Here is a 114351-nt window from a genome sequence, read left to right on the forward strand (position 1 = left end):
TCGCCTCCCGGCGGTTGCCCGGCCTGATCGTGGTGACGGCCGACGGTACGCCGTGCTGTGTGCTGCCGGCCTCGCAAGTGGTGCGCTTCCTGGTGCCGAGCTATGTCCAGGACGACCCCTCGCTGGCTCGCGTGATCGACGAATCGCTGGCGGACCGGGTGGCCGACAAGCTGACCGGGGTGACGGTGCGCAAGCTGCTGCCCGCCGAGCCGACCGAGTTGCCGGCGGTGAAACACGACGACACCGTGCTCGAGATCGCTGCGGTGATGGCCCGGCTGCGCTCCCCGCTGGTCGCGGTCCTGCGCGGCAAGGAGATCATCGGCGCCATCACCGCATCTCGGTTGCTGGAGTTGGTCGTCCAGCCGCACTGAGCCTGGCGGATGGCGCCGCGTGACGGTCATCGCGATCGTCGTCTTCGTGGTCGCCTATGTCCTGATCGCCACCGAGTGGACGCACAAGCTGCTCGCCGCGCTGGGCGGAGCCGGAGTACTGCTGGCGCTCGGCGTCGTCCACACCGAGGACGCGTTCTACTCCCATGACACCGGCGTCGACTGGGACGTCATCTTCCTGCTCTTCGGGATGATGGTGATCGTCGGCGTGCTGCGGCGTACCGGCGTGTTCGAGTTCGTCGCGATCTGGGCGGCCAAGCGGGCCAAGGGGTCGCCGCTGCGGGTGATGATCCTGCTCACCCTGATCACCGCGTTCGCATCGGCGTTCCTGGACAACGTCACCACCGTGCTGCTGATCGCGCCGGTCACCCTGCTGGTCTGCGACCGGCTCGGGATCAACCCGGTACCGTTCCTGATCGCCGAGGTGATGGCCTCCAACCTCGGCGGTACCGCCACCCTGATCGGCGATCCGCCCAACATCATCATCGCCAGCCGGTCCGGCCTCACCTTCAATGACTTCCTGCTGCACCTGGCGCCACTGGTGGTGATCGAGCTGATCGTCTTCACGCTGGTGCTGCCGTGGCTGTTCAAAGGCTCGTTCGCGGTCGATCCCGAGCGGGTCGAGGACGTGATGCGGCTGAACGAGCGGGAGGCGATCGAGGACCGGACGCTGCTGATCAAGAGCGGGCTGGTACTGGCCGCGGTACTGATCGGTTTCGTCGGGCACTCGTTCCTGCACGTCGAACCAGCCGTCGTCGCGCTGCTGGGCGCAGGGGTGCTGGTGCTGATCTCCGGCGTCGCCACCAGGGACTACATGAACAGCGTCGAGTGGCAGACGCTCTTGTTCTTCGCGGGCCTCTTCGTGATGGTCGGCGCCCTGGTCAAGACGGGCGTGATCGGCGACCTGGCCGAAGAGGTCGGCAAGGCGACCGAGGGCGACGCGTTGCTGGCGACGATGCTGATCCTGGTGGTCTCGGCAGTACTGTCCGGTGTCGTCGACAACATCCCGTACGTCGCGACGATGAGCCCCGTCGTCCAGCAGCTGGCCGCGGGCGTCCCCGATCCGTCGCAGGCGGACGCGCTGTGGTGGGCGCTGGCGATCGGGGCGGACTTCGGCGGCAACGCGACCGCCGTCGGGGCCAGCGCGAACGTGGTGGTGATCGGGCTGGCGCTGCGGGCAGGGTCGCCGATCAGCTTCTGGGAGTTCACCCGGAAGGGGATCGTGATGACCGCGATCACCATCGTTGTTGCCGCGCCGTACCTGTGGCTGCGGTACTTCGCCTTCGCCTGATCACACTCTGTGGGCCGAGGTTGTCGCCAAAGTAATGCATCGCCTGCCAATATGATTACTGGCGACCTGGGGTGCTTGGACAGTAATGTCGGGCGTAGTTAGTGGTCTAGTAGAAAACTTTCAGGAGCACGACAGCTCGCGACCCCCGGCAACCGGTTTGCCGGCCAGATTCCCAGGGATACTGACGTCATGGCGCGCCCAAGGAACAACCCCGGTGACCTCGCCGAACTCCCCACGGAGCTCCGCACCGACCGGCCGAAGGGTGACCAGATCCGCGAGATTCTGCAGACCCTCACCCGCAGTCTCACCGCCGGCACGGTGCTGCCCTCGGAGCGCGTCCTGGCCGAGCGCTTCGGCGTCGCCCGGATGACAGTGCGCCAGGAGGTGGACCGGGTCGTTGCCGAAGGCCTCGCGGCCCGCCGGCCCGGCGGTGGCACCTTCGTCACCGAGCCGCGCCCGGCCCGGATGCTCACGTCGTCCTTCAGCCAGGACATGCGCGCCCGCGGCATCACGCCCGGCGCAAAGGTCCTCGAGCACCGAGTCGGTACTGCGGACGAGGCGCTGGCCGCCGAGCTCGAAGAGCCGATCGGTACGCCGGTACTGCACCTGGTCCGCCTGCGTACCGCCGACGGCGACCCGATGGCGATCGAGCGCACCGCCCTGTCCCTGCGCCGCTACCCAGGTCTCGACGAGCTAGACCTGGCAGAGGTCTCCCTCTACGACTCCCTCGCCACCCGCTGGGGCGTCACCCTCGGCATGGTCTCCGCCTCGATCGTTGCCGCCCCACCCGACCCGGCCGACTCCGAACTCCTCGGCATCGAGTCCACCGTCCCCTGCCTGATCATCACTTCGGCCCCCCGCACCGCCTCCGGCGAAGTGATCGAATTCGGCCGCTCCGTCTACCGCTCCGACCGCTACGACATCACCGTCGCCTACCGCGCCACCTGAGCCGGGCAGTAGACCAATTCTCAGAGCTGAGCCGCGGCGACCCCGAGCGCGAAGGCGGTACCGGCGAGGCCGAGCATGAGAGTGGCGAGCGTGATCAGTTGGCGTTGGAGGGCTGGGCGCTCGGCGGCTGTGGCGAAGATTCGGCGTGGCCAGTGGTGCCAGGAGACGTAGTAGAAGATGCCCGTTGCGATGAGCAGCAGGACAGCCTTGAGCGCGTGGATCCACCAGTGCTGGTGATCCAGCAGCAGAAGGATTACGCCGGTCAAGGCGATCACGCCGATCAGCGCCAGCACCTTGTAACGGTTGCCTGAGGCAATGACCGCGGTGAGGTGCTCACGCTCTTCCTCGCGGGACCCGAAGTACTTCTTCAACTTCGGCTGCACCACGAACAGCGAGTAAGCCATCCCACCGACCCAGGCAGCGGCCAGGCCGGCATGAATGATGGCGATCAGAGCGGTCACGCGCCGATCTTGCCACGGCCGTCGGACCACACAGGGTCGTCAGCGGCGGTTGCGGGGGTGGTTCTTGCCCATGCGTTCGTTGCCGCGTTTGTAGTTGCCGGTCCAGCGGGCCATCACTTCCTGCGGGTCGTCGTCGACCTCCGCCAGGAATTCGGCGGCTCGGGCAGCCCGCAGTACGGTGGCGGGCTTGCCGTGGTGGGTGATGCGGACAGTCCCGTCGGAACGCTGCTCGTAGTCGAATCCGTTGGGTGCCGGCACAGCGCCATTCCAGCAGCGCCGGGGGCGAGGCGGCAACCGGATAAAACAACAGCCTGTACGCCGGACCTCGGCGTACAGGCTGTTGTCGGAGAGAAGGTCAGTCGTCGTCGGACTTGCCGGACTCCAGGTTGGTTTTGATCAGGTCCATCACGGTGCTGTCGGCGAGGGTGGTGACGTCGCCGACCTCGCGGTTCTCGGCGACGTCGCGCAGCAGGCGGCGCATGATCTTGCCGGAGCGGGTCTTGGGGAGTTCGGCGACGACCATGATCTGCCGGGGCTTGGCGATCGGGCCGATCTCCTTGGCGACGTGGTTGCGGAGCTCCTGGACCACGTCCGGTCCGCCGTCGCCGGCTTCTGTACGGAGGATCACGAAGGCTGCGATCGCCTGGCCGGTCGTCGGGTCGGAGGCACCCACGACGGCCGCCTCGGCGACCTTCGGGTGGGAGACCAGGGCCGACTCGATCTCGGTGGTGGACAGCCGGTGGCCGGACACGTTCATCACGTCGTCGACCCGGCCGAGCAGCCAGATGTCGCCGTCCTCGTCCTTCTTGGCGCCGTCACCCGCGAAGTACACGCCCGGCCAGCGCGACCAGTACGTGTCCTTGAAGCGCTGGTCGTCACCCCACAGCGTCCGCAGCATGGCCGGCCAGGGCTTGTCGATGATCAGGTAGCCACCGGTACCGTTCGGCACCGAATCGCCCGCGTCGTCGACGACATCGACGCTCACGCCCGGGATCGCCTTCATCGCGGCACCCGGCTTGCCCGCCGTCACGCCCGGCAGCGGGGAGATCATGTGCATACCGGTCTCGGTCTGCCACCAGGTGTCGACGACCGGGGTCTTGTTGCCGCCGATGTTCTCCCGGTACCAGATGTACGCCTCCGGGTTGATCGGCTCGCCCACCGATCCGAGCACGCGCAGGGTGGAGAGGTCGAACTTCTCCGGGACCTGCTTGCCCCACTTCATGAACGTACGGATCGCCGTCGGCGCGCAGTACAGGATGGAGACCTTGTACTTCTGAACGATCTCCCACCAACGGCCCTGGTGCGGGGTGTCCGGGGTGCCCTCGTAGAGCACCGAGGTGGTCGCGTTGGCCAGTGCGCCGTACACGATGTAGCTGTGCCCGGTGACCCAGCCGATGTCGGCAGCGGTCCAGTAGACGTCGGTGTCGGGCTTGAGGTCGAAGACCGCCCACTGGGTGTACGACGTGCCCACCAGGTAGCCGCCGGTCGTGTGCAGGATGCCCTTCGGTTTGCCCGTACTACCGGACGTGTACATCACGTACAGCGGGTGCTCGGCGTCGAAGGCCTCCGGCGTGTGCTCGGTCGACTGCTTACCGACGAAGTCCTCCCACCACAGGTCGCGGTTCGCGACCATCGCGGTCTCCTGGCCGGTCCGGTTGACGACCAGGACGTTGCGGACGTCCGGGCAGTCGACCAGCGCGGCGTCGACGGCCGGCTTCAGTGCCGCCGGGGCGCCGCGACGGTAGCCACCGTCGGAGGTGATCACGACGCGGGCGTCGCAGTCCAGGATCCGGTCCTTGAGCGCCTCGGAGGAGAAGCCGCCGAAGATGACCGTGTGCGGGGCGCCGATCCGGGCGCAAGCGAGCATCGCGACCACGGTCTCGGGGATCATCGGCATGTAGATGGCGACGATGTCGCCGGCCTTGACCTCCAGCTCGAGCAGCGCGTTGGCCGCCTTGCTGACCTCGTCCTTGAGCTGGCCGTAGGTGATCTCCCGGGTGTCGCCGGGCTCACCCTCGAAGTAGTACGCCACCTTGTCGCCGAGACCGTTCTCGACGTGCCGGTCGACGCAGTTGTACGCCGCGTTGAGCTTGCCGTCGGCGTACCACTTGGCGAACGGCGCGTTGCTCCAGTCGAGCGTCTCGGTGGGCTCGACGGCCCAGCTGATCCGCTTGGCCTGCTCCGCCCAGAAGCCCTCGAAGTCGGCATCGGCCGCCGCGTAGGCGTCCGCCTTGACGTTCGCGTTCGCGGCGAGCTCGGCGGGCGGTTCGAACCGGCGCTCCTCGTGCATCAGGTTCGACAACGCATCGGACGGGTTGGACTCGGAACTGGTCACGTCGCGGACTCCTCATTGAGAGCTGCAAGTCTTCAGCGCGAAACTGCGCGCTACTGCACCTTTCTACCAACGCCGGACCACTCGCGGTACTGGTGCCTCGCCCAGCCGCCCCCGATCTGCGCCGAACGGGCCGCAAACACGGCGACCGGTCGGGAACCGGATCGGGGCCGGGCGCATCTGACGTGATGTGCCGATCGATGGAGGAGTCGCGATGTCGCAGCAGGGTGAACTGACGGCTGAGGCCCCGAAGCGCCGCTTGTCCCGGGCGGCGCGTCGTCGGGTGCACGCCCGGGAGCGCCGCGTACGGCGTACCCAGGCCTCTGCTCGTGCCCTGCTACCGGTCCGCTAGCCCCTGGTGGTGAGTGAGGACCTTGGCCAGCAGGGCAGCGAGCTGGCCCCGCTCTGAGGGGGAGAGCGGGGCGAACAGCTCGTCCTGAGCGGCCCGGACCAGCGTTTCGAGCCGTTCACGCTGCTCTTCGCCGGTGGGGGTCAAGGTGATGATGTTGCGCCGGCCGTCGGCGGGGTCGGGGGACCGTACGACGAATCCGAGGTCGGCCAGCTCGTTGATCGCGGCCACCACGTCACTGCGGTCGATCCCGGTACGCCGTCCGAGCGACGCCTGACTGGCCGGCCCGTACTCGGACAGCGTCGCGAGCAGCCGGTAGTGGTACCCGCGCGCGTTCCCCGCGGCGAAGGTCTCGCCGATGATCCGCTGCGCATGCATCGCACTCTGCGTGAGCAACCAGCTGGGCATGCCCGCGAGCTCACTCGGTCCTGCTTCCGCACCGGTCGCCACAGCCGGAGTCTATTCCGTTGGGTTCACCAACGAGCAGGATCTTTTGCAGGTTGATGCAATTGGCCGCCGAGAGCCACCGTCTGAGCCGGAAGCCGTGTCACGATCGGGAGATGGGGGAGGTGGTCGCGATGGAGGAAGACACGCTGCGGTTGCTCGTCGGCATGCACCGGGTCGTGCGGCATCTGCGCCGGACGGGTGAGAGCCGGATGCTGCATCCGACGCAATTCATCGCGCTGCGGCTGATCGGGGACGAACAGCCGATCCGGATCGGCGAGATCGCGGCCCGGGTGCCGTGTTCGCAACCGACCGCGACGACGACCGTCGCCGGGCTCGAGGCGGCTGGGCTGGCTCGCCGGCAGCCCGACGTACTGGACGGTCGCGCGACTGCCGTCGTACTGACCCCGCGCGGCGACGACATTGTGAAGGCGGCCGGCCAGCACGCGGTCGACGATCTCACCAAGCTGCTCGACCGCCTGTCGGACGACGATCGAGCGCTGGTGCTCTCGGCCGGCGCCGTGCTCTCCCAGATGGCCGACGACCTCTGACTAGTTGAGTCCGGGCACGACGGACACCGTGTACGGCGGGATGCCGGGCGCAGCGTCGAGCTGGCTGTTCACCCAGAGCAGGCGATGACCGTCCCGGGCGATCGTGGTCGGCGTCGCATTGGTTGCTCCGGGCATCGAATCCGCGAGCACCTGGGCCTTGGTCCAGTCGCGGTTGAGAAGGGCGAGCCTGGTGACGTACTTGCCGCCGCCCGCGTTGTAGACGGCGTACAGGCGATGGCCTTCGAGCAGGTAGCCGTCGCCGGAGAGGATGCCGTTCGCGCCTGTGATCTCCAGGGTGGTAACGGCTTTGGTGCGCAGGTTGATGCTGTACGTGACGTCCTGGCCCTGCTCGCCGACCAGCAGGGTGTGGCCGTCGGTGACGATGCCGTTGAGGAAGTACGGGGTCGGCTGGATCTTGTCGCGGGTCAGCCAGGGCTTGAGGCGGCCGAGACCGTCTTTGGTGAGGGTGGCGCGCCAGATCTGGTTGTGCGCCGAGTCGGTGACGTAGACGGCGTCTTGAGTGAAGGTGAAGTCGTTGAGGAACGAGCCCTCCGCGGCGGGGCGGATCGCGAGTAGGCGGCCGCGGTTGTCGTACATGTAGAGCTTCGAGGTGCTGGCGCCGGCGACGAGGACGCGCCCCCAGTGGTCTACGTGGACGCCGGTGGCCGTCGTACGGCCGTCGCTGCCGGCGGGGAGGAACGGCTTGAGGTTCGGGTTGCGGACGGTACCGCGGTAGACGGCACCGCTGCCGACGCTGGTGACGTAGATGGTCCCGTCGCGGGTCACCTCGATGCCTTCCGGGGTATCGCCCGGCGTGGTCGAGACGACGTACGTCTCCGGGCGCTGGTGGTGCACCTGGTGCTGAGCCGGGTGCTCTTGGTGAGCCGGGTGGGCCTGGGCGAGGGGCTGGACGCCGGCGGCGAACAACGGAGCGGTCAGCAGGACGGTGGTGGCGGTGCGTCTGCGAATCATGCCGCCAGCGTGATCTCCGGGGCGCGCCTGGCTCGACCGGTTTCGGGCAGGACCGAAGGCCGTATCGCGGTTGGCCCTTTCATAGGCACAATCGGAGAATGATGCGGCTCCATTTCAGTCCGGCGGACTTGGCTCGGGTGACGTTCCCAGCCGAGCCTGAGCCGCTCTGGGAGGCTGCTTTGGCCGCGCGCGCACTCGGCGAGCGACCCATGCCACCGGCCGGACGACGCTGGCGACGGGAGGCGGCGCCGCTGCTCCGCCCGTCGATGCGCCCACTCTTCAAACTGGTCAGCCCGACTGGGCGCGTCCCCGACTTCCTCACTCCCGAAGTACCGGCGCCCGGCCTGGAGCCTGCCCTGGAAATCCTGATGGACACGCCCGCCGATGTCGTCCAGGACCAGCTCGGCCCGTATCTCCCGCCCGAGGTCGACGTCTTCATGAAGGGCTTGCTGGCTGGCACCGCCGAGTCGCGACGGGCTCTCGGCAAGGCGGTCCGCGAGTTTCACGACGACGTACTGGTCCCATCCGGCGTAGAGCTGGAACGCCGCTACGGCGCGGACCTAGCTCTCCGCTCCCGAGCCCTGCTACAGGGTGGAGTCGAAGGCTTGCTCACCACCCTCCACCCCGACATCGAGTGGACCGCCCCCATCCTCACCGCCCACGGCATGGGGCCCGGCCCCACCTTCGACATCTACCTCGAAGGCCGCGGCCTGGAGCTCTACCCGTCCTCTCTGACCTCAGAGGCGTTGGCCCTGGACGTCCCCGGCCGCCGCCCAGTCCTGATCTACCCCACCGTCGACCTCCCCCTGGCCGACGACCTAGACGTAGACGCCCTGGCCGACCTCCTGGGCCGCACCCGAGCCCTGGTCCTCCGCGCCCTAACCACCAGCGCCACCACCACCCAGTTAGCCCGCCGCACCGGCATCTCCCTAGCCTCAGCCAGCGAACACGCCCGCGTACTACGCAACGCCGGCCTACTAACCACCCACCGAACAGCCGGCACAGCCCACCACTCCCTAACCCAAACGGCCCACCGCCTACTGACCGGCGAACTCCACAGGCCGGGACTTCTGGACACGGGGTCGGGCGCGTAGGGGTGCTGTGGTTGCGTGGTGCTGTGCCTAAGGGACTATGGTGCGCGGTCTCCGCTGCGGGAGTGTCCTGGTCGAGACAGCGTGCGTCAAGAGCGCTTCGCGTCCCTTCGGGATCGAACAAGTTCGACTCTTGACCCACACTGTCTCGACCAGAGAAAGACGCAGCTACGCGGATCCCGCGGAGGAGTCTGAGCCAATGGAGCACCTTGGCTAGGCGGCTCGTGTTGCGGGGTGCCGATCGCAAGGCGGGTCGTGTTGCGGGGTGACGATGGCAAGGCGGGGCGGTTTGCGGGGGGAGGGTCGATGGGCCGGCGGGATTTGGTTGCTGAGGGCAACGGAGCGGATCGCCAGGCACACCAAACCTGGTCGGCAAGCGATTACCTCGGCGTGTCGGGGCTGTTCGTGGGGGTTGTGTATGCGTGGCGGTCCGGGCGGTCCACTTCGTCGCGGCGCGACAGGTGTGTTGGTCTGGATGCTGCTGTCGCGCGGCGACGGATCGGCCAGCGATGGCCTCATCCGGGCTGATCGGGGGTCGGCTGGCGGGTTTTTGTGCCGATGGCGTGAAGCTTGACGCCATCGAGAGGAAAACCCGCCAGTGGCCGGGCGAACCGGTGCACCGGACCCGCCTTGCGCCGAACAACCCGTTAGCGGCCGACCCGTTGGTGGCCTACCCGTCGGGGCTGGCTGTGCTCGTCCGGGGCCGGGTGACGGGTGTGCCGGGGATTGGGGGGAATCTGTCATTTGAGGCCGGTCTTGTCAGCGGCTCCGGGATACCCAGCACCACGACCAGGACACTTTCGCAGCCCGGCGACGCGATCCACAGTCCCTCACCACACGCCAACCCCGAATCACGAGAATCCTTGCCAATAGCAACTACTCATCCCCGAACAAGCCGGCCCGCCGGGAGGTTGGGACTCCTGGCGGGCCGGCGTGTGAGGGTTAGTTGCGGGTGATGGTGAAGGTTGTGGTGGTGTTGCGGATGTCTACTGCGTTGTTGGACAAGGTGAGGTTGTTGAAGGTGACGTTGCCGACGGCTGGGCCCTGGCCTGGTTCTGGGAGTTCGTTGGCCCAGATGCCGAAGCCGGACTTGGCGTCGAACGCGTCGCCGGACTTGCGGGCGCCGGAGATGTTGATGTTGGTCAGGATGGTGTCGGCGACCGGGAACTGGGGTTGCCCGCCGACGTAGTTCGTCTGGAACATGATCCCGCTGTAGGTGGGATCGACGATGTCCACGTCACTGACCCGGATGCCCTGGAAGACCTTCGAGGCCGAGAAGATCCAGATTCCCGGGAAGGTCTGCGCTCCCCAGAAATGGCCGCCGGATCTGACCACCGAGATGTTCTGCCACACCGTCGGCGGGGTGGCGCCGAAGCCGTTCATCGGGATGCCGAAGTCGAGCGAGCTGATCGTGATCCCGGAGTACACCAGCATGTCCGCGACGTACAGGTTGCGGAAGATGTTGTTGGTGCCGCCGTAGACCGCGAAGCCGGCCGCCCGCCAGGTCAGCGTCGCCGAGAGGTTCTCGAAAACGTTGTCCCGGACCTCGCCCCCGCCGCCGTCGACGGCGTTGAAGAGCGCGAAGCTGTCGTCACCGGTACTGCGGGCATCGTTGTTGCTGACCAGGTTGCCGGCCGAGCCGTTGGTCATGTTGATGCCGTCGGCGAAGGTGTCCCGGATCCGCGAGTTCTTGATCGTGGAGTTGTCGGTGTTCGCACCCCAGTACAGGCACATCTGGTGCTCGATCCAGATGTTGTCGATGGTCATGTTCGAGGTGCCGCTGAAGTTGAACACCTTGCCCGGACCGTCGTTGCGCTGGTCGTAGTTGCCGAAGTACGAGAACCCGCTGAACGTCGACCCGTTCGCCGACGAGGCCGCGTCGAACCCGACGTCGGTGTTGGTCTGGCCGGTCGGCGCGATGAACCGGGTGAACCAGGGACCGGCGCCGACGACCTTGATCGCCCGGCTGTTCACGGTGAACTTGCCCGAGGTCTGGTAGTCACCGGCCGGCAGGTAGACACCGAGCGAGGTCGAGCTCTGCTGAGCCGTGTTGAGCGCGTTCTGCACGTCCTGCTGGGTGAATCCGGCCGGTACGACGTATCCGCTACCCGGGTTGGCGATCGGCGATACCTGCTCGGTGTCGATGAAGTCGATCGCGTACGTGGTGGTGTTGGCCGGATCCTTCTGCAGCTTGATCTTCGTACCGGCCGGGAAGGTCCCGTCCAGCATGATGTTCGCCTCGTCGTAGATGTGCCGGGCGGGTCCTGCGCCAGGCGAGTTGCCCGGGCCGGCCTCCGCGCCGTACAGCCACGCGTACTTCGAGGTCAGCGGGAGCGCCTTGTGGAAGGTGCCGTTGACGTAGACGTTGATACTCGAGTTGATCCCGCCACCACCGGCCGAGTCCGGGATGGAGAACCGGGTGACGAGCGTGTTCGTGCTCGCCTTGGTGGTGAACTCGACGAACGCGCCGTTCGAGTTCAGCGTGACCGCCTTGCGGCCGGACGCCTCACCGGCGAGGTCGCCGATGGTGCGGTTCGGGCCGACCACGACCGCACCACCACCGGTCGAGGCGTCCTCGGCCTCCAGGTGGTCGTACGGCATGTTCGCGCCGCGGCCCACGAAGAACGGCCGCACGCTGGTGTTGTTGGTGCGCTTGACGGGCAGCTCGTTCGCGTCGTCGGCGAGCACTACGCGGACGGAGTACCGGCCGTTGGCCGCTGTCCAGTTGCCCATGTTGATCGACGGTGTCGTGGCTCCGGCTGCAATCGCACCGGAGTACGAGCCGGTGAAGGTCTGTACGACGGTACTTCCGCTCAGCAGCGTCAAGGTGATGCCGTGAGCGCCCGCCGCCGAGGCGATGGTGCCCTGGTTCTTGATCGCGACCGAGAACGTCACGGTGTTGCCGGCCGCCGGGTTGCCCGGGCTCCAGCTCACCGTGGAGGCGATCAGGTCGGAGCTTGCGACCGGGGTGACGACCAACGGGCTCGCGCTGTTGCCGGTGTTGTTGGCGTCGTTCTGCTCGATGATCGTGTTCGACTCGTCCACCTTTCCGCTCAGCGGGTAGCTGCCGGCGTCACGTGCGCCGATCGCTGCTGTGACGGTGACGGATGCTCCGGCGGCGATGGCGCCGACGGCAGCGGTGCCGACCTTCGTCGTACCGAGGTAGAAGTTGAGGTCCGTCGCCGCTGAGGCCGCCGTGCCGGTGTTGTTGACCCGGGCGGACAACGTGATCGCGTCGGTCTCGACCGGTGCGGCCGGGGTCCAGGTCACGTTGGAGACGGTGAGGTCCGGGTTCGGGGCCGGTACGCCCATCACCTGGAACTCGGCGACCTGACCGGCCGGGGCGCCGGTGTTGGCGGTGAAGTTCAGCCGGACGTCGGCGATCCGCGCGCTCACCGGGATCGTGACGGTGTTGCCGGACGACGGGCTGAAGTTGTACGACGCGGAGCCGACGATCGTGGTGAAGCCGGACGCGCTCTGCTCGCGGCCGAGGATCGAGAACGTCTGGGTGCGGTTGCCCCAGGCGCTGTCCGGGTTGAGCCGGATCACGATCGAGCTGATGTCAGCGTTCGACCCGAGCTGGGTGGTCAGCGTGGCCGGGTTGGCGTTGCCTTCCCAGTAGGTCTGCACGTTGTCGTCGTTCGCGTTGGTCGCGACGAAGGTGAAGACCGAGCCGGACGCGGTGATCGGCTTGCCGAGCGCGAGGTTGGTACCGGGCCCGGTACTGCCGCCACGGGTGACCGTGTTGCTGTTCGGCGATTGGTTGCCGACGGCATCCTTCGCTCGGACGAAGTAGCTGACCGAGGCGCTGGCCGGCTGGGTGTCGGTGTAGGTCAGCACGTTGCCGGCCACGCTGGTCCGCAGCGCGCCATTGGCGTACAGGTCGTACCCGGTGACGCCGACGTTGTCCGTCGAGGCGGTCCAGGTGAGCCGGATTTGGCCGGCGGCGGGTTCGGTGAAGGCCAGGCTGCCCGGGGCGGTGGGAGCCTGGGTGTCACCGGTCGCCGCGCCGTAGACCTCGAGCTCGGAGACCTGTCCTGCCGGCCAGCCGGTGTTCGCGGTGACCAGGATCCGGACGTACCGAACGGTCGAGTTGCCGTAGTCGATCGTCAGAGTGTTGCCCGGTGCGTTGAACGCGCGCGACGCGGAGGCGGACAGGTCGTTGAAGTTCTGGCCGTCGGTACTGCCTTGTACTGCGAGGGTTTCGTTGCGCGAACCCCAGCCGGACGGCAGCTTGAGCACGACCTGGTTGGTGCTGACCGACGATCCGAGGTCGACCTGGACCCACTGCGGGAACGCGTTGTTCGCGCTCTCCCAGTAGCTGCCCTGGTTGCCGTCGGTGACGTTGGCGGCGACGTAGTTCTGGGTGTTGCTGCTGGCGCTCGCGGACTTGCCGGCCGCGAGGTTGGGACCAGCCAGTACCGCGGCCGACGCGGTCGAGCCGCTGCTGTGCAGGCCGGCCGCGGCGAACATCGGGCCGGCCGTCAGCAACAGACTGCCGACGACCGTGGCGGCCAGCAGCCGCCATCTTGCACGTGTGGTTCTCATGGCATCCGGGGCCTCTCCGATGGGCGGGGTGGTGAGGGCACAAGGGATTACGGCTGCCAAGAAAATTGCACGATGCCTACGGAAGTTTCGTAAGTTTGCTGATTTCTTGCACAGCGCTGGCTTATTGTTACGGCAGCGCTACGCGAGCGTCAACGGTTCATCACCGCGCGCTTGCCTTCTTGGAGGTGTCGGCTGGTGGCTCAGGCGGGGATCTTGACCCGGCCGAGCACGAGTTCGTCGGCGAGGAAGTCCCGGCAGACGACGTACAGATAGCCGCCGTGCAGCGCGAATTCGGCACCCAGGGCTGCAGTCGAGAAGGAGCCGTCCGCCCGGATCAGCCGGATGGCCTTAGCGCGCGCCTCGCGGAGAATCGCTTGCTGGGTAGGAGTGTACTGGCCGTTGTAGTACAGGCTGGTGTCTTCCGGAGGGTGCTTACTGGTGCTGACGGCAAGCAGTCCGTCGGCGACGGAGAGGCCGCTGTAGATGACGCCGATGTCTTGAACGGCGCCCTCCCGAGTGAACGGCGCCGGGGCCACTGCTGCGCCGCCTGAGCCGTTGAGCTGGGATGTTGCGAGCTCGCTGAGCTTGCCTGCCGGCGAGAGGGCCAGGATCGATTCGGCGACGGCGCCGCTGTCGCTGGCCACGACCTCCAGTGCGATCGTGCCGTCCGGCCGGGTCGCGAGCTTGTCGACAAGGACCGCTGCAGTCGTCGGCCAGTCCAGCGGAGAGCCGCTCGCCGTCGGATGGAGCGATGCGGGCGAAGCTGCTTTCGCGGCATCGAGAGTCGTGAACTCGGTGGGCTTGCCGGCGATCGTGCGCACACTGCCGTCTGCCCCGACCCGGCGAACCACCGCACCCGCCGTTCCGTCCTTGGTGACGTTCGCGGCGAAGACGAGGTGACCTTCGGAGTCGATGGTGAAGGCGGTGAACTTGCCCGTTGTCTCGCCGGGTCTGTCGTCGATGCCGGCGACAGCGGCGTTGAAGCCAATCACCTGCGTCTGGCTGCCGTCGACCTTGATGCGGTAGACCGCGTCGGCCTTCTCGCCGGAGTGCAGGTTGACGTATGCCGAGCCGTCCGGGCCGACAGCGATCCGGCGGCCGACCTGCCCGTAGCCCAGCTCAACCTTGGTGAGGGTGCCGTCGGGGCGAATCCGCTGCAGCCTGAGTTTTCCATCGTTGATCAGCAGGTTCGCCGTACCGTCCGGCGCGAATTCGAGGTCCCACACCGCGCCTTTGATCTGCGCGTCGAGGGCCTTCTCGGCGAAGGCGTTGGTGCCGCCGCCGGCCACGATCTCGAACGGCGTGGTTCTCGCTGGCGCCTGCGATGTGCTGGCTGAGGGTGATGGCGACGTGTCGGTCGCGGTTGCTTGCGGCGTACCGGCTGCGGCTGGTTGCGGCGTACCGGCTTGGGTTGGCTGCGGCGTACCTGTGTCCGACGGGTTGGTGGTGGTGATCGAGCACCCGGTGATGACGAGGGCCAGGGCGACGGTTGCTGTCAGCAGTCGGGGCACGCTGGCTGACGGTAGTTCGGGCTGGGGTCAGCGGGAGGTGTCGGAGGTCAGCCAGCGGGTGGGGCGGAAGGTCATCAGGGTGACCAGGTTTTCGGGGTCGCCGAGTTCGGTCTGGACGTAGCCCTGGGCGTGCTCCTCGGGCATGTAGCGGCGGGCGATCGTGAGCATCTGCTCGTGGGTCGGCTTGGTCATCGAGACCAGCTCGGCCTCGACGGTCACGTACGCCGGCGGCATCTCCTCGCGCTGGACGACGAAGCTCACGACGCCGGCCTGCTTGATCTGGCCGATCCGCTTCGGGGCGCGGCGCTGGGTGCCGGTGAACATGGTCAGTTCGCCACCGGGCTCGTACGCATAGAAGGTCGGGACGCTCGTCGGTGGCTGGCTGGGGTCGCCCGTCACGCTCAGGACACCCACGTGGGTGCCGGCCAGGAACTCTTCGCGCTGTTGCTTGCTCATGGTCGCCATGCACTAAGCTTCATAAAAACAAGTAAGCTTTGTCAAGGGGAGTAGGGTGGTCAATGTGACGACGAAGACCTACGGCCAGTACTGCGGGGTCGCCCGCGCCCTGGAGCTGGTCGGCGAACGCTGGGCGCTGCTGATCGTGCGCGACCTCCTGGTCGGCCCGAAGCGCTACACGGACCTCCGCGCCGGCCTCCCGAAGATCCCCACCAACGTGCTCGCCACCCGCCTGAAGGAGCTCGAGCAGTCAGGCCTCGTCGAACGCCGCATCCTCCCGCGCCCGTCGGGGGCGATCGTCTACGAGCTGACTCCGTATGGCGCCGACCTGGAAGACGTCGTACTTGCGCTGGGCCGCTGGGGCGCCCGCTCCTTGGGCGAACTCCGCCCCGACGAGATCATCACCCCCGACATCCTGGTGATGGCGCTGCGCTCCACCTTCCGCCCATCCCGCCTGAAGGCAAAGTACGAACTCCACTTCGGCGACATCGTCATCCACGCAATCGTCGACGCCGACAACCTGACCGTCGACATCGGCCCCCTCGAAGGCGCAGTAGTCCTCGAGGCGTTCGCCCCCATAGCCCCCCTCCTCACCGGCGCCGTCGACGGAGCCACCGCCCTGAAGTCCGGCCTCCTGAAAACCACAGGCACAGCCAAGGACGTAGACCACTTCGCGGAAGCCTTCCCCATCGGCCCACCGTCCTAAGCCCCACCCGTACTCGTGTTGCGCCCCGCCGTCTTGAGCGTGTGGGCGGCTTGTGTGCGGTTCGACAGGTAGTGCACCCCGATGCGGCGTACGCGGAGCGTCCTTCTGCGCTCGGGTGCACTAGGCGCAGCCGAACTACCTCCTGTCCTCCTGCACACGGCTGACGCCGGACGAATCAGTTGCCTAACGCCATCCGTGCTCGGGCGGGCCCGAGACGTCTGGCGCGCTCGTGAGCACGGGTGGGGGCGGGCGCCAGTACGCCCGCGACACCTGAGGCGTCGCGGGCGTACGTAGTACGGGGATTGTTAGTGCTTGCCGGGGCCCTCGGCGCCGGCTCCGGTGAGGGAGCGGACGGAGAGTTCGTTGTAGCGGTTTGCGGCGGATTTGTCTCTGCCGATGAAGGTGCCGATGACGCCTAGCAGGAAGCCCAGGGGGATGGAGATGATGCCGGGGTTCGAGAGGGGGAACCAGGCGAAGTCGGCGCCGGTGATCATCGAGGTGGGCTTGCCGGAGACGACTGGGGAGAAGATCACCAGGACTACGGCCGAGATCAGGCCGCCGTAGATGCTCCAGACTGCGCCTGAGGTGTTGAAGCGGCGCCAGAAGAGGTTGAAGAGGAGCGCCGGGAGGTTGGCTGAGGCGGCTACCGCGAAGGCCAAGGCCACCAGGAATGCGATGTTCAGCTTCTGGGCGGGGATAGCCAGGCCGATGGCGACGGCGCCGATGCCGATGGCGGCGAAGCGGGCTACTCGGATCTCGTTCTTCTCGGTGACTTTGCCCTTGGCGATCACGTTCACGTACAGGTCGTGCGCGAACGATGATGCCGACGTCAGCGTCAACCCGGCGACCACCGCAAGGATGGTGGCGAAGGCGACGGCGGCGATCAGCGCGAGCAGGATTGCGCCGCCGATCGAGTCGGCGCCACCACCGACGACCTCAGCCAGCAGTACCGACGCAGTGTTGCCCTTGGATGCGGCGACCGCGGACGACTTGCCGGTATCGAGCAACGCCGCCGCACCGAAACCGAGCGCCAGCGTCATCAGGTAGAAGGCGCCGATCAGCCCAATAGCCCACTGCACCGACTTCCGCGCGGACCGGGAGTCCGGGACGGTGTAGAAGCGGATCAGGATGTGCGGCAGCCCCGCGGTACCGAGGACAAGCGCGAGCCCGAGCGACAGGAAGTCGATCTGGCCGGTCAGGTCCTTGCCGTACAGCAGACCGGGCTGCAGGAACGCCTCGCCCTTGCCCGAGTGGGCCGCCGCCGCGCCGAGCAGCTTCGACGGGTTGAAGTCGAACTTCAGCAGCACCAGGAACGTGATCAGCAAGGTACCGGCCATCAGCAGCACGGCCTTGACGATCTGCACCCACGTGGTGCCGCGCATACCGCCGATCGTCACGTAGATGATCATCAGCGCGCCGACCAGGATGATCACGCCGGCCTTCAGGCCTTCGCTCTTCACCCCGAGCAGCAGCCCGACGAGCGAGCCCGCGCCGACCATCTGGGCCAGCAGGTAGAAGATCGACACGACGATCGTGGAGGACGCGGCGGCGGTACGGACCGGGCGCTGCTTCATCCGGAAGGCGAGCTGGTCGGCCATCGTGAAGCGCCCGGAGTTGCGGAGCAGTTCGGCGACCAGCAACAAAGCGACCAGCCAGGCGACCAGGAAGCCGATGGAGTACAGGAAGCCGTCGTACCCGTAGAGGGCGATCTGGCCGGAGATACCGAGGAAGGATGCCGCCGACATGTAGTCACCGGCGACGGCGAGGCCGTTCTGGGCGCCGCTGAAGGAGCGGCCGCCGGCGTAGTAGTCGGCGGTGGTCTTGTTCTGCCGGGACGCCCACCAGGTGATGTACAGCGTCACGGCAACGACCGCGGTGAACAGCGAGATGGTCAGCGCCTGGTTGCCGGGTTCGGCGTCGGCGAGTGGGACGAGCAGGGTGTTCACCGGCGGCGCTCCCTCTTGTACTTGGCGTTCAGGCCACTGGCCAGCGGGTCGAGTTTGCGGTTCGCGAACCGGCCGTAGACCGCGGCGATGACGAAGGTCGAGACGAACTGGAGCAGGCCGAAGATCAGCGCCACGTTGATGTGGGTGCCGCCGATCCGGTGGCTCATGAAGCCACGGGCCCAGTTGTTACAGGCGACGTAGGCCAGGTACCAGACCATGAACGCGATGGTCCACGGCACGACGAAGTTCTTGTACCGCCGTTTCAGCTCCTGGAAGTCCTTCGCCTCGTACACGACCTCATACGCACGGGCTTCCCGCTCGTGCACAGTTTCCTCAGACATCCTCTGCACCCCTTAGTCCGGAACGCGAACAAAGGCACGCTAGCGGTTTGTCGAGGGTTTGTGACCGAAAGCAACAAAATCGTTTTCAGGACCAGGGCGGGAGGTGGGGCGGGTCAGGCCATCGTGCGGCGGTAGTTCGCCAGGTCGCTCGGGCGGGTGCGGTAGCAGTTGGTGAAGTACGGCATCCGCAGCGGCTCCGGTGGGCGGGCGGTGCCGTCGTAGATGGCGTCGATCTGGTCCAGTACCGACTCGCGCCGGGACTCGGTCAGTACTGCGACCCGCGAGTGCGACATCGCCAGCTGCTTGAGCCCGTTCCGGTCGAGGTCGTGCCAGTGCCGGAACCGGGCCGTCTCGACCATCGAGAACAGGTCGGACTGGAGCAGCGTCGGCATCGGGTCGAACTCGTCGTTGCCGGCCAGGAAGTCCTCGCCGATCATCGCCCGGTGCAGCCGGCGGACCCACGGCACCACCGTGTCGTAGTTGTTCCAGAGCAGCCCGAGGACGCCGTGCGGGCGCAGTACCCGGGCGATCTCCGGCAGCGCGCGGGCGTGGTCGAACCAATGAAACGCTTGCCCGACGATCACCGCGTCGACCGAGGCGTGCGCGAGCGGGATCGACTCGGCGGCGCCGACCATCGTGTCCACGCCGGCCAGTTTGCGGCAGACCGCCAGCATCTCCTCGGACGGATCGACCGCGACGACATCGTGCCCGAGTGCCGCGGCGACCTGGGCGAGCTTGCCGGTACCGGCCCCGAGATCGAGGATCTGCAGCCGCCCGGGACCGAGGATCCAGGTCAGCGCGTCGGCAGGGAACGTCGGCCGGCCCGCGTCGTACGCGGCCGCGACGGCGCCGAACGAGTGCGCGCGTGCTGAGTCATCGGTGGTCATCACCGCAAATCATGCCGTAGCCACCGCCTCGCGGGGTGTTACTCGCCGAGCTTCTTCTGCTCGATGTGCGCGTTGAGCGCGGCGAGTTCGGGATGTTGGTCCAGAATGGCGACCAGATCCGCGCAGTTCCGGTCGCCTGCGTCGTACTCCTCGTACAGTGCGGTGAGCAGCTGGCGGTCGTCTTCCGTGTCCAGAGTGAGCCGGTACTCCGCGCCGCCGCCGCTCCACGGCAGGTTCAGCAGCCGGACATCCCCGGCGCGATTCTGGTGCAAGTACGACGTCACGTGCTCGCGATCCGGCTGGAGCGTCGCCTGCGCGTCGGCCTCGAGCAGTCGGGCGGTCGAGAACACCTCGTAGTCCATCCCACGGGGGTACGTCCGCTCGAGGCAATTGGACAGGTACAGGCCCTCATCGTCCTCGAGAAGCCAGCGCTCGACGCCCGCGGCAATGATCTCGGGATCGATCAGCGGGCAGTCAGAGGTGACCCGTACGACCGCTTCCAGCCCGTACTGCGCTGCCGCACCCGCGAATCGTGAGAGCACGTCCTCCTCGCTGCCCCGGAAGACCGGCAGGCCGAGCTTCTCGGTCAGGATCACGATCGGGTCGTCGTCCACGTTGGTGGTGGTCGCCACGATCACCGGCAGCCCGGTCCGGGTCAGCCGCTCCAGGTGGTACTCGAGGTAGCTGCGCCCGGCCGCGGTGAGCAGCACCTTGGCGGGCAGCCGGGTGCTGGTCGCGCGAGCTTGGGTGATGATGCCGATATTCATTCAAATGCTTTCTTGACGGTCACTGCTTCGTGGTCCATTGGAACATCTCGCGGATCTCCGCGGGGTGGGCGAGATTCTCGACGCCGAGCTCGGTGTCGGTGAACTCGCGGGCCTGCGGCAACGGTACGTACGGCTGGTCCATCTCGGGCCACATCCGCTTGATCCGGGCCTGTCCGCCGAACGACGGGTGCTCGTTCTCCAGCAGCATAGGGTCTCCGTAGACGCCGGGCTGCAACCCGAGCGACGCGCCGTACAGGACAGCGGAGCTGAGCCGGTTGGAGGCGACCCGCCGATGCTTGCGGATCTCCTTGAGCTGCTTGAGCAGGAAGTCCTTGTCAGTCTTGCGCCAGTGCAGGCCGCGGTACCCGTGCGTGATGACCCGGAAGCCGGCGGCCTCGTAGACCTGCCGGATCGCGACGTTCTCGTACTCGTTCCAGTACAGGCAGACCGTCACCGGACCCTGCTCGTGCTCGTTGATCGAGGCAACGATCCGGCCGTGATCGCCCAGCACGTGCTGGCCTTCCCAGCCGTGGAACGGATAGAAGATGGTGCCCTGGGCATCAGCTGCGGGCGTCGCCAGATCGGGGTGGTTACGCAGCAGGTAGAGCCAGGGCGCGCCGATCACCGACTGGTTGCGCAGGCCCATCGAGAAGCCGCGGCGCCGGACGCTGTCCGACCAGACGAACTTGGGCATCCCGGCGACGAAGGCCGTGTTGTACGCGAACCCGTCGAGGATGTTCCAGCCGTGCTGGAGATAACCCCAGATCCGCGGCGAGCCACTCAGTCCGGCGTACTCCGCCATCACGTGCGCGTGGCCGTAGAAGTGGTTGGCGTGGTGCATCAGAGCCGCCGCAGCCGCTTCACGACCACCCGGGCAGGATTCAGCACCGCATGACCGATCCGGTACGGCCGGGAGCGCCGGATCCCGTCCAGCTGGCTCTCGAACCAGGTCGCCTGCTCGTTCGCGTCGGCCAGCTCCTGCGACAGCCGCGCGATGGTCGCGAGCTGCTCGGCCTGCCCCTGCGGGCGAAGGTTGTCGAGGGCAACCGTCAGTTCGCCTTCGATGGTCAGCCCGGCCATCGACGCGAGTCGTGCGGTCAGGGCCTGCGTGTCACCCGCCCATGGTTGCCGAGAGCCCGCTTCCTGCGCCCGCCGGACGAACCGCGCCAGATGCTCAACCGCACCACCGGACACCACCACGCCACTACCGAACAGCCGGTACTTCGTACCGTCCACGATCACGTTGTCCGGGGAAGCGATCGCCGCCGACTCCGGATCCAGCGAGTGCAGCCAGGTGGCGTACGCAGGGACAGCGCGCCGTAGGGCTGCCTGGTCGTCGACTTTCAGTGCTGCCAGCAACTGTTCTTCCAGCAAGACGCCTTCGCCAGCCGGAATCGCCTGCGCAGGAAGGGATTCCGGGGCTTTGTCGCCGATGACGAAGTACCAGACCGGGGCGAGCTCACGGCCGAGGCCGGCGGCGATCGCGTCCTGGATCAGGCGGTAGGGGTCCATCAGCGTCGAGCCGCTGTGCCGGGCGGCGACGGACCTGCCGATGGCGACGGCGGTGAGCGGGCCGGTCGGGGTCAGCAGCGCGAGATCGGCGGCGACCAGGTCGGGGTAGACGCTGTAGACGGTCGTCGTGGAGGCGAGTGCGCCGAGCGCGGTCCGGATCGCGGCCAGGCCGACCGGCGCTTGGAGAGTGCCGTCGACGACTCCGGGCCAATCCGCGTTGCGGGGGACGGTTGCGGTGACGTCGGGCTGGAGCAGCCGCTCGATCCCGAAGGCGTTCTCGGCGGCGAGGAGGAGTCGGCCGCGGGGGGACATTCGGGCCTTCAGCAGCGCGAGGCCTTCGGTCCAGGTCATCGCAGGGGTATCGGGGCCGACCAGTCGGGGCAATCCGTCGAGGGCTACGACTACGTCGTACAGGTCGGTGCCGGTGAAGCGGTCGAGTGCGCCGCAGAAGACGCGGCCGCTGACGACCCGGGCGATCTGCTCGGCGTCGGGCGCGGAGCGGACCAGGACGTCAACCGTGCTGACCTTGTTGGCGATCAGGTCGAGCAGCTCGAGCGAGTGCGGGCCGGCGACCAGGACCTTGTCGGTCGGTCGCAGAACAGCATCCAGCAGCGCGGCCGTCGCCGAGCCGCCGGTCGCCGGTCGGCCGTCAGCCGGACGGAGATCGGACCAGTTGAGCATCTCGGCGCCAACCATCAACAAGCTAGTGCACCAACTTCGTCAGTGTTTCGATCACCCGGTCGACGTCGGCGTCGGTCAGGTCGGGGAACATCGGCAGCGAGAGCTCCTCGCGGTAGAACTGCTCCGCGTTGGGGCACAGGCCGCGCTGGTAGCCCAGTTCGGCGAAGACCGGGTGCCAGTAGACAGGAATGTAGTTCACCTGCACGCCGATCCCGGCAGCGCGCATGCCCTCGAACACCTCGCGGCGGCGATCGCCGAGCACACGGATGGGGTAGAGGTGCCAGGCGGGATCGACGCCTGGGCGCTGCACCGGGGTGCGGAGGCCGTCGATGCCGGAGAGGGCTGCGTTGTACTTCGCGGTGATCTCGGCCCGGCGTTGCTTGAAGGCCGCGAGCCGGCGCAACTGGGAGAGGCCGAGGGCGCAGGCGAGATCGGTCAGGCGGTAGTTGACGCCGAACTCGTGGACTTCCTGGTGCCAGGGGCCCTCGTCGGTGATGGTGAAGCGTGAGGGGTCACGGACAAGGCCGATGAAGTGGAATTCGTGCACGCGCTGGGCGACGGCCGGGTCCTTGGCGACGACCGCGCCGCCTTCGCCGGTGGTGAGGTTCTTGGTCGGGAAGAAGGACAGCGTGGTCACGTCCGCGAGATCGCCGACCGGGCGGCCGTTGGAGAATCCGCCGACCGAGTGGGCGGCGTCGTCGAGGGTCTTCGCTCCGACCCGGTCCGCGATCGGCTGGAGAGCGTCGTAGTCCGCGGGATGGCCGGCATAGTCGACGGCGGCGATCACCTTGGTGCGGTCCGTGGTGAGCGCGCCGACGGCGGCCGGGTCCAGCAGGGCGGTGTCTTCCTCGACGTCGGCGAACACGATCTTGGCGCCGAGGATCGCGGCGGTCGATGCGGTCGCGACGAAGGTCATCGGCGTGGTGATGACCTCGTCGCCGGGGCCGACGCCCAGGCCGGCGTACGCCATGTGGAGGGCGGCCGTGCCCGAAGTACAGCTGACGGCGCGGTGGCCGCCGGTCAGTTCGGAGATCGCGGTCTCGAAGGCGGTCACGGCTGGGCCGGTGGTGAGCCAGTCGCCGCGCAGTACGGCGGTGACGGCCTCGATGTCTTCCTCGGAGATGGACTGACGTCCGTACGGAAGCATGCGATCAGTCCTCGAGCAGGATCTTGCGGATCTCGTCGATCGAGTACCACTGGTCGTTGGTGTCCGAGGCGTAGTGGAAGCCCTCGGCGACCGGGGTGCCTTCGGCCGGTGCGACATAGCCCCAGCTGGCGAGGTCTGGCTGCAGGACGAAGCGGTTGCCGAGGGAGAGCGCGCGGCGGCCTTCCTCCGGGCTGATCATCTCCTCGTGCAGCTTCTCGCCTGGGCGCAGGCCGACGTCGTGCATGGCCGCGCCGGGGGCGATCGCCTCGGCCAGGTCCGTCACCTTCATCGAGGGGATCCGCGGCACGTACAGCTCGCCACCGGTCATCAGCTCGAACGAGTCGACGACGAACTGGACCGCCTCGGGCAGCGTGATCAGGAACCGGGTGCAGCGCAGGTCGGTGATCGGCAGCGACTGGCCGGCGTCGTGCAGCGCGCGGAACTTGGGGATGATCGAGCCGCGGCTGCCCATCACGTTGCCGTACCGGACCACGCTGAACCTGGTCTCGTACGCCGCCGCGTAGTGGTTGCCGTTGATGAACAGCTTGTCCGCGGTCAGCTTGGTCGCGCCGTACAGGTTGATCGGGCTGGACGCCTTGTCGGTGGAGAGCGCGACGACCCGCTTCACGCCGGAGTCGATCGCCGCCTCGATCACGTTCTGCGAACCGATCACGTTGGTCTGGACGAACTCCCACGGGTTGTACTCACCGCTGTCCACCTGCTTCAGCGCCGCCGCGTGCACCACGTAGTCCACCCGGTGCATCGCCCGCATCAGCCGGGCGCGATCCCGTACGTCCCCGAGAAAGAACCGCAGCCGAGGATCGTCCCCGAACGCCGCCCGGACCTCCCACTGCTTCAACTCGTCCCGGCTGAACACGATGATCCGGCGCGGATCGAGCGCCTCCAGCGCGTGCTTGATGAACGCCCGGCCGAAGGACCCGGTGCCTCCGGTGACGAGAATGTCGGAGCCGGTGAGGATGGACACGTCAGACCCTTCTGAGCCACATTTCCGAACCACGCGATCACACCGCGCAAGTCCGTACCTTAGCTGGCTGCTAGGGCGTGACCAGTTCGATGGTCGGGAAGTAGGTCCGGAAGCGTGCTGAGTCCCGGGTGATCAGCCGGTACCCGTTCACAGCCGAGTGGGCGCCGATGTAGAAGTCGGGCAGCGGTGAGCTCTTCAGGCCGCCTCGGCTCCGGTAGGTGACGAACGCCCGGGAGGCCAGGAAGCCCGCTGGATAAGGCAGTGCCTCCCGGAGGAAGTCCGCCGCCGGTAGCGCCGCATCGACGTCCTCGATCCGGTCGAAGCCGGCGCAGACCTCCGCGTAGATGATCGGGTTGATCACCAGATCGCCGAGGTCTCTGGCTCCCGCGACCGCGGTGGCCGACCAGTCGGCCCACTCCGCATTGTCAGTGAGGATGTCCAGCAACACGCAGGTGTCGACCATGGTCGACACCTGCGTGACGGATTGCAGCCGGCGGTCACTCGCCACGCAGCAACTCCATCAGTTCCTCGGTGCTCTTGCCCGTCGTCGCCCTGCCGCGCATCTCGCGGACCAGCCGCTGGCCGTGCGTCTCGCTGCCCTGGGCGCGCACGATCCGCAGCGCGGTGCCGTCCTCGATCACCTCGAGCTCGTCGCCTTCGTGGAGGTGATGCTTGGCTCGCAGTCTGGCGGGGATGGTGACCTGCCCCTTGCTGTTCATTCGCATGGGTTCCTCCTACGTAATACGTCCCCTACGTATTACATCCTACCTCGAACCGGATACCGTCTGCCTCGTGGATCACGTGCTGCGGGTTGGGGTTCGGTGTGATGTGGGGGTCCGGCGGGGGGTCGGGCATGTCATGCGGAGTCTGGCGTTGGCGGAGGAGTTGTTGGCGCGGGGCGTGGAGGTGGTGTTCGTCTGCGACAGCCCTAGCGTGCCGTGGGCGGATGAGCAGATTCGGGCGCGGGGAATCGCGGTGGAGGCTGCGGTGTGGACGGCCGAGGAGCATGTGGAGCTGATCGGGCGGTTGGGGCTGGATGCGGTGGTGTTTGACTCGTATGACCTGCCGGGGGAGGTGTTCGCGGCGGTACGGGGGTCGGGGGTGCCCACGTTGGCGATTGTGGATGGGGAGTTGCGGGGGGCCGATGCTGATGTGCTGGTTGATCAGAATCTGGGGGCCGAGTTCGATCAGCCGGTACTGCCTGCCGGGGCTGTGAGGCTCGCGGGGCTTGAGTACGTGATGTTGCGAGACGAGGTGCTCGCGTTGAGGCCGTCTGAGTCGCCGGTACTACGGCCAGCCGGTGTGCCGCGGGTGTTCGCGTTCTTCGGGGGCACCGATGCCTACGGGGCCGGGCCGTACGTAGTACAGGCGTTGGCAGCGACCGGTGTGGCGTTTGAGGCGACAGTAGTTGCGCCGGGCGAAGAACTGGCTGAGGCGATCGCTGCAGTACCGCTCCAAGCGGGGCAGCGGGTGCAGGTGATCGGGCCGACGTCTGAGCTGGCCAAGGCGGTCGTGGAGTCCGACCTGGTCGTCAGTGCTTCCGGTACGTCGACCTGGGAGCTGCTGTGCCTTGGAGCCACCGCAGGTCTCGTCTGCGTCGTGGACAACCAGGAGATGGGCTACGAGCGAGCAGTAGCCACCGGTGCGTCCGCAGGGGTCGGCACACTGGCTGAACTCAAGGCAGACCCAACAGAAGCAGCCGCAGTACTACGCAAGCTGCTCACCGACCCGCAGGAGCGCCTGCAGCTCGCCCAGGCCGGTTGGAAGCTTGTCGACGGACAGGGAAGAGCACGCGTCGCGGACGCGCTCCTTCACCTGATCTCGTAGATCGTCGCGTCCAGGGTCGCGTGCCGCAGTCGCACGTACTGCTTCAGCTGCGGTGAGATCTGACCGGCCCGGTGGTCGGCGTAAAGCCACCGCACTCCCAGCTTGCGCAGTCGCTCGATGATGGCCAGCGACGGGGAGGTGAAGGTGGCGTCGTTCGCCGCCAGTTGCTCCTCGTTCCAGTACGGGACCTTGCTCGGCTCCACACCGGACGTAGCCGAGATCCGGCTCGACCTGTTGGTCCGTACCCAGCCCTCGATCAGTACCTGCCGCTCGGACAGCGCAGCGATCCAGAAGTGCCGGCTGTCGCAGGTCTCGCCGCGCAGTGCGATGCAGTGCGCGTTGGTGGCGATCAGGTCCTCGCTAGCGGTGTTCTCCTTCAACCACCGAGCAGCATCCGCCTCCGCAGCGGTCGGCCCATCCCGCCCCGGCCGCCCCGAGACGACATCACTCGCCGAAGCAGACGCCAGCCCGACCAGCGGCAGCGTCGCCGCCCCGACCATGCACGCGGCAACCAGAGCCGCGAAGAACGCCGTCGGCGTCCCACCAGCCCGACGACCAGCCTTCCACGAGATCGCGACCACCAGTGCAACGGCCAGCACAGCCGCAACCGTCCAGATCAAAGGCTCCTTGACCCCGCGAAGATCCGCCGCACCCCACCGAGCAAACCCACACGCAGCCAGCCCAAGCCCAGCAGCCCCAGCAACCAGTACTACGCTCCGCCGATCGTCCAGCCGCTCGACCAACCGCGCCAACCCGACACACGACAGCACCGCCAAGAACGGAAACGCCATCCGATAGAACGACAGCGGCTGATTGGTCACCAGTGCGGCCACGAACCCGCCGATCGCAAAGCCGGCGACGTAGATCCCACCCGGATCCCGCCAAAACTTCCGCAGGAACAACACCCCGACGACCGCCAGCCCCCAAGCCACCAGGATCACCACCGCGCTGATCAACTCGGCCCGATCACCAGCAGCCGCCTTGATCGCCGCGTACGGCGGCAGCGTCGTGAACAGCTCGCCGAACTTCACCTGCAACCCCGACGACTCGCCTCCGAAGACGACGATCGCCGACCCGACGAACACCCCGAGCGTGATCAGCACCCCGAAGAACGCGTTCCGAGTCGACCGCCGAAACAGGAAGACCAGCAGGAACCCGCAGACCGCCATCGGCAGCACGCTCGCCTTAGCCCCGGCTGCCGCCAGCGCCACCAGCAGCAGCAAGATCCACCGGCTCCGCGGCGGCTGTTTGCGCAGCAGGTCGATCGCGATGACAGCGAGCATGAGCGCGAACATCAAACCGAGGTTCTGTGTCGGACTCAGATACGCCCCGGCCGCCATCGACACCCCGCCGATCGACAGATCGTGCAGCGGCTCCAGCGCCCCGCCGAGACCCGCCACCAGAACGGCCAGCGGCCCAGCCCATACGGCAGTGGTGCTTTCGCCCGCTTGCACGAACCGCTGCGTCACCGCGAAGACCAGCGCACACGCCGCCAGCGCAAACGGCAGCCAGCTCAGCGCATAGATCAACTGGGTCAGATCCACCCCGGTCGCCCACGACGTCGCCGCGGTGACCTGGTGGAAGAACGTGTGGAACTTCATCGGTTCACCGCCGATCCACAACGGCACAACCGGTACGTCGGATTTCGCGCTGGCCGCGAGCGCCTGGTGGAACGCCATCCCCGGATCACTGATCAACGGATCCGTGTACGCCGGTGCATACCGCCCCGGCCCGGTCCGATAGATCGCGAACAGTACGAGCGAGGTCGACAGCGACAGCAACCAAGCAGTCCACGGTGCCAAGGGCATAGCGACCCGGCGCCAGACCCGATTGCGCACGTCGTGATCCAGCACGCCGAGGACGAGCACGATCGGCGCCCAACCCCATGACCAGCGCTGCAACCCCACGGACGCACTGGCCAGGTACACGATCAACTGCGCGGCCGTACCGATCGCGAAGCCGGCCGCGAAATCCTCGACCAAGCTGCCGCGGTACGCGCCGATCAACCGCCAGATCACCACGCCCGGCAAGGTCACCCCGACCACCAGGAACAGGCCGAACTTCGCGACGTCGAGCACCGGCGCCCGCGAGATCAGCAGGACCAGAACCAGCAGCAGCACCGGCAGGGCCGCCATCCGACCGGCGAGCGTGCCGGAGCCGGTGTCCTTCGGCCCGCGCCGCCGAGCCCTGGAGTGCATGCGGTCACCCTAATGCCGGAACGGCTCCTATGCGTAGGCGAGCCATCACTCAGGGGAGTTCGTAGACCAGCGCGTCCGAGGCCTTGAAGCGCAGTGTGGCAAGACTGTTCAGGGTGCTTGAGACGATCGTCTGAGTCGGATCGGCGTAGAGCCAGCGGACGCCGTACTTCTCCCGCAGCACCCGCAGGTTGTCCCGGGTCGGCGCGACGAAGACGATGTCGTTCTCCTCCAGTCGCGGCTGGTCCCAGAACGGCAGCGAGTTCGGGCCCATCCCGGTCCCGGCGACCAGATCGTTGAGCGTGTTCGTGTAGCCCCAGCCCTCGATCAGCACGTGGCGTTCGGACAGCGCCGAGATCCAGAAGTGCCGGGCGTCGCAGCCCAGCGTGTTCTTGCTCGCGCAGTGCGCGTTGGTCGCGATCAGCTCACCGGGAGCCGCGTGGTCGCGTAGCCAGACCGCCGCAGCTGCCTGGCTACGAGTCGGCCCGAGCAGCTGCTTGTCGGTCTGCGGAGCCAGTACCACCGGCTTGTACTCCGCCATCGCCTGCACTGGGAGGAATAGCCCGGCCCCCATCCCCGCGAGCGCGAAGGAGGCCATCGCGATCCGGGTCGGCCGGCCCCGCCGATGCCTGCCGCGCTTCCACACCACTGTCACGACCGCCGCAACCAGGAGCAGCAAGGCGATCGTCCAGACCCACGGAGCGATCAACCCGTGCAGCGATCCGTCGTCCTGCCGGAACGGGTTGGCGCCGCCGGCCTTGACGATCGCCCGCGCCGCCGCGGTCGCCCCGATGCCGCCGAGCACCGACGCGAGGACGACGAGATCGGAGTGCTTGTCCGCGAACCAGAACACCAGCATCCACACGCCGCCCGCGGCCAGGGCGGCGATCACCGGTACCGCGGTGCGGTGGAAGTACAGCTGGCTGGTGCCCGGCTGGTCGGTCAGGATCATCGCGCAGAAGCCGGCGATCGAGATGCCGACCAGGAAGATCATGCCCGGATCGCGGAACCAGCGGGCCGCAGTACCGGTGAGGATGATCAGGCCGGCGGAGCCGAGGATCAGGCCGAGGCAGGCGGTGATCCCGCTGATCCACATCGCGCTGTGGTCGAACTGGCCGGACGGCAGCGGATCGGCGATCAGCGGGTAGATGCCGATCTTGGCGAACGTCACCCACGGCTTCACCGCGAGCCCGGACGAGTGCATGCCGAAGACCACCACGATCGAGGCCGCGAAGATGCCGCCGAGGGCCACCGCGATGAGTACCGCGGAGCGGGCCAGCCGGCCGTAGCAAAGCCGGACGAAGACGACCAGGGCGAGTCCGCAGATGATCAGCGGGAGCACGGTCGCCTTCGAGCCGGAGCCGGCTGCGGCGATCACGACGAACATCACCCAGGTACTTGGCGAACTTCGGCCGCGCAGCAGGTCGACGCCGATGAGGGCGAGCAGCGTGATCAGCGCACCGCCGAGGTTCTGGGTCGGGCTGCCCCAGATGTAGTTCATCAAGCCTTCGGACAGCAGTGAGCCCTGTGGATAAGCGCTGACCGTACCGCCGATGGAAGCGACCGCGATCGCGAGCGGACCCGCCCAGTGCGAGCTCGGGGCCAGCCTGTCGGTGAGGGCGAAGATCAGCGCGGTCCCGGCGATCAGCAGCGGTACCCAGCCGATTGTGTAGACGAGGTCGGTCAGGTCGATCCCGGTCGCCCAAGAGGTGGCGGCCGTGAACTGGTGCCAGAAGTAGTGGTAGTCCATCTGCTCGCCGTTGACGTACGGAGCTTGCAGTGGGAAGTCGTACTTCGCACTGGCCGACAGTGCTTGGTGGAACGCCATGTCGGGCGAGTTGGAGCGAGCATCCGTGTATGGCGCCGGCAGCAGGTTCCGGTAGCGCCCGGTGCCGTACAGCGGCAGAGCGCAGGCGGCGACGATGAGCCAGGCGGTCACCGGATGGATCGGGCGCTCCACCTTGCTCAGCACCCGTCGCCGCCACCTCGGTACTGCTGCCCCTGCCATCAGTACGGGCGCAGCCCACAGCCAGGCCCACTGCTGCAGCCCTAGTGGCGCAACGCCCATGTAGACGAGCAGCAGGATGGCTACGCCGACCAGTGAACCGGCAGCGACGTCTTCGATCAGGTTGTGCCGGAATGGGCTGGCCAGCCGCCACAGGATGAAGCCAGGCAGCGTGAGCCCGAAGACCCAGAACCGCAGCAGCGCCACGATGCTGTCGCCGGACGCGTGCCCGGCCATCAACCAGATCGCCAGAACGGCCAGAGCGACCCCAGCACCGGCCTTCACCAAGCGCGCGGTAAGCGACTCCGGCTTCTTCGGCGCCGGTGCTTGAGGGGGCCGGAGGGCCGCCCGCAGCTTGCGCGCTGACGCCCGCCGCGCCCGCGACGTGGCCCGTAGCCGGGCTGCCTCGCGGAGCCGGGTCTCCTCGATCTCACGCGCTCGTTCCAACTGACGGGCGGTCTCCCGCAGCTCGGCCGCCTCACGCCGCCGTTCGGCGAGGCTGCCGGGCGCGTCGCCCGTCACGATTGACACCAGGGCAGCCTAGTCCCGCGTACGGCTAGTAACCTCCCCGGCAAGGAGGTCTGTATGGCATCCAGCCAACCTGTTCTGTCCGTCGTCGTGCCGATGTACGACGAGGAAGAGGTGCTGCCGATCTTCTTCGAGCGGATGCACCCGCTGCTGGACGGCCTGGGGATCCCCTACGAGGTGCTGGTCGTCGACGACGGTAGCCGGGACAAGACGGCCGCTCTGCTCACCGATGCCACGGCTAGCTGGCCGCAGCTCCGACTGGTTCGTCTGCTCCGCAACTCCGGCCACCAGGCCGCCCTGTCGGCCGGCTTCCGCCGGGCACGCGGCGAGTACCTGGTGACCATCGATGCCGACTTGCAGGACCCGCCCGAGGTCATCGCTGACCTGCTCGCCACTGCTCGCGACAAGGACGTCGACGTCGTCTACGGCGTGCGCTCCGACCGCTCAAGCGACTCCTGGCCGAAGCGGACGACCGCCCGGATGTACTACCGGCTCATGTGCCGCCTGGTCGGCAAGGAGATCCCGTTCGACGCCGGCGACTTCCGGCTCGTCTCCCGGCGAGTAGTGGACGCAGTGAACGGGTTGCCCGAGGACGGCCGGGTCTTCCGGCTGGTGATCCCGTGGCTGGGCTTCCCGAGCGCAGAGGTCGCGTACGTCCGGGCGGTACGGGCGGCAGGCGTCACGAAGTACAACTGGACGAAGATGTTCCGGCTGGCCTTCGACAGTGTGACCGCGTTCTCAGCTGCACCGCTCCGGCTGGCCACCTGGCTCGGGCTGCTCGGTGGGCTGCTGTCGTTCGCGATGGTGATCGGTGCTCTGGTCATCAAGCTGGCCGGCCGCAGCATCCCCGGCTGGACGTCGACAGTGCTCGCAGTGGGCATCATCGGCGCGATCCAGTTGCTCTGCCTCGGCTTGCTCGGTGAGTACGTCGCTCGCTTGTTTCAATCGAGCCAGCGGCGGCCGCAGTTCCTGGTCGGCTACGACAGCCTCGAGGATCCGGGCCACCACAGCTATGCCGAGGCGATCGAAGCGCAAGAGAAGGACTAGGCTTCTGCTCTATGCCGGAGCTGTCGCCGATCCCGTTCGTCAAGGCGTACCTGGCGGGTGACGAGCTCGCGTATGTGAGCCGGTCGTTCACCTCCGCCGCGGTCACCGGAGACGGTCCCTTCACGGCCCGCGCGACCGAGCTGATCACCAAGCTCACCGGTGGGCTGGCATCGTTGCTGACCACCTCCTGCACGCACGCGCTGGAGATGACCGCGCTGCTGCTCGATCTCCAGCCGGGCGACGAGGTGATCATGCCGTCGTTCACGTTTGTCTCGACGGCCAATGCCTATGTACTGCGCGGCGCGGTGCCCGTCTTCGTGGACATCCGGCCGGACACGCTCAACCTCGACGAGACCCAGCTGGAAGCCGCTGTCACCGACCGGACCAAGGCGATCGTGGTGGTGCACTACGCCGGGGTCGCGGCCGCCATGGACGAGGTACTAGCCGTCGCTGCGAAGTACGGGCTGGCAGTGATCGAGGACAACGCGCACGGGCTCGGTGGGACGTACCGGGGTCGCCCACTCGGCTCCTTCGGGGTGATGGCGACGCAGTCGTTCCACGGGACCAAGAACGTGCACTGCGGCGAGGGTGGTGCGCTGGTGCTCAACGACGCCGACCTGCTCGCGCGTGCCGAGGTGATCCGGGAGAAGGGCACCGACCGGAGCCAGTTCTTCCGTGGGCAGGTGGACAAGTACCGCTGGGTCGACGTCGGCTCCAGCTACCTCCCGGCTGACCCGCTCGCTGCTTTCCTGACGGCCCAGCTGGAGCAGTTCGACAAGATCCAGGCGCCGCGGCAGGCGATCTGGCAGCGGTACGACGAGGAGCTCGCCGTCTGGGCCGCGTCGCGCGGTGTCGGCGTACCGACCGTGCCGGCCGAGTGCGTGCACCCGGCGCACATGTACTACCTGCTCATGCCGTCCCATGAGGACCAGCAGGGCCTCATCGCGCACCTGCGGGAGCTCAACATCAGCGCACCCTTCCACTACCTCCCACTGCACTCCTCACCGGCCGGTGAACGCTACGGCCGGGTCGGCCCCGGCGGTTGCGAGGTCACCGAGCAAGTGAGTAGCAGGCTGGTCCGGCTGCCGCTCTACAGCGAACTCACCTCTGACGAACAGGCCCGCGTGATCGCCGGCGTCATCTCCTACAACCTGGTTGCCGCATGAGTTGGTACGACGCCCTGGAAGCCGGTGAGCTGACCAGCAGGCCGGGTGACTACGAGGCGAAGCGCTTTGGCGTCTCCGTCGACCGCATCTCGGTGTCAGCCTCCGCCGGTACGCCGCTGGACGAGGTGCTCACCGCAGTCGACAAGTCCTCTGCTGATGTCGTCATCCTGCGCTACCCCGCGCGTGAGGTGACCTGGTTCGCAGCACTCGCCACTGGGTCGCGGACTGCGCTACTGGCCGACAGCCTCGTCTACTGGTCGCTCCCGGTCGGCAAGGGCCGCCGCCCGGCGCCACTGGCCGGGTTCGCCGCGAGCCTGGAGAAGGTTGTCGACGACACCCTCGTGGACGACCTGGTCGGGGACATCTTCGGCGACTACGGGAACCACTACTGCGCCAATCCGCTCTTCAAGCGCGCAGAGGCGCTCGCCGGGTATCAAGAGTGGGCCCGGCGCAGCGTCGCCGAGACGGGTGCGGTCGTGCTCCGTGGACCCGACCGGCGGGTGCTGGCGCTGGCGACCATCGACCAGGAGCGGTCGTGGACGGAGGTCCAGCTTGCTGGCGTAGTACCGGCTGAGCAGGGGCGTGGGCGGTACGGGCACCTGCTGGCCGCGGTGGAGGACGCCAGTACGACCCGACGGTTGGTGATCTCGACCCAGGGGCATAACACCGGTGTCCAGCGAGCCTGGGCACGATACGGATTCGAGCCTGTCCACACCCTGCTGACAGTGCACTTAGTAGCCGATCGGTTACTGCTAGCATGACGAACCGAATGAACTGAGCCGAGGAGATATCGCAGTAGTGACGCCGCGGCTGAGCGTGGTTGTTCCGTTCTACAACGTCGGGGAGTACATCGGGGACTGCCTCGAGTCGATCGCCCGGCAGACCTTCGCCGACTTCGAGGCGATCCTGGTCGACGACGGCTCGCCGGACGACAGCGCCGCGATCGCGAAGGACTTCTGCGGCCGCGACTCCCGGTTCCGGATCGTCGAGCAGCACAACCAGGGGCTCGGGCCGGCCCGCAACACCGGCGTACGGGAGGCTCAGGGCGACTACCTGACCTTCGTCGACAGCGACGACCTGGTCAGCAGGCATGGGTTCGAGTGGCTGATCCGGACTCTGGACGAGACCGGTTCCTGTCTGGCCGGCGGCAACGCGCGGCGGTTCAACAACAGCGCCGGCGTCCGGCCGTCGTGGATCCACCGGCTGCCGTTCGCCAAGGACCGGATCGCGACCCACGTGGTCGAGACGCCCGACCTGATCCTCGACCGGATGATCTGGAACAAGGTCTACCGGCGGTCCTTCTGGGACGAGCACGGCTACGAGTTCCCGGCGATCCGGTACGAGGACTATCCGGTCACCCTGCAGGCGCATCTGGACGCGGTCACCGTCGATGCCATCGCCGCGCCGGTCTACTACTGGCGCGAGCGGGAGTCCGGGGAGTCGATCACGCAACAGAAGTTCCAGTTCGGCAACCTGGCCGACCGGGTGACGTCGGCCGGGCTCGTGCTGGACCTGATCGACAACGGCGGGCCTGGCCTGGGCGAGATCCGGCGGCGGGTGCACTCGCACTTCACGCAGATCGACATGCTGACGCTGATGATGGCCTTCGGCGCCGTACCGGAGTCGGAGGAGCAGGAGCTGGTGCTGCTCGCCTCCGGGTTCCTGGAGCGGCTGGATCGCTCGGTACTCGTGCGTGCGCACGGGTACGACCGGCTGCAGCACGCCGCGTTGCGAGCGGGTGATGTCGACCTGCTCCGGCGCCTGGCGCATTTCCGCAACGAGGGCGGCCTTCGTGGCGGCGCGCGGGCGCTGTCCAAGCCGGGTCGGCGGCGCCAGTTCGAGCACAACTATCCGGGCGTGCACGAGGCGAACACGGCGATCCCGCGATCGCTCTACCAGTTGCCGACGCGGGAGCTGACGCTCGCGACCACGGTCCAGGACGTCGCCTGGCGAGATGGCGGGCTGGCGATCAAGGGCACCGCGGAGATCCGGCATCTGGCGACGGATGCGGCTTCGTCGGCGCTGCGGATCGCGCTGGTGGTCGATGGGGCCGAGACACAGCTGGCGGTACGGCGGTACGAGGCGACCGACTCCCATGGGGACATGGCGATGGTCGGGTTCGAGGTGCATCTCGACAAGCCGTTGCTGGCCAGGCTGTCCGCGACTGGGGCGCCGGGGCATTTCGCAGTACGGATGAGGGCTGGGAAGGCGCGGCGGGAGGGCAAGCTGCGCGGGCAGAAGGCGGGCAGCCCGGGGTGGCCGCCTGGCAGCTGGATCTGCGCGAACAGCTGGGTCCAGCCTGGTCCGGGCGCCGATGGAGCCTTTGTACTGCGCCGGATGGTCGACCCTTGCCGGTTGACGTCCGTAGAGCAGTTCGAAGACGCCCTGGTACTACGAGGTCGCGTGCCTGCCGCTCTGGACAACCCGCAGCTGCAATTGACCAGGCCGCTGTCCGGGCAGGACCAGGTGCTGTCCGTGGAACTGTCGAGCGACCGGCGGTTCAGCGTCCGGATCCCTTATGCGCCGATCATCGCGGAGACCAACCCGGACGACCCGTTCACGCAGCGGACCACCTGGGCGTTCCGGATGGTGGGCAGCGACGGGACCGAGAAGCTGTTGTTGTGGACGGCCGAGGATCAGGCCGTCAACCACCTGGAGCAAGGCCGTCTGGTCTCGTTGACCCGGTCGACCGGTGGGTACGTCAACCTGCACGAGGGGCCGGCCCGGCTGGTCGCCGAGCGGGCGCTGCTCGTTGCTGAGAGCAACGAATTGCGGATCAGCGGGCCGTTGACCGATGTCACCCACAGCTTCAGCTGGCGGCGGTACATCGACGACTCCGACGACCACCTGGACGTCGCGTGCCGGAGCGCGTTGTCGGACGGGCACTGGATGGCCTCGGTGAAGCTGCCGGCACTGGTCCCGGAGAATCCGGTCGCGCACGCGGTCGACCCGCTGGCCAGCCTGGCGGACTGGGTGCTCTTCGCTGTCGCCGCCGACGGCTCGGCGCAGGCTGTGCAGTGTGAGCCGTTCCTGGCCAGCCGATTGCCGTTGGTGGTCGAGCAGAATGGTCACTTGCTGGGTGTGCGGCCGCACGCAGGCACTCTTCACGTCGAGGTTCGCTGATGCATCACCACAATCATTACTACGGGCAGGCGCACATTCTGGCTCGGTACGCCGGGCTGGACGATGCGTATCCGCCGCGGATGCGCGGCTATCTCCAGCACGGCTGGAACATCGGCGACGGCTGGAACCCGGTGCACGAGTTCTACGACGGCGCCTGGCGCTTCACCTGGAGTGACGCTGTGCGGCGCCGCGGTCATGCGCTGGGACGTCGGAACTACCACAGCATCGGAGCACCGTTCCTGTACCTGCTGGACCTCGAGCCGTCGCTTGGCGTCGTACCGGAGGAGGAACGGGAGGGGACCTTGTGGTTCCTCTTCCATGGTTGGGAGGGCGGCAAGATCGAGGGTGATCACAAGCGCCTGATCGACGAGATCCGGGAGACCGAACCGGGGCCGGTCACATTCAGCCTGTACTACACGGAGTACGACCGGCCGGAGATCCGGCAGTCGTACGAGGACGCTGGCTTCCGGGTCGTGTCCTTCGGACGGCGGGGTTTCTCCTACGAGGGGACGGATCCGCGGTTCCTCTACAAGCAGCTCGCCGAGCTGCGCAAGCACAAGCGGGTGGCGGCCAATCGGTTGTCCACCGCGGTTTTCTACGGGATCGCGGCGGGGTGCGAGCCGGCTGTCTACGGCGATCCGATGCAGATGGCGGGCGAGAACCCGTTGTTCGGTGGCGAGGCGCGGATCGCGCGGCTCTGGCCGGAGATGCTCGGCAAGGAGATCGACCTGGCGGCCGCGCGAGCGACCACCGACCTGGAACTGGGCGTGCCGTGGATGATGCCGCCCGCCGAACTGCGGATGTTGTTCGATTGGAGAGAGCGTGTCTGACAACCAGCTGGCCGTCGAGGTGGTTCGCGGTGAGATGCAGCCGTGGAGCGACTACAACGGCAAGCGTGGGGCTGTCGGGGGTCCGGTGCTCCGGACCCTGCTGAACGACGTACTGCCTGCTGGGGCACGCACCCTCATCCTCGGCCCGCACACGGCCGACCTCATCTCTGCGGTGGCTTTGAGGTCCTCCGCGGCCACGGTGCTCGTCCGCTCGGTCTCCGACGCGTCTGCTTTGTCTGAGCAGTTCCCGGACCTACAGGTCATCGCGGGCGCCCTCGACGGGCTTTCCGGTACTGAGTACGAGGCGATCGTCGCCGTCGACGGCCTGGACCGGGTGCTGGGCTACGACAGCCCAGATCTCACCTGGCCCCAACGCCTGGACGCCCTGGTTGCTCTCTGCACTCCCTCCACCGTCGTGGTCCTGGGCCTGGAGAACGAGTTCTCCCTAACCAACCTCCTCGACGCCCGCCTCCCCGCCAACCGCCACGGCGACGACGACTGGCACCCCCTCCACGACGACCCAGCCCGCCCAGTCTCCCCAGTCCAACTAGCTTCCGAGCTGGCCCGAGTAGGCCTCGACCTGCACTCCGTCTACGCCGCTTACGCCGACCGCACCTTGCTGGCAGTGGATGCCGCAGCAGCCGCCCGCCCCGGCTCCTTTCCGGCGCGCCTGGCCGCCGAGGCGCTGGAATCCACCGAGGTACCTCTGCTCGCCCCCATCGCCGACGCGACAGACACAGCAGCCCGAGCGGGTCTGCTTGCCTCAACAGCAAGCGGCTGGCTGGCCGTAGCCGGTGCCGCCACCCAGCCCGCGATCTACACCCAGGCGGGTCCGGCTGTCCTAACAGCCACCGCCACCCCGACAGTCTGGGCAACCTCCATCGTCGAGTCCTCTGCGTCTGACGAGGCTCCACCATCCGAAGCCACCGCCCGGTCGGCGGATGCTGTCTCCTTCGACCTCTCCACGGTCCCGCCCACGGTTTCCAGTGGTGTCAGCGTCGAGACGCTGCTCTTCCGGCTGGCTGCGGCTGAGGACGTACCGGCCTTCCGTGCGCTGGCTGGGCGCCTCGGGGAGTGGGCGTTGGCCCAGTCCGGTCAGGTCGTGCTCCGGTGGGATGACACCACCGTCGATGGCGACTCGTTTGGTTTCGGGGTGTCCGGGTGGGTTGCCGAGGCTGGCCGGGCCGAGCTGCTCGCGGCTGCCTGGGCGCGGTTCCATGAGCGCTTGATCGGCGGGCATCGGCGCCACCCCTGGCCGCCGTGGATGGTGGGGGATGACTTGATCACCACCTGGCTGGCGATGTCGGGTGGTGCCGCGGAAGATGTTGCTCGCGGCAAGGAGCTGGCTGCGGGGCTGTCGGCTGCGCTCGGGACAGGTGAGGGTCAGGCTCCCGACGTACGGACTGCGCTTGCAGACGCCGAGCGGGCGAAGCATGAGCTGTTCGAGCTGCAAGGGCATGTCTTCGGGCTGGAGCGGACGATCGGGTTCCGGGACAAGGCGCTCAAGACGCGCGAGACCCGCCTGCGGGAGATGCGCCTTCAGGTGCAGAAGGCCAACGCCGAGCGCACTCGCTTCCGCAACTCACGCGCCTTCGCTGCCGCCACCCTGATCCGCAAGGCGGCGCTGATCCGCAACCCGCGCAAGTTCGCCTACAAGGTCAAGCGACGCTTGAAGAAGAAGCTCGGCAACAGGTTCTGAGCGCCAGGGCCGAAGCAGGGGCGACTAACGCCGCGCGATCAGCAGTTGGTGGGTATCCGGCCAGTCGACGGGCTCGCCGGAGGCGGTACTGAGTGAGGCGACCGGAGCGATCCGGTTCTCGATCACCCAGTCGTTGCGCCACGCCTTCGACGCCGGGTCGATGGTGAACCCCGCCTGCGTGGCGACCGACGACCAGCCCGCGAAGTTCAGTCCGCAGAACTGCTCGTGCGTCTCGCTCAACCAGTTGTCGACGTAGTCCTTGCGAGTCAGGAAGTCCATCGCGTCCGCCAGGCGCAGTACCAGTTTGCCGTCGCGTTCGGAGTACTCGAACAGTACCGACGCGTTCCGCCGGAAGTCCTGCGCGAACTGGAAGAACCGGGCCCGCGTGGACAACCCAGCGATGTAGGCCGCCGGATCCTGCAGCGCCTCCAACTCAACAGGCGTCGATGGGTTCGACCCGTCGCTGTCATCCAGAGCCAGTACTACGCTCCGCTCCGGCTCACCAGGTCCGCAGACATCGGAGTTGACCCAGACCCCACCCGGCGCGGTGTGCGCGAAGAGCGCGTCGGCGAAGCGCTGGACGGTGGCCGGCCGCGACCCATCGGCGTACGACCAGATCTCGTGGGTCAGCGCCAGCGTGAGGGTCGTGTCGATCGAGCGCGGCGGGAAGACGGCCGAGCCGAGCATGTTGCGCTGGTAGAAGTAGACGTTCGGGTTGTGGAACAGCCCTTGCTCCTTCTTGTGCACGCATTCGGCGTACAGATGCCGGGCGACCTCAACGCCGATCAGGTCCGACTCGTGGAACCGCGGATCAGCGTCGATGAGCTGCAGCGTCGCGCCGGTCGCGCACCCGATGTCGAGGATGCGCCCGGGCCGGACGAAGTCCTTGATCTGCAGCCATTTCCGGTCAGCTGCGGTCTCGAAGGCGTCTGCGTAGGTCTTGTAGTCGCGGGTCGTGGTCAGCCCGCCGTCGTCGCCGACGACCGGGTCGTTGACGCAGCGCTGGATCTGCGCGTCCAGGTGGTACCGATCGAAGACGTCGACGGTCGCCGGGTGCGCCAGCTTGCGCCAGTCATTATTGCCAGCGGCAACCATCAGCAGGACGTCCCAGGGCCGCGGCTGATCCTCCGGCTCGACCCCGATCACGTTGTACCCGAGTTGTTCATACAGCTTTGCGACCTCGGCCGTCGAGCACGCGACCAAGGTGTTCGACGGATCCAGCTGGACCTCGTCGTCGGTACCGGCCTCGACCGCCTTGATCGTGACGTCGGCGAAGTCGTCCGTCGGAGGTGTGTCGACGACGCCGATCACCAGCGACCGGATCCCGACGGCCACGCTGAGCCGCTCGATCGCGGCCTCGCGCCGGTCGAACGGGATCGGGTTGCGCTTGGTGGTGTGGTGGTTGGCAGATGTCACCGCCCAGACGATCGTCGCGTCGTACCGGCGCAGGAACTCCGCCTGGAAGCGCGTCAGCACGTGATGACGGCCGGGGAACAGTACGTATTCCATGGATCAGTCAGCCTCACGCTTGATGTCGGGATGGGCGTCCACGTCGGTGCGCTCGCGGATCACGTACGTCGGCCGGCCCATCGACCCCGAGTGCAGGCGGCCGACGTACTCACCCAGCACGCCGAGCGCGAGCATCTGCGCGCCGGAGAACAGCGCGACCATCGACGCGATCGTGGTGAACCCGGCGACGGTCGTCGCGCCGGTGATGTACTTGACGATGATCACGCCGAACAGCCCGACGCCGAACACCGCGCAGATGAACCCGAGATACCCGACCAGGCGCAGCGGCTCCACGGAGTACCCGGTGATGAGCGTCAGCGAGTGCTTCATCAGCATCCAGGTCGTGTAGTTCGACTGCCCGGCCGCGCGCTGCTCCATCCGTACCGTCGTCTGCGCGATCCGCGTCGTCGACCACGACAACGCGACATCCACCGAGGCATGCGGCCCGTCCAGCCCGTCGAACCCGTCCCGCAGGAAGGTCCGAAAGGCCCGGAACGCACTGATCGACCGCGCATCCCGCACCGCCATCGCCGACGCCAGTGCGCCCTTCACCAGCCGCGACGAGAAGCTCCGCGCAAACCCATGCTCTTCCTCAGCCGGTACGCCGTACACGAGGTCGACATCATCCGTCAGCGCCCGCAACAACACCGGCACCTGATCCGCAGGATGCTGCAGATCATCATCCATCGTGACAACCACTTCGTACCGAGCGTTCCGAACCCCAGCGATCAACGCATTGTGCTGCCCGTAGTTGCGGGCGAGCCGCATAGCCCTGACCTCGTCGTACTTATTAGCCAACTCGCTGGCAACCTGCCAGGTGTCATCCGGACTCCCGTCCACCACCAGCACGATCTCAAACCCGGTAGTAGCGCCAGGCAAGACCTGCGTCAGGTCGTCGACAAGCCGCGGAAGAGTCGCCCCCGACCGATAACACGGCACGACAACAGAAACGAGCACAACCAGCCTTCCCACGGATCCGGTAACACAGGATCGTCCGCCGCGATTATTCCACTGATGAAACCCCCACCTGGCCCCACCGGCCGCCCCTCCGCCCTGCTGACGGTCGCGACAGCACTCCTGCTCCTCGCTGGTTGCTCTTCACAGACCTCCTCCATCCCGCCTTCGCCCAGCCCTTCAGCCGCCCCGAGATCGGATCCGGCGGACGACGCTCCGCAGTACCGTTTCGACGCCTTCCAGCTACAGGCCGCGCTGCAGACGACGTACCGGCGTCAGGCGCTCGAAGTCAGCGACTTCTTCGTCGATCTGCGCAGCCTGCGCCTGCGGGATGATCCGTTGGAAGGTCTGAAAGTCGAGCCAGAAAGTTGCCGGGAGATGATCCGGAGTGGTGGTTATACGCCGAGCTCGGTGACGGGTTTTCGCTCGGACACTCCCGCTGCCATCGGCGACGCGCCGATCGCGGGTGCCGGAGAGGGCGCGTTCGTGAACGCGATCTTGTACGAACTGACGGGTGCGGAGGCCGACCGCTACCAGAATCTGCGGGTCCACTCGGCGCCCGAGTGTCAGCAGATCACGCTCGAGCCGGGGGCGATGCACGCCTCCATCGTCGAGCGGTCACTGGACGAGTTCGGTGTTGGATCGCGGTACATCGTCAGGAGCTATCCGAAGGCCGGTAAACCGTGGGTCGAGCGGATGTTGTTCTTCCGGGCATCCGGCTATGCGGGTGAGGTGAAGGCCTATGGGCCGGTTGGGTCCGAAGCGGACTTCCTGGCCTTTGCCCGGACCGTACGGGATCGGGCTGCGCAGAAGCTGAAGTAGTTCAGCACATCGTGGCGATGCCGAGCGTCCGTCCATAGTGGTATCGTTCCTTCATGGAACGAACGAAAGCTACGGCCGAGTTGGCTGGGGTTGTGGTCGGGTTCGTTGGCGCGGCTCAGCGGGGGATGGTGGCTAACTTTGATCTGGCTCGGGTGTCTGTGTTGAGTGCGGTGGCTGCCGATGGGCCGTTGCGGCCGCGGGAGGTCGGTAAGCGGCTTGGGATGGCGCCGTCGTCGGTCACCCGGCATGTGCAGGCACTTGAAGATGCCGGGCAGTTGAGTGTTGAGCCCGATCCTGAGGATCAGCGGACCTGTTTGCTTGAGGTGACCGAAGCCGGGCGGGGTGAGTTGGATAGCTTGCAGGCGGTTGGCGGGGCTGTCCTGGGTGAGGTGGTTGCGGACTGGTCGCAGAAGGACATCGCGACCTTGTCGAGTTTGTTGCAGCGGCTGGTCGCCGACTGGGCGGAGCGTGGCGAGGGCGCCCGGACGAAGCCGAAGCCGGCGCCAGATCGCCGGCCGCGCTGGCGGCATCCGGTGCCGGATGGCGGGGAGGGTCGGGGATGAGTGAGTTGCCCCGCAGCTTGAGGCTGGTTCGGTGGGCTGTTGGTGTGGTGATTCTGGTGCATCTGGTCGCGTTGGTTCTACTGCTTACTCATCGCGATGTCATTCACGGCACCGTGCTCGCGGACAATCCGGGGTGGTCGGCGGAGAAGGTCGATGAGCAGGCCAATAGTTTGGTGCTGCAGTCGGTGGTTCCGCATGTGTTGATTCCGTTGTTGCTGGCGTTCCGGCTCAGGTCATTGAAGGCCCACAAGCGGACCTTCCTCACCGTGCTGCTCGCGATCCAGTTGCTTGCGCATGCGAGTCTGCCGATCACGCTCCATGAGTTGCCGGGTTACGACGGTGCGGTGATCGCAGTACAGGCTGTTTCGCTGGTGTTCGAGGTGTCGGCCTTATGGTTGCTGTGGGCAACTGATGACGCCAAGGTCTGGTTTACAGCACGTCCCAGGTGAGCGGCGTTCCGGCTGGTACGTCGATGCGGAACGGCCGGCCTTCGACGGTGGTGTAGGCGTCGGGCTGGAGGCCGCCGGCCGGGCGGACCGAGCGGACGTTGTCGGGGGCAACCTTCTCGCCGGCCTTGACGTCGCGGGTGACGTAGAGGGAGCGGCGGAAGCGCAGGACGTTCTGCTCGGCCTGCTTGGGGCCGATGATCGGTTCGCCGAGGGCCTCGTGGGCGATGGTCGTTCCTTCGACCAGGGCTCGCACCTCGTGCGGTTCCAGCGAGAACGCCGAGTCGACGCCGCCGTCGTCGCGGGACAGCGTGACGTGCTTCTCGATCACGGTCGCGCCGAGAGCGACCGCCGCGATCGAGGCGCCGATCCCCATCGTGTGGTCCGACAGGCCGACCTGGACGCCGAGCGCGTCCCGGAGTACCGGAATTCCGCGCAGGTTCGACTGGTCGGCGGGCGCCGGGTAGCTCGCGGTGCAGGACAGTACGACGATCTGCTCGTTGCCGGTCGAGCGGGCCGCGCGGACGGCCGCATCGATGTCCGTCAGCGTCGCGGAGCCGGTGGAGATGATGATCGGCTTGCCGGTCGCCGCCATCGCGCGGACCAGCGGCAGGTCGCCGATCTCGTTCGAGGCGACCTTGTAGCCAGGGACGTCCAGCTTCTCGAGCAACTCGATCGCGGTCAGGTCGAACGGCGACGCGAACGCGACCATGCCGAGCGAGTTCGCCAGCTCGAACAGCGGCTCGAACCAGGACCAGGGGGTGTGCGCCTCTTCGTACAGCTCGTGCAGGTGCCGGTCGGCCCACAGCTTGTGGTCGCCCGGCAGCCGGAACGCGGGCAGGTCGACGTCGAGCGTCATCGTGTCCGCGGTGTACGCCTGCAGCTTCAGCGCCTGGACGCCGGTGTCGCCCATCGCGCGGACGATCTCCTTCGCCCGCTCGAAGTCACCGTTGTGGTTGCCCGACATCTCGGCGATCACGAACGGCCGGTGCTCCGGGCCGATCGGGACGCCGCCGAAGTCGATCGTCCTGGTGGCGCTCATCGGGTCTCCTTCGGCTTGCGCCGGTCGGCTTTGGACAGCTTGATCGGGATCACGGTGAGCTCGCGGCCGTCGGCGTACCGGAGCTCCGGCTCGCCCTCGGTGAAGCGGAACCGCCGGTTCATCTGCCGTACGACGGTGTTGTGCTCGAGGACCTCGCCGGTCAGCTCGTCGAGGCCGAGGGTGTCGAAGGCGTAGCCGGTGGCCTCCTTCATCACCTCGATCCAGGCGGGCAGCGTCTCGCCGGTCTCGGCCAGGCCGTCCGCGTCGAGGAAGAATCCCCAGGCGCCGGTGCCCTGCTCGAGGTCGAAGAAGTTCACCACCCCGGCGGTCCGGCCGTCGCGCTCGTAGATCAGCACCCGGCGGCTCGGATCGACACTCGTCTTGGCCCACCAGCCGGCGTGCTCCTCGGCGGAGATCTCGTGCGTGGTGATGCTGACGTCCCGGTTGGCCTGCTGGTTACGCAGTGCCCGGATGGTGTCGACGTCCTCGTCCGTGGCCTGGCGCAGCATGGCCCAACCGTACCGACCTCTTCTGCGCCGGGCCCAACTGTGTAACTATTTTTCGACTTCATCCACGATATCGGTCGGAGAGTGACATGAGAGTCTGGCGGATCGTTGGCCTTCTGGGCGCGTCAGCCTGCCTGCTGGCCGGTGCCCTCACCGCGGCGGCCGTGCCCCCGGACGCTGTTTCAGCCTGTACTCCGAACCCGAGTACTCCGCTGCGCCAGTTCCGCGCGAGTTGGGTGTCGTCCGTGGTGAACATCGACTGGCCGTCGCGGACCGGGCTGACCCCTGATCAGCAGAAGTCCGAACTGCTCGGCTGGTACGACGATGCGGTCAGGCAGCACCACAACGCGGTCATCCTGCAGATCCGCCCGACCGCTGACGCCTTCTGGCCGTCGAAGGTCGAGCCGTGGTCGCAGTACCTGACCGGTACGCAGGGTGGAGACCCCGGCTACGACCCGCTGGCGTTTGCGGTCGCCGAGGCGCACAAGCGCAACCTGGAACTCCATGGGTGGTTCAACCCGTACCGGCTCTCGATGGGCACCAACCTCAACGCGCTGATCCCGACTCATCCTGCTCGGCTGCACCCGGACTGGGTGGTGACGTATGGCGGGAAGCTCTACTACAACCCCGGCATTCCGGCTGCGCGCAAGCTGGTCGAGGACGCGATCATGGACGCCGTCTCGAACTACGACCTGGATGGCGTGCACTTCGACGACTACTTCTACCCGTACCCGGTTGCTGGTCAGGTGTTCGACGATGCGGCCACCTATGCGCAGTACGGGGCCGGCTTCCCGACGGTGGCCGAGTGGCGGCGGAACAACATCAACCTGTTGATCCAGGAGCTCCAGCACCGGATCAAGGCGGCCAAGCCGTGGGTGAAGTTCGGCATCTCGCCGTTTGCCGTGTGGCGCAACAAGGGGACGGATCCGCTGGGGTCGGACACCACTGCCGGAGTACAGACCTATGACGACCTCGCTGCGGACACGCGGCGGTGGGTGCGGGAAGAGTGGATCGACTACATCGTGCCGCAGGTCTACTGGGCGGGCGGGTTCGCTCCGGCTGACTACAACAAGATCGTGCCGTGGTGGGCCGAGCAGGTGCGCGGTACTGACGTGCACCTGTACATCGGGCAGGCGACCTACAAGGTCGGTACGTCGACGCAGTCGCCCGACTGGTCGGACCCGGCCGAGTTGAGCGATCACCTGGCGTTCAACAGCACGGTGCCCGAGGTGAAGGGTGACATCTACTTCTCCGCCAAGGACGTACGGGCTGATCGGCTCGGTGCGACGACACTGCTCAACAGCAACTGGTATACGCGTCCGGCGCTCGTCCCGGCGATGCCGTCGCTCGATTCGCGGGCTCCGCTGCCCGTGCATGGGTTGCGGTCGTCCCGTACCTCCGCTGGGGTGCAGTTGCAGTGGAAGGGGACCTCGGCCGACAGTACGTCGTACGCGATCTACCGTCGGGATCTCGCGGGTGGTGACTGGTGTGCCGACAACGACGCCCGCAACCTGCTCACCACGTTGCGCGGCAACACCTTCGTCGACACGACCGCGGTGAAGGGCCACTACTACCTGTACTCCGTAACAGCCCTCGACCGCGCATCAAACCAGAGCCTCCCGCTCCCGACGCTGGGCTGACGCACCTCAGTCACCATTTACCTCAGCCACCATTTCAGGGGTTAACCCTTTAGATGGTGGGTTGCACCCCCGGCATTTGACGGGGCAACCCACCACTTGCGGGGTTGACCCCTGAAATGGTGGTAGTGCGAGACGGGCTGGCGCGGCGCGAGGGCTGGGTTAGCGGGCGCTGGTTGGGGGAGTTGGCGGGGTGAATCTGGACGACGGTACGCCGGTCGGTGGCTGGGATGACGGGAACCCACCGGGCGTCAGACTCCCAGTGGGCACCCCGCCAGTCGGCTGCGAGCTGGTGAACCCGCTGGTCGGCTGCGAGCTCGGAAAGCCAGTCGGCTGCGACGACGGGAAGCCGGTCGGCTGCGAGGACGGGAACCCACTGGGCGTCTGGCTCGGGAACCCTCCGGGTGGCTGAGACACGCACGGGCTAGGCGTCTGCGTCGGTACCCCACCCGGCGTCTGCGTCCCGCCGGGCGTCTGCGTCCCGCTGGTCGGCTGCGACGAGGGGAGCCCGCCCGGCGTCTGGGACGGCGGCTGCCCGCCTGTCGGCTGCGACGTCGGCAATCCGCTGGGTGGCTGGGACGGGAAACCGCCAGGCGTCTGCGAGCCAGCGAGTGGTTGGGATGGGGAGGTGCTGGGTGACGCAGCCGGGGCTGCGCCGGCAGCTGGCTGGGAGGGGGCGGTGGTGGTTGGTGCGGCGGGGGCTGCGCCGCCGGCTGGGCGGGAGGGGGCGGTGGTCGACGGGGACAAAGGGAAGCCGCCAGGCGGCGTCGACGACGGGGCACCGCCGGGGGGCTGCGACGAGAGTGGGCCGCTGGTGGGCTGGGAGGAGGGGAAGCCAGTCGGCTGCGAGGACGGGAAGCTGGGGGAAGACGGGAAGCCGGGGGTGGACGGGAAGGCGCCGGGGGTGGATGGCTGGGCGCCTGGGGTTTGGGTGCCGGTGGGGAACGGGGTTTGGGTTGGGCAGGGGGTGCCGGTGGAGCGGGGGAAGAGTTGGTAGACGCGGACTGTGCCGTAGTGGAAGCGCAGTTCGGACAACCGCTCAAGGGCCGCCGGCGGCGTCGCCAGGCGTTCGTCGACCAGCAACCACTGGACGCCGTACTGCGTGCGCAGCGTCTCCAGGATCTCCCGCGTCGGCGCGGTGAACGCCTCGTCGTTGAGCCGCAGGCGCTCCGGATTCCAGAACCCGCCCTGGACCTTCGAGTCCGCCACATAGCTGTCGTCGACCCGCTGTGTATAAGCCCAGCCCTCGACCAGCACCCGCCTCTCGGCATACCCGGCGATCCAGTACGAGCCCGTCAGGCAGCGAGAGACGCCCGCCTCGCGGCAGTGGATGTTCGTGGCGATCAGATCGCCAGGCCCGGAGTTGCGCCGGATGAAGCGAGCCGCCTCGATCCCACCCGGTGCGATCGACTCGTACGCCGTCAGCGCCGGCGACGCGAACTCCTTCAGCGACCCCAGCGTCGGCGACACCGTCAGCCCCAGCACGACCGCCACCGCGACCACGGCCCACCGCTGCCGCTTCAGCCGCAGCAACAGCCCAAGGAGGCCGACCCCAATGACAGCGATGACCAGCGCGACCACCATCGGCTGCGCGAAACAGCTAGCGCTAGTGCACGAGTCCTCTGACCGGTAGCGGCCCCAGTAGATCGCCGCCGCCCCGATCAGCAGCGCCGGCGCAGCGACGTAGTACTGCTTCCGATCGAGCGACCCCAGCCCCCAGGTCGCGAGCAGGATGCCGTAGATGAAGCCGGTACGGACGAAGAACACCTGTGTCTGACCACTGTCGTACAGCAGCCCAGTCGCGATGACAGAGCTGACCAGACCGACCAGCAGAAACAGCACCATCGGATCGCGAGGCAGCCGTCGCCGGATCAGTACCGCACCCACAGCAGGCAGCAGCCAGCCGAGCACCATCACCACTGCGATCACCACCAAGGCCGCAGTGCTGTGCTGCGCGGTCATCACATCCATCATGTGCCGGAAGGTTCGTGCCGGATGGAACTCCACGTTGGACGCCTTGCCCCGCAGTACGACGAGGAAGGTGAACCCGTAGCAGGCCAAGACACCCACGCCGAGTACCAGCGCGCGCAGGTTGAGGCGGCCGGCTCGCACGGTGAGATAGACCCACGCGGCAGCCAGCCCAGCGGCGTACACGGGTAGTGCGGACGCCTTGGTCACAGAGATCGCAGCGATGAGTACTGCAGCCGCCACCAGCATGCCGATGACCTGTGCACGCGTCTGTGTGGCATTGCGCCGCAGCAGCAACGCAGTGACGGCTATCAGCGGCAGCACGAGCACAGTGGAGAACGCCTGCGATGGGTTGGTGATCCAACCCATCGAGAACGGGCTGTCGTTGAACAGGCGCGCGTCGACCGCCCACGGCCAAGCAGCGAGATCCCCTGCGGCCACTGTCAGCCCTGCGGCGATCGGAGCCGCCACAGACCGGCCAGTCAGTACTACGCCAACCGCGGCCGCGCCGAGCACCGTCAGGAGGAGGAAGGCGAAGGGCGCCATCCGCTGCGTCAGTACATCGAGTTCGACGCTGGATATCCAGTGCGCTGACGCCAGGTGGTCGTAGACGCCGAAGTGGCTCGTCAGCGGCCGGCCGGACGCGTAGGGGATCTGCGGCGGGAAGTGATGGGCCAGCTCGCCGGCCAGCGCGAGGTTGCGCGTGGCGTCCGAGTCCGACCGCAGGGCGGCCGGTCCGTCGATCGGGATGAGCTGTGAGCCGACCCGGACGAACCAGGCCGCGACCACACCGACCGCGACCATGACGCCGGCCAGAGCCCACCAGGGCGTCTGCTTCACCGGCAGCTTGCTTCGCGGTACGGCGCGGTAGACACCGAACGCGAGCGACGGCAGCAGCAGGGCCGCCAGCGGGATGTCGAAGTACCGGCCGATCGGGTAGACGAGAGACTCGACGGCCAGCCCGAACGAGGTGCCGAGCACCGCGTCCACAGTGAACCAGCCGGTACCACCGGTCAGCCGGCGCCAGAACAGCGTGCCGGGGACGGCGATCACGAGCAGCAGGTAGCCGAGATAAGCACCCGAACTCCACGGTTTGTGGTCCTGCAGCGCGATGAACCAAGCGAGCGGTAGTACCGGCAGGCTCGCCAGCGAGGCAAGCCCCATCGCCCGTCCTGGTCTCGTCATACATGTCCTCTCGGTCGCGTCCTCGCACACGGAAGAGAGCCCCGGACGACGAAAAGTTCAGTGCAATCCACAACTGCTGTCACAACCTGCGCTGACAAACGGTCAACAGTGTATGAGCCGTTTACCAGGCGGCGGCGTCCACCTACACTGAGTAGGCGAACTCCCCCTGGTCCGTCACACAGCGCACGGGAGGTCACGTTGATGCCTGCCCAGCACATCGCGGGAATGCCGGTCGAGGAGATTCTGCTCGCCGCGCTCGCCGCGGCCACTCCGATGATCGCGCTGATCGGCTGGGAGATCCGGGACCGCCTCCGGCGGTTGCGCGAAAAACTCTCGCGCACTCCCGCGGACGTCATACCGGACCGAACCGCCGATCCAGCCCCGGAGGTGCAGTAGACCGTGTCACGGCCCAGCCCACAGCAGCTAGGCTCTGTGGTCATGGCTGAGCTGACGCGGGAGCAGATCCGGGACCTGATGGGAGCTGTGCTGACCGCGCAGGGCAAGACGTTGCCGGCCGATGACAGCGCGGACCTGCGGGAGATCGGCTTCCGGTCGCTGGACTTCTCCGAGCTCGCGTTGCGGGTCGAGGACGAGATCGGTGACGAGCTGAACTTCGACGCGCCCGGGCTGCGCCAGATCGCCAAGGTCGGCGACGTGCTGGACTTCATCGAGCAGCTCCAGTCGGCGTGACCACGCGGCGCCGGTCCACTGCCCTGATCGGGGACGACAACACCGTCGTCGCCGGTGGCAAGACCGTGACGTGGCGGACCCTGCACAAACTGCCGCAGCTGCCGTCGCCGGCCGCGGTCCTGGTCGATAACGGCGCCGACGCGCTGGCCGCAGTACGGCATCACGCCGTGCACGGCACTGAGCTGCTGGTCGCCACCACCTCGCGGGTCGACCTGAGCATGCGCGAGGAGCTCGCCGACTCGGGCTTCGCGATCGTCATCGCCAAGGGCGACGAACACTCCGTCGAGCCCGCGAAACTCAAGCGGGTGGAGGAATCCGGCCGCGCCTGGCTGCTCACCTCCGGTTCGACCGGCCGCCCGACCCGGATCGGCCACACGCTCGAATCGCTGACCACCGTCACCCGCCAGCAGCAGCCGCGGACCTGGCTGCTTCCGTACTCGCCGGGCACCTACGCCTGGTGGCAGGTGGTAACGATCTCTTTGACCCAGGCGGATCAGGGTCTGGTGGTGATCGAGCCGTCCGAGCTCGAGATCTGGCCGTCGATCGCCGCCGAGCACGGCGTCACCGCAGCCTCCGGTACGCCGACCTTCTGGCGGCAGACCATCTACCGGGACACCGACGGCCTGGCCAAGGTGCCGCTCGAGCAGATCACCCTCGGCGGCGAGCCGGTCGACCAGACGATCCTCGACCGGCTGCACGAGCTCTTCCCGAAGGCCCGCATCTCCTGGATCTACGCCTCCTCCGAGGTCGGCGCCTCCATCGTCGTCCACGACGGACAGGCCGGTTTCCCCAAGGCCTGGCTGGATCGCGAGCCCAATGACGAGCGCCCGACGCTGTCCGTCGTCGGTGACGAGCTCGTCGTCGCCTCTCCGCACCACGGCGCTGGGATGGACGGCGCGGTCCACACCGGCGACCGGGTCGAGTTCGTCGGCGACCGGGTGATGATCACCGGCCGGCTCGACACCGACGAGATCAACGTCGGCGGTTCGAAGGTTTCGGCGGGCGTGGTCCGCAGCGTGTTGCTGGCTCATCCGGGTGTCGCGTGGGCGCGGGTCTTCGCCCGTAAGGCGCCGCTCGTCGGCAGGATGGTTGCCGCCGAGGTGGTGGCCAATCCCGCTCTCGGGCCGATCACGGCCGACGATCTGGTCCAGTGGTGTTCGCACCGGCTGCCGGACTACGGCGTACCGCGGCGGATCAAGTTGCTCGCGGAGATCCCGCAGAAGGAGACGTTGAAGAGCGATGTCTGACCCGACCGCAGTACCGCCGTCCTCGGTGGTGCTCGTCTCCGGTGGTTCGCGCGGGCTCGGCCTGGCGATCGTCACCGAGCTGCTGGCGTCCGGCGTGAAGGTCGCCGCGTTCGCCCGGACCGTGACCGCCGAGCTGACGGCGCTGGCGACGAAGTACCCGGAGGAACTGCACGTCGGGTCGGTGGACGTGAACGATGCCAAGGCGACGCAGGCCTTCGTCAAAGAGGTCGAGGAGAAGCTCGGCCCGATCGACGGCCTGGTGAACAACGCCGCCATCGGCCAGGACTCATTGCATGTGCACACCTCGGCCGAGCAGCTCGCGGGCATCATCCAGACCAACCTGACCTCGCCCCTCGTGCTCACCCGGTACTTCCTCCGCCGGCTCCTCGCCAAGGGGCTCAAGGGCCGGATCGTCAACGTGACCTCGATCTGCGCACAGCGCGGCTATCCGGGCCTGGTCGCGTACTCCGCGACGAAGGGCGGCCTGGACGCGGCGACTCGCTCGATGGCTCGCGAGCTGGGCGGACGCGTACTGGTCAACTCCGTCGCGCCGGGCTTCTTCGCCTCGGAGATGTCCGCGGTGCTCGGTCAGACCCAGCTCGACCAGATCGTCCGGCGGACCCCCACCGGCCACCTGACCGAGCCGGAGGAGGTCGTACCGGTCGTCCGGATGCTCCTGCTCGACCAGACCAACATCAACGGCCAGGTCCTGGTCATCGACGGAGCAGCCTCCATCTAGCGGGGCGCCTGGTCGGTCGGTCAGCCGCGATAGGAGCCGATGCGGCTGGCTTCCTCGCGGACGAGGTCGCCGTCGAGCCGCTCGGTCAGGGCGTGCTGGAAGTCCTGGAAGGCGGCCAGGTCAGTGAGGCCCTCGCCGTCGACCACGTGGACGAAGGTGACGCCGTCGGCCAGCCGGAAGCTGGCGTAGGTGAGGCCGGCCGATGCGGCGGTCGCCAGTTCGGCGAAGACCTTCTCGATCAGCCGCTGGTTCTCGTCGGCCGCTTCCGGCTTGGTCTGGTAGCGGAACACTGCTGTAGCCATGGTTGCTCTCCTTCAGAGGTTGTCACTGGTTCAGACAGGTCAGGAGGCCCGAACTCATCGCAGCGATGAGTTCGGGCCTTCAGCGCTGTCAGTACCTGTGACAGCGAATTCCTGGAGGGCACGTGAACAGCAAGATCGGTACGACCGGCGAGCAGCGCTGGGTCCTGGGGCTGACCGCGATCGGCTCGGTGGTGGTGGCGCTCGACGTCCTCGTGGTGGCGGCCGCGCTGACCACCATCCGGCAGGACCTCGGCGCGACCGTCGAGCAGCTCGAATGGACGGTCAACGCCTACAGCCTGAGCTTCGCGATGCTGCTGATGACGGCGGCGGCGATCGGCGACCGCTGGGGACGACGTCGTACGTACGCGGCCGGCCTGGCCCTCTTCACCGTCGCCTCGATCGCCTGCGCGCTCGCCCCCTCGGTGCCGCTGCTGATCGCGGCCCGTACGGTCCAAGGCGTCGGCGCGGCCGTCGTGATGCCGCTGTCGATGAGTCTGCTCGGCGCCGCGTTCCCACCCGAACGCCGCGGCTGGGCGATCGGCATCTTCAGCGGGCTGACCGGCCTAGCCGTCCTGGGCGGCCCGATGATCGGCGGCGCGGTCACCGAAGGCCTTGCCTGGCAGTGGATCTTCTGGATCAACGTGCCGATCGGCGCCATCGCCATCCCCTTGGTGCTCGCGCGCATTCCTGAGAGCAGAGGCGCCGTCCGCCGCCTGGATCCCCGCGGCGCGGCCCTGATCACGCTCGCCGTCCTCGGCATCGTCTGGGGCGTGGTCCGCGGCGCGGTCGCGGGCTGGTCGAGTCCAGAGGTCCTCGGGTCCTTCGTTGCCGGAGCCCTTCTTTTGCTGGGTTTCCTGGCCTGGGAGAACCGCGCGCCTCAGCCCATGCTGCCCTTGTCGTACTTCCGCTCCCGCGCGTTCTCAGCCGGAAACGCCGCCGGCTTCTTCCTCACGGCAGCACTGTTCGGCGCCGTCTTCTTCCTCGCGCAGTTCATGCAAGCGACCTTCAGTTCTGGGCCGTTGAAGGCGGGTCTGCAGCTCCTGCCGTGGACAGCCACGCTCTTCCTCGTCGCCCCGATCGCTGGCCGCCTGGTGGACAGGATCGGCGAACGTCCCCTGGTCGTCACCGGCCTGACCCTTCAAGCAGTCGGCATGTTCTGGATCAGCCAGGCCAGCAAGGGCCCAGTCCAGTACTCCGACCTGGTGCCGGCCCTGATCGTCGCCGGCTGCGGAGTCTCCCTGGCCATGCCCGCGACGCAGAGCGCGAGTATCGGGTCCCTGCCTCAGGAGGCGGTCGGCATGGCGTCCGGCATCTACGCCATGATGCGGCAACTGGGTGGGGTCGTCGGCGTCGCAGTACTGGCGGCTGTGTTCGCGGCGGCCGGGGGATACGAGTCCTTCGAGACCGGCTTTGCCCGTGCGCTGGCAGTCTGCGGCGTACTGTCGTTGATCGGAGCAGTGGCCGGATTGGGGATCGCTGTACGTACTAGCGCAGTGGTGCGGCTGGAGCCGGCGGAGGAGCTGGGATGAACCTGGAAGAGGAGTTCGCGCAGTACCGGGGAGAGCTGGTCGCCCACTGCTACCGGATGCTCGGCTCGCTGCATGATGCCGAGGATGCCGTCCAGGAGACGTACCTGCGCGCATGGCGTGGGTTTGCCGACTTCGAGCAGCGCTCCTCGGTCAAGACGTGGCTCTACCGGATCGCTACCCGGGTCTGCTTGAACGCGTTGCAGCACAGCAGCCGCCGGATGGTGCCGTCGGCATTGGGGGCTCCAGGCATCGACCCGCATGACCTGCAGGAACAGTCGTTGGAGACCAGTTGGCTGGAGCCGTTCCCGGACCTCCTGCTGGGCGCGGACCCGGCGCAGGTGGTGGGGACTCGGCAGAGCCTCCGGCTGGCCATGGTGGCGGCACTGCAGCACTTGCCGGCGCGGCAGCGCGCAGTTCTGATCCTGCGGGATGTCCTTGCCTGGCAGGCGTCCGAGGTGGCCGGGTTGCTCGAGACGACGACTGCTGCGGTCAATAGCTCGCTCCAGCGGGCTCGTGCGGAGATGGCCAAGCTGGCGCCTGCTGAGGACGACTTCAGCGAGCCGGATGAGCCGGTACGCCGGGCGTTGCTCGACCAGTACGCCAAGGCCTTCGAGAAGGCTGACCTGGTTGCGCTGAAGGGTTTGCTGACTCAGGACACTCGCTGGGAGATGCCGCCGATCCCGACGTGGTTCAGCGGGCGGGACGAGGTACTGGGCTTGCTGGCGACGAAGATCCTGCCTGGGGAGGGTCGACGGATCTTGGTGGAAACGGCGGCCAATGGGCAGCCCGCCTTCGCCATGTATGTGCGTGGCGGCGACGGGATCTTCCATGCGCACTCGGTCAAGGTGCTGACCTTGACCAAGGCCGGGGTGTCCGCGGTGATGGCCTTCCACAACCCGTCGCTCTTCCCTGCCTTCGGACTGCCGATCGACCGTTATCCACAGGAGTGACGGCGCGGCCAGCGCGAGGTTGGGTCCGGATGACAAACTCGTCCGCGTGAGTGATTCCGAGATCCTGCACCTGCTGCCGTCGGCGGCCGCTGCCGTCGTGCTCAACCACGAGGAGGCGGACGCGTTCCTGGCCCGTCTGGGTGGGTATGACGAGCGCGACCAAGCGCAGGTCGATCGGGTCCTGCAAGAGTTCCTGCGGAAGCTGATCCGGTCTGCCTGGGAGCGTGGCTGGACGCCTGGCGACGTGGTGCAGCATGCTCGCCGGCGGCTGGAGCCTGGAGTGGAGCCGTTGCTGCTGGCGGTGATCGCGTCCGAGCATCGCGCTTACGACGAGATCGATCCGCGCTGGCTGGACCAGCTGCTCGACTCCGGGATCGAGCCGCCGTACGCCGAGTTGCAACTAACCACCTGGGCTTCGGACCAGCGACTCGGCCGCTACCTCGCGTTGCACACGGCCCTCACGGTCGCGGGCTTCCTCCAATCGTTGCCCGGACTCGCCAGGCTGTTCCCCTTGCCCGGTACGCCGGTGCAGGCGCGCGCGGCGGGGACCGGCGTACCGAATGACAAGATGCTCGGGCGGATCAGGGCCCTGCTGGCCAAGGCGGAAGCGACCGACTTTCCCGACGAGGCCGAGGCGTTGTCGGGTAAGGCGCAGGAGCTGATGGCAAAGTTCTCGCTCGACCAGGCGCTGGTGGACGCGGATCCCGGCCTCGACCTGCCCGACGACTCCGGCGCCCGGCGGATCTGGGTCGAAACCCCTTACGTATCAGCGAAAGCACAACTCGTCGGAGCCGTTGCCTCGGCCAACCGCTGCCGCACGGTCTCGATGGAGCAACTCGCCGTCGTCACGATCGTCGGCGCCGAGCTCGACCTGCAACTGACCGAGCTGCTCAGTACTTCGCTGCTGGTCCAGGCGAATCGGGCAATGCTTGCTGCTGGCAAGCACATCGGCCGGCGCGGTGAGTCGCGGACCCGATCGTTCCGGCAGTCGTTCCTGATGGCCTATGCGCAGCGCATCGGCGAGCGGCTCCAGAAGACGACGGACGAGACGCAGGCCGCAGTACCGGCTGCCGATGCCGATCGGTTGCTTCCGGTGCTGACCAGGCGTGAGGAGCAGGTGGAGAAGCTGTTCACCAAGCTGTTCCCGGAGACGACCATGCGGCGGACCCGGATCACGAACGGCGCTGGCTGGGAGGCCGGGTTGACCGCGGCCGACCAAGCCCAGCTGCAGGCCCGCCCTCAGGTACGTCGATAGGCTGCGCGGCATGCCGAGCGTCAAGCAGACCAGCATCCCGGGACTCCTGCACATCGAGCTCGATCTGATCGAGACTCCGCAGGGATGGTTCAAAGAGAGCTTCCAGCAGGCGAAGCTGGTCGACCAGGGCTTCCCGCAGGTCGACTTCGTGCAGAACAACATGGCTTACACGACCGATGTCGGCATCACCCGCGGGATCCACGCGGAGGCCTGGGACCGGTACATCTCGCCGGCGCTCGGGCGGCTGTTCACCGCGATCGTGGATCTGCGGGAGGGCGCGACGTTCGGCCGGCTGGAGACGTTCGAGCTCACGCCGGGGCAGGCGATCTTTCTGCCCGAGGGTTGTGGCCATTCGTTCTGCACGCTCGAGCCGAACACGGTCTACACCTACCTGCTCGCCGCACATTGGACGCCGGATGCGCCGCGGACGATGGTCAACCTGTTCGATCCGCAGCTCGCAGTACCGTGGCCGCTGCCCAAGGATCAGCTGCAGTACACCGAGGCAGATGCGACGGCACCGTACCTAGATGCAGTAAAACCGATCAGGCTCTGAGGCCGGCCAGGACGATCTCGAGCAGGCGGTTGGCCTGTTCTGGCGACATGTCGCGGCCCATGGTGATCCCGCCGACCAGCCGCAGGACGTCCATCAACTGCAGGTCCTGGCGGACCGAGCCGTCCGCCTTCGCCGCCTCGAGCAGCAGGTCACCGGCCTCGCGGACGTTCACCTTGCAGGCGGTGAAGAACTCCGAGTCTTTGCCCAGCGCCACCGTCAACTCGCCGGCCAGGCTCTTCTTCGAGATGCTGTAGCCGACGAAGCTGCCCAGCCAGGCCGCCAGCGCGTCGTACGGCCCGAGCTTCTCGGCGAAGCCGTAGGCGCGGTTGCAGACCTGCTGGATCTCGTCGACGTAGACGGCCTCCAGCAGCGCGGTCCGGTTCGGGAAGCGCCGGTACAGGGTGCCGATCCCGACGCCGGCCCGGCGCGCGATCTCCTCCAGCGAGGTGTCCGTCCCGTGCTCGGCGAACGCTTCCCGCGCGGCGGTGACCAGTAGGTCGTAGTTCCGGGCGGCATCGGCGCGGGCAGGGCGAGTCGTCGGGAGTGGTGTCGAGGTCATCCGGCCCTCCTTGCCGAGGCGTAGTGGACAGCGCGACGCAAAGTCGCTCGCTAAATCGCTTGATAAAGCGGAGGGTGCCTCCGTATGGTGGAATCCGGAGGAGCTCTCCACTTCATCTGAAACCACTCTAGCCCCTCGTGGGTAAGGAGCAAGTCACACTATGTCGGCAACAACCGCGGCGCCGGCCGGCGCCAGAACCGGCTCGCCCGCGCGGCGGCCGGGGGTAGTCCTCGCAGTCATCCTGATCACCCAGTTGATGGTCATCCTCGACGGCACCGTGGTGAACATCGCGATGCCCAAGATCCAGCACGCGCTCGACTTCAGTCCCGCCAGCCTGTCCTGGGTGCAGAACGCCTACGCCCTCGCCTTCGGCGGTCTCCTGCTGCTCGGCGCCCGGGCCGGTGACCTGCTCGGCCGCCGGCGCGTGTTCATCACCGGCGTCAGCGTCTTCACCGCCGCCTCCCTGCTCGGTGGGCTCGCCCCGTCCGCCGAACTGCTGCTGGCGGCCCGCGTCCTGCAGGGCATCGGTGGTGCCATCGCAGCGCCGGCGGCTCTGACCCTGCTCATGCTCACCTTCCGCGAAGGCCCGGAGCGCCTGAAGGCTCTGGGTCTCTACAGCCTGGTCTCGTCCGGCGGCGCAAGCGTCGGCCTGGTGGTCGGCGGCATGCTGACCGACTGGGTCTCCTGGCGCTGGGGCCTGTTCATCAATGTCCCGATCGGCATCGGCCTGGTCTTCGCGGCCCGGCAGGTACTGGCCGAGACGCCGCCCGAGAAGGGCAAGTTCGACGTCGCCGGCGCGCTCACCTCGACGCTCGGCATCACCTCGATCGTCTTCGGCTTCATCCGGGTGGCCGAGGTCGGCTGGACGTCGGCCGAGGTGCTCGGCGCCTTCGCGGTCGGTGTCGTGCTGCTCACCGCGTTCGTACTGATCGAACGCCGGGTCAGCCACCCGATCGTGCCGATGCGGTTGTTCCGCAACGCCGACCGCGTCGCGGCGTACGTGACGATGCTGCTGGTGGTCGGCACGATGTTCGGGATGTTCTTCTTCCTCACCCAGTACCTGCAGGGTGTGCTGGAGTTCAGCCCGCTGCAGGCCGGCTTGGCCTTCCTGCCGCTGACCGGTCTGCTGTTCGCCTCGTCGCGGATCGTGCCGCGGCTGCTCGGCCGGATCGACGGCGGCAGGCTGATGATCGGCGGTTCGGTGTTGGTCCTGGCCGGCATGATCTGGCTGACCCGGCTCACCGAGGACAGCAGCTACCTCAGCGGCGTCGTCGGTCCGCTGGTCCTGTTCGGGTTCGGCGCCGGGATGCTGTTCATCCCGAACACCGGCCGGGCGCTGGCCGGAGTACAACCTGAGGACGCGGGTGCTGCCTCCGGCATGCTGAACGTGTTGCAGCAGGTCGGCGGGGCCCTGGGCCTCGGCATCCTGGTCACGATCTTCGGTACTGCGAGCCGCAACTCGGACGCCGCATCGAGGATCCCCGCCGAGCGGGTCCGCGAGATCCTTACCGACGGCGTGCACGCAGCCTTCGTCGGCTCCGCGATCTACGCGGCCCTGACGCTGACAGTCATCATCCTCGGCGTCCGCCCATGGAACCGTCGTACTCCCGCACCGGCGGTCGAAAGGGTTGAAGAAGTCCCCGTCGAACTCTGACCAATGGGAGTCGGCGCAGCGGTACAGCCGCTGCGCCGGCTCAGGTCAGTGCTAGTCGGTAGGTGGTCCACCGGGAGTGCTGCTGGAAGCCGAGGCGTTCGTAGAGGCTGAGGGCGCCGGTGGGGTTCTGGGTGTCGACGCCCAGGGACGCCCGCTCGAAGCCGGTCGCGGCGGCCTGCGTAATCAGAGCCGTCAATGCCACGGCGGCCAGGCCGCGGCCACGGTGCGATCGGACCGTACCGACCTGGCCCACGTAGATTTCGCGGATCCCGGTCGCCGCGGTGTCGGCCTCGTACTCGTAGGCGTTCGCGTAGGCGACGATCTGCTCACCGTCGAGGACCAGGTACGACAGTCCGGCCCGGAACGCACGCGACCCGGTGAACCAGACTTTCCAGGTCTCCTCGTCCTTCGGGGTCGAACCCCAGTGGTCCATGAACACCTCGTTGTGGACCAGCCGCAGCGCCTCGTCGTACGCCGGTTCGTACGGCACCACCCGCAATCCCTCCGGTACGCCGACCGCCGGGATCGGCAGGTCGAGCGGGCGCTGCATCGTGAACAAGTACCGGCACTCCTCGAGGCCAAGCCCGGTGAAGAGCGCGGCGGCTCCGACGTTCGTGCTGATCACGACCGTGTTGAGTTCAGCCTCGGGAACGTCCGGGTGGTGCTCCTCGTGCAGTTCGCGAGCGCGTCCGATGATCCACGTCATCAGCGCCTGCCCGAGCCCCCGACGACGCCAGCCACCCCGGACCGCGGAGTCGGTGCCGAGTCGGTCGACGTCGACCAGGTTCTTGCGCCAGTAGACGACGCCGAACGCGACCATCACGTCGTCGACCCACAGACCAACGGTGTCCCTGGCGGCATCCAGCTTCGGATCGCCGAGCTCCTCGACCAGATCCTCGGCGCTGTAGCTCTCGCCGGTCTGGTCCGTCACCTGGACGTCGCTCAGCAACGCCGCCCACGCGTCGGCGTCGGTCTTCTCGATCGGCCGGGCCTCGACCCATTCCGGAAACGTCCCCATGCCGAGAACGGTAGGGCCGGGCCGACCGCCCGGCACCTCATTTACCCGTTCAGGTAGCCAGGTTCCGGCAGAGCCACTCGACGGCGAGCGGGTAGCGGTACTCGATCCCACCGTGCTTGCCCTCGAAAAGCTCGAAATACAACCGCTCCTCCGGTACTCCGGCCTGCAGCGCCGCCCGATGGAACGCCGTCGCGCCGAAGTCGAGGTAGTACTCGTCCTGCTTGCCTGCATCGATCCACACGGCTCGCATCGACCCGAGCGCCTCGGCGTACCGAGCCTCCGTCGCGACCATGTGCACCGGATCGTGACTCAGCCAGCGTTCCCAGACCTCGGGGATGGTCCGGCCGAGCTCGTCATAGGGCAGCAGCACGGTCCCGTCGGGCTCGGCCGAGTAGGCCGCGGAGTACCCGTACATCTCGAGGAACTCCAGATCCTGCCCGGTCGTCCGGCCCGCGCGACTCTCGAAGTCGGCGAAGAACTTCGGGTACGACCCGTCGTACTGATCCCGCAGCATCCGGGCGGCCAACGGGAACTCCGGCTGGTAGCAGACCTCGAAGGCCGCATCACCAGCATGCGTCGCCAGCGCGCCGAACACGTCCGGCCGGAGCAACGGAGTCACCATCGCCGCGTAGCCGCCGCTCGACTTGCCGGTGATCGCCCGATGGTCGCGATCGGCGATCGTCCGGTACCGCCCGTCGACCCACGGCACGATCTCGTCGCAGAGATACGAGTGGTACTGCCCGGTGCCTGGCGAATCGAGGTACTGGCTGCCGCCGAGCTTCGTCCACGCGTCGACGAAGACCACGATCGCCGGCGGCACATCACCGGTCGCGAACAGCGCGTCGAGCAGCTCCGGATACGGCTGGCGGAACGGCGTCCGGTTGAACCACATCCCGAGGTGGCCGGTGTAGCCCATCGCGACGTAGATCGACGGGTAGCGCTGCTCCGATTCGTCGTACCCGGGTGGCAGGTAGACGAGCACCGGTCGCTCATGTGGGTCGCCGAGCGGATTGCCGCGCAGGAACGCACTGTCGAAGATCGTCTGGTCGAACCGTCCGGCAAGCTCCGCGGACCATGGCAACATCGGCGAGCCCCTCTCAGATCACATCGCTTCAGGTGCGCTGATGCCCAGCAAACCCAGGCCATCCTGCAACACCCGCCGGGTCGCCGCGCACAGGGCCAACCGACTGGCCCGCACTTCACCCTCACTGCTCAAGACCGGACACGTCTCGTAGAACGCGGACAACGCACTGGCGACCTCGAACAGATAAGTGCACAACCGATGCGGCTGCAGCGTCTCCGCCACCTGTACTACGCAGTCCCCGAACCCACCGAGCAACAACGCCAACCGCTGCTCAGCGGTCTCCGTCAGCACAGTCACTGTCGTTGGAGCCTCGCCGGCCTTGTCCAGCAACCGAGTCAACCGGGCATGCGCGTACTGGAGGTACGGCCCGGTGTTGCCGGTCATCGCGACCATCCGGTCGAGGTCGAACACGTAGTCGTTGATCCGGTCACTCGACAGGTCGGCGTACTTGATCGCCCCGATGCCGACCGCCGCCGCAACACTCGCCTTCAAGCCATCGTCCAGCGCATCCCGCTCGTCCAGCAGCGCCCGTGCCCGCGCCGTCGCGCCGTCCAGCAGCGACGCCAGCCGGACCGTGCCGCCGTCTCTGGTCTTGAACGGCTTGCCGTCCTTCCCCAGAACGGTGCCAAAGGCAACATGTTCGGCCGGTACGTCGTCCGGCAGCCAGCCCGCTGCCCGGCAGAGCGCGAAGATCTGCTGGAAATGCAGCCCCTGCCGATGATCGACCACGTAGACGATCCGGCTGGCGTGCAGCTCGTCGACCCGATGCCGTACCGCCGCCAGATCCGTCGCGCTGTACCCGAACCCGCCATCCGACTTCCGCACGATCACCGGCAGCGGCGACCCGTCCCGCCCAGCGAAACCGGGCAGGAAGGCGCACAACGCGCCACCCGACTCGGTCAGCAATCCAGCGGCCGTCAGATCGTCCACAACACCTTGCAGCCGGTCGTTGTAGGCGCTCTCACCCACCACGTCGGCCCGCGTCAATGGCGACCCGAGCTGCGCATAGATCCGGTCGAACTCGGTCAGCGACACCTCGACCATCTGCCGCCAGATCGCCAGCGTCTGCTCGTCCCCTGACTGCAGCAGCACCACCCGTGCCCGGGACAGTTCCACGAAGTTGTCAGAGGCATCAAAGTGCTTCCGGGCCCGCTGATAGAGCTGCTGCAACCCCTCGATATCAAGGGTTTCCACCGCGAGGTTCTCGAACAGCACCTGCTCGACCATCATCCCGAACTGCGTACCCCAGTCCCCGACGTGGTTCTGCCGGATCACCTCGTAGCCGACGGCCCGGAGTACGTTGCACAACGCGTCGCCGATCACCGTCGACCGGAGGTGCCCGACGTGCATCTGTTTGGCCACGTTGGGCTGTGAGTAGTCGACCACCACCCGCTGACCGCTTGGTTTGAAGACGATGGGCTCGTTGACCCCGGCAGCGAGCACTGACGGCAGCAGCGTGAGGTTGATGAACCCGGGCCCGGCGATCTGCGGTGGTTCGCACAACTGACTCAGATCGATAGCCTCCACCAACTGCGTGGCGATGGCCCGCGGTGATTGCTTGAGCTCGTTGGCGAGCCTGAGCGCCAGGTTGGTCTGGTAGTGGCCGAACTCGGGTCTGGTGGCGGCCCGGAGTTCAGGATCGAGTACGCCGTACTCCGCGCCGAAGGCGGCCGAGACGGCGGTGGACAGCTGGGTGGCAAGGGCAGACAGCACTGCGGACATGGCAGAGTCCTAAGGAAGAGGCGAAGCACCGGAACAGGGCTGAGGTGTTCAGACAGTGCTTCGTCGTCGCAGGCCGAAGCGATCGCGCAGTACGCGAGCGATCACCGGGCTGGTCGACATGGCGACCATTATGCACAACTGGTGGCCGATTTTCACAGCGAGTCAGCGGCGAAGCTGCCGAGTCAGGTCAGAGCTGCTGGGCCAGGTCAGAGCTGGTGTGGTGACGGCGCCGGGTGCCGATCCGCCAGCGGAGTGATCGGCGGCAGGTCGGTCTCGCCGAGGAAGACCCGCCGGACCACCCGCTCCGCCGCCCGCCCGTCGTCGAACTCGCAGAACTTCTCCCGGAACAACTGCCGATGCTTGGCCGCCTCGGCCTTCGCGAACGCACCCGTCTGCAAGGCGGCGAACAACTCCTCCGGCGAACGCGCCACCAGCCCCGGCGGAAACGCGGTGATGTCGAAGTACGTCCCGCGGGTGCTGTCGTACGCGCCGAGATCGTCGACCAGCAGCACGATCGGCCGATCGAGATTGGCGTAGTCGAAGCTGATCGACGAGTAGTCCGAGATCAGCACGTCGGCCGCCAGCATCAGATCCTCGACCCGCGGATGGCTCGACGCGTCCACCACCCGGTCGGAGTGCGCGGCCGGATGCTTCGACAGTGAGTAGTGGGTCCGGACGAGCACCCGCCCGTGGTCGCCGGCCGCTGTGGCCAATTGGTCCAGATCGAGGTGGATCCCGTCGCCACCGAGATCGACCAGGCCGGACGGCGTACGGACCGAGTCGACCCCGTCGCGGAAGGTCGGCGCGTACAGCACCACCAGGTGCGAGTCGTCGAAGCCGAAGGACGCCCGGATCGCCCGGACGTCGTCCAGAGTCGCGTTGAGCAGCCGGTCGTTGCGGGGGAACCCGTACTCGAGTTCCTCGAAATGGGCCGGGTAGGTGCGCTCCCAGATCTCCGAGGAGTACCGGTTCGACGACAGGTTGAAGTCCCACCGGTCGACCTGCCGCATGAGTTCCTCGAGGTCGAGGTCCTTGGCGGCGACGGGGTAGTGGCGCAGATCGGTGCCCATCGTCTTCAGCGGAGTACCGTGCTGGGTCTGCAGGTGGATCTGCCCGTCGCGCTTGTCCAGCTCCTTGGGCAGGTTCATGTTGCTGACGAAGTACGTCGCCTTCGCGACCAGCTTCTGGTACGCCGGTGAGCCCGCCACCACGTACTCGACGCCCTCGGGGATCGCGGCGACGTGGTCCGCCTCGATCACCCAGACGCCGCGCAGCTGGGGAGCCAGCTCGGCGGCCTTCTCGTAGATGGCTCGCGGGCTGCAGGCGTACTGCTTGAACCAGTAGGCGCCGTAGAGGACCAGATTCGGATCGAGGTCGCCACGGTGCAGCAGCTTGTCGACCGCCTTGCGTGGGCTCGGTACGGCAAGCATCTTGGCGCTGAGCTTGAGGGTCGTGTACGTCGCGTAGTCGTCGTGCACGATCTGCCACCGGCGGAAGCCGCGCCGGGTCTTGTCGACCACGTACCCCTCGGGTTTCCAGCGCTTGGCGAAGGCCGCGGCGGCGTGGAAGAACTCGGCCCGGTCCTCCGGATCGAGCCGCTCGGGCTTGTCGATCACGGCCAGGATGTGGTCCAGCGACCGGTCGAACGCGAACCGCCGCCAGCCGGCCAGCTCGGGGTCGGAGGTGATGAACGCGTGCACCCGGTCGTACTGGTCGAAGATGTCGAACTGCTGCCGGGTCACCGTGGCGTGGATGTTGCCGCCGGTGCGGTGCTGGCGGTAGTGGACGACGACCTGGTCGAGCGTGGCGATCCGCTGCGCGGTGAGCATCGTGGAGTAGGTCCAGGGCGCGTCCTCGTAGAAGCCGGCCGTGAAGACGAAGCCGTGCAAGGTGAGGAAGTCGCGCCGGATCGCCTTGTTCCAGACCACCTCGAGAAAGGTCAGGAAGACGGGTCGCTCGGCCGCGGTGAAGACGCCGGCGCCTTCCCGGGCGAACGCGTCGTGCCGCTGGTTGCGGACCACGTGGCCGTCCCAGTGGATCCGCTCGTAGTCGAACATCACGATGTCCGGCCGGTTGGTGTCGTCGATCCGGGCGGCGATCGCGGCCAGTGAGCCGGGGCGGTAGACGTCGTCGGCGTCGAGGAACAGCACGTAGTCGCCGCGGCACTCCTTGAGGCCGGCGTTGCGGGCCAGCCCGAGCCCGACGTTCTCGGTCAGGTGCAGCACCCGGACCCGCGGGTCGGCGGCGGCGTACTCGTCCAGGATCCGGCCGCTGCCGTCCGGGCTCGCGTCGTCCACCCCGATGATCTCGAAGTCCGCGCACGACTGGCTCAGCACCGAATCCAGGCACGGCCGCAGCCAGGCCCGTGACGCATGACACGGGACCACGATGCTGAACCGGGGGACCCCGGCGGAGTCGGTGCTGGCGGACATAGGTCTGCATCCTAGGGTGCAGACCATGAGCGCTGACGTGTTCGAACCACTGGCCGGTCTCGAAGGGGTCGGTTCGGCGGCCCGGGCGGCCCGGGATGCCGTCGACGTGCTGTTGCGCGACCGCGGGTTGCGGAAGGTCAGCGCGGACATGACCGCCGAGGCGCTGCTCCGAGGTGCGCACGCGTCCGCGGCGCTGGCCGGCAGCGAGGCGACGCTCGAGGAGGTACGCCGGGGAGCGGGCGACGCGTGGACCGCCGGAGCCGTCCGGATGACGGGCGAGCTGATGAGCCTCGCGCCACGCGTGGACACCGCGCCGGTACAGGTCTGGACCAGACTGCACCAGTTGGCCGCGGTCGATCTCGGGAGCGAAGACCAGTTGGGTCACCTGCGGACCAGTCGCGAACCGATCCCGGACGACATCCCCGGCCTGCCGCCCGCGCCACCCGCCGACGAGATGTGGGAGCGCCTGCACGGTCTGGCGCAGGCGCTGACCGTTCCGACCAAGGCGCCAGGGCTGGTGGTGGCGGCGATCGTGCACGCGGAACTCGCGGTACTCCGGCCATTTCCGGCCGCCAACGGACTGGTCGCGCGGGCCGCCGAGCATGTGGCGTTGGTTGCCAGGGGCATCGACCCGTTGTCGGTCACGGTGCCGGAGGTGGGTCATTTCGAGCTGGGCGGGTCTTACGCGCAGGGTTTGCGCGATTACGCGGGCGGTGGGCTCACCGGCGTACAGGCTTGGTTACTGAGGAGTTGTGAAGTGATCGCATTGTCGGCGGAACGTTCGCCGCTCAATCTTTCTACCCAGTAAAGACTCTGCCTGCTAAAGAAATGCGAACGGCGCTCTCCGAAGAGAGCGCCGTCGCTGGCACGCCATCCTGGTTACCAAGCGTGCACCTTGTCTGCCGCCCCATGGTTTCGGCGTTGGCCGAAGTCTGGGGTCGTGCTGCCCGGTTGGGATGGGCTGGTCGCCGCGTGGGTGCCTGGCTGCCGTGCGATTCTCTACCGGATCCGAAGATCCTTTGTGCTTCCTTTGTACTCCCCGGATCCCTTCGTGGGAAGGGCTTGTGCGACCTTCATGAAGCTGAGAAGAACGGAGCCTGCCTCAACTTTCGTTGAGTTTCGCGCGCCGGCGGGCGGCGTACAGCAGCACTCCGGCGGCGGCCAGGGCGACGCCGAGCAGGCTCGCGGCGACGGCCGGCCGACGGACCTCGGCCAGCCTCTTGCGCTCCTCGAGCGCCACCGGTTTGCTGAAATCGAGTACCGGCCATTCACGCGAGATCGCCAGTTTGCGCAGTGCTTTGTCGGGATTCACCGCGAACGGATGGCCGACCGCGGCCAGCATTGGCTCGTCGGTGATCGAGTCCGAATAGCCGTAGGAAGCCTTCAGGTCATAGCCTTCCTCAGCCGCCAGTTCGACGATCGCGGTCGCCTTGTGCGGGCCGTACGCGTAGACCGAGATCTCACCCGTGTACTTGCCGTCAGCAACTACCATCCGGGTGGCGATCACCTTGTCGGCGCCGAGCATCGCGCCGATCGGCTCGACCACCTCGGCCCCGGACGAGGAGACGATCACCACGTCCCGCCCGGCCGCGTGGTGCTGCTCGATCAGCTCCACCGCCTCGTGGTAGATCATCGGCTCGACGATGTGGTGCAGGGTGTCGGCGACGATCTCGCGGACGGTCTGGACGTCCCAGCCTGTGCACATAGCGGACAGGTACGCGCGCATCTTCTCCATCATGTCGTGGTCCGCGCCGCCGAGCAGGTAGACGAACTGGGCGTACGCGCTGCGCAGTACGGTCCGCCGGTTGATCAGCCCGCCGGCGTAGAACGGGCGGGAGAAGGCCAGCGTGCTGGAGCGCGCGATGATCGTTTTGTCGAGGTCGAAGAAGGCGGCCGATCGCGGTGTCACCGGGTGCTCCATGAGGTCGAGGATAGGAGAGTTGACGAAACGCCGAGGGGCCCGGTCTTTCGTGTGGACGGGTCTCCCGTTAGACTGATGAGCAGTGTGACAGTGGCACTGGCCTGTAAGCCTCTGATCGAGGTCCAGGCGCCGGCGGATCAAGATCTCGGTTGCAATAAAACTGAGATGTGTGACTTCCGGGTTCGGGGGGTACATACCTCTCGACAGTGGCAGACTGTCGCCTCCTGATCGGCCCCCGGCTCCTCCCCCCGAGCCCGTGGCCGAAGACGGCCCCCGGTCACCCCCCCGCCGGGGGCCGTCGCCTTTCCTTTTGCAGGTAGAGCCCTTCGGGGCTCCCTCTTTCGCTGGCTGCAAGCGCTTACCGAAATGACCGTTCCTGCCCGCTCGCGGGCAGATGTCGGTTGTCGAACCTCAAGAAGTCGTATAGTTTTCAGTTTTGTTGAGCGTGAGAGCGTTCCCACTTTATGCAGGGTCTTGACAATGTAGTTGCCTGGTCACACTTTGTGTCACATGAACCCGCGTACGAACCGCCCCCACGCCGCGGTCATCTCCGTCCTGTCAGCTCTACTTCTCGCGATCACCGGTCTGGTCCTGGACACTGCGACCAGCTCCGCCGCGACCAACCTCGTCACCAACGGGACCTTCGAGACCGGCACGCTCGCCGGCTGGTCCTGTACGGCCGGATCCGGCGCCGCGGTCAGTGGCTCGGCTCACACCGGCACGTACGCGCTGCAGGCCAGCCCGAGTTCGAACGACATCGGCCGCTGCAGCCAGTCGGTCTCGGTCAAGCCCAGCTCGACGTACACGCTGTCGGCCTGGGTGAAGGGCTCGAACGTCTACCTCGGCGCCGACGGCGGTACCAGCACCTGGACGACCAGCGACGGCTGGGCCCAGCTGAGTACGAACTTCACGACGGGTGCTTCGACCAGCACGGTGGTGGTCTACACCCACGGTTGGTATGGCTTACCGGCGTACCAGGCGGACGACGTAGTACTGGACGGCCCGGGTGGTACCGGTACGCCGCCCGACACGACGCCCCCGAGCACCCCGGGCGGTCTCACGGTCGGCAGCCCGACCTCGAGCTCGCTGCAGCTGAACTGGTCGGCCTCCTCGGACGCCAACGGCGTCAGCCGGTACGACGTGGTCCGTGGCACCGACGCCCCGCAGAGCGTGGGCAACGTCACCAACTGGACCGCATCGGGCCTCAACCCGAGTACGACGTACAGCTTCAAGGTGCGTGCCTGTGACGCGGCCGGCAACTGCTCGGCGTACGGCGCCGCTGTCTCCGGTACGACGTCCAGCGGGCCGACGCAGCCGCCGTCGGGCAACCTGCCGAAGCACGTGCTGACCGGCTACTGGCAGAACTTCAACAACGGCGCGACGGTGCAGAAGATCTCCGACGTTCCCGCGGCGTACGACCTGATCGCGGTTGCCTTCGCCGACACCGGTGCGCAGCAGGGCGCCATCACGTTCAACCTCGACAGCGCGGGGCTGGGCGGCTACACGGTCGCGCAGTTCAAGGCGGACATCGCGGCCAAGCACACGGCCGGCAAGAAGGTCATCCTGTCCGTCGGCGGTCAGAACGGCACCGTCTCGGTGACCAACGCGACCGCGGCGGCCAACTTCGCGTCGAGCGCGCTGTCGCTGCTGCGGGAGTACGGCTTCGACGGGATCGACATCGACCTGGAGAACGGCGTCAACGCGCAGTACATGGGCCAGGCGCTGCAGAGCCTGCGGAGCAGCTTCGGCAGTGGGCTGGTCATCACCATGGCGCCGCAGACGATCGACATGCAGGCGCCGTCGTTCGAGTACTTCAAGCTGGCGCTGGCGATCAAGGACATCCTGACCATCGTCAACGTGCAGTACTACAACTCGGGCTCGATGAACGGCTGCAACGGGCAGGTGTACTCGCAGGGCACGGTCGACTTCATCACCGCGCAGGCCTGCATCATGCTGCAGGGCGGGCTCCGGCCCGACCAGGTCGGCCTGGGGCTGCCGGCCTCCAGCCGGGCGGCCGGTAGCGGCTACGTGTCGCCGACGATCGTCAACAACGCGCTGGACTGCCTCGCCAAGGGCACGAACTGCGGAAGCTTCAAGCCGAGCACCACGTGGCCCACGCTGCGCGGCGCGATGACCTGGTCGACCAACTGGGATGCGCTCAACGGGGGAGCGTTCGCCAGCCAGGTCGGCGCTCACGTCCACGCCCTCCCCTAATGCACAACTACAGACCCGCTCCTGTGCTGGAAGCGCTTGGTGTCTGCTCGGAGGACGAGCAGCTCTACCGGGCGCTTCTGGCCCGGCCGGAAGCAACTACGACCGACCTGGTCACTGACACGGGCTGGGCCACCGCACGGGTGGCCCGGCACCTCCGGTCACTCCTGTCGCTGGGTCTGGCGTCCCGTACTCCGGGGCGCCCGGCCCGCTACACCCCCGCGGTGCCCGAGGCCGCTGTCGAGCTCCTGGCGCTTCGCAAGCAGGCGGCGATCGTGCAGGCGCGTCTCGGTGCGGCTGCGCTGACATCCGAGTTCCGGGCTCGCGGCGACGCCGGGCCGTTCACGGTGATCCGTGGGCAGCAGGCGATGGCGCAACGGTTCTACCAAGCGCAGCAGAGTGCGCAGACCGAAGTACTGGTGCTCGACAAGCCGCCGTTCGTCGTACTGCCGATCGAGCCGCGGCGGGCTCATGGAGTCACCTATCGGACCGTCTACGACATGGCTGCGCTGGTGGAGCCTGCGGAGATCGCTGCTGCGCGTAGTGCCGGGCCCAGCTGCCGGATGCTTCGCGACGTACCGCTGAAGCTGGTGGTCGCCGATCAGCGGACCGGGCTGCTGCAGACCGGGCAGGAGCTCATCGAGATCGGGCCGTCCACCCTGCTGGATGCGTTGCTGCGGCTGTTCGAGCTGCTCTGGCAGCAGGCGACTCCGCTGTCGCCATCGGCCTCGGACGGGCCGTTGACCTTCGAGGACCAGCAACTGCTGGCCCTGGCCGCCGCTGGACTCACCGACCAGGCGATCGCTCGTCGCCTCGGCGTCGCCCAGCGCACGGTCGAGCGACGGATGCAGCGAATCCTGAAGGCACTCGATGCGACTACCCGCTTCCAAGCGGGTCTACGAGCTGGTCAGCGAGGTTTGCTGACCTAGTCGGTGACGTCGGCGACTGTGGCGTCGAGGGTCTTGAGCAAGTCCTCGGCGTTCACCGTCATGCCGACTCCGTGGTCGCCGCCGCCGATCGAGATCGTGCCGGTGATCCGGTCGTCGGCGATGACCGGCCAGGCGTTGGTACTGCCGAGCGGAGTGATCGTGCCGCGGACGTAGCCGGTCACCTCGAGGGCTGTGTCGGCACTGGGCATCGAGATGCGGTTGATGCCCAGCAACGTGCGCAGCTTGGGCCAGGCGATCTCCCGGTCGCCAGGGACCAGGATGAACCGGTAGTCGTCGTCGGAGAGCCGCACAACGATCGTCTTGATCAGCTTTGCCGGCTCGATGCCACGCGCGGCCGCGGCCTCCTCCAAGGAGTTGACCCTGCCGTGCTTGGTGACCTCGTACGCCAGGCCCTTCGAGTCCGCCGCCTCGGTTGCTCGCGTCATGTGGTCAGTTTGGCACTGCGCCTCAACAGGAGGGCCAGGACCAAGGTGATGAGGAGCAGAGCACCCGCCTCGACGACTACACCGGGCCAAGCGGCGTGCGTCCACGCAGTACCGGCCAGGCCGCCGAAGACGGAGGAGCCCAGGTAGTACGCGAAGAGATAGAAGCTGGCCGCCTGACCGGTACCACCGCCACCTGCATGAGCCCGTACTGCGACCCACCCGCTGGCGACCCCATGGACGGCGAAGAACCCCGCAGTCATCACTGCGAGCCCGGCAATGACCAGGGGCAGTGGCGTCGCGAGAGTCAGGGCCACGCCGGCCAGCGTCACCAGGCAACCGACTGGGACCACCGCGCGGCGGCCGTACGAGTCAGCCAGTCTGCCCGCCACCGCTGACGACGCCGAACCGACCAGGTAGACCGTGAACACCAGGCCTGCCAACCCGAGCCCGAGACCGTACGGCTCAGCGGCGAGCCTGAAGCCAGTCGCGTTGTAGACGGCGACGAAGGCGCCCATTGCCGTGGCGGCCGTGCCGTAGAGAGCTAGCAGGGCGGGGTCCTTGAGCACTCTGAGCGTCTGGCGGCTGCCCGTGGCCTTGGTGAAGTTTTGCGAGTCCGGCAGTAGTACGGCTAGTAGTACTGCGCAGACGACTCCCAGTAGGGCAATGCCGCCGAGTGCTGCTCGCCAACCGCCCAGTTCTGCCAGGCCACCGGCGACCAGCCGGCCGGTCATACCGCCTACCGCTGTGCCTGCGATGTAGAGGCCGCTCGCTCGGGCAAGGCTGTCGTCGTGGACCTCCTCGCGCAGGTAGGCCATGGCAACGGCCGGGAGTCCGGCCAGCGCTACGCCCTGTAGACCTCTGAGCGCCAGCAGGATCGGCCAGCTCGGTGCGATGGCACAGAGGACGGCTATGGCGGCTGCAGCCGCAACCGACCAGCGCATGAGGGTGGTACGGCCGATGATCTCTGAGGCCGGGCCTGCGACCAGGAGCGCGAGTCCGAGGCCCAGTGTGGCCAACGAGACACTGAAGGCGCTCTGGCTGGGAGACACCTGGAACACTCGTGCTAGCTCGGGGAGTAGGGCCTGCGTGCTGTAGAGCATGGCGAAGGTGGCCAGTCCTGCCGCGAACAACGCCACCGAGAGCCTGCGATAACCCGCCTCACCAGGCCGGTAGCCGCGAGTCGGTGCAGTCGTCACCTTTCGAACATATGTCGCTCGACTCGTCGGCGGACCGGTCAGCAGCTGAGAGTCGCATCACGCCGGGACGATCGTCTGAAACCTCAAAGACTCGCGGCATCTATAAAGTTCCGTGCGTGAGGAAGCTATTGAGTGGGGTCAGACCGAATCGGCGACAAGTGTTCATGGCCGGGGCGGTGGCGGCGGCGTCGACAGTGGCGACCACCGGTACCGCGGCCGCCGGCGGCTACGGATCGGGGGACCTCGGAGCGTGGCAGGGCCTGTCCAAGGCTGTCGCGACCGAGGCGACGATCGAGCGGGTGTTGTCGCTCAACGGGGTGTTCATGTTCGGCGACAGCATCGGCGTACAGGATGGCAAGGCGCTCGCCCTGCGGATGAAGAGCAAGCTGGGCCTGGAGCTCGCGGTGAACAACTGGTCGGGCCGGCCGACCAAGGACACCGTCGACGCGTTGGCCAACTGGAAGGCGAACTACGGGCTGCCGCGCCGGATTGTGATGGCCTGCGGCACCAACGACATCTTCACGCCCCCGGTGATGGCGGCGCAGATCGACCGGGCGATGAGTCTCGTCGGCCAGCGGACCACTGTGTTGTGGGTGAACACCCAGGTGGCCCGCACGGGTCTGGGGAACACGGTGCTGCTGGCGGACCAGCGCAACAGTGCCTGGGTCAACCTGCAGTTGGCCGAGGCGCAGCGACGGCACTCGAACCTGCGCATCGTCCGCTGGGCGGAGTGGCTTGCGGCCAAGCCGTCCAGGCTCAACACCTATCTGCGTAAGGGGATCCACACCTCGGTCCCGCTCGGCCAGGACGCCCGCAATGAGCTCATCGTCCAGGCAGTCAACGCTGGTTGAGCAGTACTGAGTACTGCGGCGGACCGGAGTACCGGCCCGCCGCAGTACCGGTCAGAACCCTGCAGTGATGCGGGTGAAGTCCCAGTTGTTCTGGGCGATACCGCTGCAGTTGGAGACGACGCCGCCGCCCGCGCACCCGCGGTCACGGTTCACGCCCCAGAACGCCAGCCGGGCCAGGCCGTTGTTCTTGGCCCAGGTGGTGATGTTCTGCCAGGTCGCCGTCGTGGTCATCTCCTGCTGGTCGGACAGACCGTTCATCCCGGAGATGCCCTGGTGGGCGTAGGCCTGCGCGGTGGTCCAGCCGAAGACGGCCTTCAGCTTGTTGTTCAGGCCGGTGGACGCGCCGACCGTGTCGTTGTAGATGTTGCTGCTGCCGAAGTCGAACGGCATCAGGGTGAAGATGTCGATGTTCGCGCCCAGCGCCTGGGACCGCTCGATCAGCCGGTTGCCGTAGTAGTTCGGGCCGGTGGTCGAGGTGCCGAAGGTCAGGATCGTCTGGATGCCGGGGTTGTTCTGCTTGACGATCTTCAGCGCGTTCAGGATCCGGTCCTGGACGGCCTCGTTCTCGAACTCGTCGGTGTTCTCGATGTCGATGTCGATCGCCTTCAGGCCGTAGGCGCTGATCACCGACTGGTAGGCGCCGGCGAGTGCTTCCGGCGTGCTGCAGTTCGGGCCGAGCTTGTTGCCCTGCCAGCCGCCGATCGACGGGACGATGTCGCCGCCGGCCGCGCGGATCTGCGAGATCGTGGTGGCGTCGATGCTGCCCTGGAGCGGCCGGTTGCCGTCCCATGCCGCGTTGCAGCCGCCGGACGACAGGATGAAGGCCATCGTGAACCACTTGATGCCGGTGGCGCTCATGACGGTTGCCGGGCTCGGCGGGTCGCCCCAGCCCATCCACAGGTACGGCGCGGCCTTACGGCTGGCCGGCGGTGGGTCGCCGCCACCCGTCTTGGTGGTCACCGAGACGGAGCCCGACTTGGGTCCTTCGCCGGCGCTGTTCGAGCCGCTGACCTGGTAGCTGTACGCCGTGTTGGCCGTCAGCCCGGAATCCGTGTAGGACGTGCCACTCGGAGTACCGACCTTGGTGCCGTTGCGGTAGACGTTGTAGCTGGTGGCACCGCTAGCTGCCGACCAGGTGAGGCTCACCGAGTTCGCTGTGGAGGTACCGGCCAGTCCTGACGGTGTGCCCGGTACTGTGCCGCCGCCACCGCCTGTGCAGGAACCGCCGTTCAGTCGGCAGGCGGAGATACCGGGGAAGTTGCCCGGGCTGCCGTTGAAGCCGAAGGTGACACTGGCACCGGGCGCTAGCGGCCCGGCCCAGCTGGGCGGTGTGAACGTGTGGGTCTGCCCGCTGCTGACACGGGTGGCGTCCCACGAGCTGCTGATGGTGTAGCCGGACGGGAAGTCCAGGGCGACCGACCAGGTGCTGATCGAGGCGGAGGTGCCGTTCGTGACGGTCACCTTGCCCTCGAATCCGCTGCCCCAGTCGGACACCTTCGTGAAGGCCGCGCTCACCGGTGCGGCCGAGGCCGCGGGGATGAACAGGACGGACATCACCACTGCTGCGATCGCCGCGATGGCGACCGAAATGCGCTTGCGTTTCATTGTGCTCCGATCAGTGGGCGGTACGTGATCAGACCCGGCCCCAGAGTGCGGGGACGTTCGGCGGTTCCCATCCGGTCAGCGAGGTGTGGCCCTGGATGCACTTGTAGGTGACGCCGTTGTAGGACACCAGCGAGCCGGTCGCGTAGGCCGTGTTCGGAGCCCAGGGGGTCGCCGTCGGAGGGGTGGTCGGCGGCGTGGTGGGCGGTGTCGTGGGGGGAGTGGTCGGCGGCGTCGTGGGAGGCGTCGCCGGCGGGGTCGTCGGAGGTGTGGTGGGCGGGGTGGTCGGAGGTGTGGTCGGCGGGCCGCTGCAGCCAGGGGTGTCCGCGTTGACCGAGTTGACGACGTTGTTGAACAGCGTGACGCCCGGGTCGAGTGCCTCGAGGCTGTACATCATCGCCCCGGCCAGGCCCTTGCAGTGGCCGTAGTCGGCCTTCTCCTTGATCGACCGGGCGTTGTCACCGGACCAGAAGGTGCCGTTGCTGTAGAACCAGGACGACTTGCTGGCGTCGTCGAAGAACGTGGACGACGGGTTGTCGACGAAGCCGGTCAGCTCCTTGTAGAAGGAGACGCCGGGCACGTTGCCGCTCAGCACGTGGCCGTCGGCCGGCTGGGTGGCCGTCTGGTACTTGCCGTTGGCCGTGGCCGGCACGCCCTTCCAACCCCTGTAGTAGAAGGGGTATCCGATGGTCAGCTTGTTCGCCGGGAAGCCACCGGGGATCCCGTACGCCGAGTCGCCGGTGGTCCAGGCGGTGATTGCACCGTCGACCGAGTACTTCTTGGTGCCCGGCGGGATCGGGTTGCTCGGGTCGCCTGGCGCCTGGTACAGCGGGTCCTGGAAGTTGGTCGGACCGGTCGGCTCGAACCCGCCGTGCATGTCGTACGTCATCACGTTGTTGTAGTCGAGGTACTGACCGATCTTGTCGGTCTCGATCGTCTTGATCTTGTCCTGCCCGGCCGGCGTCGCGGCGGTCAGCCACATCTTCTTGCCACCGTTGGCGCTGCCGAACGCGTCGAGCTGACGACGGAACTCGGCCAGCAGCAGAGTGAAGTTCTGCTTGTCCGCGGCGCTGTAGTGGTTGCCGGTGTGGCCGCCCGGCGAGCCCGGGTACTCCCAGTCGATGTCGATGCCGTCGAAGATGCCCGCGGCGCTGCCGGGACCGCCGAAGCCGTCCACGACGGGCAGGTCGCCCTTGATGAACATGTTCACGCAGGAGGTGACCAGCGCCTTGCGCTTGGCGTCGGTGGAGGCCGCGTCGGAGAAGTACTTCGAGTAGGTCCAGCCGCCGATCGAGATCAGGATCTTCAGGTTCGGCTGCTTGGCCTTCAGCTTCTTCAGCTGGTTGAAGTTGCCCTGGATCGGCTGGTTCCAGACGTCGCCGACCCCGTCGACGCTGATGTCCGCGCCGTACGACTTGCCGTAGTCCGCGAACGCGTCGCCCGCGCCGTCACCGGCGTTCGGGTTGCTCTCGTCCTGGGAGGCGGCCTGGTTGGCCATGAAGCAGGTGTGGCTGGTCGGGTGGATGTTCGCGAACGCGTAGTTGAGGAAGTCGAGCTTGCTCGCGACCCCGGTGGTGATCAGGTTCTTGGGATAGAAGGCGTTCTGGTAGATGCCCCACTGGGTGAAGTAGGCCGTCTTGACCCCGCCGCTGCTGGCGGCCAGGGCGTTCGGCTGGGCATCGGGGGCTTGTGTCTGGGCGGTGGCGACCGAGATGCCGGCGACGGCGATCAGGGCGGTTGCGGCCACGGTGGCCGCGGCAGCGACGCTGCGCATTCGACTCATGGGGCGGACCTCCATCAAGGAGCTGTGAGGAGTGCACGGGTGTCCAGCAGGTGTCCACGAATGGACGCTTGCCGAGCGTTCTGAGAGAAACTTAGTTAAGGACGCTTCGAAAGGAACCGTAGCTCTTCACCGCCCGCAGGTCGCCGGGTCGCGATGGCGGGTTGCCGCTGCTGACGGATATCCGACAGTTCTCCACAGCCTTGGTTTTTCTTCCCGCCGCGGCGCGAAACGACGGCACCTTCTAGGGCATGGACAACCTTCTTCCGACCCGCACCCTGATCCCCGCCCAGCCGTCCGCCCGGACGCCTGCTTCGACACCTGGCTGGACACCTGCGTCGACACCTGGTTGGACACCTGTGTCGGCCTCCTCGGCGACAGCGCCCCCGACCGTCTTGCTCGCCAGCGCCGACGACCTGCTGCTGGACGACCTGCTCCGGCTAGCCGCCGCCGCGGAGGTGACCCCACGCGTCGAACACGACCTCCTCGGCCTACGCCGCAACTGGCAGACCGCCGTCCTCATCGTCGTCGGCCAAGACCTCGCCGAACCCCTGGCCCGCACCCAACCCCCACGTCGCCCCGGCGTCCTCCTGGCCGCCCGCGCCCCCACCACCTCCGCCCGCCTCCCGCCACTCATGCCCACACCCATCGGCGCGCCCGACACCTATCGGCATGCCCTCGCGATCGGCGCCGAAGGCGCTTTCGTCCTACCCGCCGACGAGGCCGAGCTCAGCACAAAGCTCTCCGACGCACTGGACGGCGGCACCCGAACAGCCATCACCCTCGCCATCGTCGGTGGCTGCGGTGGTGCGGGCGCAACCACCCTGGCGGCGGCCGTGGCGGTAACCGCCGGCCGCCGAGGCCTGCGCAGCATGCTGATCGACGGCGACCCACTGGGCGGCGGCATCGAACTGGTCCTCGGCACCGAGCACTACGAAGGCTCGCGCTGGCCGGCCCTCCTGAACGCCGCCGGCCGAGTCAGCGCCAGCGCACTCCGAGCCGCCCTCCCCTCGGTCGATGGCCTCGCCGTGCTCTCGTGGGACCGGTCAGACGTGACCGCCCTGCCACCAGAAGCAATGCGCTCGGTGCTCGGCGCCGCCCAACGCAGCAGCGACCTAGTCGTCGTCGATCTCCCGCGCCGCCCGGACCCAGCATCAGAGGAGGCCTTCGTCCGCGCAACCTCAACGCTAGTGGTGGTGCCTCGCGACGTGCGCTCTTGTGCAGCAGCAGCGCGGTTGGTTGCCCCTCTACGCCAGGTCGCCCACGATCTTCGAGTTGTCGCCCGAGAGCCCGGCCTCAATGGCCTGTCTGCCCTGGATGTCGCCGATCACCTGTCGCTGCCCCTGGCCGCCAAGCTCGGCTATGAGCGCGATCTACCGTCAGTCCTCGACGACGGCCGCTTCGATCCACGGCCACGGAGCGCGTTGGGGCGCGCGGCGAACGAGGTACTGGACCTGTTCGGTCTCCACGGGTTGCTCGCGGCATGAGTATCTCGCCCGAACTCCTCGAACGCGTCCGCAGAACCCTTGCAGAGAAGGGATCTGAGCCAACCCCCGCGCTGGTGGCCGCAGCCCTGCGCGCCGACGGCACTCTCGTCGGCGACTCGATCGTGCTCGCCGTCGTGGCTGCTCTCCATCGCGAGGCAATGGGTGCGGGCCCGCTCGACGGACTGCTCTCGGAGGCCGGCATCACAGACATCCTGGTGAACGGCCCCAACGAGGTCTACGTCGATCGGGGTTCGGGCCTCGAACGCATCGCGTTGAGAACGGGCGACGAAACCGCCGTACGACGCCTCGCCACCCGTCTAGCCGCGGCCGCCGGCCGCCGCCTGGACGACGCGACCCCATACGTGGACGTCCGCCTCCCCGACGGCACCCGCTTCCACGCCGTGCTCTCACCGATCGCCGCTCCTGGAACCTGCCTCTCCCTCCGAGTCCCCTCCCGAAAGGTCTTCACCCTCGACGACCTCGTCGCGGCCGGCTCTCTCCCCTCCAGCGGCGCCTCCATCCTGCGAGACCTCCTAGACGCCCGCGTCGCCTTCCTGATCAGCGGCGGCACCGGCACGGGAAAGACGACCCTCCTCAATTCCCTGCTCTCCTTGGTCGATCCTTCGGAGCGCCTGGTCCTGGTCGAGGACGCGAGCGAGCTCTACCCCGATCATCCCCACGTGGTCCGCCTCGAGGCCCGCCCACCCAACGTCGAAGGCGCCGGCGAGATCTCCCTGCGCGACCTAGTCCGTCAAGCGCTCCGAATGCGCCCGGACCGCCTGGTTGTAGGCGAAGTCCGTGGCCCCGAAGTCGTCGATCTACTGAGCGCCCTGAACACCGGCCACGAAGGGGGTTGCGGCACCGTCCATGCCAACTCCGCCGCCGACATCCCAGCCCGCCTGGAAGCCCTAGGCGCCATGGCCGGTCTGACCCGAGAAGCCATCCACAGCCAGATCTCCTCAGCCCTCCACGCCGTAATCCACCTGACCCGCTCCTCCAACGGCACCCGTCGCATCACAGAAATCCGAGCCATCACCCGAACCCCCGCCGGCCAAGCCATCGCCATCCCCGCCATCGAATTCACCCCCACCGGCCCACCCAAACTTCACCAAGCCGCCAGCCTCTTCACCCACCACCTCTCAGGAGCAGCCTGATGCGAGCCCTCACAGCGCTGCTGGTTTCGGCCACGGTCCTCACGCTGCTCCCGACCCCAACCCGAGCCCTTCACCGCCTCAGCTCGCAGCCCTCGAGACCCCGTAGCCAGTCCCAGCTCTCTGCGGGCAGCGGCGCCTTCGCCCGATCGACCAAGCGCCGACTAGGCGTCCTGACCGCGATCGTTGCCCTAGGCGCCTTAGTCGCGGTATCGACAGATCCATCGGTGGTAGTGATCGCGCTGACCATCGGTGTCGTCGCACTGGTAGTGATCAAGCAACGCACGCGTACCGCTCGGGCACGGGTGGCAGCCGCGCGACGAGCCGCAGTGATCGAAGCCTGCGACGTCCTGGCAGCCGAACTAACCGCCGGCCGCCCACCAGCAGCCGCCCTGGAAGGCGCCGCCACCGTCTGCCCAGACCTCCAGGTCGCGTCAGCAGCAGCCAAGCTAGGCGGCGACGTCCCATCCCTCCTGGAACTGCTCGCTGAAACCCCAGGCGCAGAAGGCCTCCGAGCCCTAGCCGCAGCCTGGCGAGTAGCCGACGAATCCGGCGCAGCCTTCGCCGTTATCGCCGAACGCCTAGCCCACTCCCTCCGCGCCGACGAATCCATCCGCCACCAAATCACCACCAGCATGGCCGGCACCCAAGCCACCGCCCGCCTACTAGCCGTCCTCCCCATCTTCGGCACAGCCCTCGGCTACGCCCTAGGCGCCAACCCCCTCGCCTTCCTGACCCAAACCCCACCCGGCTGGCTCTGCCTAGCCCTAGGTCTAACGCTCTCCACCCTCGGCCTCCACTGGACCAACACCCAAACCAAACCCCCAGGCACCCCCCGCCACCACCCAACCTGACCACCACCGCCGACCCACGACCCAGCGACCCACCTCCGGGATCTCGCCCGCCCGACCTCAACTACCAGCCTTGGACTCCGATGCTGATCCCCGTTCACAACGCGTTGGCTGCGACTCCCAGCGCTGTCCTTCCCACGCTGACAGCGTTCGGCGCCCCGGGGCCGGTCATGCCTGCCTTGGCGGCGGCTCTCGCCGTGGTGCTGCTTCTTCCAACCCCACCCGGCCGGCGGCGACTGGCCAGACATCGCCCTCTTCTCAACACCCGTTGGCCGTTCAACCTCGCGACAACAAAGGAGCTGCCACCAGCCACCCGACGCCTCCACCTCATGGTCGCCGCCATCGCCGCAGCAGGCCTACTCCTCCTGCTAGGTATCCCAGGCGGCCTCATCCCCGCAGCCATCGCATTCCTCGGCACCCCAATAGCCCTAGGTCGCCTAGAGCCAGCAGCCACCCGACAACGCACAGCCCGCCTCACCGCCGATCTCCCACTAGCAGTGGACCTGCTAGCAGCTTGCCTACGAGCCGGCCGCCCACCTCAAGCCGCGATCAACGTCGTCGCCAAATCCCTCGGCGGCCCACTCGCCGACCTCCTCACCGAGGTCGAACGCCGCATGAACCTCGGCGCCGACCCCATCGACGCCTGGTCCACCCTCCTCAAAGAACCATCCTGCGCAGCCTTCGCCCGCGCCACCCAACGGGCCCTCCGCTCCGGCGCCCCACTCGCAAAGATCCTCGAACACCAAGCAGACGACGTCCGTCAGACCCGTCGCTGGTCCGCCGAAGCGCACGCCCGTGCAGTCGAATCCCGCTCAGTCGTCCCGCTAGGCCTGTGCTTCCTCCCAGCGTTCATGCTGCTGGGCATCATCCCCACGATCGCCAGCTCGCTGTCCGGCCTGCTCAGCTTCCTAGGCTGAAGGCTTCTCCCGGTACGGTTCCAGCGCCGACGCGACATTCGTTGCGAGAAAACGCGTGACCCGATATTCACAGATCCCCGCAACAGCAAACGGATCCCCGGCCACCAGTTCCTCCATCGCCGCGCGATCATCGCCGACCGCAATGATCACCCCGCCATCTCGCGGTTCCTTGCGCCCCGACGCGACGAACACCCCTGCGTCGAACTGCCCCCTCACCCAGCTCAGATGATCCGCCATCAACTCGTCAGCACGTGCCAGCGGCGCGGTATAGGTCAGCTCCAGAACAAACATGCCGATCACGCTAACCCGGACGCACCGCCCTCAGGTCAGTCGCCCTGTTCGGCTGCCTCCAGCAAAGCCTCCGCCGCAGAGGTCCGCGCATACAGAGCAACCCGTCCCACCCGATGCGGAGTGACCAACCCTCCAGCACGCAACGCCCCCAGATGCTGCGAGACGCCACCGGCGATCAGCCCGATGCGCACAGCCAGCTCTGTCGTAGACCGAGGCGAGTCGAGCAGCATCAACACCCCCGCCCGAGACCGACCCAGTACTGCGGCGACACCGGCCGACGTGGTCCGTACCGGCTCACTCCAGAGCGTAGCCACCCCACGAGCCGGATAGGTCAGCGTCGGCTGCCACGGCGGAATCGTGCTCGAGCACACCGTCGGCCAGACAAAGGCAGACGGCGTCATCAGCAACCCTTCGCCGGCCAGCTGACGCACGCCTTTGAACCGCCGGTGCCTGATCTGCAAAGACTCGTCAAGCCACTTCACAGTGCCGGCCAGGTCATCGAAGAGCCAGGCATGCCCCGCCTGACTCAGCTTCCGCCCGCGATAAAGCAGATCCCCCTCAAGCAATGTGCGGATCCGTCCCCAATGCGGTGCGATCGCCAGTTCCCAGTACGCCTCCACTTGCTCAGCCAACCGCTCGACGCCACCCACCGGATCGACGTACAGCTCACCGACCGCAGCCGTCGGCATGCCGCTCGCCCTGCCGCGGATACTCGCCCTGCCGCTGCCGCTGCCGCTGCCGCTGCCGCTGCCGCTGGCACGGCCGCCCGAGCGGGTGCTCGCATGTCGTCGTTGGCGGGGGAGGGAGGCCTCATCGAGGGAGCCGATCGGGTTCTTCCAGGCCTACGCCAGTACGTCGAGGTCGGCGCGGACCTGGTCGGCGGGGACTCGGCGTAGCGCGCTCAGGTCCGTGGCCAGGTCGGGTACCGGAGTCTGCTGCGGCGGGGTGAGGAAGTCGGCGAGATACCAGACCCGCGGATCGATCAGGTCGAAGAGCGGCCCGAGCTCGGCCCCCGAACGGCAGATCCGCTCGGTCGTCGTCTCAGCCAACGCCGGCGGAACGTCTGCGAACGCGGAGTCTTGAGCAACCAGATGCTCGCGACGACCTCCCACAGCGGCGAGACCGCCAGCCGCGTCCGGGCAAGGTCCTCCACGGTGAAGGTGATCGTCAGCAACTCTGTCGCCTTGTCGATTTAGTAGTAGCTAAATCATTGCAGAAGGCTGCCTGATCGCGGCGAGTCTGTCGGCATGACTCTGGAATCAACGAGATCAATCCGACCGGGAACACGAAGCAGTTCTTGATCATTGCTCAGAGCAATCAATCGCCTTCGTCCCCTGGCTGCCGATCGCGCAGGGTGGCCATGCGACTTCACGGGTGGTGACTGCTATCGCCGACGAGCTGGGTGCTATGTCTGCGCAGATTTCCCTTGCCTGGTTGCTGCATCGCTCGCCCGTGATGGTTCCGATTCCGGAAACGAAGTCGATCGATCATCTCCAGGAGAACGTGGCGGCGGCCCGGAGCCAGCTGACCCCGGAGCAGCTGACTCGCCTGGCCGGCGCCGGTAATTCGTAGTTGTCCCCAGGTTGAAAACTCCTTTCCTGCAAGGGCTCTGTCGACGGCACCTTGTCAGTAAGTCGTCCCGGAGCAGCCGGGCGGCAGATCAGGAGGTTCGACATGTCCAAGGCGCTGGTACCCGCTCGCCGATCCCGCAAGCGCACCGAGCGCGGTGCCGCCACCGCGGAGTATGCCGTGACGGTGGTCGCGGCCTGCGGGATCGGTGGCGTCCTCATCGCGCTGTTCAAGTCGCCGGCGATGCTGACGTTGCTCAAGGCAATCATCAACTACGCGCTCAAGGCCGCCGGTGTCGACGGCGTGCAACTCTGACGCACGGCAGTAGCCCTCCGGCCGCGGCGCCTCCCCTCGTCGCCGCGGCCGGCCCACCCAGCCTGGAAGGACCTGCCATGCGAACCCGAGACGAACGCGGATCCGTCACGGCCGAGGCCGCCTTCGTATTCCCTGTACTACTTGCTGTGCTGGCCCTCGGCCTCTGGCTGGTCGGCACGGTGATCACCAACGTCCGCTGCATCGACGCGGCCCGGGATACAGCCCGAGCCGTCGCACGCGGCGAGTCCATGGAGTCAGCTCGCCAGCTAGGCGAACGCGCAGCCCCACCAGGCGCCGCCATCACCATCACCCGGCAAGACCTCACCGTCCACGTCGAGGTCACTGCCACCCCATCCAAGCCACGCGGCCTCCTCGCCGCCTTCCCGCATCCGACCCCCCAAGCCACTGCCGTCATCCAAACCGAACCAGACCTCACCGAACCAGACCTCACAGCATCGGCTCGAGGCGATGGCTGACAGAACAGAGCGCGGCAGCGCCACCCTGCTGTCCCTCGGAATCGCAGCTGTCCTACTAGCCGCCTGTGCAATGGGAGTGCTGTGGGCCGCGGTATCGGTAGGCCACCATCGAGCCGATGCAGCCGCCGATCTCGCAGCCCTCAGCGCAGCCCAAGCCCAACAGTCCAACCCCTACACCGCCTGCGCGACCGCCGGCCGAATCGTCGATGCCCAAGGAGCCTCGCTGAAGTACTGCCAAGCCGAAGGAGACACAATCACCGTCGCTGTAGCGGTGAGGCTCCACCTAGGCGCATTCGGCACGCCGATGCTGACCGGCGAAGCCCGCGCCGGACCGATCGAAGGAGCAGACTGGCCGAGTGACCGAGGAGAAGACTGGCCGGCTGACGGATGACTCGACTGAGCTGCTGGTGGTGGACGCCGCGAACGTGGTCGGCTCCCGCCCCGACGGCTGGTGGCGCGACCGCCCCGGCGCGGCCCGCCGCCTCCTCACCAAACTCCAAACCCTCCCACCCCAACTCGAAACCCCGACCGAGATCGCCGTAGTACTGGAAGGAGCAGCCAAGGCAGCAGTCGAATCTGCCCTCGACCCAGCCTTCCCAGACCTCCGGATAGTTCTGGCCTCGGGCTCAGGCGACGACGCCATCGTCGATCTGGTGGCCGAAGCCGTTGCCCAGGACAACAACCGGCCGATCACGGTGGTAACCGCCGACCGTGGCCTCCGCGCCCGCCTGGACCTCCTAGGCGCCCGAACCACCGGCCCAAGCTGGCTCTGGTCCCAGCTGCCGTCCTAACCCATCCTGAACCACCAGCTGCGCTGGAGGAGTTGGGCTGCTGGGGGGGTTCATCGGTGAGCTTTCGGGCCGGGAGTCTCGGGCGCGGGAGCGGCGCGAGGGGCTTGTGGTCAGGCGCCGGCGCCGCCGTCTATGGGGATGATGGCGCCGGTTACTACGGAGGCGCGGTCGCTGAGGAGCCAGGCGGCTAGTTCGGCGATCTCGCGGGGGTCGGCCATCCGGCCGAGTGGGGTGCTGGCGTTGATTCGGTCGACGATTCCTGGGGTTGCCGCCTCCCAGGTGTCAATCATCTCCGTCGCGGTGCCGCCGGGGGTGATGCCGTTCACGCGGACGCCTTGCGGGGCCCAGGTCACGGCGGCTGTCTCGGTGATGCTGTTGAGGGCGCGCTTCATCGCGCCGTACGCGGGGAGGGCTGGGTTCGCGCGGCGGCTGCCGATGCTCGAGGTGTTGACGATCGCGCCGCCTCCGCCTCGTCGCATCAGGGCGTACTCCGCGTTCATCGCGGTCCAGTGCGCCCGGAAGTTCACCGCGAACTGCTCCTCGATGTCCTCATCGGTGGTCGTGTCGAGCGGACCGGGCTGGTGTTGGATCGCCGCGCCGTTGTTGAACGCGCCGTCGAGCCGCCCGTGCAGCTCGTCGACCCGGTCGATGGCAGCGCGAATGCTCGCCCGGTCGGCGAGGTCCACGGTGACGGCATCCGCAACACCGCCATCACCGCGGATCTCGGCGACGAGCTTCTCTAGTACGTCCGTACTGCGGGAAGCAAGCACGACGGCGGCCCCCTCCGCGGCGAACAAGCGCGCTGCAGCTGCCCCGATGCCGCGGCTCGCGCCAGTGATGAAAACGACCTTGCCGCTGAGGAGGCCGATGGATGTGCTGTTGATATTCGTGGTCATGCCACCAGCTTCAGGCGGTAGCCGATCCGGATACAGGCACAGGTTGTACCAGGATCCGCCGGCGCACAGCGGGCAGACTGGGGACATGGACAAGCAGGAGCTCGGAGCGTTCCTCCGGAGTCGCCGTGAGCGCCTCCGGCCGGAGGATGTGGGGCTGCCGTCGGGAGCGCGGCGCCGGACGCCGGGCCTTCGTCGCGAGGAGGTGGCGGTTCTCGCACACATCTCCACCGAGTACTACGTACGACTCGAGCAAGGTCGGGCACCGCGTCCGTCCGGCGAGGTGCTGGCTGGGATCGCGGGGGCGTTGCGACTTACGGAGGCGGAGTCCGATCACCTCCATGTGCTCGCCGGTACTGCGCCGAGTCGTACCGGACTGCATCGACGCGATGTCCGCCCGAGCATCCTCGCCCTCCTCGAACGGCTGCCGCAGACGGCCGGCTTCGTGACGTCCGCCCTGTTCGAGGTACTCGCTTGGAACGACCTCGCGGCGGCACTGATGGAGAACTTCGCCGAGCAGTCTCCTGAGGACCGCAATCTCGCCCGTCGAGCCTTCCTCACGCCGACCCGCGACGATGGCGTGATGCTCTATGGGGTCTCCGACGTCATGGAGTTCCGGCAGAACGTCGTGATGGAGCTGCGGTCCACCTTCGCCCGATACCCGTCCGACCCCGAGGTGATCGGGCTTGTCGAGGAGTTGCGCGCCGGCAGCTCCGAGTTCGCCCGCCTCTGGGAGCGGCACGACGTACAAGCCACCCAGATGCTCACGAAGACCTTCCACCACCCGGTCGTCGGCGCCATCACCGTCGACTGCGATTCGCTAGCCCTCACCGACCGCGACCAGCACCTGGTCCTCTACAGCGCCCCACCCGGCTCCCGAGACGCCGAAGCCCTAGCCCTCCTCAACGTCCTCGGCGCCGAAGCCACCAACTACCGGCGATAGCCCAGTACTCCGATCCCCGACTACCGAGGTCGCGGTACGGATCCTCGCGCGGCCGTGTCCGGGGGCCCGATGGCTGTGGGTCGGCGGGGTGGGTGCCACCGCAGTCGGGGCGATGGCAGGGCGAGCGCCGCCGCATGGCGGGGCGAGGGCTGGCCGCGTGGCGGCGCGAGCGGTGGCCGCATGGCGCGGCTCGATGGGCTGGCGTCGCGGCGGGCTTCAGTCGAGGAGCCAGCCGTTTTGTTCGGCTGTTTGGATGGCGTCGGCTCGGGTGCGGGCGCCGGTCTTGCCGATGGCGGACCAGAGGCGGGTGCGGACTACGCGTTCGGAGACCTGGAGGTTGCGGGCCATCAGGGCGATGGTGCCGCCTTCGCGCGCCGCTCGGAGGGTCTCGGTTTCGCCGTCGTTGAGGGGGCTGTCGGCGTAGCGGAGGGTTTCGGCGGCGAGGTTGGCGTCGACTACGCGCAGGCCGAGGTGGACTCGGCGTACGGCGTCGGCCAGCTGGGGAGCGGGGCTGCCTTTGAGGGCGAAGCCTTTGGCGCCGGCTTCCAGGCCGCGGCGGAGATGGCCGGGGCGGCCGTATGTGGTGAGGATGACGACGCGGCACTCCGGCATCGAGGTGCGCAGCCTGCTGGTCACGCTGAGGCTGTTGGCGCCGGGGCCGGCTGCGTCGAGCAGGGCGACGTTGGCGCGGTGCTGTTTCGCGGCGCCGACCACGTCGTCGGAGCGGCGGAGTTCGGCGACGACCTCCAGATCCTGTTCGCGTTCCAGACCGCTTCTGAGCACGCCTCGGCTGAGGATCTGGTCGTCGACCAGCAGCAGCCGGATGCGGTCTTGCAAACGAGCCTCCGGGGGACCGTCCGGGCGCCGGGGAAGTGCGTCCGGGAGGAGATGAGCAGGACTTCGGTTCCAGATCATGGAGCCCTGAAACTCAGCGCGTCCACATCAACGCGACATCTCTACCAGATTGCGACCAGATCGCGACCAGACAGAACCCACGCAACGCCGGGCCATCCGCGGACCCGCTGACCGGCGGCTGCCAGTGGTGAGGGGGAGGGCCGTGGTCCGGGGGCCAGAGGGTGCGGCGGGGCGGGGAAGCTGGGGGCGGCCGGGAGGGCCGAGGCGGTCGGCGCGTGGTGCGGGGGCGGCCAGTTGGTGTCGTGGGGAAGCGGCTGGGGACGGCTGGTGTGAGAGAGCCGCCAGCCGGCCGGCCGGCTAGCGGAGGCGGGAGGGAATCGGGGCGGCTGGTGGGGATGGCGGAGAGCGACGGCGCGGCGGCCAGCTGGTGCGGCGGGAGCCGGCGGCGGTCAGGTCGTGAGGGTGGGGCCGGCGTCGGCTGGCGGCGGTTAGGTGGTGAGGGAGAGGAAGCGGTTGGTGTGGGTGATGAGGGCGGTGCCGGGGTTGGCGGGGGCCGGTACGGACTCGAAGGACGAGCGGATGGCGTGCTGCGTACCGTCAGCGGTGAGCAGCAGCGTGTTGGGTGCGTCGACGACCACCAACTCTTTGCCGTTGCGGAGGACGACCGGCGCGTCGTACCCCGCCGAGACCGCAGTACGCCCAGCGGCGAGCCCCTCCAACACGGCGGGGACTAGCTCGTCTGGGCCTTCGGCGTTGGCGTCGATGGCTATCCAGGTGGTGGGGATGCCGGGCGTAGTGAGGGAGCTGGGGTTGTGGTAGTCGCTGCCGCCGATGGGGGTTGTGCCTTGGCCCCAGGCTTGCCACCAGGCGACGGGGCCGCCCCAGGTGTGGTCTAGCCAGGAGGAGTGCCAGATCTCGGCTAGCGGTGGGTGTTCCGGCAGCGGGTGGCGCCAGGAGCAGTCGCCGCCTAGGGGGTGGTTGATCGAGAGCAGGCCTCCGCGGCGGGCGACCTCGGTGACCCAGGTGGACGCCGGTTGGCGGAAGTCGATGACGCCGATGGCACCAAAGGCGTTGGCATGGCCGGTGTCGGTGGTCACCTCCTGCCCGGGGATCAGACCGATGCCGAACCTCCGGCCGAGTCCACCGAGTTCGGCGTGATGTGCCTCGGTGTTGTGGTCGGTGATCGCCATGACGTCCAGCCCAGCCGACACCCCGAGTGCGGCGAGGTTGGCGACGGGTGTTGAGCCGTCCGAGTGCAGGGAGTGCGCATGGAAGTCACCAGCCACCCACCGAAGCCCGTCGGCGGCAGGTATGACCCGGCGCGGCGGACGAGCCGGTACGCCGACAGCACCCGTCAACGCGACGTACTCGTCCAGTCCCGGGATCACCGAAACCGGCCCCGTCACAGCCTCGACCACCAGCTCGACACCCTCGACCGGGAGCCGATGCAGCCCGATCACCACGAACCAGGTGCCCTCCTCCAACTCACCGGCCACATAGCCAGGTGTGGCGGCTGTGGGAGTGATGGCAAAGGTCCGCCGCGCGCCACCGGACCACCCGCGCCAGCCGCCGGCACCTTCGCAACCGAGGTCGATCACCGCGCCCTCGACCTCGGGGACCGTCAGGGTGACCAGCAGTCCTGGGCAGCCCGCAGGGATGTCGACGGGCAGCGAGTGCCAGACGGATGCGGCCCGGTCGTCCAGCGTCCACCGCTGCCGGTACGTCGTGATCGCCATCAGCCGACCACAGCCGGTTGCCGGGCCAGCAGTTCGCCGGACTCACGGTTGTACAAGAGAACCCGCTGCGCAGGAGCAGTCAGTACTACGGGAGTCCCCGGCGCAGGCTCATCCTCCTCAGGCACCGTCACACCGATCAGCACGCCGTCGCACTCCACGCTGACCAGAGACATGGTGCCGAGGTTCTCAGTCACCACCACCGACCCGCGGATACACGGCCCGGACACATCGCCAGTAGACAAGGTGAGGTATTCCGGCCGAACCCCAACCGTCACCTCAGCCCCCACCGGCACCGCCGCCGTTGCTGCTGGCAACGAACCGCCGGCAATGGAAGCAACTGAATCGCCAACAACGCCAGGCAGCAGGTTCATCGGGGTTGAGCCGATGAAGTTGGCGACGAAGGTGTTGGCCGGGCGGGCGAAGACCTCGCGCGGCGTGCCGAGCTGCCGAAGCTTGCCGGACTGCATCACCGCGATCCGATCAGCCAGCGCCAACGCCTCCGCCTGGTCGTGCGTGACGAAGACCGTAGTGATCCCCAGATCCCGCTGCAGCTTCTTCAAGAACGTACGAGCCTCCAACCGCAACCGTGCATCCAAGTTGGACAGCGGCTCGTCGAGCAGCAACACCTTGCCCTCGGAGGCAATCGCCCGAGCCAGTGCAACCCGCTGCTGCTGGCCACCGGACAGTTGCCCAGGGCGCCGTTCGAGCAACCCTTGCAAAGACAGCTCGCCACCCGTCCGCTCAGCAACAGCCGAGCGAGTAGCCGCGGCGACCCGGCGTACCTTCAACGGATACGTGATGTTCTCCGAGACGGTCATGTGCGGGAAGAGCGCGTAGTCCTGGAAGACCATCGCGACCCCACGCTTACCCGGCTCGAGCCGGGTCACGTCGGCCGCGTCGATCCGGACCGTGCCCTCGGTCGCCGACTCCAGCCCGGCGATGGTCCGCAGCAACGTCGTCTTACCGCACCCGGACGGCCCGAGCAGCGCGAAGAACTCGCCGTCGGCAACGGTCAGGTCGAGTCCGTCGACAGCGCGCACGCCGTTCGGGTAGACGGTCGCCAGGCCTTCGATGTCGATACCGGCCATCAGCTCTTGATCCCTCCATGGAAGCGGAACCCGTAGCGCGAGTTCACCAGCAGATACAGCACGACGACCGGGATCGAGAACAGCAACGAGAACACCGGCAGGACCTGCAGATTGACGCTGCCACCCTCGTCGGTGAAGGTCTGCATCAGGACCGGCCCGGGTTGCAGCTCGATCGACCGGATCAGCAGGAAGGGCACCAGGAAGTTGCCCCACGAGTTGACGAACGCCCAGACCAGGATGGTCGCCAGCCCCGGCCGGGCAACGGGAAGTACGACGTCCCGCAGGATCTGCATCGGCGAAGCGCCGAACACCCGGGCCGACTCCTCGTACGACTTCGGCACCGCGTCGACGAAGTCCTTCAGGATGAAGATTGCCGCGGGCAACAACCCGCCGGTCATCACCAGCGCGACACCGAACCGCGAGTCGATCAGCCCGAGCTGGAACATCATCACGAAGATCGGCACCATCGCGGCGGTCCCGGTGACCACCGACGACAGCAGCAATAGCCCGTACAGCAAGGCGTCCCGCCCTGGGATGCGTACCCGCGACAGCGCATAGCTCGCCAGCGCCGCGAAGACAGTCACCGCCAAAGCCGTAGTACCGCAGATCAGCAGCGAGTTGACCATCGAGTGCAGCGCATAGGGATGCTCGAACGTCTTGCGAACGTTGTCGAGCGTCCAGTCCGGCCAGTGCACGCCCAGGCCCGGCGACGAGTCGAACGGCGCCGAGGCGATCCACAGCATCGGTACGGCGAAGAACAGCGTGATGACGCAGATCATCACGTAGAAGCCGATCCGCCGTACTACGTAAGCCGGGTTCACGAGCGCCTCCGCAACAGTCGCAGGTAGAGCAACGCGACGAGCAGGTTCGCGATCAGCAGCAGGAACGAGATCGCCGACGAGTAGCCGAGCTCACCGCCCTGCAGCGCGACGTTGTAGATGTAGACCGGCACGGTCTCCGACTCGTGGTTGGGGCCGCCGCGGGTGAGCAGGAACGGCGAGAAGTCGTTCGCGGTCCACAGCGAGATCAGCAGCGTGTTGGTCAGCACGTGCCCGCGGATGTGCGGGAACACGATGTCCCGCAGCGTCTGCCAGCCCGACGCCCCGACCATCCGTGCCGATTCGAGCTGCGACGGTGGTACCGCCTGCAGCGCGGACGAGTAGAGCATCATCGAGAAGGCCGTACCGCGCCAGGTGTTGAACAGCACCAGGCAGACCATCGGGTAGTCGATCAGCCAGGCGGTGCCCTGCGTCCCGAGGATGCTGTTCAGCGTCCCGGTGTCCCGGTCGAAGAACGCGATCCACAGGTACGCCACCACAGTCGACGGCAGGATCCAGGCCAACAGAACAAGGCCTTCCACGGTACGTCGAACAGCCGGGCGCGCGCGCCGCATCGTCCAGGCAAGCGCAAAGCCGAGGATGTTCTGCCCGATGGTCGCCGAACCGAGTACGAACAGCAGCGTCAGCCACAGTGCATTGTGGAACAGCGCGTCGTTGAGCGCCTTCGTGTAGTTCGACAGGCCGACGATCGATGGGGACACGGCCTCGACCCCGGTGAGCCGGTAGTTCGTGATGCCGATGTAGATCGTCCAGATCGCCGGGAAGACCAGGAAGGCCCCGATCAGCAACAGCGCCGGCGCCACGAAGCCGAGGGCCCGGCCGATGCCGAGTCCTGCGACGTCCTGGGCCGGACCGCGGACCCGTGCCGGGCGGCCCGGCACGGGTTCGGTGACGGAAGCCATCAGTTGCTGGTGACCTTGTCCTTGCTACCCGCGGCAGCCTCGACGGCCGTCTGGTAGCTCTTCGCCGCGGCATCGGTGGTCTTGCCGCCGACCACGTCCGCGGTCGCCTGCTGCAGCGCCGCCGAGACCTTCGGGTACTCCGCCATGCCCGGCCGGTACTGCGTCAGCGGGAGCACCTTGGTGGCGACGAAGGTCAGCATCGGGTCGCTGGCCAGGACCTCGGTGTTGACGTCCGTGCGCTGGGTGATCTTGGCGGCGCCGTCCAGGGAGGCCTTGACCATCTCGGCCGAGTTCATGAACTGCAGCAGCTCCCAGGCCTGCTGGGGGAACTTGGTGTTCGGGTTGATCGCGGTCGCGCCGCCACCGGACATCGAGACGAAGTCCTGGCCCTTGATCCCGCCGCCGGCCTTGCTGGCCGGGATCAGCGCGTAGCCGACCGCCGAGTCGCGGTCCGCCATCTTCGCGACGCCCTCCTTCGGCTCGACGACGCTGCGCCAGAAGTAGTCGCTCTCCAGCAGGATGCCGATCTTGTTCGCGGCGAACTCGGCGAACGACTTGTCCCGCCCCTTCGCCTCGCGCTGCAGGATCGGGTCGCCGAGGCCGCCGGCGTAGATCGACTTGTAGAAGTCGAGCACTTGGCGGAGCTGCGGGGTGTTGCCCAGCCACTTGCCGTCGGTGTTGATGGCTGCGCCGGTACCGACCAGCAGCGGCAGAACGCCCTGCATGGTGGTGGCCTCGCCCATCGCAGTACCGGCGTTGATCTGGATCGGCGTCACGCCGGCCAGCTTCTTCAGCGCCTGGCCGGCCGCGGTGATGTCGTCCCACGACTTGGGCTGCCAGTCGGCCGGCAGCCCGGCCTGCGCGAACAGCTTCTTGTTGAAGTACAGGACCCGCCCGTCGGTTCCACCCGGTACGCCGTACCGCTTGCCGTCGAAGCTGCCGAGCTGCTGGACCGAATCCGGGATCTGCTTCCAGCCGTCCCAGCCGTCGACCTTGGCGGCGTCCCCGACGGTGTCGGTGAGCGGCTTGATGTAGCCGGCCTGGGCGAACTCGCCGACCCAGATGCCGTCGATGCTGAACAGGTCCGGGCCGGCCTTGTTCGACAGGCTGAGCGCGAGCTTCTGCTTGTAGACCTCGTCGTCGGAGCCGTCGCCCTGGAACTTCACCGTGACGTCGACGCCCTTGGCCTTCTGCGCCTCGACGAACTTCGGGATCAGCACGTCCTCGGTGAACTCGGCGCCGGCGCTGCTCTTGCCGCCCTTGACCGAGTTTGAGCCGATCACCAGCTCGACCTTCTTGGCATCGGAGTTGCGGTTCGCGTCCTGGTCGCCGCTGCCGGAGTCCGACGAGCCGAGGCAGCCGGTGAGGAGTACGGAGGCCGCCGTTCCCAGAACGGCCAGCCGGAACAAGCGCGGGATACGTCGCATCAGGGGGCTCCTTGCGTGGTCAGTGCAGCCAGTGCCGGTTCACCTTGGCACTCGGCGGGAACTTTGTGAAGACTTTTAAACGGCGAAGGAGGAAACGTTGTTAATTTCCAACGTCAAGTGGTTGCCCTCGGCTACGGCGGGCAGGCGGCCCGGGGCCGTCAAATCGGATCCGAGCGGCGCGCATTGCGGAAGAGTTAAAGCTCCCTCGCGGTTGTATGACAAAGAGTAGGTGTCTAGATACAGAACGTGATGGCGCGAGGTAGCGTCAGTGCCGATCGGATCATCGGAGCGGAGGTGAAGAACATGCTGCTCGGACTTCTCGAGGACCTTCTTGGTGGTTGCCACTGGCACCACTGGCACCACCACTGCTGGTGGTGATCGGCCGACCGGGCCGCTCCGCTGACGCGCAAGCAGCGGATCGCCCAGCACTGCGAACACTGAGGATCTGACCACCGCGGTTCATGAACCGAAAGGAAGGGGCCGGTCCCGAGAAATCTCGGGACCGGCCCTCCTCTGTGTGGCTGAGGATCCTCCTCGTTACCTCTGGGCCAGCTGCATCATCTGCTTGGGCAGAGTCGTCATCTGGGCCGGTACCGGGGTCTTCGCCTGTAGCAGGCTGAACAGGCTCGACGCGGCGTTCGCGATCGGCAGCGGCAGGGCCAGGCCCAGCGATGCCAGTAGTGCGTTCACGAGTGCCAGAACCGCGCCGAGGATGTCCAGACCAGGCAGCGGCAGTGCGCTCCAGCCCTGGTACTTGGCCCCGCTGGCCGACTGGATACCGGTCGGCTGGGCCTGCTTCTTCACGCCATGGCCGAGCAGTGAGCTGAGCGCCATCCCGTTCGCCGCGTTGACGAAGGAGCCGGACGACTCGTCGTAGTTCCACTTCTGGCCGGCACCGTCGCGGCAGGGCAGCACCAGGACCGGTGCGCCCTTCGGCGTGGTGACCAGGTCCGCACCGGTGTCCAGGCAGGCTCCCGTCGTCGCAAGGGCGCCACCGACGCTCTTGCTCATCGCGACCTGCAGCTGGCCCTTGTCGGTGAGCACCCATTCCTGGGTCTTGCCCTCCTTGCCGGGAGCGCAGGCCATCATCACCGCCATCGGGACCTTGTTCGACGTGACGAAGGTGAGGCAGTACCGGGTGTCCGCCCGGTTCGCGATCTGCTTCACCACGCCGACCTCGACGCCGGGTGGGCTGGCCGGGGCCGGAGCCGCCGCCTGGGCGGGGATCGCGGTGGCCAGGGCGACGCTGACGGCGAGGACTGCCACGCCGGTGCGACTCAACATTCTACGGATGATCAAGACAACCTCCAGAGGTCGTGCTATCTCGCGGCGTCAGGTCGTCGGGACCCCGAGGCGTGAGCGGCCGAACCTGGTTCCGGGAACCGCGATGGCCCCAATTGCGCTTGGGGTGAGTTGCGGTCGATCCCCCGATGAGGAGGCGGTGTGGCCCGGAAGGCCGGCGGTGACTCAGCGCGACGTTGACGCCACGACCAGTAGTGCACAGGACCATCGGGGGTGGCTATCGAGATCGGCGGGAACTTGATGCCAATGGCAACTAACTGCCACGCCTGAATTGTTGCGCAAGGCATCGATATACGGCTGGGTGATCGCCGTGCCGCGGCTGAGCAGCGGCTGTGCCTGGACTGAGATATTACAACGATTCCGCTTCTGGGGCACGTTCCCTGGCTGAGCCGCTTTCACCTTCTGGAAAAGGTGAAAGCGGCTCAGCTGAGGTCTAGTTCAGCTGCTTCGAATCGGTGCCATCGGCAACTACATGCTTCTCGCCGGCCAGCTCGACGGTCCGGGTGTGCTCGTCGTCGGCGGGGTCAGTCGAGTCGGTCAAGTCAGCCGGGTCGGCCGCGTGCCGGCCTACCGGGGTGACTGGTTCGTCCTCGACCGGGGCGGAGGTTGACGAGTCAGGCTCGACGGCGGCCACCTTCTGGCGCAGCTGGCGCACCTCGCGGTGCCGGCGGTAACCACGACCAAGTCCCTTCTTGGTCAGCCACAGTCCGAGAGTGATGGCGATGCCGGCGGCGGCACCGAGGAAGAACAAGGTGGGGACGGAGAGTCCGAAGTCGACGCCGAACACCGACATGGTGGTCGAGCCGCCGGACGAGACGGAGACGCCCAGGCCGAAGAGGACGGCAAGGACGATCAGGACGATTCCGAGAGCCAGCATGATCGCTGCCTTTCTTCCAGCAGCCTGGTGCTGGAGGTTTCAGGCCTCACTGCGAAGAAGTGCGGTAAGCAGCGCCACGGCGCCGCCTTTGTCGAGCGGGTTGTTCCCGTTCCCACATTTGGGTGACTGTACGCACGACGGGCAGCCGTCCACACACTCACAGTGTGCTATCGCCTCCCGTGTCGCGGTCAACCACTCGCGCGCCGCGGCATACCCGTGTTCTGCGAAACCGGCTCCGCCTGGATGCCCGTCGTACACGAAGACGGTGAGCCGGCCGGTGTCGGCGTGCTTGGCGGTCGAGACGCCGCCGATGTCCCACCGGTCGCAGGTGGCGAACAGCGGCAGCAGTCCGATCGACGCATGCTCGGCCGCATGAGCAGCCCCCGGTACGTCGCTCAGCCCGAGCTCCTCGACGAGCTGATCGGGCATGGTCCACCACACCGCCTTGGTGCGCAGCGTCCGCTCGGGCAGATCCAGCGGCTGCTCGTCGAGCACGTCACCGGTGACGAGCTGCTTGCGTTGGAACGAGATCACCTGATTGGTCACCTGGACCCAACCGCGAGACAACTCGGCTGCACCCCATTGCCGCGTCTCCTCCGTGGCCAAGATGCTGATCTCGGTGACATCGCGGGCGAAGGTCGTGTAGTCCGGCGACGCCGCTTCGACGATCGCCGCGTGGTTCTCCAGATCCAGCGTTTGAACCAGGTACGACTCGCCCGCGTGTACGTAGACCGCGCCGGCGTGGACGCTGGCATGCGCCGAGCCGCCGTCGACCGTACCGAGCAGCCGCCCGGTCTGGTCCTCCACGATCTGCACCGTCTTGCCGCCGGCCGACCGGATGTCGATCGCGTCGACCGCCCGGTCGCGCCGGGTCCAGAACCAGCCGTGCGGCCGCTCCCGGAGCAGGCCTTGTTTGACCAGTTGCTTGATGACGCTCTCAGTGGTGGCGCCAAAGATCTCGTAGTCGTCCGGAGTCAGTGGCACTTCCTGTGCGGCGGCACAGAGCTGCGGGCCGAGCACGTACGGGTTCTCGGGGTTGAAGACAGTCGCCTCGACCGGCCTGCCGAAGATGGCAGCCGGGTGCCGGACCAAGTAGGTGTCCAGCGGGTCGTCCCTAGCGACCAGGAGCGCCAGGGCATCGCCACCCGATCGCCCTGCGCGTCCAGCCTGCTGCCAGAGGGATGCGCGCGTCCCGGGCCAGCCGGACAGTAGTACTGCATCCAGACCGGCTATATCTATGCCGAGCTCCAACGCGTTGGTCGCGGCCACTCCGGTCAGCTCGCCGCTCTGCAGCATGCTCTCGAGGCGCCGTCGCTCCTCGGGCAGATAGCCGGCCCGGTACGCCGAGACCTGCTCGCTCAACGCCGGGTCGATCTCCGCGAGGTTCTCCCGGGCGGTCATCGCGACGGACTCGGCTCCTCGGCGCGACCTGACGAACGCGACTGTCCTGACGCCTGACACGACGAGGTCGGTCAGTAGGTCGGCAACCTCGGCCGGGGCGGACCGGCGTACCGGGGCTCCGTTCTCGCCGCGGAGGGAGGTGAGGGGCGGCTCCCAGAGACCGAACGAGATGCCGCCTCGAGGGGAGCCGTCCTGCACGACCTCCACCATCGGCAGGCCGGTCAGCCGCTCCCCGGAGACAGCGGGCTCCGCCACGGTCGCTGAAGCGCAGACGAAGATCGGGTGCGCCCCGTACTGTGCGCAGACCCGCCGCAGTCGTCGGAGGACGCCAGCGACATGTGCGCCGAACACGCCCCGGTAGTGATGGCACTCGTCCACCACCACGTACTGCAGGGATCCGAGGAACCGTGCCCAGCGCTGGTGGTTCGGCAGGACGGACCTGTGCAGCATGTCCGGATTGCTCAGTACATAGGTGGCATGGTCGCGAGCCCAGTCCCGCTCGGTCCGCTCCGAGTCGCCGTCGAGAGTCGTCGGCCGCAACCCCGGCACTGTGTACGCCGAGACCGCCCGCAACTGGTCATGGGCCAAGGCCTTGGTGGGGGACAAGTACAGAACAGACGCCGTCCGCCGATGTGGTGACGCCGCGTGCGCGATGCTCAAAGTGGCGAACGCAGGCAACAAGTAGCCGAGCGACTTGCCGGACGCGGTACCGGTCGCGACCACCACATGCTTGCCGCTGTACGCCGCTTCGGCCGTCGCGACCTGATGGCTCCACGGCTTCGTGATGCCGGCATCGGCCAGCTGGCTGAGGACTTCGGGTGGGGACCAGCGCGGCCATTCACTCGTTTGACCTAGTCGTGGTGGCACTGATTCCACGTGCGTCAGCCGCTCGGCGCGGCCAGGTCCCGCGGCGAGCCGCTTGAGAATCTCGGCGGCCTCACTCACGCTGCGAACCTTAGTCAGGACCACGGACAGGATGCGATCTCAGCGTGCACAGGCGAATGCGCAACGCGTGTGCAAATGCGGATGCACGCGTCAGTTTGGACAGCCGGCTCGACGCGGGATGCGCCGAAATGAAAGAGTTTTGGCACACGGCCCTACTCACGGTCCGTACATGGTTGAATGCAACAGTTCACGGGATCGGAGGCCGAAGTGGATCTGTCGCTGGCGACGCGCGCGGAGGGCGCGCGCATTGTCGTCGAGGTGGGCGGGGAGATCGACGCGTTCGCCGCGCCGAAGCTCCGCGACAAACTCAACGAGCTGATCGAGACGGGCCACCACCAGCTCGTCGTCGACCTGGAACGAGTGGAGTTCATGGACTCCGCCGCACTCGGCGTCCTGGTCGGCGCGCTCCGCAAGATGGAGTCCCACGACGGCTCGCTGTCCTTGGTCTGTACCCGGGAGCGGCTGCTCAAGATCTTCCGGATCACCCATCTGGACAAGGCTTTCGAGATCCACCCGGACATCGCCTCGGCCATCTGAGGCGTCCGGACCCGATCGCGGGGGATGCGAAAAGGTGTCCCCGCGATCACAATCGGTGAGCTGCCGCCCGCCGGTCGCGGGTATGACGTAGACCACCCTGTCATCAGGTCTGGTAGTTGACCGGTTAGAGTGACCCACCGCGCCAGGCCTTTGGCGCTGTGTCGTAATTCTCAACCCTTCGGTGTGCGGCAGTACGGGGGCCGTTCAGCCCTGAGGGGTTGCCTACAAGGAGGACGGATGTCGTCGCTTGCTGTACAAGCGGTGGATCTTTCGTCGAGCAACACCACGCTGGTCGCCGTTGTCGCAGTGATCGCGATCCTCGCGGTCGCCATCGCTCTGGTGTTCCGTCGTCAGGTGCTTGCCGCGAACGATGGCACCGAGAACATGAAGGTCATCGCCCAGGCGGTTCAGGAAGGCGCTTCAGCCTATCTGTCCCGGCAGTTCAGGACGTTGTCGATCTTCGCCGTGGTGGCGTTCCTGCTGCTGTTCCTGTTGCCTGTGCACAGTGACGGCGACAACGAGACCACGCTGAAGATCTTCCGCTCGGTCTTCTTCCTGATCGGGGCCGGCTTCTCCGCCGCCATCGGCTACCTGGGGATGTGGCTCGCGACCCGCGCCAACGTCCGGGTCGCCGCGGCCGCCCGCGACGAGGGCCGCGAACCCGCCATGCGGGTCGCGTTCCGGACCGGTGGAACCGTCGGCATGGCGACCGTGGGCCTCGGCCTGTTCGGTGCCGCCGTGGTGGTGCTGCTCTTCAAGGGTGACGCCCCGACCGTCCTGGAGGGCTTCGGCTTCGGTGCCGCCATGCTCGCCATGTTCATGCGGGTCGGCGGTGGCATCTTCACCAAGGCCGCCGACGTCGGCGCGGACCTGGTCGGCAAGGTCGAGCAGAACATCCCCGAGGACGACCCGCGCAACGCCGCGACGATCGCCGACAACGTGGGCGACAACGTCGGTGACTGTGCCGGTATGGCCGCCGACCTGTTCGAGTCGTACGCCGTCATGCTGGTCGCCTCGCTGATCCTCGGCAAGGCCGCCTTCGGCGAGCAGGGCCTGGTCTTCCCGCTGATCGTGCCGGCCATCGGCGCCGTCACCGCGGTCATCGGCGTCTTCCTGACCAAGCCGCGGGCCGGCGAGAACGGTCTGCGGACGATCAACCGGGCGTTCTACATCTCGGCGGCGATCTCGGCCGTACTGTGTGCGGTCGCGGCCTTCGCCTACCTGCCGAGCAAGTTCGCCGACCTGACCGGCGCGACCGAGAAGATCGCCGCGCAGGACGGTGACCCCCGGGTCATCGCCACCGTCTCGGTGATCATCGGCATCGTGCTGGCCGCCATCATCCTGGCCCTGACCGGGTACTTCACCGGTACCGAGGACAAGCCTGTCCAGGACGTCGGCCGGACCTCGCTGACCGGTGCTGCCACCGTCATCCTGTCCGGTATCTCGGTCGGCTTCGAGTCCGCCGTCTACACCGGCCTGGTGATCGCCGCTGCTGTCTACGGCGCCTTCCTGGTCGGCGGCTCCGGGGTGCTCGCACTGTTCGCGATCGCACTGGCAGGTGGCGGTCTGCTGACCACCGTCGGCGTCATCGTCGCGATGGACACCTTCGGCCCGGTCTCCGACAACGCGCAGGGCATCGCCGAGATGTCCGGCGACGTGGACGGCGAGGCGGCCCAGATCCTGACCGAGCTGGACGCTGTCGGCAACACCACCAAGGCGATCACCAAGGGCATCGCGATCGCCACCGCGGTGCTCGCGGCGACCGCGCTGTTCGGTTCGTACACGGACTCGATCTACGCCGTTCTGAACGACGCCGGCGACGCCGCGTTCAACACCGACGCGCTGGTCTTCGACCCGTCCACTCTGGTCGGCCTGATCATCGGTGCGGCCGTCGTGTTCATGTTCTCCGGTCTGCTGATCAACGCCGTCGGCCGCGCCGCCGGTGCGGTCGTCTACGAGGTACGTCGCCAGTTCCGCGACATCCCCGGGATCATGGAAGGCACGGGCAAGCCGGAGTACGGCAAGGTCGTCGACATCTGCACCCGTGACTCGCTGCGTGAGCTGGCCACTCCTGGTCTGCTCGCGATCGCGGCCCCGATCGCCGTCGGTTTCGGGCTGGGCGCCTCGGCGCTGGCCGGGTACCTGGCCGGCGCGATCGCCAGCGGCACCCTGATGGCCGTCTTCCTGGCCAACTCCGGTGGCGCCTGGGACAACGCGAAGAAGCTGGTCGAGGACGGCAACCACGGCGGCAAGGGTTCGCCGGCACACGAGGCCACCATCATCGGTGACACCGTGGGCGACCCGTTCAAGGACACCGCCGGCCCGGCCATCAACCCGCTGATCAAGGTGATGAACCTGGTCTCGGTGCTGATCGCTCCGGCCGTCGTCGGGATGTCGTCGATCGGTGAGGACACCAACACGGCGCTGCGGATCATCATCGCGCTGGTCGCGTTCGCGATCATCGTCGCGGCCGTGGTGGTCTCGAAGCGCCGGGAGTCGGTCATCTCCGACACCCCGGCCGAGGCCAACGTCGCCGCCTGACGCAGTACTGAAGTAGTAGCCCGAGAGGCCCGCCGGAGTTCGCTCCGGCGGGCCTCTTGGTTGTTCTGGGATAGACCATCAGCTGGAAGTCACGTCCATTTCCTTCTGGGGCAAGACGTTCGGCCACCGGCCGGCGACTTTGGTCGGATGTGCTGGGTACCGGAGTACGGGATCGTCGGGGTTGGGTCAGGGGGTCAACCGATGGCATCCCCGGTCCGGAGGGCGGCAGAATCCACCTAAGGGTGGACACACCGGATCCGCCCGGGGTCCGATGTGATGACCCGTCCGGGCCTCGATACTGATGTGGACAACCGCCCGCCCATCAACTAACTGGCGCGCCACCGAACGAGGAGTACGGGATGATCGAGGCAAAAGGCCTCACCAAGCGATACGGCGCCACCGTTGCCGTTGACAACCTTTCATTCGAGGTGAAGCCGGGGAAGGTGACCGGCTTCCTCGGCCCGAACGGGGCCGGCAAGTCGACCACCATGCGGATGATCCTGGGCCTGGACACCCCCACCTCCGGCGACGTCCGGATCGACGGCCAGCACTACCGCGACCTCAAGCAGCCGCTGACCAAGATCGGCGCCCTGCTCGATGCCAAGTGGGTGCACCCGAACCGGTCCGCCCGGTCCCACCTGGCCTGGATGGCCGCCTCCAACAAGCTGCCGAAGTCGAGTGTCGACAAGGTGCTGGAGATGGTCGGCCTGACCTCGGTCGCCGGCAAGCGGGCCGGTGCCTTCTCCCTGGGTATGTCGCAGCGGCTCGGCATCGCCGGCGCGCTGCTCGGCGACCCGGAGATCCTGCTCTTCGACGAGCCGGTGAACGGCCTCGACCCGGAGGGCATCGTCTGGATCCGGACCTTCATGCACCGGCTGGCCGACGAGGGCCGGACCGTGCTGGTCTCCAGCCACCTGCTCTCCGAGATGGCGTTGACCGCCGAGGAACTGATCGTCATCGGCCGCGGCCGGCTGATCGCGCAGTCGACCACGAACGAGTTCGTCGACCGGGCCAGCGGCACCACGGTCAAGGTGCGCAGCCCGCAGCTCGACCAGCTGCAGAGCATCCTGCAGCAGCAGAACCTGAAGACCCGGATCGACGACATCGAGGATCAGGGCAAGGTACTGATCGTCGAGTCCGAGGTGACCACCGACTCGATCGGCGAGACCGCCGCGGCCCAGGGCATCGTGCTGCACGAGCTGTCCCTGGTGCGCGGTTCGCTGGAGGCGGCCTTCATGCAGATGACCGGTGACACGGTCGAGTACCACGCGCAGGACGCGATCGCCGCGGTGACCGATGTCAACGCGGTTCCGCCGGTCTCCGGCGCCGAGCTGGCCGCCGGGCCGAAGGAGGACAACTGACATGTCGGTGATTCAAGTCGAGCGGATCAAGCTGTTCTCCACTCGCTCACCGTGGTGGTGCATGATCGTCTCCGCGGTCCTCACCATCGGTCTGGCCGCGCTGACCACTGGCTTCCTCAAGGGCGCCGACGAGCAGCAGGCTTCCATCTTCATCACCCAGCCGGGCGCCCAGCTCAGCCAGATGGTGATGATGGTGATGGCGGCCCTCGCGGTCACCACCGAGTACCGGTTCGGCACCATCCGGACCAGCTTCCTGGCCGTCCCGCAGCGTGCGTCGCTGCTGCTCGGCAAGACCGCCGTGGTCGCCTTCCTGGCCGGCCTCGTCGGCCTGGTCGCCTCCTTCGGCGCCTGGGGCATCGGTTCGCTGCTGGCCGGTTCGGCCGACCTGTCCATCAACACGTCCGCCGAGTGGCGGCTGCTGGCGGGCCAGGGCCTGATCTTCGCGCTGTCGGCGATCATCGCGGTGGCGATCGGCATCATGATCCGGCAGAGCGCCGGCGCGATCGCGATCGCGATCCTGTGGCCGCTGGTGGTCGAGAACCTGTTCGGCCTGATCCCGAAGGTCGGCGACGACATGGCGAAGTACGCGCCGTTCGCCAACGGCAGCTCGTTCCTGAACCAGGGCCAGGACTTCGGCCTGGCCGGTGCGAACGCCGGGGGCAGCGACTTCGCCTTCGGTCCGTGGGGGGCACTGCTCTACTTCGCCGCCTGGGCGATCGGCCTGCTGGTGATCGCGCTGGCGATCGCGAACAAGCGCGACGCCTGATAGACGGCCGCCGGGTGGCTCAGCCGCTCGGCGGTGCGAGGTCCGGCCGGGCTGAGGGGTCCTGGTCGCTACGGCCCGTGGAACATCTGGAAACAGATGTCCCACGGGCCGTTCCCTTTGTTAGCCTGCGGGGCATGACCGATTGGGCGCAGGTGCGCGCGGACGGATTCGCCGTACCTCCTGGTCGTCCGGTGGACGAGCTGGTCGCCGAGCTGTCGACGATGCTGAGGTCGCCGGATCCGCAGATCCGGGACGCGCAGGCGTACTCGACGCTCGCCACCTGGATCGGCAACGGCGTGCTCAGCCGTGACGAGCTGCGCGCGCTCGGGGAGGACATGGTCGGCCGGTTCGCCGACTCGGAGATCCAGGCGCGCACGTTCGCGCCGCTGATCCTCGACTCGATCGTCACGCAGGGCGTCTTCGAGCCGTCCTGGGTGCCGCCGTTCGAGCGCTGGTACGTGGCTGAGGAGGATCTCCGCGGCTTCGACCCCAAGCTCGGGTGGCTGCACGCCGTGGCGCACGGCAGCGACCTCCTGGGGGCGCTGGCACGCGTCCAGGCCGTCGAGCCGGTACAGATGCTCCGATTGGGCATCGGGCGGCTCCTGACCCCCACTGAGTACGTCCTGCGCGATCTTGAGGACGACCGGCTGGGCTTCGCGCTCGCGGTGGCGCTGACCCGCCCTGATCTGACCGAGGAAGACGCCGTCGGCTGGCTGGACCCCGCGATCCGCGCCTTCGGCACCCTCCCGGCCGGCGGCTTTCGCCCCGAACAGTCGAACACCCTCCGCACCCTGCGCGCCGTCTACGTACTGGCCGACCACGGCGTCCGCCTGGACGAGGACCACCCGCACGTCCAGCTCCCGCACCGGGACCAGGTCAAATCCAAACTCCAAGACCTCTTCCGCACCGCCACCCCGTACTACTTCTGACCCCACGGTCCGCCATGACACCGCCCTCCGATCTGATCGCCGGGCGCCGTCGACCTACCCGGCGCCGTCGACCTACCCGGCGCCGTCGACCTACCTGGCGCCATCACCGCGGCCGTCGGCATCACGTCGGTCCGACCACATGACCACCGCGGCGATCCGCGCCAACTACAGCCGCGTCGCCTCGACGTACGCCGGCCAGTGGGCGGAGACCCTCGCAACCCACGGACGAGCCTTGGCCGACCGGCTGCCGCTGGGCGAGATCGGACTGGCTGAAACTGCTGACGCGCAGCCGCCGGCGCGCGACGGTCTTGGCGAGCGGCCGAGGGAAGGCGAGCTGTCCGCTCGGGGCGTCTCCGCCTCCTCGGGCAACGCTGTGGCCGGGGCGACGGGGCCTGGGGATCGGCGGGGGCCTTGGATTGTGGAGGTGGGGTGTGGGCCGGGGTTGGTGTTGTCGCATCTGGCTGGGTTGAACCCTGAGGCCCGGGTCGTGGGGGTTGATGTGACCGAGGAGATGTTGCGGTTGGCTCCGGCGGGGTTCGGGCGGGTGGTTGGGGATGCTCAGGCGTTGCCGTTCGGGGCCGGGGTGGTTGATGCGGTGGTGATGCCGTTCGTGTTGTTTCATCTGCCGGAGCTGTCGGTGGGGCTTTCCGAAGTACGGCGGGTGTTGGTGGCGGGTGGTTCGTTCGGGGCTGTCACCTGGGCGGGGCATGATCCGCATCCGGCGTACGACGTCTGGGTGCGGGTGATCGACGAGTACGGTGCACCGCCGGACCCGTCACCGCAGATGCCTTCGAACGACATCACCTCCGATCCAGCGAAGCTCCAGCTCGCTTTGCAGGCAACAGGTTTCGGCGACATCGAGATCACCGTCGAACGCTTCCGGCACCAGCCGACCGCAGCCGAATTCCTGGCACACTCCCAGGTGATCGGCGCAATGGCCCGCCGCATCGACCAGCTCCCACCCGACCGCCGCACAGCCTGCCTGGTAACCGCGGAGCAGGAGCTGAACTGCTTGGACCCCGACGCTTTCATCGAGTCCGGCACCGTCCTCTACGCAACCGCCAAAGCCACCTGACCACCACCCGGCCCACCCCAACCACGCGGCCCACCCCGGCCACCCCAACCAGGCGGCCCACCCCGGCCACGCGAGCCACCTGCCGCTCACGCACTCCACGCAGCGCCCGCCTGCCCACCGCCCACGCACTCCACCCAGCGCCCCCGCCGCTCGCTGCCCCACTTTGTGCACCACCCAGCCATCTACTCGCGAGTAGAACGCTCACCCCGTGCACAAGGTGCCCTAAGCAACCAAATGACCTCGCGACCAGCCCCAGATCAGCTGGCTCGCGGACCGCCACCACACACCAACTCGGTTCCGGCTAGCCGATGGCTCACGGTCCAGGCGCGACGGGCCCGAAGCCGGCCGGTTGCTGTGTGGTCCCGGTCCGGCCACCAGCTCGGCCGATACGCCGGCAAGCCCGCCATCCTGTACGCCGGTGCGCCCGGCAGATCGGTGAGCCCATAGCCCAGCAGATCGGTGAGCCCATAGCCCAGCAGATCGGTGAGCCCGTAGCCCAGCAGGTCGGTGAGCCGGTCGCTCGGTACGGCCGGTGAACTCGCAGGCCGGTACCCCGGTGCGCCGGTCGCGCGGCAGGTCGGTGAGCGGGTCGTCCAGTACGGCCGGTGAACCCGCCGGCCGGTACCCGGTGCGCCGGTCGCGCGGTAGGTCGGTGAGCGGGTCGTCCAGTACGCCGGTGAACCCGCCGGCCGGTACCCGGTGCGCCGGTCGCCCGGCAGGTCGGTGAGCCGGTCGTCCAGTACGCCGGTGAGTCCCGCCGGCCGGTATGTCGTTGAGCCGATCTGGCAGGTACGTCGGTGAGTCGAGCTGGCGTGGGCAGCTCCGGTCGCTGGATGCCTTGGCGTCGGGCGGGTGTGGAGCGCCGTCGCACACCAGCTTGATGCCGGGCGGTGGGGTAGGCACGGCCCAAGCGTGGAGTGTGAGGGGCCGGTCGGGTTGGTGTGGTGGTTCGGGTGCCAGGTCGGCCGGTTCGCGGGCGATCCGTTGGCTGGGACGGCCGGTAGGCCGTCGTCCGGTGCGGCAGTTGGGGACTGTCGCCTGGTACGTGGGGAGACGGGGCGGCGACCCGTTGACCCAGTCACCGGGCGCGCTGGCTCTGCTCGCCGTCCAGGCGGAGCGGGCGAAGACGACCGCCTCCGAGACCCAGGTGGGCCAGATCATCGTGCCGCTGTGGGTGAACGGTCGAGGTTGCTGGCTGGTCGTCGGCCGGAGGGAGAACCTTCTGGCGGACGACCAGAGTCATTGGCTGCGTCTGACCAGCTTGCCGGTATCGGCTGAGACTGTTGCCCGGGCGGCTGGCTGACCGCCGCGCTGGAGTACCGACTGAACGTCGGTCGAAGGTGCTTCTGACCGGCCCGTCGAGTACCGGCTGACCATCAGCTGAGGCTGCTGTCCGATCACCCTTGCTGGGGCCGAAACCCGACCACCCCTGCCGGGGCTGTTGCTTGATCGCCCCGGCAGGGGTGGAGGCAGAACGCCGTGGGGTTACTGGAAGGTGGCGGTTGCGGTCAGGACGGGGAACGTGACCCTGCCTGAGGCCGGAGTGGCGCCGGGGTCGGTGGCGGCGAATGACAGGACGCTGTTCGCGGTCAGCTGGACGACCTTCGTGGTGGCTGGGACCGGGATCGCGATCACGTCAACGTCCATGGTGTCCGGGACCGGTGGGATCGCGACGCCGTCGGCCGTGAGCTTCAGGAACGGGGCCACCCAGGTGGTTTTGTAGAGGATGTAGTTGTAGTCCAGCTTCGAGTCGATCTGGAGCCGGAACCAGGCCTTGCCGGCCGGCGCCCAGCCGTGGTCCGGATCCCAGGGGGCCAGCGCCGCCTTCTTGAGTGAGAGGAAGTAGGTGCTCTTGTAGTACTCGCCTACGTTCCGGACGGTGGGCGGGAACGATTTGCCCAGGTCGACGGAGACACCGGTTCGGTAGTACGCCGCCGCGACATCGGTCGTCGTGCGCTCGCCGGTGGTGAGCGAGAGCTTCTGGACGACGCCGCCGTTGGTCGCTGTCAGCGTCAGGTCGGAGGTGTCCTTCGGAACCGAGACGAGCAAGGTCCGCTCGGCGGCGGACGCTTCGGACCCGACGCCGGGGAGCACCTCGACCGGGCGTTGTTCATCGCCGACCGTGACGGTCCACTTGGTCAAGGCGGACTTGGCAGTGGCCGCGTTGACCGCCGAGGCACCGTCCAGCGGGTCGAGGGTCGGGGTGGTGCCGAACACGGCGACGACGAACTTCTCGCCGCTGGCGGGCGCCTTGACCTCCGTGCCGCTGCCGACCGTCTCCGGGGTCGCGAGGCCCTTGAGGGTGAGGGTGCCGTCAGGGACCACGATCTTGCCGGTGGCTGGCTTCAGTTCGAGTTTCTCGCTCTTGTCGCTGACCGTGGTCAGTCCGGCCTGGGCAGCCGGTGCGGCCGGCGCGGCGAGCGCATCCGCGTTGTCGTCCGCCTTCTTGTCGTCCGGTCGCCAGAAGGCGCTGTTGTCCGGCCGCAGCTGGGACTTCTGCCACTGGTCGGAATCGGCCGGCTCGAAGCCTGGCTTGTCACCGCCGGTCGTCTGGATCGCGAGCACGTCCCACACCTGGCGCTCGGGAGTGCCGAGCCGGCGGAGCGGGCCACAGGCCAGCGTGCCGAGCGATTGCTTGCCATCGGCACCGGTCACGAAGTAGCAGCGGGCCGAGGGGTCGATGTTCTTGTTGGACTCGGCGTCGACCTGCTTGTGCCAGTCGGCCTCGGTGGTGGTCAGGAAGGCCGAGGCGGTCTTCTTCTCGACCGTTCCGCCGCCGGTCTCCAGACCTGACGCCCCGCAGCCGGCCACGACCACCAGCCCTGCGGCCAGGGCGACACCCACTCGCGTCTTCATCGCGTTTCCCCTCGTTCGACGAGCATTGACTTGCTGACCTCCGACACCTGAAATCCTGCCAGTTCACAGGGCCGCCGGACCGGACGATCGCGAACCTGTGGATAACTCGCAGGCGCGATGGCGAAGGCCTGCGAGGATAGCCACATGAGCGAGCAAGAGCTGGGAGCGGGTCTGGTCGACCGGCTGCGCGGTGCCTTCGAGGCGGCGGCGTACACGGTGGAAGGCGTTGCGGCGCGGCTGGGCGCCTTGGCCAACAATGCATTGGGCCGCAATGAAACCACGCTCGCCTTCCAGCGGACGGCCGCCGGCGACCAGCTTGACACGCTGATCAGGCTGTTCCTGCTGCAACGCGCCGCGCCCAGAGAGCTTGTGGAGAAAGCATTTCCGGGCGATGTATCCGAACTGCTTGCCCTAGGCATCTTGCGTGAGGCCGGCCATCAACTCGCGGCAGCCCTCGACGTCCGCCCGTACGCCGAGGACGACCGGCACTGGTGGGTGATCGCCGATCTCACGCCGGGGCTGGACGGCAGGCGTGAGCCGATGCGGCCGGATTACGTGCTGGGCATCGCGCCGGCCAGCCTGAGCCTGGTCAAGCTGACCGTGCCGATCAAGGCGGAGAAGGCCCTCGACGTCGGTACCGGCTGCGGCATCCAGGCGCTCCATCTGGCCGACCGGATCGGCCACATCGTTGCCACTGACGTCAATCCGCGCGCCCTCCAGCTGACTCGCTGGACCGCGGCGCTCAACCGGGTCGACCTCGACGTCCGCGACGGCAGCCTCTACGAGCCGGTCGCGGGCGAGCAGTTCGACTTGATCGTCAGCAACCCGCCGTACGTGATCGCACCTCCCGCGGCCGACGCGCGGCTGACCTATCGCGAGACAGGGTTCGCGGGAGACTCCGTCGTCGAGCAGTTGGTTCGGCAAGCTCCACAACAGCTGACGGAAGGCGGCTGGTGTCAGTTGCTCGCCAACTGGACCTGCGTTCGCGGTCAGGACTGGCGGGAGCGCATAGCGAGTTGGACCGGCGACAGGTCCAGCTGGGCGGTGCAACGTGAGCAACTTGACCCAGCGGAGTACGTCGAGCTGTGGCTGCGCGATGCGGGTCTGCAGGGGCGTCCGGAGTACACGAGCCGGTACGACGCTTGGCTGCGGTGGCTTGACGAGCAACAGGTCGAGGCGATCGGGATGGGCTGGATCAACCTGCACAACGTGGCGGGCAATACGGAGGCCGAGGAGTGGCCGTACGAGATCGAGCAGCCGATCGGTCCGCATGTGCTCGACCGGTTCGAGCGGATCGAAGGACTGCCGGCGGACCTGACCGGGCTGTACCTGACCATGGCCGACGACATCGTGCAGGAGACGGCCGGTCAGCCGGGCGCCGAGGATCCGGCGACGATCGTGCTACGCCGGCAACGCGGGATGCGGCGAGCCGAGCAGGTGGACACCGTCCTGGCCGGGTTCGTGGGTGCTTGCGACGGCGACCTCAGCGTCGGGCAGATCCTGGACGCCCTCGCGAGCCTGCTGGAGCGCGACGACCTGCACGCCGACTATTTGCCGAAGATCGCCGGCCTGATCACCGAGGGCTTCCTGCGTTACTAGTCGGTTCGTAAACCTTCGCTCACGGACAGCGGTCAATAGGTAGCATTCAGTCACCATTTGCTGACGGAGGGCGCTTGCCGATGACCATCGATCTGCGGCCGGTCCGGACCGAACTCGCGGGCAGCGTGCTGGTGATGACGATCGATCGCCCGACCGCTCGCAATGCTGTCGATCGCGCGGTTGCCAAGGCGCTCAGCGCGGCGCTCGACTACCTCGAGAGCCATTCGGAACTCACCGCGGGAGTGCTTACCGGCGCCGGTGGACATTTCTGCGCCGGGACGGACCTCAAGGCCTTTCCCACCGAGGGAATCCCGGTCGTCGGCGAGCTAGGACTGGCCGGCCTCACGCGCCGGCCGCTGACCAAGCCGTTGATCGCCGCGGTCGAGGGGTATGCCGTGGCCGGCGGGTTCGAGCTCGCCCTGGCCTGCGACCTGATCGTGGCTGGTGAGTCGGCGAAGTTCGGGTTGCCCGAGGTCCAGCGTGGTCTGATCGCCGGCGAAGGTGGTGCGATCCGGTTGCCTCAGCGATTGCCGTACCACCTCGCCATGGAGTTGTTGCTCACCGGCGACCCGATGCCGGCCGCAACCGCAGCCACCCATGGCTTGGTCAACCGGCTGGTCCCCGATGGCGCGGCGCTCACCACCGCGATGACGCTTGCCGCCCGGATCAGCCGCAATGCCCCGCTCGCCCTCGCCGCGGTCAAGCAGATCGTCCGCGCGGTCACCGAAGACGCGGCGTACGCGATGCAGGATCCCTTGTATCACAGGGTTTCCAGCTCGGAGGACGCGCAAGAGGGAGCATTGGCGTTCGGTGAAAAACGCCCGCCCCGATGGCAAGGCCGCTAGCTCAACCCGGTGCGGCGGTGGCGTTTTTCTTCGTACATGCGGCGGTCGGCGACGGTGAGGAGGTCGCCGACCGAGGTGCCGTCGGTACTGCTTGCTTGGCCGATGCTGAGGCGGAGCATGGCGAACCAGGGTTGGGCAGCGCCGCGGGCCACCAGGTCTGCGGCGGCCTTGATCCGTTCGACAAGCTCGCCGGCGCCGCGGTCGTCGGGGTTGTCGAGCACGACGACGAATTCGTCGCCACCCGCTCGCGCGACCACGTCCTCGGCCCGACACTGCTCGGTCAGGAGTTGGGCGACGCGGCGTAGTACCTCGTCGCCGCAGGCATGCCCATGACTGTCGTTGATGACCTTCAGGTTGTCGACGTCGATCGCGAGCACCGCGACCGAGCGCCCCGAGTCGAGGGCCGCGCTCATCCGCTCGTCGAGTGCGCGACGGTTGCCCACGCCGGTCAACGGATCCTCGCGCGCTGCCCGCCACTCGGCGTCGTGCCTGATGGAGAGCTCATGCGTCGCCAGCGCGCTGCGTACGGCGTACAGGCCGCGCAACCGTTCAGCCCACCAGCCGCGCGTGATCGCTCGCGCGTACTGCAGACCAGACGACGCCCCGTCATCCCCGGAGTCAGCAACGATCCGTACTGCGGTATGCCGGACAAGCGCCTCGACGGGCGGATCCGAAGTCGGTGGGAGATCGGTCCCGGCCCGCTCGGCGGCCTCCATCGCCTCGTCGAGCCGGCCCATCGACGCGTACGCCTGCGCCAGATAGGCACCCGCGATCGCGGCCGGCTCGGGCGAACCCAGCTTGGCCAGTTGATCGCGACAGTCCTTGAGGATGACCGCGGCCTCGGCCGGATCCGCCTCGAAATCGCTGGCCGCGAGCCACATCCGCCCGGCGATCGGCCAGTAGCCGATGAGGTTGGCGCCGATGATCGCCTCGTTCGCCGCTGCTGCCCAGTGCTTGGCCGCCTGGCGCCGGCGCAGGATCTCCGGCTCGTACGCCGGATCGCCCAGCCGCTCCATCTCGTGCGCCCAGCGAAGGTTGGACTCGGCCAGGTTCAGCCGGTTGATCGCGGGCGACTCGGGCAGCCCGAGCGGATCCACCCCGGCAGCGGCAGCGAACTCGAAATGCGGGATGCACAGCTCGAACAACCGCAGCAGGTCATAGGCATAACCCAGCCCGGTATGCGCCCAACTCGCGAGCCCCGGGTCCTTCGTCCTGGCCAGGGCGTTCTCCGCCGCGACCAGGTCGGCCACCGAGTCGCCGCCTTCGCCGGTGCGTAGCAAGGTGACGATCCGCACGGCCAGCGCATTGGCCTCCCAGCCTGGCTCCTCGATCGCGCGGGACACCCGGATGCAGCCGTCGACGGCGTCCAGTGCGGTCTCGGCGTCGGCGGTGTAGTGGGCGGCGATGGCGCGAACGTACTCCGCGGCCGCGCGCTCACTACTCGGGTCCGGGCCGAGCTCGGTGAGCAGCAGGCGGATGTCGGTAGCAGCTCCGGCGGGGTTGCCCGACTGGGCCCGCGTCATCGCAGCCGCGATCCGCGCGGTCACCCCCGACGTCTCCCGCACCCAACCTCCCCCTCGTGTCGCACTCTGGCTATCTGGAACGGCGCTTGTCCTCGTACAGCCGGCTGTCCGCCATCGGGATCAGCAGCTCGACGGGCACACCTTCCGCGGTCGCGGCGTACCCGATGCTCAGGCCCAGTCTGCTGAGCCACGGCTTGGCCGTCGTGGCGGCCACCAGGGCCACCGCGGCACGGATCCGCTCGGCCAGCTGGGCGCCGCCCTTGGCGTCCGGCTGGTCCAGTACCACGAAGAACTCGTCTCCTCCCGATCGAATCACGGCATCGGTGGCACGCGCCTGTTCTACCAGCAGATTTGCCACAAGTTGCAATAACTCGTCCCCACGGGCGTGCCCGAAGGTGTCGTTCACGACCTTGAGGTCGTCCACATCGATGGCCAGCAAGGTCACCGCGCGCTGCGAGTCGCGGGCCGCGGTCAGCCGCTCGTCCATGGCGCGGCGGTTGCCGATCCCGGTCAGCGCGTCCTGCCGCGCGGCGTGCCACTCGGCATCGTGGCGGGCCGAGAGGTCATGCGCCACCAGAGCCTGTCGTACTGCGTTAAGCCCACGCTGGCGCTCTTTCCACCAAGCGCGAGCGACCGACCGGGCGTAGTCGAGCGCCGCCTCCGCGCCGCGTTCACCGAGCTGGACCGCAAGCTCGGACCGGGTTTGCAGTACAAGCAGCTCGGTCGACGGATCGGACAGCGGAATCAGGTCCTCGATGGCGCGATCGGCCGCGATCCGCGCCTGCTCCCAGTCGCCTTGCTCGGCGAAAGCCCTTGCCAGGTAGGTACTTGCGATCGCCAGCCGCTCGGTCTCGCCGAGCTTGCTGATGTCGTCGCGGCACTGCGCGAGCTCCTTGATCGCCTCGCCGGGGTCGGTCGAGGTGGCGGCCGCGGCCAGCCAGAGCCGCGCGCTCAACCGCCAGAACTCCTGGCTCTCGTCCGCGACGATCACCGTCTCCGCCTTGCGGGCCCAGTGCGCGGCCGAGGCGAGCCGCTCGTCGATCTCGGACCGGTACGACGGGTCGCCGAGGCGCTCGAGTTCGTGCGCCCAGCGCAGTTGGGTCTCGGCCAGGTTGAGCCGGTCGATCGCCGGTGACTCGGGCAGTGGAAGCGCGTCGTCCTCGATCCCGGCGGCGATCTCGTAGTGCGGCACGCAGAGCTCGAACAGCCGCAGTACGTCGTACGCGTAGCCGAGCCCGGTGTGGCCCCAGCCGCGAAGACCCGGATGGGTGGTGCGCTCCAACGCGTGCTCGGCGGCGACCAGGTCGTTGATCGTGTCGCCACCGCGACCGCTCCGGGCCAGCGTGATGATCCGGATCGCCAGCGCGTTGGCCTCCCAGCCCGGCTCGTCGATCGCCCGCGCGATGGCGAGGCACTCGTCGACCGCCGCGAGGGACTCGTCGGCGTCGCTGGCGTGATGCGCGGTCACCCCGCGCACGTACTCCGCCGCGGCGAGGTCATAACTCGGTACGCCGGCGAGCTCGGCGCGGATGGCGTTGATCTGGGCGGCAGCGACGACATGCCCGCCGGACTGGGCAAGCGTCATCACTCCCGCGATCCGTGCGGACAACCGCCCCGCCTCCATCGCCCGCCTCCCCTTGTCGTCACCCACCGTCCAGGTGAGACCGCCCATTGTGGCGGCGCAGGGGGCCGCTGTCACGACCTGGCAGATTCCGGACAGCCCGCTCTGGCAGGTCCGACGTTGTACTACGCCCCGCTCCGACCTCGACGAGCGCTCGGCCGTCGCACTCTTGGCACCGCCCCACCGACTCGTCGTGCTCAGGACCTCGGACGATCGCCGCGCCCAGCGGGCTGCCGGTGCGTCCGACACCAGGGTCAGCGTCGGCGCACCCGGCGCAGTGGTTGCGCGGCGGGCGCCGGCACACGAGTCAGCGCCTCGTGGGCGTCCATTTCGTCCGGCACAGCGGGGCGCGCGGCTCGCCTTCACCAAGCGGCGACGGAGGAGCCGCGCACCGGGGAGGGTGGGAGCGGTCGGAACTGGAGCGACGTAGGAGCGGAACTGGAGATCGCGTGGGGGCTTTTCAGCCGGCGACTTGCTGGGTTTCGGCTGCTGCGTGGAGTTGGACGGGGAGGGATTCGACGCCGTAGACGATGGAGAAGTCGCGGAAGCGGAGTTGGTCTTCGGAGACTGCTAGGCGGAGGTTGGGGAAGCGGTTGGCGAGCGCGAGGAAGGCTGCGCGGAGCTCCATCCGGGCCAGTTCGGCGCCTACGCAGCGGTGCATGCCGTGGCCGAAGGCCAGGTGGGCGGCGGGGGCGCGGCGGGGCCAGAAGTCCTCCGCGTTGGTGCCGAAGACAGCCTTGTCGCGGTCGGCGCCGGACAGGGAGACGGCGACCAGGTCGCCCTTCTTGACCTGCTGGCCGAACAGTTCCTGGTCGTGCTTGGCGAACCGGGGGAAGGCGACCTGGACGACCGTCAGGTACCGCAGGAGCTCCTCGACGATCGCGTCGACCGATTCCGGCTCGGTCCGGAGCCGGGCGAAGATCTCCGGGTCGCGGAGCAGTACCAGGGTGCCGAGGGCGAGCATGCTGGCCGACGTCTCGTAGCCGCCGAGGAAGACGCCGTCAGCGAGCCCACCGAGCTCGATGTCGTCGATCCCGTCGCCGTGCTCGCGGATGATCGAGCCGATCAGGCCGTCGCCGGGGTCCTTGCGCTGCTTGCCGACGATCTCGAAGAGGAACTCGCGCGACTCGCTGGCCGAGCCGAAGACGCCGATCCCGCCGCCGGACAGGTCGAACCGGGCCGGGCCGAGCGCCCGGAAGCGATCGCGGTCCTGCTCCTCGACGCCGAGCAGGTCGGCGATCAGCAGGAACGGCACGTTGAAGGCGAAGTCGGTGACGATGTCGACCACCGGGCCCTTGGCCTCCATCAGGTCGAGCTGATCGTTGACGATCTTCTCGATCATCGGCTCCAGCCGGGCCAGCCGCCGCTTGGTGAACTCGGGCGTGAGCAGCTTGCGCAGCCGGGTGTGGTCCGGCGGGTCGGTGAAGCCCAGGCCGCCGATGCCCTCGGACGGCTTGTTCGGGTCGGAGCCGATCATCGGGCGGATGTCGTTGCTGAAGTTGACGGAGTCGGCGAGCACGACCTTGGCCTCGGCGTGGCCGGAGACCATCCAGACGTTCAGGCCGAACAGGTTGGCGAGCTTGTGCATCGGCTCGATCTCGCGGA

General features: G+C 67.6%; 102 protein-coding genes and 1 pseudogene (2 of these 103 only partly in view). 49 read left to right on the forward strand and 54 right to left on the reverse strand.

Features of this window, described 5'->3' with window-relative positions; genetic code table 11:
• From OHA70_RS14435 to OHA70_RS14445, 3 genes are all read left to right on the forward strand, one after another.
• On the forward strand, positions 1-371 hold the 3' portion of the coding sequence (locus OHA70_RS14435; protein WP_328332621.1) for a CBS domain-containing protein. The gene continues 76 nt to the left of window position 1, outside the view; 371 of the gene's 447 nt are visible here — the last part of the coding sequence; the start codon falls outside the window, past its left edge; its stop codon occupies positions 369-371.
• A gap of 19 nt (positions 372-390) precedes the next feature.
• Positions 391-1680: an ArsB/NhaD family transporter gene (locus OHA70_RS14440; protein WP_328332623.1), complete on the forward strand. Its 1290-nt coding sequence runs from the start codon at positions 391-393 to the stop codon at positions 1678-1680.
• A 189-nt stretch (positions 1681-1869) separates the two neighbouring features.
• Entirely contained in the window at positions 1870-2628 is a 759-nt protein-coding gene (locus tag OHA70_RS14445) for a GntR family transcriptional regulator (RefSeq protein ID WP_328332625.1), read from the forward strand.
• Positions 2629-2648: 20 nt separating this feature from the next.
• Here the strand turns inward: OHA70_RS14445 and OHA70_RS14450 are convergent, their stop codons facing one another.
• From OHA70_RS14450 to OHA70_RS14465, 4 genes are all read right to left on the reverse strand, one after another.
• The gene (locus tag OHA70_RS14450; RefSeq protein ID WP_328332627.1) at positions 2649-3089 is read right to left on the reverse strand and encodes a hypothetical protein; all 441 of its coding nucleotides are present in this window, start codon (positions 3087-3089) and stop codon (positions 2649-2651) included.
• Between the two features lie 39 nt (positions 3090-3128).
• Positions 3129-3347: a hypothetical protein gene (locus OHA70_RS14455; protein WP_328332629.1), complete on the reverse strand. Its 219-nt coding sequence runs from the start codon at positions 3345-3347 to the stop codon at positions 3129-3131.
• Between the two features lie 97 nt (positions 3348-3444).
• Positions 3445-5379: an acetate--CoA ligase gene (gene acs, locus OHA70_RS14460; RefSeq protein WP_328335126.1), complete on the reverse strand. Its 1935-nt coding sequence runs from the start codon at positions 5377-5379 to the stop codon at positions 3445-3447.
• A 379-nt stretch (positions 5380-5758) separates the two neighbouring features.
• On the reverse strand, positions 5759-6220 hold the full coding sequence (locus tag OHA70_RS14465; RefSeq protein WP_328332631.1) for a MarR family winged helix-turn-helix transcriptional regulator: 462 nt from the start codon (positions 6218-6220) through the stop codon (positions 5759-5761).
• A gap of 110 nt (positions 6221-6330) precedes the next feature.
• Between OHA70_RS14465 and OHA70_RS14470 the strand changes: the two genes are divergently transcribed.
• Entirely contained in the window at positions 6331-6765 is a 435-nt protein-coding gene (locus OHA70_RS14470) for a MarR family winged helix-turn-helix transcriptional regulator (RefSeq protein ID WP_328332633.1), read from the forward strand.
• Here the strand turns inward: OHA70_RS14470 and OHA70_RS14475 are convergent, their stop codons facing one another.
• Positions 6766-7737: a superoxide dismutase gene (locus tag OHA70_RS14475; RefSeq protein WP_328332635.1), complete on the reverse strand. Its 972-nt coding sequence runs from the start codon at positions 7735-7737 to the stop codon at positions 6766-6768.
• Positions 7738-7835: 98 nt separating this feature from the next.
• Here OHA70_RS14475 and OHA70_RS14480 point away from each other — a divergent pair, with 98 nt between their 5' ends.
• Entirely contained in the window at positions 7836-8831 is a 996-nt protein-coding gene (locus OHA70_RS14480) for a winged helix-turn-helix domain-containing protein (protein ID WP_328332637.1), read from the forward strand.
• 939 nt (positions 8832-9770) lie between these two features.
• Here the strand turns inward: OHA70_RS14480 and OHA70_RS14485 are convergent.
• The 3 genes from OHA70_RS14485 to OHA70_RS14495 all read right to left on the reverse strand — a co-directional run bounded on the left by OHA70_RS14485 (position 9771) and on the right by OHA70_RS14495 (position 15343).
• On the reverse strand, positions 9771-13376 hold the full coding sequence (locus OHA70_RS14485; protein WP_328332639.1) for a discoidin domain-containing protein: 3606 nt from the start codon (positions 13374-13376) through the stop codon (positions 9771-9773).
• Between the two features lie 200 nt (positions 13377-13576).
• Positions 13577-14887, reverse strand: coding sequence for a hypothetical protein (locus OHA70_RS14490; RefSeq protein WP_328332641.1), 1311 nt, complete (start codon positions 14885-14887; stop codon positions 13577-13579).
• 27 nt (positions 14888-14914) lie between these two features.
• Positions 14915-15343 carry a pyridoxamine 5'-phosphate oxidase gene (locus OHA70_RS14495; protein WP_328332643.1) on the reverse strand — a complete coding sequence of 143 codons (429 nt, stop codon included), beginning with the start codon at positions 15341-15343 and terminating at the stop codon, positions 14915-14917.
• Between the two features lie 64 nt (positions 15344-15407).
• Between OHA70_RS14495 and OHA70_RS14500 the strand changes: the two genes are divergently transcribed.
• A complete protein-coding gene (locus tag OHA70_RS14500; RefSeq protein ID WP_328332645.1) occupies positions 15408-16049 on the forward strand; it encodes a winged helix-turn-helix transcriptional regulator in 642 nt (213 codons plus the stop codon).
• Positions 16050-16354: 305 nt separating this feature from the next.
• Here OHA70_RS14500 and OHA70_RS14505 read toward each other — a convergent pair whose 3' ends face one another.
• The 10 genes from OHA70_RS14505 to OHA70_RS14550 all read right to left on the reverse strand — a co-directional run bounded on the left by OHA70_RS14505 (position 16355) and on the right by OHA70_RS14550 (position 25040).
• The gene (locus tag OHA70_RS14505; protein ID WP_328332646.1) at positions 16355-17995 is read right to left on the reverse strand and encodes a solute symporter family protein; all 1641 of its coding nucleotides are present in this window, start codon (positions 17993-17995) and stop codon (positions 16355-16357) included.
• Positions 17992-18336 (reverse strand): DUF485 domain-containing protein, encoded by a 345-nt coding sequence (locus OHA70_RS14510; RefSeq protein ID WP_328332648.1) that lies wholly within the window; start codon positions 18334-18336, stop codon positions 17992-17994. The genes OHA70_RS14505 and OHA70_RS14510 overlap by 4 nt, the downstream gene beginning before the upstream one ends.
• 113 nt (positions 18337-18449) lie before the next feature.
• On the reverse strand, positions 18450-19223 hold the full coding sequence (locus OHA70_RS14515) for a class I SAM-dependent methyltransferase (RefSeq protein WP_328332650.1): 774 nt from the start codon (positions 19221-19223) through the stop codon (positions 18450-18452).
• Between the two features lie 38 nt (positions 19224-19261).
• Positions 19262-19990 carry a glycosyltransferase family protein gene (locus OHA70_RS14520; protein ID WP_328332652.1) on the reverse strand — a complete coding sequence of 243 codons (729 nt, stop codon included), beginning with the start codon at positions 19988-19990 and terminating at the stop codon, positions 19262-19264.
• 19 nt (positions 19991-20009) lie between these two features.
• Positions 20010-20831, reverse strand: coding sequence for a hypothetical protein (locus OHA70_RS14525; protein ID WP_328332654.1), 822 nt, complete (start codon positions 20829-20831; stop codon positions 20010-20012).
• Entirely contained in the window at positions 20831-22198 is a 1368-nt protein-coding gene (locus OHA70_RS14530; RefSeq protein WP_328332655.1) for a hypothetical protein, read from the reverse strand. Before OHA70_RS14530 ends, OHA70_RS14525 begins: the two co-directional genes overlap by 1 nt.
• A 7-nt stretch (positions 22199-22205) precedes the next feature.
• On the reverse strand, positions 22206-23330 hold the full coding sequence (locus tag OHA70_RS14535; protein WP_328332656.1) for a DegT/DnrJ/EryC1/StrS family aminotransferase: 1125 nt from the start codon (positions 23328-23330) through the stop codon (positions 22206-22208).
• A 4-nt stretch (positions 23331-23334) separates the two neighbouring features.
• On the reverse strand, positions 23335-24315 hold the full coding sequence (pseB, locus tag OHA70_RS14540; RefSeq protein WP_328332658.1) for a UDP-N-acetylglucosamine 4,6-dehydratase (inverting): 981 nt from the start codon (positions 24313-24315) through the stop codon (positions 23335-23337).
• 70 nt (positions 24316-24385) lie between these two features.
• The gene (locus tag OHA70_RS14545; RefSeq protein WP_328332660.1) at positions 24386-24823 is read right to left on the reverse strand and encodes a type II toxin-antitoxin system VapC family toxin; all 438 of its coding nucleotides are present in this window, start codon (positions 24821-24823) and stop codon (positions 24386-24388) included.
• Positions 24813-25040: an AbrB/MazE/SpoVT family DNA-binding domain-containing protein gene (locus OHA70_RS14550; protein ID WP_328332662.1), complete on the reverse strand. Its 228-nt coding sequence runs from the start codon at positions 25038-25040 to the stop codon at positions 24813-24815. Before OHA70_RS14550 ends, OHA70_RS14545 begins: the two co-directional genes overlap by 11 nt.
• Before the next feature lie 67 nt (positions 25041-25107).
• Between OHA70_RS14550 and OHA70_RS14555 the strand changes: the two genes are divergently transcribed.
• Positions 25108-26142: a PseG/SpsG family protein gene (locus tag OHA70_RS14555; protein WP_328332665.1), complete on the forward strand. Its 1035-nt coding sequence runs from the start codon at positions 25108-25110 to the stop codon at positions 26140-26142.
• Here the strand turns inward: OHA70_RS14555 and OHA70_RS14560 are convergent.
• Positions 26127-28340 (reverse strand): hypothetical protein, encoded by a 2214-nt coding sequence (locus OHA70_RS14560; protein ID WP_328332667.1) that lies wholly within the window; start codon positions 28338-28340, stop codon positions 26127-26129. The genes OHA70_RS14555 and OHA70_RS14560 overlap by 16 nt on opposite strands.
• Positions 28341-28389: 49 nt before the next feature.
• Positions 28390-30873: an MAP7 domain-containing protein gene (locus tag OHA70_RS14565; RefSeq protein WP_328332669.1), complete on the reverse strand. Its 2484-nt coding sequence runs from the start codon at positions 30871-30873 to the stop codon at positions 28390-28392.
• Positions 30874-30927: 54 nt separating this feature from the next.
• Between OHA70_RS14565 and OHA70_RS14570 the strand changes: the two genes are divergently transcribed.
• From OHA70_RS14570 to OHA70_RS14595, 6 genes are read left to right on the forward strand one after another with little or no spacing between them, the layout of a single operon-like run.
• Positions 30928-31917, forward strand: a complete 990-nt coding sequence (locus tag OHA70_RS14570) for a glycosyltransferase family 2 protein (RefSeq protein ID WP_328332671.1) — start codon at positions 30928-30930, stop codon at positions 31915-31917.
• 11 nt (positions 31918-31928) lie between these two features.
• Entirely contained in the window at positions 31929-33083 is a 1155-nt protein-coding gene (rffA, locus tag OHA70_RS14575) for a dTDP-4-amino-4,6-dideoxygalactose transaminase (protein ID WP_328332673.1), read from the forward strand.
• On the forward strand, positions 33080-33844 hold the full coding sequence (locus OHA70_RS14580) for an N-acetyltransferase (protein ID WP_328332675.1): 765 nt from the start codon (positions 33080-33082) through the stop codon (positions 33842-33844). The genes rffA and OHA70_RS14580 overlap by 4 nt, the downstream gene beginning before the upstream one ends.
• Before the next feature lie 37 nt (positions 33845-33881).
• Positions 33882-36206: a glycosyltransferase family 2 protein gene (locus OHA70_RS14585; protein WP_328332677.1), complete on the forward strand. Its 2325-nt coding sequence runs from the start codon at positions 33882-33884 to the stop codon at positions 36204-36206.
• Positions 36206-37036, forward strand: coding sequence for a hypothetical protein (locus OHA70_RS14590; protein WP_328332679.1), 831 nt, complete (start codon positions 36206-36208; stop codon positions 37034-37036). Before OHA70_RS14585 ends, OHA70_RS14590 begins: the two co-directional genes overlap by 1 nt.
• Positions 37029-38735 (forward strand): hypothetical protein, encoded by a 1707-nt coding sequence (locus tag OHA70_RS14595; RefSeq protein WP_328332681.1) that lies wholly within the window; start codon positions 37029-37031, stop codon positions 38733-38735. The genes OHA70_RS14590 and OHA70_RS14595 overlap by 8 nt, the downstream gene beginning before the upstream one ends.
• 24 nt (positions 38736-38759) lie before the next feature.
• Here the strand turns inward: OHA70_RS14595 and OHA70_RS14600 are convergent, their stop codons facing one another.
• Positions 38760-40244 (reverse strand): class I SAM-dependent methyltransferase, encoded by a 1485-nt coding sequence (locus OHA70_RS14600; protein WP_328332683.1) that lies wholly within the window; start codon positions 40242-40244, stop codon positions 38760-38762.
• Positions 40245-40247: 3 nt separating this feature from the next.
• A complete protein-coding gene (locus OHA70_RS14605) occupies positions 40248-41201 on the reverse strand; it encodes a glycosyltransferase family 2 protein (RefSeq protein ID WP_328332685.1) in 954 nt (317 codons plus the stop codon).
• Positions 41202-41258: 57 nt separating this feature from the next.
• Here OHA70_RS14605 and OHA70_RS14610 point away from each other — a divergent pair, with 57 nt between their 5' ends.
• From OHA70_RS14610 to OHA70_RS14620, 3 genes are read left to right on the forward strand one after another with little or no spacing between them, the layout of a single operon-like run.
• Complete coding sequence (locus OHA70_RS14610; RefSeq protein WP_328332687.1) at positions 41259-42020, forward strand: hypothetical protein; 762 nt, start codon at positions 41259-41261, stop codon at positions 42018-42020.
• 53 nt (positions 42021-42073) lie between these two features.
• Positions 42074-42583, forward strand: coding sequence for a MarR family winged helix-turn-helix transcriptional regulator (locus OHA70_RS14615; protein WP_328332689.1), 510 nt, complete (start codon positions 42074-42076; stop codon positions 42581-42583).
• A gap of 44 nt (positions 42584-42627) precedes the next feature.
• On the forward strand, positions 42628-43032 hold the full coding sequence (locus OHA70_RS14620; RefSeq protein ID WP_328332691.1) for a hypothetical protein: 405 nt from the start codon (positions 42628-42630) through the stop codon (positions 43030-43032).
• Here the strand turns inward: OHA70_RS14620 and pseI are convergent.
• Together pseI and OHA70_RS14630 are read right to left on the reverse strand one after the other, a co-directional pair.
• Positions 43013-44071, reverse strand: coding sequence for a pseudaminic acid synthase (gene pseI, locus OHA70_RS14625; RefSeq protein ID WP_328332693.1), 1059 nt, complete (start codon positions 44069-44071; stop codon positions 43013-43015). The two genes, OHA70_RS14620 and pseI, sit on opposite strands and share 20 nt — an antisense overlap.
• A complete protein-coding gene (locus OHA70_RS14630; protein WP_328332695.1) occupies positions 44068-44580 on the reverse strand; it encodes a GNAT family N-acetyltransferase in 513 nt (170 codons plus the stop codon). Before OHA70_RS14630 ends, pseI begins: the two co-directional genes overlap by 4 nt.
• 86 nt (positions 44581-44666) lie before the next feature.
• Here OHA70_RS14630 and OHA70_RS14635 point away from each other — a divergent pair, with 86 nt between their 5' ends.
• On the forward strand, positions 44667-46217 hold the full coding sequence (locus tag OHA70_RS14635) for a glycoside hydrolase family 10 protein (RefSeq protein WP_328332697.1): 1551 nt from the start codon (positions 44667-44669) through the stop codon (positions 46215-46217).
• 159 nt (positions 46218-46376) lie between these two features.
• Here the strand turns inward: OHA70_RS14635 and OHA70_RS14640 are convergent, their stop codons facing one another.
• Positions 46377-49367: a hypothetical protein gene (locus OHA70_RS14640; RefSeq protein WP_328332699.1), complete on the reverse strand. Its 2991-nt coding sequence runs from the start codon at positions 49365-49367 to the stop codon at positions 46377-46379.
• 201 nt (positions 49368-49568) lie between these two features.
• On the opposite strand from OHA70_RS14640, the gene OHA70_RS14645 reads away from it, so the two are divergent.
• From OHA70_RS14645 to OHA70_RS14660, 4 genes are read left to right on the forward strand one after another with little or no spacing between them, the layout of a single operon-like run.
• Complete coding sequence (locus tag OHA70_RS14645; protein WP_328332701.1) at positions 49569-49763, forward strand: hypothetical protein; 195 nt, start codon at positions 49569-49571, stop codon at positions 49761-49763.
• A gap of 42 nt (positions 49764-49805) precedes the next feature.
• On the forward strand, positions 49806-50057 hold the full coding sequence (locus OHA70_RS14650; RefSeq protein WP_328332703.1) for an acyl carrier protein: 252 nt from the start codon (positions 49806-49808) through the stop codon (positions 50055-50057).
• Positions 50054-51304, forward strand: a complete 1251-nt coding sequence (locus tag OHA70_RS14655) for an AMP-binding protein (protein ID WP_328332705.1) — start codon at positions 50054-50056, stop codon at positions 51302-51304. The genes OHA70_RS14650 and OHA70_RS14655 overlap by 4 nt, the downstream gene beginning before the upstream one ends.
• A complete protein-coding gene (locus OHA70_RS14660) occupies positions 51297-52043 on the forward strand; it encodes an SDR family NAD(P)-dependent oxidoreductase (RefSeq protein WP_328332707.1) in 747 nt (248 codons plus the stop codon). The genes OHA70_RS14655 and OHA70_RS14660 overlap by 8 nt, the downstream gene beginning before the upstream one ends.
• 20 nt (positions 52044-52063) lie before the next feature.
• On the opposite strand, the gene OHA70_RS14665 is transcribed toward OHA70_RS14660, so the two are convergent.
• On the reverse strand, positions 52064-52345 hold the full coding sequence (locus OHA70_RS14665) for a hypothetical protein (protein WP_328332709.1): 282 nt from the start codon (positions 52343-52345) through the stop codon (positions 52064-52066).
• A gap of 122 nt (positions 52346-52467) precedes the next feature.
• Between OHA70_RS14665 and OHA70_RS14670 the strand changes: the two genes are divergently transcribed.
• The 4 genes from OHA70_RS14670 to OHA70_RS14685 are packed head-to-tail and all read left to right on the forward strand — an operon-like array spanning position 52468 to position 56632.
• Positions 52468-53874, forward strand: a complete 1407-nt coding sequence (locus OHA70_RS14670) for an MFS transporter (RefSeq protein WP_328332710.1) — start codon at positions 52468-52470, stop codon at positions 53872-53874.
• Complete coding sequence (locus OHA70_RS14675) at positions 53871-54824, forward strand: sigma-70 family RNA polymerase sigma factor (RefSeq protein ID WP_328332712.1); 954 nt, start codon at positions 53871-53873, stop codon at positions 54822-54824. Before OHA70_RS14670 ends, OHA70_RS14675 begins: the two co-directional genes overlap by 4 nt.
• 46 nt (positions 54825-54870) lie before the next feature.
• Entirely contained in the window at positions 54871-56079 is a 1209-nt protein-coding gene (locus OHA70_RS14680) for a DUF2786 domain-containing protein (RefSeq protein ID WP_328332714.1), read from the forward strand.
• A gap of 10 nt (positions 56080-56089) precedes the next feature.
• The gene (locus tag OHA70_RS14685; protein WP_328332716.1) at positions 56090-56632 is read left to right on the forward strand and encodes a dTDP-4-dehydrorhamnose 3,5-epimerase family protein; all 543 of its coding nucleotides are present in this window, start codon (positions 56090-56092) and stop codon (positions 56630-56632) included.
• Here the strand turns inward: OHA70_RS14685 and OHA70_RS14690 are convergent.
• Positions 56622-57191 carry a TetR/AcrR family transcriptional regulator gene (locus OHA70_RS14690; protein WP_328332718.1) on the reverse strand — a complete coding sequence of 190 codons (570 nt, stop codon included), beginning with the start codon at positions 57189-57191 and terminating at the stop codon, positions 56622-56624. The genes OHA70_RS14685 and OHA70_RS14690 overlap by 11 nt on opposite strands.
• A gap of 160 nt (positions 57192-57351) precedes the next feature.
• Between OHA70_RS14690 and OHA70_RS14695 the strand changes: the two genes are divergently transcribed.
• Positions 57352-58845 (forward strand): MFS transporter, encoded by a 1494-nt coding sequence (locus tag OHA70_RS14695; protein ID WP_328332721.1) that lies wholly within the window; start codon positions 57352-57354, stop codon positions 58843-58845.
• Positions 58846-58885: 40 nt separating this feature from the next.
• On the opposite strand, the gene OHA70_RS14700 is transcribed toward OHA70_RS14695, so the two are convergent.
• The 4 genes from OHA70_RS14700 to OHA70_RS14715 all read right to left on the reverse strand — a co-directional run bounded on the left by OHA70_RS14700 (position 58886) and on the right by OHA70_RS14715 (position 65101).
• The gene (locus tag OHA70_RS14700; RefSeq protein WP_328332723.1) at positions 58886-59863 is read right to left on the reverse strand and encodes a GNAT family N-acetyltransferase; all 978 of its coding nucleotides are present in this window, start codon (positions 59861-59863) and stop codon (positions 58886-58888) included.
• A 49-nt stretch (positions 59864-59912) separates the two neighbouring features.
• Positions 59913-60947 carry an alpha/beta hydrolase gene (locus tag OHA70_RS14705; RefSeq protein ID WP_328332725.1) on the reverse strand — a complete coding sequence of 345 codons (1035 nt, stop codon included), beginning with the start codon at positions 60945-60947 and terminating at the stop codon, positions 59913-59915.
• Between the two features lie 18 nt (positions 60948-60965).
• Positions 60966-62657: an arginine--tRNA ligase gene (argS, locus tag OHA70_RS14710; RefSeq protein WP_442913906.1), complete on the reverse strand. Its 1692-nt coding sequence runs from the start codon at positions 62655-62657 to the stop codon at positions 60966-60968.
• Between the two features lie 218 nt (positions 62658-62875).
• Entirely contained in the window at positions 62876-65101 is a 2226-nt protein-coding gene (locus OHA70_RS14715; protein WP_328332729.1) for a bifunctional glycosyltransferase/CDP-glycerol:glycerophosphate glycerophosphotransferase, read from the reverse strand.
• A 25-nt stretch (positions 65102-65126) separates the two neighbouring features.
• Between OHA70_RS14715 and OHA70_RS14720 the strand changes: the two genes are divergently transcribed.
• Positions 65127-65909: a cell filamentation protein Fic gene (locus OHA70_RS14720; protein WP_328332731.1), complete on the forward strand. Its 783-nt coding sequence runs from the start codon at positions 65127-65129 to the stop codon at positions 65907-65909.
• Positions 65910-66203: 294 nt separating this feature from the next.
• Here OHA70_RS14720 and OHA70_RS14725 read toward each other — a convergent pair whose 3' ends face one another.
• Positions 66204-67022, reverse strand: coding sequence for an HAD family hydrolase (locus OHA70_RS14725; protein WP_328332733.1), 819 nt, complete (start codon positions 67020-67022; stop codon positions 66204-66206).
• A gap of 510 nt (positions 67023-67532) precedes the next feature.
• On the opposite strand from OHA70_RS14725, the gene OHA70_RS14730 reads away from it, so the two are divergent.
• Both OHA70_RS14730 and OHA70_RS14735 read left to right on the forward strand, forming a co-directional pair.
• Positions 67533-69236, forward strand: a complete 1704-nt coding sequence (locus tag OHA70_RS14730) for a chitinase (RefSeq protein WP_328332736.1) — start codon at positions 67533-67535, stop codon at positions 69234-69236.
• A complete protein-coding gene (locus OHA70_RS14735; protein ID WP_328332738.1) occupies positions 69236-70162 on the forward strand; it encodes a helix-turn-helix domain-containing protein in 927 nt (308 codons plus the stop codon). The genes OHA70_RS14730 and OHA70_RS14735 overlap by 1 nt, the downstream gene beginning before the upstream one ends.
• Here the strand turns inward: OHA70_RS14735 and OHA70_RS14740 are convergent.
• Both OHA70_RS14740 and OHA70_RS14745 read right to left on the reverse strand, forming a co-directional pair.
• The gene (locus OHA70_RS14740; RefSeq protein ID WP_328332740.1) at positions 70159-70608 is read right to left on the reverse strand and encodes an aminoacyl-tRNA deacylase; all 450 of its coding nucleotides are present in this window, start codon (positions 70606-70608) and stop codon (positions 70159-70161) included. The two genes, OHA70_RS14735 and OHA70_RS14740, sit on opposite strands and share 4 nt — an antisense overlap.
• Entirely contained in the window at positions 70605-71804 is a 1200-nt protein-coding gene (locus OHA70_RS14745; protein WP_328332742.1) for an MFS transporter, read from the reverse strand. Before OHA70_RS14745 ends, OHA70_RS14740 begins: the two co-directional genes overlap by 4 nt.
• A gap of 116 nt (positions 71805-71920) precedes the next feature.
• Here OHA70_RS14745 and OHA70_RS14750 point away from each other — a divergent pair, with 116 nt between their 5' ends.
• On the forward strand, positions 71921-72655 hold the full coding sequence (locus OHA70_RS14750) for a hypothetical protein (RefSeq protein WP_328332744.1): 735 nt from the start codon (positions 71921-71923) through the stop codon (positions 72653-72655).
• 51 nt (positions 72656-72706) lie between these two features.
• Here OHA70_RS14750 and OHA70_RS14755 read toward each other — a convergent pair whose 3' ends face one another.
• Entirely contained in the window at positions 72707-74260 is a 1554-nt protein-coding gene (locus tag OHA70_RS14755; RefSeq protein ID WP_328332747.1) for a glycoside hydrolase family 18 protein, read from the reverse strand.
• Between the two features lie 28 nt (positions 74261-74288).
• A complete protein-coding gene (locus tag OHA70_RS14760; protein ID WP_328332749.1) occupies positions 74289-76040 on the reverse strand; it encodes a glycosyl hydrolase family 18 protein in 1752 nt (583 codons plus the stop codon).
• Positions 76041-76288: 248 nt separating this feature from the next.
• On the opposite strand from OHA70_RS14760, the gene ssd reads away from it, so the two are divergent.
• From ssd to OHA70_RS14780, 4 genes are all read left to right on the forward strand, one after another.
• The gene (gene ssd, locus OHA70_RS14765) at positions 76289-77524 is read left to right on the forward strand and encodes a septum site-determining protein Ssd (protein ID WP_328332751.1); all 1236 of its coding nucleotides are present in this window, start codon (positions 76289-76291) and stop codon (positions 77522-77524) included.
• On the forward strand, positions 77521-78678 hold the full coding sequence (locus tag OHA70_RS14770) for a TadA family conjugal transfer-associated ATPase (protein ID WP_328332753.1): 1158 nt from the start codon (positions 77521-77523) through the stop codon (positions 78676-78678). Before ssd ends, OHA70_RS14770 begins: the two co-directional genes overlap by 4 nt.
• The gene (locus tag OHA70_RS14775; RefSeq protein ID WP_328332755.1) at positions 78678-79529 is read left to right on the forward strand and encodes a type II secretion system F family protein; all 852 of its coding nucleotides are present in this window, start codon (positions 78678-78680) and stop codon (positions 79527-79529) included. Before OHA70_RS14770 ends, OHA70_RS14775 begins: the two co-directional genes overlap by 1 nt.
• 80 nt (positions 79530-79609) lie before the next feature.
• Entirely contained in the window at positions 79610-80443 is an 834-nt protein-coding gene (locus OHA70_RS14780) for a type II secretion system F family protein (protein WP_328332757.1), read from the forward strand.
• On the opposite strand, the gene OHA70_RS14785 is transcribed toward OHA70_RS14780, so the two are convergent.
• The 3 genes from OHA70_RS14785 to OHA70_RS14795 all read right to left on the reverse strand — a co-directional run bounded on the left by OHA70_RS14785 (position 80435) and on the right by OHA70_RS14795 (position 81846).
• Entirely contained in the window at positions 80435-80734 is a 300-nt protein-coding gene (locus tag OHA70_RS14785) for a YciI family protein (protein WP_328332759.1), read from the reverse strand. The genes OHA70_RS14780 and OHA70_RS14785 overlap by 9 nt on opposite strands.
• A gap of 35 nt (positions 80735-80769) precedes the next feature.
• A complete protein-coding gene (locus OHA70_RS14790; protein ID WP_328332761.1) occupies positions 80770-81423 on the reverse strand; it encodes an ArsR/SmtB family transcription factor in 654 nt (217 codons plus the stop codon).
• 153 nt (positions 81424-81576) lie between these two features.
• A complete protein-coding gene (locus OHA70_RS14795; protein ID WP_328332763.1) occupies positions 81577-81846 on the reverse strand; it encodes a hypothetical protein in 270 nt (89 codons plus the stop codon).
• 175 nt (positions 81847-82021) lie between these two features.
• On the opposite strand from OHA70_RS14795, the pseudogene OHA70_RS14800 reads away from it, so the two are divergent.
• The 5 genes and pseudogenes from OHA70_RS14800 to OHA70_RS14820 all read left to right on the forward strand — a co-directional run.
• Positions 82022-82306: pseudogene (locus tag OHA70_RS14800) on the forward strand (aldo/keto reductase); the annotation flags it as partial.
• Positions 82307-82408: 102 nt separating this feature from the next.
• On the forward strand, positions 82409-82618 hold the full coding sequence (locus OHA70_RS14805; RefSeq protein ID WP_328332765.1) for a DUF4244 domain-containing protein: 210 nt from the start codon (positions 82409-82411) through the stop codon (positions 82616-82618).
• A gap of 77 nt (positions 82619-82695) precedes the next feature.
• Entirely contained in the window at positions 82696-83094 is a 399-nt protein-coding gene (locus OHA70_RS14810) for a TadE family type IV pilus minor pilin (protein ID WP_328332767.1), read from the forward strand.
• Positions 83087-83485 carry an Rv3654c family TadE-like protein gene (locus tag OHA70_RS14815; RefSeq protein ID WP_328332769.1) on the forward strand — a complete coding sequence of 133 codons (399 nt, stop codon included), beginning with the start codon at positions 83087-83089 and terminating at the stop codon, positions 83483-83485. The genes OHA70_RS14810 and OHA70_RS14815 overlap by 8 nt, the downstream gene beginning before the upstream one ends.
• Entirely contained in the window at positions 83451-83885 is a 435-nt protein-coding gene (locus OHA70_RS14820) for a hypothetical protein (protein ID WP_328332771.1), read from the forward strand. Before OHA70_RS14815 ends, OHA70_RS14820 begins: the two co-directional genes overlap by 35 nt.
• A 110-nt stretch (positions 83886-83995) precedes the next feature.
• On the opposite strand, the gene OHA70_RS14825 is transcribed toward OHA70_RS14820, so the two are convergent.
• Complete coding sequence (locus tag OHA70_RS14825; protein WP_328332773.1) at positions 83996-84781, reverse strand: SDR family NAD(P)-dependent oxidoreductase; 786 nt, start codon at positions 84779-84781, stop codon at positions 83996-83998.
• Positions 84782-84866: 85 nt separating this feature from the next.
• Here OHA70_RS14825 and OHA70_RS14830 point away from each other — a divergent pair, with 85 nt between their 5' ends.
• Positions 84867-85721 (forward strand): helix-turn-helix transcriptional regulator, encoded by an 855-nt coding sequence (locus OHA70_RS14830; RefSeq protein WP_328332775.1) that lies wholly within the window; start codon positions 84867-84869, stop codon positions 85719-85721.
• Between the two features lie 216 nt (positions 85722-85937).
• Here the strand turns inward: OHA70_RS14830 and OHA70_RS14835 are convergent, their stop codons facing one another.
• The 9 genes from OHA70_RS14835 to OHA70_RS14875 form a co-directional block, all read right to left on the reverse strand.
• Positions 85938-86558, reverse strand: coding sequence for a response regulator transcription factor (locus tag OHA70_RS14835; RefSeq protein ID WP_328332779.1), 621 nt, complete (start codon positions 86556-86558; stop codon positions 85938-85940).
• A gap of 506 nt (positions 86559-87064) precedes the next feature.
• Complete coding sequence (locus tag OHA70_RS14840; protein ID WP_328332781.1) at positions 87065-88312, reverse strand: CehA/McbA family metallohydrolase; 1248 nt, start codon at positions 88310-88312, stop codon at positions 87065-87067.
• Positions 88312-89400 carry an ABC transporter ATP-binding protein gene (locus OHA70_RS14845; RefSeq protein WP_328332783.1) on the reverse strand — a complete coding sequence of 363 codons (1089 nt, stop codon included), beginning with the start codon at positions 89398-89400 and terminating at the stop codon, positions 88312-88314. The genes OHA70_RS14840 and OHA70_RS14845 overlap by 1 nt, the downstream gene beginning before the upstream one ends.
• Positions 89400-90221 carry a carbohydrate ABC transporter permease gene (locus OHA70_RS14850; protein WP_328332785.1) on the reverse strand — a complete coding sequence of 274 codons (822 nt, stop codon included), beginning with the start codon at positions 90219-90221 and terminating at the stop codon, positions 89400-89402. The genes OHA70_RS14845 and OHA70_RS14850 overlap by 1 nt, the downstream gene beginning before the upstream one ends.
• Entirely contained in the window at positions 90218-91141 is a 924-nt protein-coding gene (locus OHA70_RS14855) for a carbohydrate ABC transporter permease (protein WP_328332787.1), read from the reverse strand. The genes OHA70_RS14850 and OHA70_RS14855 overlap by 4 nt, the downstream gene beginning before the upstream one ends.
• Positions 91141-92568 (reverse strand): extracellular solute-binding protein, encoded by a 1428-nt coding sequence (locus tag OHA70_RS14860; RefSeq protein ID WP_328332789.1) that lies wholly within the window; start codon positions 92566-92568, stop codon positions 91141-91143. The genes OHA70_RS14855 and OHA70_RS14860 overlap by 1 nt, the downstream gene beginning before the upstream one ends.
• 537 nt (positions 92569-93105) lie before the next feature.
• Entirely contained in the window at positions 93106-93852 is a 747-nt protein-coding gene (locus OHA70_RS14865; protein ID WP_328332791.1) for a ricin-type beta-trefoil lectin domain protein, read from the reverse strand.
• Positions 93853-94303: 451 nt separating this feature from the next.
• The gene (locus tag OHA70_RS14870) at positions 94304-94747 is read right to left on the reverse strand and encodes a hypothetical protein (RefSeq protein WP_328332793.1); all 444 of its coding nucleotides are present in this window, start codon (positions 94745-94747) and stop codon (positions 94304-94306) included.
• Between the two features lie 39 nt (positions 94748-94786).
• On the reverse strand, positions 94787-97093 hold the full coding sequence (locus tag OHA70_RS14875) for a DEAD/DEAH box helicase (protein ID WP_328332795.1): 2307 nt from the start codon (positions 97091-97093) through the stop codon (positions 94787-94789).
• Between the two features lie 177 nt (positions 97094-97270).
• Between OHA70_RS14875 and OHA70_RS14880 the strand changes: the two genes are divergently transcribed.
• From OHA70_RS14880 to OHA70_RS14905, 6 genes are all read left to right on the forward strand, one after another.
• Positions 97271-97630: an STAS domain-containing protein gene (locus tag OHA70_RS14880; protein WP_442913888.1), complete on the forward strand. Its 360-nt coding sequence runs from the start codon at positions 97271-97273 to the stop codon at positions 97628-97630.
• A gap of 237 nt (positions 97631-97867) precedes the next feature.
• Positions 97868-100171, forward strand: coding sequence for a sodium-translocating pyrophosphatase (locus OHA70_RS14885; protein ID WP_328332797.1), 2304 nt, complete (start codon positions 97868-97870; stop codon positions 100169-100171).
• Between the two features lie 359 nt (positions 100172-100530).
• A complete protein-coding gene (locus OHA70_RS14890; protein WP_328332799.1) occupies positions 100531-101532 on the forward strand; it encodes an ABC transporter ATP-binding protein in 1002 nt (333 codons plus the stop codon).
• Position 101533: 1 nt separating this feature from the next.
• Positions 101534-102298: an ABC transporter permease gene (locus tag OHA70_RS14895; protein WP_328332801.1), complete on the forward strand. Its 765-nt coding sequence runs from the start codon at positions 101534-101536 to the stop codon at positions 102296-102298.
• A 134-nt stretch (positions 102299-102432) separates the two neighbouring features.
• Positions 102433-103227, forward strand: a complete 795-nt coding sequence (locus OHA70_RS14900; RefSeq protein ID WP_328332803.1) for a DUF2785 domain-containing protein — start codon at positions 102433-102435, stop codon at positions 103225-103227.
• Positions 103228-103366: 139 nt separating this feature from the next.
• Entirely contained in the window at positions 103367-104302 is a 936-nt protein-coding gene (locus OHA70_RS14905) for a class I SAM-dependent methyltransferase (protein WP_328332805.1), read from the forward strand.
• A 257-nt stretch (positions 104303-104559) separates the two neighbouring features.
• Here OHA70_RS14905 and OHA70_RS14910 read toward each other — a convergent pair whose 3' ends face one another.
• Entirely contained in the window at positions 104560-105384 is an 825-nt protein-coding gene (locus OHA70_RS14910; RefSeq protein ID WP_328332807.1) for a hypothetical protein, read from the reverse strand.
• Between OHA70_RS14910 and OHA70_RS14915 the strand changes: the two genes are divergently transcribed.
• Positions 105372-105605, forward strand: a complete 234-nt coding sequence (locus OHA70_RS14915; RefSeq protein WP_328332808.1) for a hypothetical protein — start codon at positions 105372-105374, stop codon at positions 105603-105605. The genes OHA70_RS14910 and OHA70_RS14915 overlap by 13 nt on opposite strands.
• Before the next feature lie 182 nt (positions 105606-105787).
• On the opposite strand, the gene OHA70_RS14920 is transcribed toward OHA70_RS14915, so the two are convergent.
• Entirely contained in the window at positions 105788-107158 is a 1371-nt protein-coding gene (locus tag OHA70_RS14920) for a hypothetical protein (protein ID WP_328332810.1), read from the reverse strand.
• Between the two features lie 144 nt (positions 107159-107302).
• On the opposite strand from OHA70_RS14920, the gene OHA70_RS14925 reads away from it, so the two are divergent.
• Positions 107303-108757: a class I SAM-dependent methyltransferase gene (locus tag OHA70_RS14925; RefSeq protein WP_328332812.1), complete on the forward strand. Its 1455-nt coding sequence runs from the start codon at positions 107303-107305 to the stop codon at positions 108755-108757.
• An 80-nt stretch (positions 108758-108837) separates the two neighbouring features.
• Entirely contained in the window at positions 108838-109602 is a 765-nt protein-coding gene (locus OHA70_RS14930) for a crotonase/enoyl-CoA hydratase family protein (protein ID WP_328332814.1), read from the forward strand.
• On the opposite strand, the gene OHA70_RS14935 is transcribed toward OHA70_RS14930, so the two are convergent.
• From OHA70_RS14935 to OHA70_RS14945, 3 genes are all read right to left on the reverse strand, one after another.
• Positions 109599-111167 (reverse strand): GGDEF domain-containing protein, encoded by a 1569-nt coding sequence (locus OHA70_RS14935; protein ID WP_328332816.1) that lies wholly within the window; start codon positions 111165-111167, stop codon positions 109599-109601. The genes OHA70_RS14930 and OHA70_RS14935 overlap by 4 nt on opposite strands.
• A 28-nt stretch (positions 111168-111195) precedes the next feature.
• Positions 111196-112995, reverse strand: a complete 1800-nt coding sequence (locus OHA70_RS14940) for a GGDEF domain-containing protein (RefSeq protein ID WP_328332818.1) — start codon at positions 112993-112995, stop codon at positions 111196-111198.
• A gap of 211 nt (positions 112996-113206) precedes the next feature.
• On the reverse strand, positions 113207-114351 hold the 3' portion of the coding sequence (locus OHA70_RS14945) for a cytochrome P450 (RefSeq protein ID WP_328332820.1). 76 nt of this gene lie beyond the right edge of the window; 1145 of the gene's 1221 nt are visible here — the last part of the coding sequence; the start codon falls outside the window, past its right edge; its stop codon occupies positions 113207-113209.

This window comes from Kribbella sp. NBC_00382 (genome assembly GCF_036067295.1).
Taxonomy (GTDB): domain Bacteria; phylum Actinomycetota; class Actinomycetes; order Propionibacteriales; family Kribbellaceae; genus Kribbella.

Coding starts and splice junctions, on each gene's coding strand:
- OHA70_RS14445 (WP_328332625.1), top strand. CDS start 1,870: ATGGCGCGCCCAAGGAACAACCCCGGTGACCTCGCCGAACTCCCCACG.
- acs (WP_328335126.1), bottom strand. CDS start 5,379: ATGCACGAGGAGCGCCGGTTCGAACCGCCCGCCGAGCTCGCCGCGAAC.
- OHA70_RS14470 (WP_328332633.1), top strand. CDS start 6,331: ATGGGGGAGGTGGTCGCGATGGAGGAAGACACGCTGCGGTTGCTCGTC.
- OHA70_RS14475 (WP_328332635.1), bottom strand. CDS start 7,737: ATGATTCGCAGACGCACCGCCACCACCGTCCTGCTGACCGCTCCGTTG.
- OHA70_RS14480 (WP_328332637.1), top strand. CDS start 7,836: ATGATGCGGCTCCATTTCAGTCCGGCGGACTTGGCTCGGGTGACGTTC.
- OHA70_RS14485 (WP_328332639.1), bottom strand. CDS start 13,376: ATGAGAACCACACGTGCAAGATGGCGGCTGCTGGCCGCCACGGTCGTC.
- OHA70_RS14495 (WP_328332643.1), bottom strand. CDS start 15,343: ATGAGCAAGCAACAGCGCGAAGAGTTCCTGGCCGGCACCCACGTGGGT.
- OHA70_RS14510 (WP_328332648.1), bottom strand. CDS start 18,336: ATGTCTGAGGAAACTGTGCACGAGCGGGAAGCCCGTGCGTATGAGGTC.
- OHA70_RS14515 (WP_328332650.1), bottom strand. CDS start 19,223: ATGACCACCGATGACTCAGCACGCGCGCACTCGTTCGGCGCCGTCGCG.
- OHA70_RS14520 (WP_328332652.1), bottom strand. CDS start 19,990: ATGAATATCGGCATCATCACCCAAGCTCGCGCGACCAGCACCCGGCTG.
- OHA70_RS14525 (WP_328332654.1), bottom strand. CDS start 20,831: ATGCACCACGCCAACCACTTCTACGGCCACGCGCACGTGATGGCGGAG.
- OHA70_RS14530 (WP_328332655.1), bottom strand. CDS start 22,198: ATGGTTGGCGCCGAGATGCTCAACTGGTCCGATCTCCGTCCGGCTGAC.
- OHA70_RS14535 (WP_328332656.1), bottom strand. CDS start 23,330: ATGCTTCCGTACGGACGTCAGTCCATCTCCGAGGAAGACATCGAGGCC.
- OHA70_RS14550 (WP_328332662.1), bottom strand. CDS start 25,040: ATGCGAATGAACAGCAAGGGGCAGGTCACCATCCCCGCCAGACTGCGA.
- OHA70_RS14560 (WP_328332667.1), bottom strand. CDS start 28,340: ATGCACTCCAGGGCTCGGCGGCGCGGGCCGAAGGACACCGGCTCCGGC.
- OHA70_RS14570 (WP_328332671.1), top strand. CDS start 30,928: ATGGCATCCAGCCAACCTGTTCTGTCCGTCGTCGTGCCGATGTACGAC.
- rffA (WP_328332673.1), top strand. CDS start 31,929: ATGCCGGAGCTGTCGCCGATCCCGTTCGTCAAGGCGTACCTGGCGGGT.
- OHA70_RS14580 (WP_328332675.1), top strand. CDS start 33,080: ATGAGTTGGTACGACGCCCTGGAAGCCGGTGAGCTGACCAGCAGGCCG.
- OHA70_RS14590 (WP_328332679.1), top strand. CDS start 36,206: ATGCATCACCACAATCATTACTACGGGCAGGCGCACATTCTGGCTCGG.
- OHA70_RS14600 (WP_328332683.1), bottom strand. CDS start 40,244: ATGGAATACGTACTGTTCCCCGGCCGTCATCACGTGCTGACGCGCTTC.
- OHA70_RS14610 (WP_328332687.1), top strand. CDS start 41,259: ATGAAACCCCCACCTGGCCCCACCGGCCGCCCCTCCGCCCTGCTGACG.
- OHA70_RS14615 (WP_328332689.1), top strand. CDS start 42,074: ATGGAACGAACGAAAGCTACGGCCGAGTTGGCTGGGGTTGTGGTCGGG.
- pseI (WP_328332693.1), bottom strand. CDS start 44,071: ATGAGCGCCACCAGGACGATCGACTTCGGCGGCGTCCCGATCGGCCCG.
- OHA70_RS14630 (WP_328332695.1), bottom strand. CDS start 44,580: ATGCTGCGCCAGGCCACGGACGAGGACGTCGACACCATCCGGGCACTG.
- OHA70_RS14635 (WP_328332697.1), top strand. CDS start 44,667: ATGAGAGTCTGGCGGATCGTTGGCCTTCTGGGCGCGTCAGCCTGCCTG.
- OHA70_RS14640 (WP_328332699.1), bottom strand. CDS start 49,367: ATGACGAGACCAGGACGGGCGATGGGGCTTGCCTCGCTGGCGAGCCTG.
- OHA70_RS14645 (WP_328332701.1), top strand. CDS start 49,569: ATGCCTGCCCAGCACATCGCGGGAATGCCGGTCGAGGAGATTCTGCTC.
- OHA70_RS14650 (WP_328332703.1), top strand. CDS start 49,806: ATGGCTGAGCTGACGCGGGAGCAGATCCGGGACCTGATGGGAGCTGTG.
- OHA70_RS14660 (WP_328332707.1), top strand. CDS start 51,297: ATGTCTGACCCGACCGCAGTACCGCCGTCCTCGGTGGTGCTCGTCTCC.
- OHA70_RS14665 (WP_328332709.1), bottom strand. CDS start 52,345: ATGGCTACAGCAGTGTTCCGCTACCAGACCAAGCCGGAAGCGGCCGAC.
- OHA70_RS14675 (WP_328332712.1), top strand. CDS start 53,871: ATGAACCTGGAAGAGGAGTTCGCGCAGTACCGGGGAGAGCTGGTCGCC.
- OHA70_RS14685 (WP_328332716.1), top strand. CDS start 56,090: ATGCCGAGCGTCAAGCAGACCAGCATCCCGGGACTCCTGCACATCGAG.
- OHA70_RS14690 (WP_328332718.1), bottom strand. CDS start 57,191: ATGACCTCGACACCACTCCCGACGACTCGCCCTGCCCGCGCCGATGCC.
- OHA70_RS14695 (WP_328332721.1), top strand. CDS start 57,352: ATGTCGGCAACAACCGCGGCGCCGGCCGGCGCCAGAACCGGCTCGCCC.
- OHA70_RS14700 (WP_328332723.1), bottom strand. CDS start 59,863: ATGGGGACGTTTCCGGAATGGGTCGAGGCCCGGCCGATCGAGAAGACC.
- OHA70_RS14705 (WP_328332725.1), bottom strand. CDS start 60,947: ATGTTGCCATGGTCCGCGGAGCTTGCCGGACGGTTCGACCAGACGATC.
- OHA70_RS14715 (WP_328332729.1), bottom strand. CDS start 65,101: ATGTCCGCCAGCACCGACTCCGCCGGGGTCCCCCGGTTCAGCATCGTG.
- OHA70_RS14720 (WP_328332731.1), top strand. CDS start 65,127: ATGAGCGCTGACGTGTTCGAACCACTGGCCGGTCTCGAAGGGGTCGGT.
- OHA70_RS14725 (WP_328332733.1), bottom strand. CDS start 67,022: ATGGAGCACCCGGTGACACCGCGATCGGCCGCCTTCTTCGACCTCGAC.
- OHA70_RS14730 (WP_328332736.1), top strand. CDS start 67,533: ATGAACCCGCGTACGAACCGCCCCCACGCCGCGGTCATCTCCGTCCTG.
- OHA70_RS14735 (WP_328332738.1), top strand. CDS start 69,236: ATGCACAACTACAGACCCGCTCCTGTGCTGGAAGCGCTTGGTGTCTGC.
- OHA70_RS14740 (WP_328332740.1), bottom strand. CDS start 70,608: ATGACGCGAGCAACCGAGGCGGCGGACTCGAAGGGCCTGGCGTACGAG.
- OHA70_RS14755 (WP_328332747.1), bottom strand. CDS start 74,260: ATGAAACGCAAGCGCATTTCGGTCGCCATCGCGGCGATCGCAGCAGTG.
- OHA70_RS14760 (WP_328332749.1), bottom strand. CDS start 76,040: ATGAGTCGAATGCGCAGCGTCGCTGCCGCGGCCACCGTGGCCGCAACC.
- ssd (WP_328332751.1), top strand. CDS start 76,289: ATGGACAACCTTCTTCCGACCCGCACCCTGATCCCCGCCCAGCCGTCC.
- OHA70_RS14770 (WP_328332753.1), top strand. CDS start 77,521: ATGAGTATCTCGCCCGAACTCCTCGAACGCGTCCGCAGAACCCTTGCA.
- OHA70_RS14775 (WP_328332755.1), top strand. CDS start 78,678: ATGCGAGCCCTCACAGCGCTGCTGGTTTCGGCCACGGTCCTCACGCTG.
- OHA70_RS14780 (WP_328332757.1), top strand. CDS start 79,610: ATGCTGATCCCCGTTCACAACGCGTTGGCTGCGACTCCCAGCGCTGTC.
- OHA70_RS14785 (WP_328332759.1), bottom strand. CDS start 80,734: ATGTTTGTTCTGGAGCTGACCTATACCGCGCCGCTGGCACGTGCTGAC.
- OHA70_RS14790 (WP_328332761.1), bottom strand. CDS start 81,423: ATGCCGACGGCTGCGGTCGGTGAGCTGTACGTCGATCCGGTGGGTGGC.
- OHA70_RS14805 (WP_328332765.1), top strand. CDS start 82,409: ATGTCCAAGGCGCTGGTACCCGCTCGCCGATCCCGCAAGCGCACCGAG.
- OHA70_RS14810 (WP_328332767.1), top strand. CDS start 82,696: ATGCGAACCCGAGACGAACGCGGATCCGTCACGGCCGAGGCCGCCTTC.
- OHA70_RS14815 (WP_328332769.1), top strand. CDS start 83,087: ATGGCTGACAGAACAGAGCGCGGCAGCGCCACCCTGCTGTCCCTCGGA.
- OHA70_RS14825 (WP_328332773.1), bottom strand. CDS start 84,781: ATGACCACGAATATCAACAGCACATCCATCGGCCTCCTCAGCGGCAAG.
- OHA70_RS14830 (WP_328332775.1), top strand. CDS start 84,867: ATGGACAAGCAGGAGCTCGGAGCGTTCCTCCGGAGTCGCCGTGAGCGC.
- OHA70_RS14840 (WP_328332781.1), bottom strand. CDS start 88,312: ATGGCGATCACGACGTACCGGCAGCGGTGGACGCTGGACGACCGGGCC.
- OHA70_RS14845 (WP_328332783.1), bottom strand. CDS start 89,400: ATGGCCGGTATCGACATCGAAGGCCTGGCGACCGTCTACCCGAACGGC.
- OHA70_RS14855 (WP_328332787.1), bottom strand. CDS start 91,141: ATGGCTTCCGTCACCGAACCCGTGCCGGGCCGCCCGGCACGGGTCCGC.
- OHA70_RS14860 (WP_328332789.1), bottom strand. CDS start 92,568: ATGCGACGTATCCCGCGCTTGTTCCGGCTGGCCGTTCTGGGAACGGCG.
- OHA70_RS14865 (WP_328332791.1), bottom strand. CDS start 93,852: ATGTTGAGTCGCACCGGCGTGGCAGTCCTCGCCGTCAGCGTCGCCCTG.
- OHA70_RS14870 (WP_328332793.1), bottom strand. CDS start 94,747: ATGCTGGCTCTCGGAATCGTCCTGATCGTCCTTGCCGTCCTCTTCGGC.
- OHA70_RS14880 (WP_442913888.1), top strand. CDS start 97,271: ATGCAACAGTTCACGGGATCGGAGGCCGAAGTGGATCTGTCGCTGGCG.
- OHA70_RS14885 (WP_328332797.1), top strand. CDS start 97,868: ATGTCGTCGCTTGCTGTACAAGCGGTGGATCTTTCGTCGAGCAACACC.
- OHA70_RS14890 (WP_328332799.1), top strand. CDS start 100,531: ATGATCGAGGCAAAAGGCCTCACCAAGCGATACGGCGCCACCGTTGCC.
- OHA70_RS14895 (WP_328332801.1), top strand. CDS start 101,534: ATGTCGGTGATTCAAGTCGAGCGGATCAAGCTGTTCTCCACTCGCTCA.
- OHA70_RS14900 (WP_328332803.1), top strand. CDS start 102,433: ATGACCGATTGGGCGCAGGTGCGCGCGGACGGATTCGCCGTACCTCCT.
- OHA70_RS14905 (WP_328332805.1), top strand. CDS start 103,367: ATGACCACCGCGGCGATCCGCGCCAACTACAGCCGCGTCGCCTCGACG.
- OHA70_RS14920 (WP_328332810.1), bottom strand. CDS start 107,158: ATGAAGACGCGAGTGGGTGTCGCCCTGGCCGCAGGGCTGGTGGTCGTG.
- OHA70_RS14925 (WP_328332812.1), top strand. CDS start 107,303: ATGAGCGAGCAAGAGCTGGGAGCGGGTCTGGTCGACCGGCTGCGCGGT.
- OHA70_RS14930 (WP_328332814.1), top strand. CDS start 108,838: ATGACCATCGATCTGCGGCCGGTCCGGACCGAACTCGCGGGCAGCGTG.